Origin of the sequence: Streptomyces sp. B3I8 (assembly GCF_030816915.1) — a bacterium.
GTDB lineage: Bacteria > Actinomycetota > Actinomycetes > Streptomycetales > Streptomycetaceae > Streptomyces.
In genome coordinates this window covers 852,605-962,500 of record NZ_JAUSYN010000002.1, presented here as the reverse complement: position 1 = coordinate 962,500, position 109,896 = coordinate 852,605, and the positions used below count along the sequence as shown (strand labels likewise).

The 109,896-nt window shown below is 72.8% G+C and carries 104 protein-coding genes, 2 rRNA genes, 3 pseudogenes and 2 riboswitches (2 of these 111 only partly in view); of the genes and pseudogenes, 58 read left to right on the top strand and 51 right to left on the bottom strand.

Features of this window, described 5'->3' with window-relative positions; translation table 11 throughout:
• The 12 genes from QFZ64_RS06545 to QFZ64_RS06490 all read left to right on the top strand — a co-directional run.
• Window positions 1-1,044: ribosomal RNA gene (locus QFZ64_RS06545) — 23S ribosomal RNA — on the top strand; it begins 2,083 nt to the left of the window's first position.
• Between the two features lie 89 nt (window positions 1,045-1,133).
• A 5S ribosomal RNA gene (gene rrf / locus QFZ64_RS06540) occupies window positions 1,134-1,250 on the top strand.
• A gap of 206 nt (window positions 1,251-1,456) precedes the next feature.
• Window positions 1,457-2,065, top strand: a complete 609-nt coding sequence (locus tag QFZ64_RS06535; RefSeq protein ID WP_307063279.1) for a CDP-alcohol phosphatidyltransferase family protein — start codon at window positions 1,457-1,459, stop codon at window positions 2,063-2,065.
• 113 nt (window positions 2,066-2,178) lie between these two features.
• Entirely contained in the window at window positions 2,179-4,674 is a 2,496-nt protein-coding gene (locus QFZ64_RS06530; protein ID WP_307063277.1) for a mannose-1-phosphate guanyltransferase, read from the top strand.
• Between the two features lie 134 nt (window positions 4,675-4,808).
• Complete coding sequence (locus QFZ64_RS06525) at window positions 4,809-5,714, top strand: DUF881 domain-containing protein (protein WP_373430561.1); 906 nt, start codon at window positions 4,809-4,811, stop codon at window positions 5,712-5,714.
• Complete coding sequence (locus tag QFZ64_RS06520) at window positions 5,711-6,043, top strand: small basic family protein (RefSeq protein ID WP_006144114.1); 333 nt, start codon at window positions 5,711-5,713, stop codon at window positions 6,041-6,043. The genes QFZ64_RS06525 and QFZ64_RS06520 overlap by 4 nt, the downstream gene beginning before the upstream one ends.
• Window positions 6,044-6,048: 5 nt before the next feature.
• Entirely contained in the window at window positions 6,049-7,044 is a 996-nt protein-coding gene (locus QFZ64_RS06515) for a DUF881 domain-containing protein (RefSeq protein ID WP_307063267.1), read from the top strand.
• A 61-nt stretch (window positions 7,045-7,105) separates the two neighbouring features.
• Complete coding sequence (locus QFZ64_RS06510) at window positions 7,106-8,062, top strand: FHA domain-containing protein (RefSeq protein WP_307063265.1); 957 nt, start codon at window positions 7,106-7,108, stop codon at window positions 8,060-8,062.
• A 43-nt stretch (window positions 8,063-8,105) separates the two neighbouring features.
• Window positions 8,106-8,861, top strand: coding sequence for a MerR family transcriptional regulator (locus QFZ64_RS06505; RefSeq protein WP_307063263.1), 756 nt, complete (start codon window positions 8,106-8,108; stop codon window positions 8,859-8,861).
• 126 nt (window positions 8,862-8,987) lie between these two features.
• Entirely contained in the window at window positions 8,988-9,461 is a 474-nt protein-coding gene (locus QFZ64_RS06500) for a bifunctional nuclease family protein (protein ID WP_307063262.1), read from the top strand.
• Between the two features lie 250 nt (window positions 9,462-9,711).
• Window positions 9,712-10,383, top strand: coding sequence for a MerR family transcriptional regulator (locus QFZ64_RS06495; protein WP_307063260.1), 672 nt, complete (start codon window positions 9,712-9,714; stop codon window positions 10,381-10,383).
• A 156-nt stretch (window positions 10,384-10,539) separates the two neighbouring features.
• Window positions 10,540-12,030 carry a DNA polymerase IV gene (locus QFZ64_RS06490; protein ID WP_307063258.1) on the top strand — a complete coding sequence of 497 codons (1,491 nt, stop codon included), beginning with the start codon at window positions 10,540-10,542 and terminating at the stop codon, window positions 12,028-12,030.
• 75 nt (window positions 12,031-12,105) lie between these two features.
• Here the strand turns inward: QFZ64_RS06490 and QFZ64_RS06485 are convergent, their stop codons facing one another.
• Entirely contained in the window at window positions 12,106-12,543 is a 438-nt protein-coding gene (locus QFZ64_RS06485) for a PRC-barrel domain-containing protein (RefSeq protein ID WP_307063256.1), read from the bottom strand.
• Window positions 12,544-12,656: 113 nt separating this feature from the next.
• A riboswitch (glycine riboswitch) is annotated at window positions 12,657-12,753 on the top strand.
• 180 nt (window positions 12,754-12,933) lie between these two features.
• Here QFZ64_RS06485 and gcvP point away from each other — a divergent pair.
• The gene (gene gcvP / locus QFZ64_RS06480) at window positions 12,934-15,819 is read left to right on the top strand and encodes an aminomethyl-transferring glycine dehydrogenase (protein ID WP_307063253.1); all 2,886 of its coding nucleotides are present in this window, start codon (window positions 12,934-12,936) and stop codon (window positions 15,817-15,819) included.
• A gap of 82 nt (window positions 15,820-15,901) precedes the next feature.
• On the opposite strand, the gene QFZ64_RS06475 is transcribed toward gcvP, so the two are convergent.
• Complete coding sequence (locus QFZ64_RS06475) at window positions 15,902-16,099, bottom strand: DUF5999 family protein (protein ID WP_307063250.1); 198 nt, start codon at window positions 16,097-16,099, stop codon at window positions 15,902-15,904.
• A 429-nt stretch (window positions 16,100-16,528) separates the two neighbouring features.
• Complete coding sequence (locus QFZ64_RS06470) at window positions 16,529-17,146, bottom strand: hypothetical protein (RefSeq protein ID WP_307063248.1); 618 nt, start codon at window positions 17,144-17,146, stop codon at window positions 16,529-16,531.
• A 649-nt stretch (window positions 17,147-17,795) separates the two neighbouring features.
• Between QFZ64_RS06470 and QFZ64_RS06465 the strand changes: the two genes are divergently transcribed.
• Window positions 17,796-19,316, top strand: coding sequence for a glutamate--cysteine ligase (locus QFZ64_RS06465; protein ID WP_307063246.1), 1,521 nt, complete (start codon window positions 17,796-17,798; stop codon window positions 19,314-19,316).
• 166 nt (window positions 19,317-19,482) lie between these two features.
• Entirely contained in the window at window positions 19,483-20,283 is an 801-nt protein-coding gene (locus QFZ64_RS06460; RefSeq protein ID WP_307063244.1) for a CPBP family intramembrane glutamic endopeptidase, read from the top strand.
• A gap of 67 nt (window positions 20,284-20,350) precedes the next feature.
• Here the strand turns inward: QFZ64_RS06460 and QFZ64_RS06455 are convergent, their stop codons facing one another.
• Entirely contained in the window at window positions 20,351-21,172 is an 822-nt protein-coding gene (locus tag QFZ64_RS06455) for a PhzF family phenazine biosynthesis protein (protein WP_307063242.1), read from the bottom strand.
• 182 nt (window positions 21,173-21,354) lie between these two features.
• On the opposite strand from QFZ64_RS06455, the gene QFZ64_RS06450 reads away from it, so the two are divergent.
• A complete protein-coding gene (locus tag QFZ64_RS06450) occupies window positions 21,355-21,999 on the top strand; it encodes a PadR family transcriptional regulator (RefSeq protein ID WP_307063240.1) in 645 nt (214 codons plus the stop codon).
• A 141-nt stretch (window positions 22,000-22,140) separates the two neighbouring features.
• On the opposite strand, the gene QFZ64_RS06445 is transcribed toward QFZ64_RS06450, so the two are convergent.
• Window positions 22,141-23,070, bottom strand: coding sequence for an NADP-dependent oxidoreductase (locus tag QFZ64_RS06445; RefSeq protein ID WP_307063238.1), 930 nt, complete (start codon window positions 23,068-23,070; stop codon window positions 22,141-22,143).
• A 145-nt stretch (window positions 23,071-23,215) separates the two neighbouring features.
• Here QFZ64_RS06445 and QFZ64_RS06440 point away from each other — a divergent pair, with 145 nt between their 5' ends.
• From QFZ64_RS06440 to QFZ64_RS06430, 3 genes are all read left to right on the top strand, one after another.
• The gene (locus QFZ64_RS06440) at window positions 23,216-23,596 is read left to right on the top strand and encodes a helix-turn-helix domain-containing protein (protein WP_307063236.1); all 381 of its coding nucleotides are present in this window, start codon (window positions 23,216-23,218) and stop codon (window positions 23,594-23,596) included.
• Between the two features lie 151 nt (window positions 23,597-23,747).
• Entirely contained in the window at window positions 23,748-24,281 is a 534-nt protein-coding gene (locus tag QFZ64_RS06435; protein ID WP_373430560.1) for a Clp protease N-terminal domain-containing protein, read from the top strand.
• A gap of 68 nt (window positions 24,282-24,349) precedes the next feature.
• Window positions 24,350-25,447: a DMT family transporter gene (locus QFZ64_RS06430; RefSeq protein WP_373430559.1), complete on the top strand. Its 1,098-nt coding sequence runs from the start codon at window positions 24,350-24,352 to the stop codon at window positions 25,445-25,447.
• Window positions 25,448-25,571: 124 nt separating this feature from the next.
• Here QFZ64_RS06430 and QFZ64_RS06425 read toward each other — a convergent pair whose 3' ends face one another.
• Window positions 25,572-26,321, bottom strand: a complete 750-nt coding sequence (locus QFZ64_RS06425) for a pyridoxamine 5'-phosphate oxidase family protein (protein WP_307063233.1) — start codon at window positions 26,319-26,321, stop codon at window positions 25,572-25,574.
• Between the two features lie 115 nt (window positions 26,322-26,436).
• Here QFZ64_RS06425 and QFZ64_RS06420 point away from each other — a divergent pair, with 115 nt between their 5' ends.
• Entirely contained in the window at window positions 26,437-27,768 is a 1,332-nt protein-coding gene (locus tag QFZ64_RS06420; protein ID WP_307063230.1) for an aminotransferase class I/II-fold pyridoxal phosphate-dependent enzyme, read from the top strand.
• A 79-nt stretch (window positions 27,769-27,847) separates the two neighbouring features.
• Here the strand turns inward: QFZ64_RS06420 and QFZ64_RS06415 are convergent, their stop codons facing one another.
• Entirely contained in the window at window positions 27,848-28,834 is a 987-nt protein-coding gene (locus QFZ64_RS06415) for a DMT family transporter (protein ID WP_373430558.1), read from the bottom strand.
• Between the two features lie 74 nt (window positions 28,835-28,908).
• Here QFZ64_RS06415 and QFZ64_RS06410 point away from each other — a divergent pair, with 74 nt between their 5' ends.
• The gene (locus tag QFZ64_RS06410) at window positions 28,909-29,838 is read left to right on the top strand and encodes a LysR family transcriptional regulator (RefSeq protein WP_307063225.1); all 930 of its coding nucleotides are present in this window, start codon (window positions 28,909-28,911) and stop codon (window positions 29,836-29,838) included.
• A gap of 4 nt (window positions 29,839-29,842) precedes the next feature.
• Here the strand turns inward: QFZ64_RS06410 and QFZ64_RS06405 are convergent, their stop codons facing one another.
• The gene (locus QFZ64_RS06405; RefSeq protein ID WP_307063223.1) at window positions 29,843-30,310 is read right to left on the bottom strand and encodes a pyridoxamine 5'-phosphate oxidase family protein; all 468 of its coding nucleotides are present in this window, start codon (window positions 30,308-30,310) and stop codon (window positions 29,843-29,845) included.
• Between the two features lie 63 nt (window positions 30,311-30,373).
• Window positions 30,374-30,853: a Rieske (2Fe-2S) protein gene (locus tag QFZ64_RS06400; RefSeq protein WP_307063221.1), complete on the bottom strand. Its 480-nt coding sequence runs from the start codon at window positions 30,851-30,853 to the stop codon at window positions 30,374-30,376.
• 236 nt (window positions 30,854-31,089) lie between these two features.
• On the opposite strand from QFZ64_RS06400, the gene QFZ64_RS06395 reads away from it, so the two are divergent.
• The 8 genes and pseudogenes from QFZ64_RS06395 (at window position 31,090) to QFZ64_RS06360 (ending at window position 38,300) form a co-directional block, all read left to right on the top strand.
• Window positions 31,090-31,881, top strand: coding sequence for a HipA family kinase (locus tag QFZ64_RS06395; RefSeq protein ID WP_307063220.1), 792 nt, complete (start codon window positions 31,090-31,092; stop codon window positions 31,879-31,881).
• Window positions 31,878-32,261 carry a DUF3037 domain-containing protein gene (locus QFZ64_RS06390; protein WP_307063218.1) on the top strand — a complete coding sequence of 128 codons (384 nt, stop codon included), beginning with the start codon at window positions 31,878-31,880 and terminating at the stop codon, window positions 32,259-32,261. Before QFZ64_RS06395 ends, QFZ64_RS06390 begins: the two co-directional genes overlap by 4 nt.
• Window positions 32,262-32,437: 176 nt before the next feature.
• The gene (gene fabG / locus QFZ64_RS06385) at window positions 32,438-33,199 is read left to right on the top strand and encodes a 3-oxoacyl-ACP reductase FabG (protein ID WP_307063216.1); all 762 of its coding nucleotides are present in this window, start codon (window positions 32,438-32,440) and stop codon (window positions 33,197-33,199) included.
• 59 nt (window positions 33,200-33,258) lie between these two features.
• Window positions 33,259-34,017 (top strand): SDR family oxidoreductase, encoded by a 759-nt coding sequence (locus QFZ64_RS06380; RefSeq protein WP_307063214.1) that lies wholly within the window; start codon window positions 33,259-33,261, stop codon window positions 34,015-34,017.
• Window positions 34,018-34,343: 326 nt separating this feature from the next.
• Window positions 34,344-35,914 (top strand): annotated as a pseudogene (locus QFZ64_RS06375) (ABC transporter substrate-binding protein).
• 80 nt (window positions 35,915-35,994) lie between these two features.
• Window positions 35,995-36,678 carry a uracil-DNA glycosylase gene (locus QFZ64_RS06370; RefSeq protein WP_307063212.1) on the top strand — a complete coding sequence of 228 codons (684 nt, stop codon included), beginning with the start codon at window positions 35,995-35,997 and terminating at the stop codon, window positions 36,676-36,678.
• 156 nt (window positions 36,679-36,834) lie between these two features.
• Entirely contained in the window at window positions 36,835-37,371 is a 537-nt protein-coding gene (locus QFZ64_RS06365) for a hypothetical protein (RefSeq protein ID WP_373430557.1), read from the top strand.
• Window positions 37,372-37,565: 194 nt separating this feature from the next.
• Window positions 37,566-38,300 (top strand): dienelactone hydrolase family protein, encoded by a 735-nt coding sequence (locus QFZ64_RS06360; RefSeq protein WP_307063210.1) that lies wholly within the window; start codon window positions 37,566-37,568, stop codon window positions 38,298-38,300.
• A 127-nt stretch (window positions 38,301-38,427) separates the two neighbouring features.
• Here the strand turns inward: QFZ64_RS06360 and QFZ64_RS06355 are convergent, their stop codons facing one another.
• The gene (locus QFZ64_RS06355) at window positions 38,428-38,901 is read right to left on the bottom strand and encodes a hypothetical protein (protein ID WP_307063208.1); all 474 of its coding nucleotides are present in this window, start codon (window positions 38,899-38,901) and stop codon (window positions 38,428-38,430) included.
• Between the two features lie 119 nt (window positions 38,902-39,020).
• On the opposite strand from QFZ64_RS06355, the gene QFZ64_RS06350 reads away from it, so the two are divergent.
• A complete protein-coding gene (locus QFZ64_RS06350; RefSeq protein ID WP_307063206.1) occupies window positions 39,021-39,932 on the top strand; it encodes a Gfo/Idh/MocA family protein in 912 nt (303 codons plus the stop codon).
• On the opposite strand, the gene lnt is transcribed toward QFZ64_RS06350, so the two are convergent.
• The 3 genes from lnt to QFZ64_RS06335 form a co-directional block, all read right to left on the bottom strand.
• Window positions 39,875-41,614, bottom strand: coding sequence for an apolipoprotein N-acyltransferase (gene lnt, locus QFZ64_RS06345; RefSeq protein ID WP_307071598.1), 1,740 nt, complete (start codon window positions 41,612-41,614; stop codon window positions 39,875-39,877). The genes QFZ64_RS06350 and lnt overlap by 58 nt on opposite strands.
• Window positions 41,615-41,728: 114 nt before the next feature.
• Window positions 41,729-41,908 carry a hypothetical protein gene (locus QFZ64_RS06340; protein ID WP_307063204.1) on the bottom strand — a complete coding sequence of 60 codons (180 nt, stop codon included), beginning with the start codon at window positions 41,906-41,908 and terminating at the stop codon, window positions 41,729-41,731.
• A 181-nt stretch (window positions 41,909-42,089) separates the two neighbouring features.
• Complete coding sequence (locus QFZ64_RS06335; protein ID WP_307063202.1) at window positions 42,090-42,911, bottom strand: TVP38/TMEM64 family protein; 822 nt, start codon at window positions 42,909-42,911, stop codon at window positions 42,090-42,092.
• A gap of 762 nt (window positions 42,912-43,673) precedes the next feature.
• Between QFZ64_RS06335 and tuf the strand changes: the two genes are divergently transcribed.
• Window positions 43,674-44,876 carry an elongation factor Tu gene (gene tuf, locus QFZ64_RS06330; protein ID WP_307063200.1) on the top strand — a complete coding sequence of 401 codons (1,203 nt, stop codon included), beginning with the start codon at window positions 43,674-43,676 and terminating at the stop codon, window positions 44,874-44,876.
• A gap of 117 nt (window positions 44,877-44,993) precedes the next feature.
• Complete coding sequence (locus QFZ64_RS06325; protein ID WP_307063198.1) at window positions 44,994-45,839, top strand: spermidine synthase; 846 nt, start codon at window positions 44,994-44,996, stop codon at window positions 45,837-45,839.
• Window positions 45,840-45,935: 96 nt separating this feature from the next.
• On the opposite strand, the gene QFZ64_RS06320 is transcribed toward QFZ64_RS06325, so the two are convergent.
• Together QFZ64_RS06320 and QFZ64_RS06315 are read right to left on the bottom strand one after the other, a co-directional pair.
• Entirely contained in the window at window positions 45,936-47,279 is a 1,344-nt protein-coding gene (locus tag QFZ64_RS06320; protein WP_307063196.1) for an MFS transporter, read from the bottom strand.
• A 120-nt stretch (window positions 47,280-47,399) separates the two neighbouring features.
• Window positions 47,400-48,494 carry a hypothetical protein gene (locus QFZ64_RS06315; protein ID WP_307063194.1) on the bottom strand — a complete coding sequence of 365 codons (1,095 nt, stop codon included), beginning with the start codon at window positions 48,492-48,494 and terminating at the stop codon, window positions 47,400-47,402.
• A 135-nt stretch (window positions 48,495-48,629) separates the two neighbouring features.
• On the opposite strand from QFZ64_RS06315, the gene QFZ64_RS06310 reads away from it, so the two are divergent.
• On the top strand, window positions 48,630-49,067 hold the full coding sequence (locus QFZ64_RS06310) for a DUF4442 domain-containing protein (protein WP_307071597.1): 438 nt from the start codon (window positions 48,630-48,632) through the stop codon (window positions 49,065-49,067).
• Between the two features lie 19 nt (window positions 49,068-49,086).
• On the opposite strand, the gene QFZ64_RS06305 is transcribed toward QFZ64_RS06310, so the two are convergent.
• Window positions 49,087-49,662, bottom strand: a complete 576-nt coding sequence (locus QFZ64_RS06305; protein ID WP_307063192.1) for a CHAP domain-containing protein — start codon at window positions 49,660-49,662, stop codon at window positions 49,087-49,089.
• A 425-nt stretch (window positions 49,663-50,087) separates the two neighbouring features.
• On the opposite strand from QFZ64_RS06305, the gene QFZ64_RS06300 reads away from it, so the two are divergent.
• Complete coding sequence (locus QFZ64_RS06300) at window positions 50,088-50,741, top strand: DedA family protein (protein ID WP_307063190.1); 654 nt, start codon at window positions 50,088-50,090, stop codon at window positions 50,739-50,741.
• 64 nt (window positions 50,742-50,805) lie between these two features.
• Here the strand turns inward: QFZ64_RS06300 and QFZ64_RS06295 are convergent, their stop codons facing one another.
• Window positions 50,806-51,330: a gamma carbonic anhydrase family protein gene (locus QFZ64_RS06295; protein ID WP_307063188.1), complete on the bottom strand. Its 525-nt coding sequence runs from the start codon at window positions 51,328-51,330 to the stop codon at window positions 50,806-50,808.
• A gap of 125 nt (window positions 51,331-51,455) precedes the next feature.
• Between QFZ64_RS06295 and QFZ64_RS06290 the strand changes: the two genes are divergently transcribed.
• From QFZ64_RS06290 to QFZ64_RS06280, 3 genes are all read left to right on the top strand, one after another.
• Entirely contained in the window at window positions 51,456-52,193 is a 738-nt protein-coding gene (locus QFZ64_RS06290) for an acyltransferase (protein ID WP_307063186.1), read from the top strand.
• A gap of 239 nt (window positions 52,194-52,432) precedes the next feature.
• Window positions 52,433-53,005 carry a helix-turn-helix domain-containing protein gene (locus tag QFZ64_RS06285; protein ID WP_307063184.1) on the top strand — a complete coding sequence of 191 codons (573 nt, stop codon included), beginning with the start codon at window positions 52,433-52,435 and terminating at the stop codon, window positions 53,003-53,005.
• A gap of 35 nt (window positions 53,006-53,040) precedes the next feature.
• Window positions 53,041-53,604, top strand: a complete 564-nt coding sequence (locus tag QFZ64_RS06280; RefSeq protein WP_307063182.1) for a YbaK/EbsC family protein — start codon at window positions 53,041-53,043, stop codon at window positions 53,602-53,604.
• A 135-nt stretch (window positions 53,605-53,739) separates the two neighbouring features.
• Here QFZ64_RS06280 and QFZ64_RS06275 read toward each other — a convergent pair whose 3' ends face one another.
• Entirely contained in the window at window positions 53,740-54,300 is a 561-nt protein-coding gene (locus QFZ64_RS06275; RefSeq protein WP_307063180.1) for an NAD(P)H-dependent oxidoreductase, read from the bottom strand.
• Between the two features lie 164 nt (window positions 54,301-54,464).
• On the opposite strand from QFZ64_RS06275, the pseudogene QFZ64_RS06270 reads away from it, so the two are divergent.
• A pseudogene (locus QFZ64_RS06270) lies at window positions 54,465-55,134 on the top strand (TetR/AcrR family transcriptional regulator).
• Between the two features lie 449 nt (window positions 55,135-55,583).
• Window positions 55,584-56,678: a cation diffusion facilitator family transporter gene (locus QFZ64_RS06265; RefSeq protein WP_373430726.1), complete on the top strand. Its 1,095-nt coding sequence runs from the start codon at window positions 55,584-55,586 to the stop codon at window positions 56,676-56,678.
• Window positions 56,679-56,698: 20 nt separating this feature from the next.
• On the opposite strand, the gene QFZ64_RS06260 is transcribed toward QFZ64_RS06265, so the two are convergent.
• Window positions 56,699-57,106: a CoA-binding protein gene (locus QFZ64_RS06260; RefSeq protein WP_307063176.1), complete on the bottom strand. Its 408-nt coding sequence runs from the start codon at window positions 57,104-57,106 to the stop codon at window positions 56,699-56,701.
• A gap of 102 nt (window positions 57,107-57,208) precedes the next feature.
• Here QFZ64_RS06260 and QFZ64_RS06255 point away from each other — a divergent pair, with 102 nt between their 5' ends.
• The 4 genes from QFZ64_RS06255 (at window position 57,209) to QFZ64_RS06240 (ending at window position 63,030) form a co-directional block, all read left to right on the top strand.
• A complete protein-coding gene (locus QFZ64_RS06255) occupies window positions 57,209-57,958 on the top strand; it encodes a hypothetical protein (RefSeq protein WP_307063174.1) in 750 nt (249 codons plus the stop codon).
• An 80-nt stretch (window positions 57,959-58,038) separates the two neighbouring features.
• Complete coding sequence (locus QFZ64_RS06250; protein WP_307063171.1) at window positions 58,039-58,665, top strand: YigZ family protein; 627 nt, start codon at window positions 58,039-58,041, stop codon at window positions 58,663-58,665.
• 140 nt (window positions 58,666-58,805) lie between these two features.
• Window positions 58,806-59,969 carry an exonuclease SbcCD subunit D gene (locus tag QFZ64_RS06245; protein ID WP_307063170.1) on the top strand — a complete coding sequence of 388 codons (1,164 nt, stop codon included), beginning with the start codon at window positions 58,806-58,808 and terminating at the stop codon, window positions 59,967-59,969.
• A 70-nt stretch (window positions 59,970-60,039) separates the two neighbouring features.
• Window positions 60,040-63,030, top strand: coding sequence for an SMC family ATPase (locus QFZ64_RS06240; RefSeq protein ID WP_307063168.1), 2,991 nt, complete (start codon window positions 60,040-60,042; stop codon window positions 63,028-63,030).
• 98 nt (window positions 63,031-63,128) lie between these two features.
• On the opposite strand, the gene QFZ64_RS06235 is transcribed toward QFZ64_RS06240, so the two are convergent.
• Window positions 63,129-64,829: a DUF885 domain-containing protein gene (locus tag QFZ64_RS06235; protein ID WP_307063166.1), complete on the bottom strand. Its 1,701-nt coding sequence runs from the start codon at window positions 64,827-64,829 to the stop codon at window positions 63,129-63,131.
• 74 nt (window positions 64,830-64,903) lie between these two features.
• Window positions 64,904-65,410 (bottom strand): Lrp/AsnC family transcriptional regulator, encoded by a 507-nt coding sequence (locus QFZ64_RS06230; RefSeq protein WP_307063164.1) that lies wholly within the window; start codon window positions 65,408-65,410, stop codon window positions 64,904-64,906.
• 60 nt (window positions 65,411-65,470) lie between these two features.
• Between QFZ64_RS06230 and QFZ64_RS06225 the strand changes: the two genes are divergently transcribed.
• Window positions 65,471-66,685: a PLP-dependent aspartate aminotransferase family protein gene (locus QFZ64_RS06225; RefSeq protein WP_307063162.1), complete on the top strand. Its 1,215-nt coding sequence runs from the start codon at window positions 65,471-65,473 to the stop codon at window positions 66,683-66,685.
• A 32-nt stretch (window positions 66,686-66,717) separates the two neighbouring features.
• On the opposite strand, the gene QFZ64_RS06220 is transcribed toward QFZ64_RS06225, so the two are convergent.
• The 3 genes and pseudogenes from QFZ64_RS06220 to QFZ64_RS06210 all read right to left on the bottom strand — a co-directional run.
• Window positions 66,718-68,187, bottom strand: a complete 1,470-nt coding sequence (locus tag QFZ64_RS06220; protein ID WP_307063160.1) for a GNAT family N-acetyltransferase — start codon at window positions 68,185-68,187, stop codon at window positions 66,718-66,720.
• A gap of 214 nt (window positions 68,188-68,401) precedes the next feature.
• Window positions 68,402-69,988: an alkaline phosphatase gene (locus QFZ64_RS06215; protein WP_307063158.1), complete on the bottom strand. Its 1,587-nt coding sequence runs from the start codon at window positions 69,986-69,988 to the stop codon at window positions 68,402-68,404.
• Window positions 69,989-70,160: 172 nt separating this feature from the next.
• Window positions 70,161-70,749, bottom strand: a pseudogene (locus QFZ64_RS06210) (alpha/beta fold hydrolase); the annotation flags it as partial.
• Between QFZ64_RS06210 and QFZ64_RS06205 the strand changes: the two are divergent.
• A complete protein-coding gene (locus tag QFZ64_RS06205) occupies window positions 70,703-70,831 on the top strand; it encodes a hypothetical protein (protein ID WP_307071979.1) in 129 nt (42 codons plus the stop codon). The pseudogene QFZ64_RS06210 and the gene QFZ64_RS06205 sit on opposite strands and share 47 nt — an antisense overlap.
• A gap of 435 nt (window positions 70,832-71,266) precedes the next feature.
• Window positions 71,267-72,028: a GntR family transcriptional regulator gene (locus QFZ64_RS06200; RefSeq protein ID WP_307063156.1), complete on the top strand. Its 762-nt coding sequence runs from the start codon at window positions 71,267-71,269 to the stop codon at window positions 72,026-72,028.
• A gap of 268 nt (window positions 72,029-72,296) precedes the next feature.
• Here QFZ64_RS06200 and QFZ64_RS06195 read toward each other — a convergent pair whose 3' ends face one another.
• Entirely contained in the window at window positions 72,297-73,454 is a 1,158-nt protein-coding gene (locus tag QFZ64_RS06195) for an ROK family protein (protein ID WP_307063154.1), read from the bottom strand.
• A gap of 197 nt (window positions 73,455-73,651) precedes the next feature.
• Between QFZ64_RS06195 and QFZ64_RS06190 the strand changes: the two genes are divergently transcribed.
• On the top strand, window positions 73,652-74,089 hold the full coding sequence (locus QFZ64_RS06190) for a hypothetical protein (protein ID WP_307063152.1): 438 nt from the start codon (window positions 73,652-73,654) through the stop codon (window positions 74,087-74,089).
• 9 nt (window positions 74,090-74,098) lie between these two features.
• Here QFZ64_RS06190 and mug read toward each other — a convergent pair whose 3' ends face one another.
• The 9 genes from mug to bioB form a co-directional block, all read right to left on the bottom strand.
• The gene (gene mug / locus QFZ64_RS06185; RefSeq protein ID WP_307071596.1) at window positions 74,099-74,647 is read right to left on the bottom strand and encodes a G/U mismatch-specific DNA glycosylase; all 549 of its coding nucleotides are present in this window, start codon (window positions 74,645-74,647) and stop codon (window positions 74,099-74,101) included.
• Complete coding sequence (gene purB / locus QFZ64_RS06180; RefSeq protein ID WP_307063150.1) at window positions 74,644-76,086, bottom strand: adenylosuccinate lyase; 1,443 nt, start codon at window positions 76,084-76,086, stop codon at window positions 74,644-74,646. The genes mug and purB overlap by 4 nt, the downstream gene beginning before the upstream one ends.
• Window positions 76,087-76,284: 198 nt before the next feature.
• A complete protein-coding gene (locus QFZ64_RS06175) occupies window positions 76,285-77,082 on the bottom strand; it encodes an SGNH/GDSL hydrolase family protein (RefSeq protein ID WP_307063148.1) in 798 nt (265 codons plus the stop codon).
• 104 nt (window positions 77,083-77,186) lie between these two features.
• A complete protein-coding gene (locus tag QFZ64_RS06170) occupies window positions 77,187-78,200 on the bottom strand; it encodes a hemolysin family protein (RefSeq protein ID WP_307063145.1) in 1,014 nt (337 codons plus the stop codon).
• Window positions 78,197-79,633: a hemolysin family protein gene (locus QFZ64_RS06165; protein WP_307063144.1), complete on the bottom strand. Its 1,437-nt coding sequence runs from the start codon at window positions 79,631-79,633 to the stop codon at window positions 78,197-78,199. Before QFZ64_RS06165 ends, QFZ64_RS06170 begins: the two co-directional genes overlap by 4 nt.
• A 212-nt stretch (window positions 79,634-79,845) precedes the next feature.
• Entirely contained in the window at window positions 79,846-80,271 is a 426-nt protein-coding gene (locus tag QFZ64_RS06160) for a GNAT family N-acetyltransferase (protein ID WP_307063143.1), read from the bottom strand.
• A 150-nt stretch (window positions 80,272-80,421) separates the two neighbouring features.
• Window positions 80,422-81,135 (bottom strand): dethiobiotin synthase, encoded by a 714-nt coding sequence (gene bioD, locus QFZ64_RS06155; RefSeq protein ID WP_307063140.1) that lies wholly within the window; start codon window positions 81,133-81,135, stop codon window positions 80,422-80,424.
• 1 nt (window position 81,136) lies between these two features.
• Entirely contained in the window at window positions 81,137-82,441 is a 1,305-nt protein-coding gene (locus QFZ64_RS06150) for an adenosylmethionine--8-amino-7-oxononanoate transaminase (RefSeq protein WP_307063139.1), read from the bottom strand.
• Window positions 82,434-83,666: a biotin synthase BioB gene (gene bioB, locus QFZ64_RS06145; RefSeq protein WP_307063137.1), complete on the bottom strand. Its 1,233-nt coding sequence runs from the start codon at window positions 83,664-83,666 to the stop codon at window positions 82,434-82,436. The genes QFZ64_RS06150 and bioB overlap by 8 nt, the downstream gene beginning before the upstream one ends.
• Before the next feature lie 190 nt (window positions 83,667-83,856).
• Here bioB and QFZ64_RS06140 point away from each other — a divergent pair, with 190 nt between their 5' ends.
• Complete coding sequence (locus tag QFZ64_RS06140) at window positions 83,857-84,984, top strand: 8-amino-7-oxononanoate synthase (RefSeq protein WP_307063135.1); 1,128 nt, start codon at window positions 83,857-83,859, stop codon at window positions 84,982-84,984.
• A 50-nt stretch (window positions 84,985-85,034) separates the two neighbouring features.
• On the opposite strand, the gene QFZ64_RS06135 is transcribed toward QFZ64_RS06140, so the two are convergent.
• Window positions 85,035-85,313, bottom strand: coding sequence for a DUF397 domain-containing protein (locus tag QFZ64_RS06135; protein ID WP_307063133.1), 279 nt, complete (start codon window positions 85,311-85,313; stop codon window positions 85,035-85,037).
• A gap of 10 nt (window positions 85,314-85,323) precedes the next feature.
• Window positions 85,324-86,184, bottom strand: a complete 861-nt coding sequence (locus tag QFZ64_RS06130) for a helix-turn-helix transcriptional regulator (protein WP_307063131.1) — start codon at window positions 86,182-86,184, stop codon at window positions 85,324-85,326.
• 283 nt (window positions 86,185-86,467) lie between these two features.
• Here QFZ64_RS06130 and QFZ64_RS06125 point away from each other — a divergent pair, with 283 nt between their 5' ends.
• The gene (locus QFZ64_RS06125) at window positions 86,468-86,902 is read left to right on the top strand and encodes an ATP-binding protein (RefSeq protein ID WP_307063129.1); all 435 of its coding nucleotides are present in this window, start codon (window positions 86,468-86,470) and stop codon (window positions 86,900-86,902) included.
• Window positions 86,903-87,027: 125 nt separating this feature from the next.
• Here the strand turns inward: QFZ64_RS06125 and QFZ64_RS06120 are convergent, their stop codons facing one another.
• Window positions 87,028-87,582 carry a DUF6328 family protein gene (locus tag QFZ64_RS06120; protein WP_307063127.1) on the bottom strand — a complete coding sequence of 185 codons (555 nt, stop codon included), beginning with the start codon at window positions 87,580-87,582 and terminating at the stop codon, window positions 87,028-87,030.
• Between the two features lie 135 nt (window positions 87,583-87,717).
• Complete coding sequence (locus tag QFZ64_RS06115; RefSeq protein ID WP_307063125.1) at window positions 87,718-88,191, bottom strand: C40 family peptidase; 474 nt, start codon at window positions 88,189-88,191, stop codon at window positions 87,718-87,720.
• Between the two features lie 3 nt (window positions 88,192-88,194).
• A riboswitch (cyclic di-AMP (ydaO/yuaA leader) is annotated at window positions 88,195-88,404 on the bottom strand.
• A 635-nt stretch (window positions 88,405-89,039) separates the two neighbouring features.
• Between QFZ64_RS06115 and ddaH the strand changes: the two genes are divergently transcribed.
• The 3 genes from ddaH to QFZ64_RS06100 all read left to right on the top strand — a co-directional run bounded on the left by ddaH (window position 89,040) and on the right by QFZ64_RS06100 (window position 92,130).
• Window positions 89,040-89,888, top strand: coding sequence for a dimethylargininase (ddaH, locus tag QFZ64_RS06110; protein ID WP_307063123.1), 849 nt, complete (start codon window positions 89,040-89,042; stop codon window positions 89,886-89,888).
• Window positions 89,885-91,114 carry an ornithine--oxo-acid transaminase gene (gene rocD, locus QFZ64_RS06105; RefSeq protein ID WP_307063121.1) on the top strand — a complete coding sequence of 410 codons (1,230 nt, stop codon included), beginning with the start codon at window positions 89,885-89,887 and terminating at the stop codon, window positions 91,112-91,114. The genes ddaH and rocD overlap by 4 nt, the downstream gene beginning before the upstream one ends.
• Window positions 91,115-91,407: 293 nt before the next feature.
• The gene (locus QFZ64_RS06100; protein WP_307063120.1) at window positions 91,408-92,130 is read left to right on the top strand and encodes a 1-acyl-sn-glycerol-3-phosphate acyltransferase; all 723 of its coding nucleotides are present in this window, start codon (window positions 91,408-91,410) and stop codon (window positions 92,128-92,130) included.
• A 125-nt stretch (window positions 92,131-92,255) separates the two neighbouring features.
• Here the strand turns inward: QFZ64_RS06100 and QFZ64_RS06095 are convergent, their stop codons facing one another.
• Together QFZ64_RS06095 and QFZ64_RS06090 are read right to left on the bottom strand one after the other, a co-directional pair.
• Window positions 92,256-93,854, bottom strand: a complete 1,599-nt coding sequence (locus tag QFZ64_RS06095; protein WP_307063118.1) for an alpha/beta hydrolase — start codon at window positions 93,852-93,854, stop codon at window positions 92,256-92,258.
• 180 nt (window positions 93,855-94,034) lie between these two features.
• On the bottom strand, window positions 94,035-94,556 hold the full coding sequence (locus tag QFZ64_RS06090) for an Lrp/AsnC family transcriptional regulator (protein ID WP_307063116.1): 522 nt from the start codon (window positions 94,554-94,556) through the stop codon (window positions 94,035-94,037).
• Window positions 94,557-94,633: 77 nt separating this feature from the next.
• Between QFZ64_RS06090 and QFZ64_RS06085 the strand changes: the two genes are divergently transcribed.
• The 4 genes from QFZ64_RS06085 to QFZ64_RS06070 are packed head-to-tail and all read left to right on the top strand — an operon-like array spanning window position 94,634 to window position 98,836.
• Window positions 94,634-95,449: a LytTR family DNA-binding domain-containing protein gene (locus QFZ64_RS06085; RefSeq protein WP_307063113.1), complete on the top strand. Its 816-nt coding sequence runs from the start codon at window positions 94,634-94,636 to the stop codon at window positions 95,447-95,449.
• Between the two features lie 46 nt (window positions 95,450-95,495).
• Window positions 95,496-95,894 (top strand): hypothetical protein, encoded by a 399-nt coding sequence (locus tag QFZ64_RS06080; RefSeq protein WP_307071595.1) that lies wholly within the window; start codon window positions 95,496-95,498, stop codon window positions 95,892-95,894.
• A gap of 3 nt (window positions 95,895-95,897) precedes the next feature.
• The gene (locus tag QFZ64_RS06075; RefSeq protein WP_307063111.1) at window positions 95,898-97,631 is read left to right on the top strand and encodes a cation acetate symporter; all 1,734 of its coding nucleotides are present in this window, start codon (window positions 95,898-95,900) and stop codon (window positions 97,629-97,631) included.
• On the top strand, window positions 97,628-98,836 hold the full coding sequence (locus tag QFZ64_RS06070; protein WP_307063109.1) for a sensor histidine kinase: 1,209 nt from the start codon (window positions 97,628-97,630) through the stop codon (window positions 98,834-98,836). Before QFZ64_RS06075 ends, QFZ64_RS06070 begins: the two co-directional genes overlap by 4 nt.
• Window positions 98,837-98,850: 14 nt before the next feature.
• Here QFZ64_RS06070 and QFZ64_RS06065 read toward each other — a convergent pair whose 3' ends face one another.
• The 6 genes from QFZ64_RS06065 to QFZ64_RS06040 all read right to left on the bottom strand — a co-directional run bounded on the left by QFZ64_RS06065 (window position 98,851) and on the right by QFZ64_RS06040 (window position 104,285).
• The gene (locus QFZ64_RS06065; protein WP_307063108.1) at window positions 98,851-99,009 is read right to left on the bottom strand and encodes a hypothetical protein; all 159 of its coding nucleotides are present in this window, start codon (window positions 99,007-99,009) and stop codon (window positions 98,851-98,853) included.
• Window positions 99,010-99,115: 106 nt separating this feature from the next.
• Window positions 99,116-99,673: a DUF3455 domain-containing protein gene (locus QFZ64_RS06060; RefSeq protein WP_307063105.1), complete on the bottom strand. Its 558-nt coding sequence runs from the start codon at window positions 99,671-99,673 to the stop codon at window positions 99,116-99,118.
• A gap of 349 nt (window positions 99,674-100,022) precedes the next feature.
• Window positions 100,023-100,973, bottom strand: coding sequence for a cytochrome c oxidase assembly protein (locus tag QFZ64_RS06055; RefSeq protein WP_307063103.1), 951 nt, complete (start codon window positions 100,971-100,973; stop codon window positions 100,023-100,025).
• 107 nt (window positions 100,974-101,080) lie between these two features.
• A complete protein-coding gene (locus tag QFZ64_RS06050) occupies window positions 101,081-102,106 on the bottom strand; it encodes a 6-phosphofructokinase (RefSeq protein ID WP_307063101.1) in 1,026 nt (341 codons plus the stop codon).
• Window positions 102,107-102,291: 185 nt separating this feature from the next.
• Window positions 102,292-103,020 (bottom strand): type 1 glutamine amidotransferase, encoded by a 729-nt coding sequence (locus QFZ64_RS06045; protein ID WP_307063099.1) that lies wholly within the window; start codon window positions 103,018-103,020, stop codon window positions 102,292-102,294.
• Window positions 103,021-103,046: 26 nt separating this feature from the next.
• On the bottom strand, window positions 103,047-104,285 hold the full coding sequence (locus QFZ64_RS06040; protein ID WP_307063097.1) for a MurT ligase domain-containing protein: 1,239 nt from the start codon (window positions 104,283-104,285) through the stop codon (window positions 103,047-103,049).
• 159 nt (window positions 104,286-104,444) lie between these two features.
• Between QFZ64_RS06040 and def the strand changes: the two genes are divergently transcribed.
• Window positions 104,445-104,984, top strand: a complete 540-nt coding sequence (def, locus tag QFZ64_RS06035; protein WP_307063093.1) for a peptide deformylase — start codon at window positions 104,445-104,447, stop codon at window positions 104,982-104,984.
• 116 nt (window positions 104,985-105,100) lie between these two features.
• Here def and QFZ64_RS06030 read toward each other — a convergent pair whose 3' ends face one another.
• Complete coding sequence (locus QFZ64_RS06030; protein ID WP_307063091.1) at window positions 105,101-105,751, bottom strand: TetR family transcriptional regulator; 651 nt, start codon at window positions 105,749-105,751, stop codon at window positions 105,101-105,103.
• Window positions 105,752-105,956: 205 nt separating this feature from the next.
• Between QFZ64_RS06030 and QFZ64_RS06025 the strand changes: the two genes are divergently transcribed.
• Window positions 105,957-107,183 carry an acyl-CoA dehydrogenase family protein gene (locus QFZ64_RS06025; RefSeq protein ID WP_307063089.1) on the top strand — a complete coding sequence of 409 codons (1,227 nt, stop codon included), beginning with the start codon at window positions 105,957-105,959 and terminating at the stop codon, window positions 107,181-107,183.
• A 115-nt stretch (window positions 107,184-107,298) separates the two neighbouring features.
• On the opposite strand, the gene QFZ64_RS06020 is transcribed toward QFZ64_RS06025, so the two are convergent.
• From QFZ64_RS06020 to QFZ64_RS06005, 4 genes are all read right to left on the bottom strand, one after another.
• Complete coding sequence (locus QFZ64_RS06020; protein ID WP_307063087.1) at window positions 107,299-107,535, bottom strand: DUF6213 family protein; 237 nt, start codon at window positions 107,533-107,535, stop codon at window positions 107,299-107,301.
• Between the two features lie 25 nt (window positions 107,536-107,560).
• Window positions 107,561-108,946 (bottom strand): NADP-dependent succinic semialdehyde dehydrogenase, encoded by a 1,386-nt coding sequence (locus QFZ64_RS06015; protein ID WP_307063085.1) that lies wholly within the window; start codon window positions 108,944-108,946, stop codon window positions 107,561-107,563.
• A 110-nt stretch (window positions 108,947-109,056) separates the two neighbouring features.
• A complete protein-coding gene (locus tag QFZ64_RS06010; protein WP_307063083.1) occupies window positions 109,057-109,566 on the bottom strand; it encodes an NUDIX domain-containing protein in 510 nt (169 codons plus the stop codon).
• Window positions 109,563-109,896, bottom strand: the end of a protein-coding gene (locus tag QFZ64_RS06005) for an ATP-dependent DNA ligase (protein ID WP_307063081.1). It continues 1,205 nt past the right edge of the window; the window shows 334 of its 1,539 coding nt (coding positions 1,206-1,539); its start codon lies off the right edge, out of view; its stop codon occupies window positions 109,563-109,565. Before QFZ64_RS06005 ends, QFZ64_RS06010 begins: the two co-directional genes overlap by 4 nt.

The window sequence follows — 109,896 nt, the reverse complement described above, 5'->3', positions numbered from 1 at the left end:
AGTCATCTTTCGGGGTGGCGAAGCTGAGAACTTAAGCGCCAGTAAACGGCGGTGGTAACTATAACCATCCTAAGGTAGCGAAATTCCTTGTCGGGTAAGTTCCGACCTGCACGAATGGCGTAACGACTTCTCGACTGTCTCAACCATAGGCCCGGTGAAATTGCACTACGAGTAAAGATGCTCGTTTCGCGCAGCAGGACGGAAAGACCCCGGGACCTTTACTACAGTTTGATATTGGTGTTCGGTTCGGCTTGTGTAGGATAGCTGGGAGACTGTGAAGCTCGGACGCCAGTTCGGGTGGAGTCGTCGTTGAAATACCAGTCTGGTCGTGCTGGATGTCTAACCTGGGTCCGTGATCCGGATCAGGGACAGTGTCTGATGGGTAGTTTAACTGGGGCGGTTGCCTCCTAAAGGGTAACGGAGGCGCCCAAAGGTTCCCTCAGCCTGGTTGGTAATCAGGTGGTGAGTGTAAGTGCACAAGGGAGCTTGACTGTGAGACCGACGGGTCGAGCAGGGACGAAAGTCGGGACTAGTGATCCGGCGGTGGCTTGTGGAAGCGCCGTCGCTCAACGGATAAAAGGTACCCCGGGGATAACAGGCTGATCTTCCCCAAGAGTCCATATCGACGGGATGGTTTGGCACCTCGATGTCGGCTCGTCGCATCCTGGGGCTGGAGTCGGTCCCAAGGGTTGGGCTGTTCGCCCATTAAAGCGGTACGCGAGCTGGGTTTAGAACGTCGTGAGACAGTTCGGTCCCTATCCGCTGCGCGCGTAGGAGTCTTGAGAAGGGCTGTCCCTAGTACGAGAGGACCGGGACGGACGAACCTCTGGTGTGCCAGTTGTTCTGCCAAGGGCATGGCTGGTTGGCTACGTTCGGGAGGGATAACCGCTGAAAGCATCTAAGCGGGAAGCCTGCTTCGAGATGAGGACTCCCACCCACTTGATGGGGTAAGGCTCCCAGTAGACGACTGGGTTGATAGGCCGGATCTGGAAGCACCGTGAGGTGTGGAGGTGACCGGTACTAATAGGCCGAGGGCTTGTCCTCAGTTGCTCGCGTCCACTGTGTTGGTTCTGAAACCACGAACGATCAGGCCGTGTTTGGTCACCGGTTGCTGGTTGTGTGTTTCATAGTGTTTCGGTGGTCATAGCGTAGGGGAAACGCCCGGTTACATTTCGAACCCGGAAGCTAAGCCTTACAGCGCCGATGGTACTGCAGGGGGGACCCTGTGGGAGAGTAGGACACCGCCGAACAATTATTGTGGGAAACCCCGCACCTCATGGTGCGGGGTTTTCTGCGTTTGAGGCATTCGAGGATGCCCACATTTCCCGGTTTTCGGGTCGGGGGGACGGGGCCGGCCGCATCGGCCGTTCGGCACGGCACCCCTCCGCTCCGCCGTTCGATCCGGGCGGGTATGGTCAGGTGGCATCGTCGGCACATTTCCTCAGGAGGCCCCCGGGTGGAGGTTCAGGAGACCCGCGTTCAGACCGACCGGGTCCTCACCATCCCGAACATCCTCAGCGCGGCGCGACTGCTCGGGGTACCGCTCTTCCTGTGGCTGATCCTCCGGCCCGAGTTCGGCGGCCCCGAGAGTGACGGCTGGGCGCTGCTCGTGCTGGCCTTCAGCGGTATCAGCGACTACCTGGACGGCAAGCTGGCCAGGCGCTGGAACCAGATCAGCAGCCTGGGCCGGCTCCTCGACCCGGCGGCCGACCGTCTGTACATCCTGTCGACGCTCGTCGGGCTCACCTGGCGCGAGATCCTGCCACTCTGGCTCACCCTGGTCCTGTTGGCGCGGGAACTCGTTCTGCTGGTCATGGTCGGCATCCTCAGGCGACACGGTTACCCGCCGCCGCAGGTGAACTTCCTGGGCAAGGCGGCCACCTTCAACCTCATGTACGCGTTCCCGCTGCTTCTGCTCAGTGACGGAAGCGGATGGCTCCCGTCACTGGCAGCCATTTTCGGATGGGCGTTCGCAGGGTGGGGTACAACCCTGTATTGGTGGGCAGGAGTCCTCTACGTGGTTCAAGTCCGCCGCCTTGTCCGTGCGGACGCCATGGCCGATTGAGCTCTCCGGTTGTACGGCCCGAGGTGGCTCGTTGGCCCGCGTCGTGAATGTGCGGGACAATCAGGACGGGTGAAGTCGGCCAACCGTCGTCTCTTGAGGAGGACGCTTCCGACATGAAGGCCGTCGTGATGGCCGGAGGCGAAGGCACGCGCCTTCGCCCCATGACCTCGAGCATGCCCAAGCCGCTCCTGCCCGTGGCGAATCGCCCGATCATGGAGCATGTGCTGCGGCTGCTCAAAAGGCATGGGCTGAATGAGACCGTAGTCACCGTGCAGTTCCTGGCCTCCTTGGTCAAGAACTATTTCGGTGACGGCGAAGAGCTCGGCATGGAGCTCACCTATGCCAACGAGGAGAAGCCCCTCGGAACCGCGGGCAGCGTGAAGAACGCCGAAGAGGCTCTGAAGGACGACGCGTTCCTCGTCATCTCCGGTGACGCCCTGACGGATTTCGACCTCACGGATCTGATCAACTTCCACAAGGAGAAGGGCGCGCTCGTCACCGTCTGTCTGACGCGTGTGCCCAACCCGCTGGAATTCGGCATCACGATCGTCGACGAGGAAGGCAAGGTCGAGCGTTTCCTGGAGAAGCCGACCTGGGGGCAGGTGTTCTCCGACACCGTCAACACCGGTATCTACGTCATGGAGCCGGAGGTCTTCGACTACGTCGAGGCCGACGTGTCCGTCGACTGGTCCGGTGACGTCTTCCCGCAGCTGATGAAGGAAGGCAAGCCCATCTACGGCTATGTCGCCGAGGGCTACTGGGAGGATGTCGGCACCCACGAAAGCTACGTCAAGGCCCAGGCCGACGTACTCGAGGGCAAGGTCGACGTCGAACTCGACGGGTTCGAGATCTCGCCCGGCGTCTGGGTGGCGGAGGGCGCCGAGGTGCATCCCGACGCCGAGCTGCGGGGCCCGCTGTACATCGGTGACTACGCCAAGGTCGAGGCCGGCGCCGAGATCAGGGAACACACGGTCGTCGGGTCCAACGTGGTCGTCAAGAGCGGCGCCTTCCTGCACAAGGCGGTCGTCCACGACAACGTCTACATCGGGCAGCACAGCAATCTGCGCGGCTGCGTGGTCGGGAAGAACACCGACATCATGCGGGCGGCGCGGATCGAGGACGGCGCGGTCATCGGTGACGAGTGCCTGATCGGTGAGGAATCGATCGTTCAGGGCAATGTGCGGGTCTACCCGTTCAAGACGATCGAGGCGGGCGCCTTCGTCAACACGTCGGTGATCTGGGAGTCCCGGGGGCAGGCCCATCTCTTCGGGGCGCGCGGCGTCTCCGGCGTCCTGAACGTGGAGATCACCCCCGAACTCGCCGTGCGACTGGCCGGCGCCTATGCGACGACTCTCAAGAAGGGCTCGACCGTCACCACGGCCCGCGACCACTCCCGTGGTGCCCGCGCGCTCAAGCGGGCCGTCATCTCCGCGCTCCAGACGAGTGCCATCGACGTACGCGACCTGGAGAACGTGCCGCTGCCCGTGGCCCGGCAGCAGACCGCGCGAGGCAGCGCCGGCGGCATCATGATCCGGACCACGCCCGGGGTGCCCGACTCGGTCGACATCATGTTCTTCGACAGTCAGGGCGCCGACCTCTCCCAGGGGAGCCAGCGCAAGCTCGACCGGGTGTTCGCGCGCCAGGAGTACCGTCGGGCGTTCCCCGGCGAGATCGGCGATCTGCACTTCCCGTCCAGCGTCTTCGACTCGTACACCGGGTCCCTGCTGCGGAACGTGGACACCACCGGGATCGCCGAGTCCGGGCTGAAGGTCGTCGTGGACGCCTCCAACGGCAGCTCCGGTCTGGTGCTGCCCAGCCTGCTCGGCAAGCTCGGCGTCGACTCGCTGACCATCAACCCCGGCCTCGACGAGTCCCGGCCCACCGAGACCGCCGACATGCGGCGTTCCGGGCTGGTGCGCCTCGGGGAGATCGTGGCCTCCTCGCGGGCCGCGTTCGGTGTGCGGTTCGACCCGGTGGGCGAGCGGCTCTCCCTCGTCGACGAGAAGGGCCGCATCATCGAGGACGACCGTGCCCTGCTGGTGATGCTCGACCTCGTCGCCGCCGAGCGGCGCAGCGGGCGGGTGGCGCTGCCGGTGACCACCACGCGGATCGCCGAGCAGGTGGCCGCGTACCACGGCACGCAGGTGGAGTGGACGACGACCTCGCCGGACGACCTCACCAGGGTCGGGCGTGAGGACCAGACCATCTTCGGCGGCGACGGCCGGGGCGCGTTCATCGTGCCGGAGTTCAGCAGCGTGTTCGACGGCGCGGCCGCCTTCGTTCGGCTCATCGGACTCGTGGCCCGTACCCAGCTCACGCTCAGCCAGATCGACGCGCGCATCCCGCGGGCGCACGTCCTCAAGCGTGACCTGGCCACACCGTGGGCCGTCAAGGGCCTGGTCATGCGCCGGGTGGTCGAGGCGGCCGGCGACCGCTCCGTGGACACCACGGACGGTGTGCGGGTGGTGGAGAGCGACGGCCGCTGGGTGATGGTGCTGCCAGACCCGGCCGAGGCGGTCACGCACCTGTGGGCGGAGGGCCCCGACGACGCCTCCGCGCAGGCGCTGCTCGACGAGTGGTCGGCGATCGTCGACAGCGCGGGCCGCTGACCCGCCGGAGGGTGTGAGCCAGGACCACCGCACACGTACACCCGCGTGCCGGACAAGTGCCCCCAAGAGGGCCTGTCCGGCACGCGGGTGGGGCCATTCGGAGGTATGGCGGACGGCGTGCGACGATGTGCGGCATGCCGCAGTCACCCCCCGTTCGGCGGACCGTAACGCGTCCAACGCGTCCGGACGCCTCCATGTCGTTGCTCACCAACGTCATGGATCACAGCCTCGACGACGGCTATGCGGAGGCGGCCGCCAGGAGGCGGACCGAGGGCACGGGCGGCATGCCGAAAACGGTACGGGCCCGGTTCGGCCTCGCGGCCGGACTCGTCCTCGCCGCGCTGGTGGTGACCGTCGGCGCGGCCCAGGCCCGGGTCACGGCCCCCACGGTGGCCAAGGAACGCCAGGAGCTCATCGACCGCATCGACCGTGAGACCGCGGCCGCGGACAAGCTGGAGACCAAGGTCGACGCCCTGCGGGACGACGTGGGCGACCGGCAGCGGCAGGCCCTCAAGTCCGACGGGGGCGACGGAGCCGACCTGGTGGGCATCCTGTCCGGTGCCGTCGAGGTCCACGGCCCCGGCGTCAAGCTCGTCGTCAACGACGCCAAGGAGGCGTCCGGTGGCGGCGGCAACGGCGACCCGCGCCAGACGGCCGGCTTCTCCGACACCGGCCGTCTGCGCGACCGCGACCTGCAGCGCGTGGTCAACGGGCTGTGGCAGTCGGGCGCGGAGGCCGTCGCCATCAACGGGCAGCGCCTGACCGCCCTTTCGGCGATCAGGGCGGCCGGGGACGCCATACTTGTCGACAACAGGCCGCTGGTGCCGCCGTACACGGTGCTCGCGGTGGGGGACGGCGCGCGGCTGAGCCGCAGGTTCCAGGACAGCGCCGACGGACTGTATCTGCATGCCCTGCAGGAGAACTACGACATCCGCACGGCCATCTCCACGCAGACCGACCTGCGGCTGCCGGCCGCGCCGAGCGTGATCGTACGAACAGCTGAACCGAGCACCGAGAACACCGGGAAGGGCACATCGTGATCGCCGTACTGGGCCTCGTCGTGGGAGTCGTGGCCGGCCTGTTGGTCCGGCCCGAGGTGCCCGTGGCCGTCGAGCCGTATCTTCCGATCGCGGTCGTCGCCGCGCTGGACGCCGTGTTCGGCGGGCTACGGGCCATGCTCGACGGCATCTTCGACGACAAGGTCTTCGTGGTTTCGTTCCTGTCGAACGTGGTCGTCGCCGCGTTGATCGTCTTCCTGGGCGACAAGCTGGGCGTCGGGGCGCAGCTCTCCACGGGCGTCGTGGTCGTCCTGGGCATCCGCATCTTCTCCAACGCCGCCGCGATCCGCCGGCACGTCTTCCGGGCGTGAGGCCGATGCGCGACGACAGCGACAACGACGACAACAGGAACACCGGCGACGCGAGCCGCGACAGCGACCGCGGCGCCAAGGGCGACAACGGGCCCGACGCCGGGAACGGCGCGCCGCGCGACGCCCCCGGTGTCGCCCCGCACCGCCTGCGCGCGGAGCTGCCCCAGGAGATCCGCGCCGCACCGGCCGGGACCGGGCAGCCGCGGTACGCCCCGCCCCGGACCGCACCGCGGCCGCCGGTACCCGACAAGCGCGGGGGCGACGGAACCGCACCGTCGTTGACGGGCCGTCAGCGGCTGCTCAAGGGCATCTGGCCGCCGCGCCTGACCCGCGCGCAACTCATCGTGGCGCTGCTCCTGTTCGGCCTCGGCTTCGGTCTCGCCGTCCAGGTCGCCTCCAACAGCGACAGCGACAGCGCGTTGCGCGGCGCCCGCCAGGAGGACCTGGTCCGTATCCTCGATGAACTCGACGACCGCACGCAGCGTCTTGAGGACGAGAAGCAGGGGCTCGAGGACCAGCGGACCGAGCTGGAGAACAGCTCGGACCAGGCGGAGGAGGCGCGCAAGCAGACGGCCGAGAAGGAGAAGCAGCTCGGCATCCTGGCGGGCACCGTGGCCGCACAGGGACCCGGCATCACGATGACCGTCCAGGACACGAAGGGGAGGGTCGAGGCGGACATGCTGCTCGACGCGATCCAGGAGCTGCGCGCGGCGGGCGCGGAGGCCATCCAGGTCGACGACGTCCGGGTGGTCGCCGGCACCTACCTCACGAACTCGGGCAAGGGGATCGCCGTCGACGGGAACAAGATCAACGCTCCCTATCGTTTCAAGGTCATCGGCAAGCCGCAGGACCTCGAGCCGGCGCTCAACATCCCCGGAGGCGTGGTGCAGACCCTGGAGAAGGAGCAGGCCACGGTCACCGTGGAGCGTTCGACGAAGATCGTCGTGGACGCCTTGCGAGCCGCGAAGCGTCCTGACTACGCTCGGTCGTCCTCCCAGTGAGGCGGGGGCGCATGGGGAGCGTGTGGCGAGGGCATGAGCTTGCGGGGGGTCGGCGCACCGAATGGCGGGTGCGTGGTGGAAACTGTCTGGTGGATACGGACGTTGTGAGGATGTCCGGGTCGACCGGTGTGTTCAATCAGGGTTCGTCCTGCCCCACGGGCGGGTCTGTTTCGGTCAAGGGGAATCGCCCGTGAAGTTGTTTGCGAAGTTGTTCGGCAAGAGCGCGCGAGAGGGCAGCGGAAACGCCACCGCCCGTCATCGCGCACAGCCGCAGGAAGCCGAGCGTCCGCTCTTCCGCGACCAGGTCGCGGGCCAGGGCGGCGGTGTTTCGGGAGGTCAGGGCGCGTCGTCTGTTGACCCTGCCGGTTCCGGACGCATAGGTTTCGGGGATCCGTCGACCTCGGGTGCGGGTGGAGGGTTCGGCTCCGACCCGTACGCGTCCCAAGCCCCTGGTGGGCAGCCGCGTCAGGAGGATCCGTCCATGTCGGCCCTGGTGTGTTCGAGGTGCGGCAACCGCAACGCGGAGAACAGTCGCTTCTGCTCCAACTGCGGCGCGCCGCTGCGCGCCGGCGCGGTGCCGGAGCGTCCGTCGGAGACGACGTCCACGATCTCCATCTCCGGTCTGGAGGCGTACGACTCCGAGACCACCGGCCAGACGCAGATGCCGATGCTGTCGCCCGAGGCGCAGGCAGCGGTCGACGCGCTGCCGCTCGGCTCGGCGCTGCTGGTGGTGCGCCGGGGGCCCAACTCGGGCAGCCGCTTCCTGCTCGACAGTGAGCTGACCACGGCGGGTCGCCATCCGCAGAGCGACATCTTTCTGGACGACGTGACGGTCTCACGCCGCCACGTGGAGTTCCGCCGCACGCCGGAGGGCACGTTCACGGTCGCCGACGTCGGCAGCCTCAACGGCACCTACGTCAACCGTGAGCGGATCGACCAGGTCGCGCTCGCCAACGGCGACGAGGTGCAGATCGGCAAGTACCGGCTGGTCTTCTACGCGAGCCAGCGGGGCATCTGAGCCTCCCCGGGCCCCGGGCCCGGGGAGAGACCGGGGAAGGCCCATGCCTCACACACCGAGTGGCGGTGCCGGCGGCGGCACCGCCGCCGCGGACCGCGGGCTGATGAGCATCGGCACGGTGCTGAACGTGCTGCGCGAGGAGTTCCCCGAGGTCACCGTCTCCAAGATCCGCTTCCTGGAGGCGGAAGGGCTCGTCGAGCCGCAGCGGACCCCGTCCGGGTACCGCAAGTTCACCGCCGGTGACGTCGAACGCCTCGGGCACGTCCTGCGGATGCAGCGGGACCACTACCTGCCGCTCAAGGTCATCCGTGAGCACCTCGACGCCAGGGAACGCGGCGAGGAGGTCCGCATCCCCTTCCCGGGCCGGCCGCACGAGACGGCCGGCGGGGAGCGCCTGGAGGACCTGCTCGCCGAGCCGGAACCGACCGCCGCCGCCCGGCTCGGCCGCGAGGAGCTGCTCACCGCCGCCGGGATACCGGAGGAGCAGCTCGCGGAGTGGGAGTCGTACGGCCTGCTCGCGCCGCTGCCGGACGGCACGTACGACGCCGAGGCCGCCACCGTGGCCACTCTGGTGGTGGAGTTGGGCCGGTTCGGCATCGAGCCGCGGCATCTGAGGGTGATGAAGGCGGCCGCCGACCGGGAGGCCGGGCTGGTCGATCAGGTGGTGGCCCCGCTGCGCCGCCACCGCAACCCGCAGACGCGGGCGCACGCGGAGGCCCGTACGAAGGAGCTCGCCCATCTCGCGGTGAGACTCCATGCCGCGCTGGTGCAGACGGCACTGGGCGTACGACTGCCGTGAGTCCGCCGTGAGCCCCCGTGAGCCCGCCGTGAGCGGTGTCACCGCGCGCTGTTCGCCGAGGGCGGATACCCGCCCCGATCCCGCCTCGACTACCCAAACGTCCCGCCCTCGGCCTAGGGTTGCTGTGTGAACGAGCTCGATGTCGTAGGTGTCCGGGTCGAGATGCCCTCCAACCAGCCGATCGTGCTCCTGCGTGAAGTGGGGGGCGACCGCTACCTCCCCATCTGGATCGGCCCCGGGGAGGCGACGGCCATCGCCTTCGCCCAGCAGGGCATGGCCCCCGCGCGGCCGCTGACCCATGACCTGTTCAAGGACGTGCTGGAAGCCCTCGACCAGGAGCTCACGGAGGTGCGCATCACGGATCTGCGGGACGGCGTCTTCTACGCGGAATTGGTGTTCGCCAGCGGGGTCGAGGTGAGCGCGCGGCCGTCCGACGCCATAGCGCTGGCGCTGCGCACCGGGACCCCGATCTACGGGAGCGACGGTGTGCTGGACGACGCGGGCATCGCGATCCCGGACGAGCAGGAGGACGAGGTCGAGAAGTTCCGCGAGTTCCTCGACCAGATCTCGCCCGAGGACTTCGGCACCAGCAGCCAGTGAGAGCGTCGGCCTCGCCGGCTCGTTCCGTGGAACCTTCCGCCTGGGCGACGGCCCGGCCGGCGCCCGCGCACAGGGGGCGCATGACGGCGCACGAGAGGCGCAAAAGGGCATTCGGCTAGCCTTTCCCCTCGGAAGGGCACGGCAAACCACTCCCAGGGTGATTATCACTCGGCGTGCCGAGTGTGGCGATCGTTGACGCACCCCTGGTGACTGCCTACCGTCGGGAGGCAGGTCAAGGACGGAGGTCGGCGTGAGAAGCAGCGGCGACGGTACGGCTGGGGGTGCCCCCGGACGCATCCCGGGGGACAGCAGCCGGTATGTGCTTCGCGCCGACGCGCCCGGCCCCGTGTCGTCGCGCCCGGTGCCGATGCCGCACGGCCGGCCCCTCCCCGGCGCCCCGGCCGGCACCACCGGTCAGGCCGACCCGGCCGAGCAGATCGGCTACCGGGGGCCCACGGCCTGCGCGGCCGCCGGGATCACCTACCGCCAGCTCGACTACTGGGCCCGGACCGGCCTCGTCGAGCCCAGCGTGCGGCCCGCGCACGGTTCGGGCACCCAGCGGCTGTACAGCTTCCGCGACGTCGTCGTCCTGAAGATCGTCAAACGTTTCCTCGACACCGGGGTCTCCCTGCAGAACATCCGCACGGCCGTCCAGCACCTGCGGGAGCAGGGTCTGCGGGACCTCGAACGCGTGACGCTGATGAGCGACGGCGCGACGGTCTACGAGTGCACCTCTCCCGACGAGGTGCACGCGCTGCTCCAGGGCGGGCAGGGCATCTTCGGCATCGCCGTGGGCGTGGTCTGGCGGGACGTCGAGGGCGCGTTGTCCCAGCTGCACGGCGAGCGCGTCGACACGGGCGAGACGCTCGTCGGGGCGCACCCGTCGGACGAGCTGGCGCGGCGCCGGAACCGGGCGGTCTGAGGTACCGGGGGCGGGCGGTCCGCGGTGCCGGAACCGAGCGGTTCGCGGCACGGGGACGCCGCACCGGCGCGCACGTCCCGTGGTTTCCCGGCGGATCGGCGCCCCTGGACGGGGCGCCTCGTCGCATTGTCAGTGGTGTGGTGCAGCATCGGTGGTGTGCGAAGCGCGCCCACGATCCTGCATCTCGACATGGATGCCTTCTACGCCTCGGCGGAGCAGGCATCCAAACCCAGCCTGCGTGGAAAGGCCGTCGTCGTGGGTGGTCTGGGGCCGCGCGGGGTGGTGGCCACGGCGTCCTACGAGGCACGGGTCTTCGGGGTGCACTCGGCGATGCCCATGGGGCAGGCTCGGCGGCTCGCCCCGCACGCCGCCTACCTGGTGCCCCGCTTCGGCTTCTACCGTGCCATCAGTGACCAGGTCATGGCGCTGCTGCGGGCTCTGTCACCCCTGGTCGAGCCGCTCAGCCTGGACGAGGCCTTCGTCGACCTGGAGGCCGGAGGGGTCGCCCGGGACGAGGAGTCGGCGCGGCTGACCGGAGCGAAACTGCGTGCGGACATCAAGGCGGTCACCGGGCTGACCGGTTCGGTGGGCCTGGCCGCGTCCAAGATGCTCGCCAAGATCGGCTCCGAGCAGGCCAAGCCGGACGGCCTGGTGGTGATCCGGCCGGGCACCGAGCGGGAACTGCTCGGCCCGATGTCCGTGCGCACACTGCCCGGCGTAGGACCGGCCACCGGGGACCATCTGAGGCGGGCCGGGATCACCACGGTCGGGGAGATCGCCGAGGCGGGCGAGGCGGAGCTGGTCCGGCTGCTGGGCAAGGCGCACGGGCAGGGGCTGTACGCCATGGCGCTCGCGCGTGACGAACGGCCGGTGGTGGCCGAGCGGGACACCAAGTCGGTCTCCGTGGAGGACACCTACGACGTGGACATCCACGACCGGGTACGGGTCCGCACCGAGGTGACGCGGCTCGCCGAACGCTGCGTACGACGGCTGCGCGAGGCGGGGCTGTCGGGGCGCACCATCGTGCTGAAGGTACGCAGATACGACTTCTCGACGCTGACCCGCTCCGAGACCCTGCTCGGTCCCACGGACGACCCGGTGGTGGTGCGTGAGGCGGCCGGGCGGCTGCTGGAGTCGGTGGACACCACCGGCGGGGTCCGGCTGCTCGGCGTCGGGGTCAGCGGGCTCGCCGACTACACGCAGGAGGACCTGTTCGCGCAGGCCCGCCTCGAGACCGGGCGGGCCGCCGTGGAGCCGCCGGAGGAGGCGGGACAGGGGAGACGGCCCGACGGGCCCGGTCCGAAGGAGCCGCCGGGAGCGTACGGAGTGGCCGCCGGGCAGGACGCCGGTGGGGCGGGCCCCGGGGAGCCGGCCGCGGCGGCCGAGCGGCACTGGCGGGCCGGACAGGACGTCACGCATGCCGAGTTCGGGCCCGGGTGGGTGCAGGGGAGCGGGCTGGGGCGGGTGACCGTGCGTTTCGAGACACCGCAGTCGTCGCCCGGCAGGGTGCGCACCTACCGGGCGGACGACCCCGACCTCCGGCCGGCCGACCCGCTGCCCCTGACGTCCCCGCCCGCTCCGGGAGACGCCCACCCGGCCGCGGGCAGTGGCGGCGCGCACGGGCCCGGTGCCGCCCCTCGCGGATGAGGCGCGGACGCACCGTCCCGGGGACGGCGCGCACCGTCCCGAGGCCGAGGCACGCCGTACCGGTGGTGAGCCGGGTCAGGACATCTCGTCCGTGCCCGCGAGTTCGTCCGTCGTCGAGGAGGCCGGTGCGTCGGCGACCCCGGCGGTGTCGCCGCGCCCCGCCACTCGGCCGAACGAGTGATCCGGGGCCGGGGGAGAAGCGGCCACGTCGAGCCCGTAGTGGCGGTAGAGCTGCAGCTCCTGTTCGGGGGAGAGGTGGCGGCCGACGCCGAAGTCCGGGGCGTCCCTGATCAGCGAGCGCTCGAAGGGAACCCGCAGGCCGCCGCCCTCCAGTTCGCTGGGGGCCAGCGGCACGAAGGCGTCCCGGGAGAACAGGCCGGTGCGTATGGCCGCCCACTCCGGGAGCCCCGTGGCGTCGTTCAGGTAGACCTCGTCGATCGTGCCGATCTTGACGCCCTTGCGGTCGAACGCCTTGCGGCCGATCAGATTGCGCGGATCGATGTCGGTCTGCACGGTCCGTCCCTCCTCGCTGTACGTGTCGGAAACACCACGATTCGGCATGTTCCGGGCGGCGGCTACTCGAAAGCCACGCCGAAAGACCCGCTGGTAGGCTGGTGTACGGCCGTCGACCCCGCGCGGGAGAGTCTCCCGGACACAGTCCGGGGGCGCCGAAGGAGCAAATCCTCCCCGGAATCTCTCAGGCACCCGTACCGCGCGGACGAGGTCACTCTGGAAAGCAGAGCGGGTATCGACGGTGTCCGCTCTCACCGACGGTGAAAGTCGCCGCGCCCGTGCAGGGCCGGCCGGCGAAGCTCTCAGGTCCGGATGACAGAGGGGGAGGCCGCCGGGGTACCCGCGATGGGGTGCCCCACGAAGGTCGCGCCAGACCAGGAGGCCTCCGCAATGACCGCCCACCGCACTCCGCTCGTCCAGCTCGAACAGGGCATCCCGTTCGAACAGCGTCACATCGGCCCCGACGCCGGGGCCCGCGCGAAGATGCTCGCCCAGGTCGGCTACGGCTCGCTCGACGAGCTGACCGCCGCCGCCGTGCCCGACGTGATCAAGAACGCCGAGGCGCTGGAACTGCCCGATGCCCGCACCGAGGCGGAGGTACTGGCCGAGCTGCGCGGCCTCGCCGACCGCAACCAGGTGCTCACCTCCATGATCGGCCTGGGCTACTACGGCACGTTCACGCCTCCGGTGATCCTGCGCAACGTCATGGAGAACCCCGCCTGGTACACCGCGTACACCCCGTACCAGCCGGAGATCTCGCAGGGCCGGCTGGAGGCGCTGCTCAACTTCCAGACCGTGGTCGCCGACCTCACCGGCCTGCCGACCTCCGGCGCCTCACTCCTCGACGAGGGCACCGCGGCGGCCGAGGCGATGGCGCTGTCCCGGCGCATGGGCCGCAACAAGGACGGCCTGTTCCTGGTCGACGCGGACACGCTCCCGCAGACCGTCGCCGTCCTGCGCACCCGGGCGGAGCCGACCGGTGTCGAGGTCGTCGTCGCCGATCTGAGCGACGGCATCCCGGCCGGGATCGCCGAGTGGGACATCAACGGTGTCCTCCTTCAGTACCCGGGCGCCTCCGGCGCTGTACGTGACCTGCGCTCCGTCATCACGCAGGCGCACGAGCTCGGCGCGCTCGTCACCGTCGCCGCCGACCTGCTCGCGCTCACGCTGCTCACCTCGCCCGGTGAGCTCGGCGCCGACATCGCGGTGGGCACCACCCAGCGCTTCGGCGTCCCCATGGGCTTCGGCGGGCCGCACGCCGGTTACATGGCGGTCGGCGAGAAGTTCGCGCGCAGCCTGCCCGGCCGCCTCGTGGGCGTCTCCGTGGACGCCGACGGCGACAAGGCGTACCGGCTCGCCCTGCAGACGCGGGAGCAGCACATCCGCCGCGAGAAGGCGACCAGCAACATCTGCACCGCCCAGGTGCTGCTCGCGGTGATGGCCGGCATGTACGCCGTCTACCACGGTGCCGAGGGGCTGCGCACCATCGCCCGGCGCACCCACCGCTACGCCGCGATCCTCGCCGCCGGGCTCACCGCGGGCGGTGTCGAGGTCGTCCACGGCGCCTACTTCGACACGCTGACCGTCCGCGTTCCCGGCCGGGCCGCCGAGGTGGTCGCCGCCGCCCGGGACAACGGGGTCAACCTGCACCGGATCGACGCCGACCACGTCTCGCTGTCCTGCGCCGAGACCACCACGCGGGCCGCGCTCGGCGCGGTGTGGGGCGCGTTCGGCGTCGAGGCCGACATCGAGGCGCTGGACGCGGCCACCGACGACACGCTGCCGCAGACGCTGCTGCGCACCGACGAGGTCCTCACCCACCCCGTCTTCCACCAGCACCGTTCCGAGACCGCGATGCTGCGCTATCTGCGCCGGCTCGCCGACCGCGACTACGCGCTGGACCGCGGCATGATCCCGCTGGGCTCCTGCACCATGAAGCTCAACGCGACCACCGAGATGGAACCGGTCACCTGGCCCGAGTTCGGGCAGCTCCACCCCTTCGCCCCGGCCGAGCAGGTGCAGGGCTACCTCACCCTCATCCGTGAGCTGGAGGAGCGGCTCGCCGAGGTCACCGGCTACGACAAGGTCTCCCTGCAGCCCAACGCGGGCTCCCAGGGCGAGCTGGCCGGGCTGCTCGCGGTGCGCGGCTACCACCGGGCCAACGGCGACGAGCGGCGTACGGTCTGCCTGATCCCGTCCTCCGCGCACGGCACCAACGCCGCCAGCGCGGTCATGGCCGGGATGAAGGTCGTCGTGGTGAAGACGGCGGAGGACGGCGAGGTCGACGCCGAGGACCTGCGCGCGAAGATCGAGAAGCACCGGGACGAACTGGCCGTCCTGATGATCACCTACCCGTCGACGCACGGCGTGTTCGAGGAGCACGTCGCCGACATCTGCGCCGCCGTGCACGACGCGGGCGGCCAGGTCTATGTCGACGGCGCCAACCTCAACGCCCTGGTCGGGCTGGCCAAGCCCGGGTACTTCGGCGGCGACGTCTCCCACCTCAACCTGCACAAGACGTTCTGCATCCCGCACGGCGGCGGCGGTCCCGGCGTCGGGCCGGTGGCCGTCCGTGACCACCTGGCGCCGTACCTGCCCAACCACCCGCTGCAGCCCGCTGCCGGACCGGAGACGGGTGTCGGCCCGGTCTCGGCGGCTCCCTGGGGCTCCGCCGGCATCCTGCCGATCTCCTGGGCGTACGTCCGGCTCATGGGCGGCGAGGGCCTCAAGCGCGCCACGCAGGTGGCCGTGCTGTCCGCCAACTACATCGCCAAGCGTCTGGAGCCGCACTTCCCGGTGCTGTACACCGGCCCCGGCGGGCTGGTCGCGCACGAGTGCATCATCGACCTGCGGCCGCTGACCAAGGCCACCGGCGTGAGTGTGGACGACGTCGCCAAGCGCCTGATCGACTACGGGTTCCACGCACCGACGATGTCGTTCCCGGTGGCCGGGACGCTGATGATCGAGCCGACCGAGTCCGAGGACGTGAACGAACTCGACCGGTTCTGCGAGGCGATGATCGCGATCCGCGCGGAGATCGAGAAGGTCGGCGCGGGCGAGTGGCCCGCCGACGACAACCCGCTGCGGAACGCCCCGCACACCGCCGCCGCGCTCGGCGGCGAGTGGGACCACGCCTACAGCCGCGAGGAGGCGGTGTTCCCGGCCGGGGTGACGGCCGCGGACAAGTACTGGCCGCCGGTGCGCCGGATCGACCAGGCGTACGGCGACCGGAACCTGGTCTGCTCCTGCCCGCCGCTGGACGCCTACGCGCAGTAGCCGTCCGCGGACACGCGTCGGGGCCGGTCCGGGAGCGTTCTCCCGGCCGGCCCCTTCGTACTCCGTCGTACGCCGTGTCGGCTCAGACGGCCGTCATCAGCCTGCCGCCGCGGTGCGGGGCGATGACCCTGCCGTCCGGCAGGAGCTCACCGGTGTCCTCGAAGAGCAGAACGCCGTTGCACAGCAGGCTCCAGCCCTGTTCGGGGTGGTGCGCCACGAGACGGGCGGACTCCCGGTCGGCGGATTCGGCGGTCGGACACGGTGGTTGGTGCTGGCACATGGTCAAGGGGATCTTTCGCTCTGTCGTGACGTGTGTGGTGCGTGTCGGTTCTGCCCCGCGGCTCGATGCGTCGTTCATGGCCGCCCCCCGTTGGCGAAGTGTGTTGCTCGGACCCAGTGTTGCCCTGCGGGCTTCGTTCCGCAGGGATTTCGCGGCACCGCTTCTCACAGGTTGTAGACGCATCACTCGCGCGGGCGGTTCAGCCTGACAGTACCGTCAGTTCGGATGGTTGGCGATGGTCGGAACAGGCTAGTCACAGCCGGACTGACCAGCAGTTTTCCCTCTAACGAGCGAGGGTGGGCCCGATTGAGCGCAGGTCTGTACCTAGTGTGTCGCGACGTGTGCGACACGTGTTCGCGGACGCCTCGTCCGTGACAGAGAACAACCCGTCCCTCCCGTGGGGGCACGGGAGGGACGGGGTCGCGTCGTTCAGGCGGCGGGTGAGTCGGCGTGGGCCGGGCCCACGGGGTCGGGGGGACCGAGCAGCGGCGCCGGGGTCGCGCGGAGGCTGAGCACCGCAAGCAGATCGGCCGCCCGGTACGGGCGGTACGCGGCGATGCCGGGGGGCGCGGGGGCGAGCGGCACCAGCAGATCGGTGGCGAGCGGGGCGCCGCCCGCCCCGTCGGCCGTGCAGTCGCCGTGCAGCCACAGCGTGAGCATGTACAGCTCCGGCACGGACAGCAGCCGGGGCTGGAACGGCTGCGCCACCGCGTCGGCCTGCCGCAGCGCGAGTTCGGTGGAGGCGATGTAGGGGCCCTCGAAGAAGTGCGAGAAGGCCCAGCCGTCGGGCGTCAGCATGGTTTCCGCGGCGGCCACCGCCCGGTCGCCGCTGCGGATGAGGAACCGCCATCCGGCGAGCCTGGTGGCGGCACCCGCGGCGGTGTCGCGCTCCAGGACGTGTACCGGAAGCGGCAGGTGGGGCGTGACGGGGCCCGGGGCGGCACGCAGTGAGGGAGTGCGCGCCTCACGGACCGCGGTCGGGGAACCGAGTGCCGTCAGGACGGAGCGCAGGGCGGGGGCGGGAGCCGGGGGGACGTGCAGCGGCATGGTGGGTCGCCTCTCATTCGACAGGCACGGTGGCGCGCAGGCGTGGGTGGGCGTGCGGACGACGCTGTCAGCTCTCGGGGTCAGAGGTGACGGTGCCGGCGCCCGGACGGCTGACGGCGCCGGACCACGAAAAGTGAACGGCGCTGTGACGACAGGGCGGGGACCACGAACGTCAACTCTCTGCCTCGTCCGCGAATTTTATACGACGCGTGTTTGGTCAATGTTTCGGCTAGACGTTGCCGCCATCAACAACAAGAGACCATTCGGTCGCGAATAAGCGCTGGTTTGTCCCGGTCCTGAGTGGGTACCCGGGTGCTGACCTTGTAATACGCGGCGGAAGGGGTCGGCCGAATCTCGTCGGCGTTTTTCACGAGAAGCGAGAGACGGTTGAGAACCGGAACCGCTTACCGCGTCATGCCCCCTGAATGTGCCACCGGACCACCGCTCCAGCGTAGCGGGACGGACCTTCGTGTGAAGGGGTATTCGAAGGAGTGGGCCATGAGCGGGACGGGACGCACGATGCGCGGTGCGCCGTCCCGGACTTCCCGGACCGGGACGTTATCGATCGCCTGGCGGGGGCATCATCCCCCGTGACCCATGACAACAGCGGCCGTACTCTCGGCCTGCCCATCAGAGGAGGGACACTTCGATGGGGGAGAAGGTCGTGGCAGGGCCGTTCGACCTGTCGGATCGTCACCGGTATCGCGACAAGCTCCGGGACTGTTTGACGGGGCTGGCGCGACTGCTGGAGGAGAAGCGTTTCGACCGCCCCAGGAACCTGATGGGCCTGGAGATCGAGCTCAATCTCGTCGACGGCGGCGGACAGCCGCGCATGATGAATGCACAAGTCTTGGAAAGGATTGCCAGCCGCGATTTCCAGACAGAACTCGCCATGTTCAATCTGGAAGTCAACATCGCGCCACACCGGCTGGGGGAGCGCGTATTCGACCGGCTCGCCGAGGAGTTGCGTACGTCACTCGCCTACGCGGACCGGAAAGCCGGCGAACTCGACGCGGGAATCGTGATGATCGGCATTCTGCCGACGCTCGACCGGGACGACCTGGTGTCGTCGAACCTCTCCGACGTCGACCGCTACACCCTGCTCAACGATCAGATCGTCGCCGCGCGCGGTGAGGACTTCAAGCTCGACATCGACGGCGTGGAGCGGTTGGTCTGCACCTCCCGCTCCATCGCCCCGGAGGCCGCCTGCACCTCCGTGCAGCTGCATCTGCAGGTGACGCCCGACCGGTTCGCCGACGTGTGGAACGCGGCCCAGGCGGTCAGCGCGGTGCAGATCGCCGTCGGCGCCAACGCGCCCTTCCTGTTCGGGCACGAGCTGTGGCGCGAGTCGCGGCCGCCGCTGTTCGAGCAGTCCACCGACACCCGCCCGCCGGAACTGCAGGCCCAGGGCGTGCGGCCGCGGACCTGGTTCGGGGAGCGGTGGATCGACTCCGCGTACGACCTGTTCGAGGAGAATCTGCGCTACTACCCCGCGCTGCTGCCGATCTGCGACGACGAGGACCCGCTGCGCGTCCTGGACGAGGGCGGCACTCCCAAGCTCTCCGAGCTCGTCCTGCACAACGGCACCATCTACCGCTGGAACCGCCCGGTGTACGAGGTGGTGGACGGCGTCCCGCACCTGAGGGTGGAGAACCGGGTGCTGCCCGCCGGGCCGACCGTGATCGACGTCGTCGCCAACGCGGCCTTCTACTACGGCCTCGTCCGCGCGCTCGCCGAGGAGACGCGGCCGGTGTGGACGAAGCTGCCCTTCGAGGCCGCGGCCGGCAACTTCGAGGCGGCCTGCCGGTACGGCATCGACGCCCGGCTGCGATGGCCCCGGCGCGGCCGCCTGGGCGGGGTCGCGGAGGTCGACGCGGTCACCCTCGTCCGCGACGAACTCCTGCCGCTCGCGGCGGCAGGCCTGGACGCGTGGGGCGTGGAGCCCGCCGACCGGGACCTGTACCTCGGCGTCGTCGAGGAACGGTGCCGGCGACGGACCAACGGGGCGCGCTGGCAGGCCGAGACGTTCCACCGGGGCCTGGAGAAGGGCCTGAGCCGGGACGCGGCGCTGGCGGCGATGACACGGCGGTACCGGGAACTGATGCTGACGGGGGAGCCGGTGCACGGCTGGCCCGTGGGGCTGCCGGAACCGGTCCCGCTGGGAAGCTGAGCGCCGCCCCGGGCTCGTCGCCCACCGGGACCCGCCCTTCCGGATGCGGGGGCGCTCCCGGGACGCCCCCGCACGACCACGGCTACGGGCCCCCCTTCGCGGCACCGCCGGCGGCGTCGGGCAAGCTGTGGGAAAGGCGGGACGGGACGGCGCTACGGAGGCGGGTGTGCGGGTGGATGCGGAGCCGGCGGGGGGTCCCCTGATCGAGGAGCGGCCGACGCGACGGACCCTGCGGGACGAGACGCTGCTCGTGCTTGCGCTCTCCCTCGGGGCGAGCGGGGTCTCCGCGCTGATCAGCTTCGTCGGATCGGTCACCAAGCCCGGCGGGCTGAAGGACCAGGCCGCCACGCTCAACGCCTCGGCCGCGCCGGGCCGCCCCTGGCTCGACCTCGCCTGGCAGCTCTTCGGGATCGCCACCGCGCTGGTGCCCGTCGCCCTCGTGGCGCACCTGCTGCTGCGCGAGCGGCAGTCGCTGCGCACCCTCGGCTTCGACCGCACCCGCCCCTGGCCCGACCTGGGGCGCGGCGCCCTGATCGCCGCGGTGATCGGCAGCACGGGCATCGCCTTCTACCTGGCGGCCCGGGGGCTCGGCTTCAACCTCACGGTGGTGCCGGAGGCGCTGCCCGGCGTGTGGTGGAAGTATCCCGTGCTCGTCCTCTCCGCCGTGCAGAACGCGGTGCTGGAAGAGGTGATCGTGGTCGGGTACCTGTTGCGCCGGCTCGGCCAGCTCGGCTGGTCCCCGGCGGCCGCGCTGTTCGGCAGCGCGGTACTGCGCGGCTCGTACCACCTCTACCAGGGCGTCGGCGGCTTCCTCGGCAACATGGCGATGGGCCTCGTCTTCGTCCTGCTCTACCGGCGGTGGAAGCGGGTGGGGCCACTGGTGGTGGCTCACTCGCTGCTCGACATCGGGGCGTTCGTCGGGTACGCGCTGCTGGCGGGGAAGGTGGACTGGCTGCCCACGGCGTGAGCGTGCGCCACGCGACGGTGCCGTCCGCGGAAGTGGCCGACGGCGCGCACGTGTCAGTGGCGCGCCCTCAGGCACGCAGTTCGCCGTCGATGACGGTGACCGCGTGCCCGGTCAACAGGGTGCGCGCGCCGCGCAGATCCGTACGGACCGGTCCGGAGCGGGCGGAGGCCTGCAGTCCGGTGAGCGTGGTGCGGCCCAGGCGCGCGGACCAGTAGGGGGCAAGGGCCGTGTGGGCGGCACCGGTGACCGGGTCCTCGTCGATCCCGATGCCCGGGAAGAAGCAGCGCGATACGAAGTCGTGTCCCCGGGCGGGGTCGTCGGCGCGGGCGGTGGCGATGATCCCGCGCGTGAAGCGGCCCGCGAGGGTGCGGAGGTCGGGGGCCAGGTTCAGCACCGCCCGCTCGTCGGGGAGCTCGACCAGCAGGTCGCCCACCTGCGGACCGGTGTCGAAGGCGGTGAGCGGGGTGGCACCCAGCGCCTCGGCGAGACCGTCGGGAACCGGCTCCTCGGTGAGGGGCGCCGTGGGGAGGTCCAGCGTGATCGCCCCGTCGTCCCCCGGCGCCGCCCGCAGCACGCCGCTGCGCGTGGCGAACCGTACGGGGCCCCGGTGGGCGCCCGTGGTGTGCAGGACGTGGGCGGTGGCGAGGGTGGCGTGGCCGCACAGTGCGACCTCGGTCGTCGGGGTGAACCAGCGCAGGGCCCAGTCGGCGTTCCCGTTCCCGTCCGCGGGCAGGCGGTGGGCGAACGCGGTCTCGGCGTGGTTGATCTCGCGGGCCACGTCACGCAGCCAGGTGTCGTCCGGGAACGCGTCCCCGTCCAGAAGCAGCACTCCGGCCGGGTTGCCGGCGAAGGGGCGGTCGGTGAAGGCGTCGACGATTCGAATGCGCATGGGGCGACGGTAGGCGGGCCGACGGGCAACCGGCCAAGGCCAATTCGCAGGGGGTGGCTCCGGCCGGGCGAGAGGTCCGTCCGTCGTCGGCCGCGCAGGTCGGAAGGGGGTTGCCATGCACAGATTGCCGATATATCGTTGAAGCATCGCGAGTGATCAACGATGGAATGGATGTGATGGTCATGCACGCGCATGGACAGGACTTCGGGTTCGAGCACGGACACGGTCGGCACGGCGGTGCCGGCCGCCGCGGGCGGCCCGGCTTCGAGGAGCTGCGGGAGGCGTTCGGCCCCTTCGGGCCCGGGGGCGGTGGCCCGCACGGTCCCTTCGGTGGGCCGGGCTTCGGCGGGCCCTGGGGTGGCCGCGGGCGGGGCGGACCGCGTGGCAGGGCGCGGCGCGGTGATGTGCGTGCCTCGATCCTGGCGCTGCTCAAGGACCGGCCGATGCACGGCTACGAGATGATCCAGGAGATCGCCGAGCGCAGCGGCGGGGCGTGGAAACCCAGCCCCGGATCGGTCTACCCGACCCTCCAACTGCTGGAGGACGAGGGGCTGATCGTCAGTGAGACCGAGGGCGGCAAGAAGCTGTTCTCGCTCACCGAGGCGGGCCGTACGGCCGCCGACGAGGGTGCCGAGGCGCCCTGGGAGGAGGCCTCGCGCGGAGTCGACTGGGAAGCCCTGAACGAGATCCGGCAGGCCGGGTTCGGGCTCATGGAAGCCTTCGGCCAGGTCTGGAAGACCGGGAACGAGGAGCAGCGGGAGAAGGCGCTGTCGGTCATCAACGAGGCGCGCAAGAAGCTGTACCTGATCCTCGCCGACGAGGACTGACGGCGACGAGGACCGGCGTCGACGGATGACCGACGGCGACGACAGCAGCGGGCTCGCCGCGCTGCGCTCGGGCGGGGGCCCCGCACACGCGGGGCCCCCATGGCGCGTCGGCGCACAAACACAGGCGCGTCGGCGCACTGGTCAGAGCGTGAGGACAAGCTTGCCCTGGAGGTGACCGCCGTCGAGCAGCCGGTGTGCGTCGGCCACCTGTTCGAACGGGAAAGTCCGCTGCACATGGACCCGGAGCCTGCCCTGCTCGACGAGGTCGACAAGGCCCCGCAGGGCGACCGGGTCGGGGTCGACCGCGATGCCGCTGAAGCGCATCCCGGCCGCCTCGTAGGCGGCGATGAGTGCCGTGTCCTCCTCCGAGGTCGCCGTCACCAGATGACCGCCCGGGCGGAGCACGTGGAGCGACCGCTCGACGGTGTCCCCGCCGATCGTGTCCAGCACGACGTCGATGTCGCGGACCGCCTCGGCGAAGTCGACCGCCGTGTAGTCGATCACCTCGTCCGCGCCGAGGTCCTCGACGAACTTCCGCTTGCTCCCGCTCGCGGTCGTGACGACGTGCGCCCCCAGCGCCTTCGCGATCTGGATCGCGACGTGACCGACCCCGCCGCCACCGCCGTGCACCAGGACCCGGGTCCCCTCGCCCACGCCGCCGAGGTCGACGAGGCCCTGCCACGCCGTCAGCCCGACGACGGGCAGCGCGGACGCCTCCACGTGCGAGAGCGACGCCGGCTTGCGCACCAGGTGCAGCGCCGGGACCGCCACGAATTCCGCGTACGCGCGCGCCGCCCTGGGGAACAGCGGCATGCCGAACACCTCGTCACCGGGCCGGAACCGCCAGGTCTGCGAGGCATCCTCGATCACACCGCTGAGGTCCCAGCCGAGGACGAACGGCGGCCGGCCGAGCAGCGGGAACTCGCCGGCGCGCAGCCGCGCCTCCAACGGGTTCAGCCCGATCGCCCTGACCCGTACGAGGACCTCGGTCGGCAACGGCCGGGGCTCGGGGGCGTCCTCGACGCTGAGCACTTCCGGACCGCCGAGTGTGTGCTGGGTGATGACTCGCATGATGACCGACCTGCCTCGGGATGACGTAGGAACAACTGAGAAGGACAGAAAGAAATCAGGACCGGACCGGAAAGGGGCCGGGACGAAGGGGAGGAGTACGACCACGCTAGGGATCCGACAGGAACCGGCAGGTACCTTTGGCGTCATGGGCCGATACCGCACCGGTGATGTCTTCCTGGCCGACTGCCCCGGGCGACTGGCGGTCGAATTGATCGCGGACAAGTGGTCGGTGGTCGTGCTCTACGGACTCGCCGAGGGCCCGGTGCGCCACGGCGAACTGGTCGAGCTGATCGGGGGCATCTCCCGCAAGGTGCTCACCCAGACGCTCCGGCGGCTCCAGGCGCACGGGCTGGTCGTCCGCCACGCCCACGCCGAGGTGCCGCCCCGCGTCGAGTACGCCCTCACCCCGCTCGGCGAGACGCTGATCGAACCGATCCACATGCTCACCGAGTGGGCGAGGGCGCACGGCGATGCTGTGCTCGACGCGCTCGACGCCACCCCCGAAGCGACGTTCCAGGGCGACTGAGGCCGACGTCGGCACGGGAACGGCCGTGCCCGTGGGGCCGGTGTCATCCGTAAGGAGGAGACATCGGGGCGGATACCCACCCTGCGTGGGACCCGCGAATGCTGCCGGGTGCGGATGACGCGGGACCGCCGTTGCTGATGGGGTGGGTGACGTGCCACCCACCCAGTGTCGGCAGCCGGCCACCGTGCCCGGCCCGCACCGCAGCGACCTCGACGCAGAGCTCACCGACGACCTGGCGTCCATGGTCGCCGCGGCACGCCGCCGGGCGGTGCGCGACGGCGACCGGCAGATCGACACCGCCCACCTCCTGCACGCGCTGCTGGAGTCGGACCCCGAGGTGCGGGCCGCGATCGGGGACCGCCGGAAGGTGGCCCGACTCCTCGGCTACCTGGTGCAGCGCAGCATCGGCTACGGACTGCGCTGGCAGGACAGCGTCGAGGATTCCGGCGCCGTACCCGTGCCGCTCGGACCCGGCGTGTGGTCCCCGGCGGCGGCCGAGGTGATGGCGGCGGCCCGGCGGCGTGCGCGGCGGGGCCGGCACGGTGCGGCGCGCGGGATGGACGTACTGGTCGCGGTGGCCGCGGCTCCCGGTTCGCGGGCGGTGGAGGTACTGCGCCGGGTCGGGGTCGACCCGGCGGTGCTGCTGGGGCGAATCGCGCTCACGGAGTACGTCACCAGGAACTGACGCCTGCGGCGGGGGACGGGGCGACAGGGGTCATCGGGAGTGACGGTGCTGTCGGTGCCTGTCATCATGTGCCGGTGCGTACCTCTGGAGACGGCCCGGGCAGCCGGAAGGGCTCGAACGGCCGGACCGGCCGTGGACATGGCGCCGCGCTGGGGCTCGCCCTCGGCTCGGCGGTCGCCTTCGGCGGCTCGGGGGTCGCGGCGAAACCCCTGATCGTGGCGGGCCTCGAACCCCTGCACGTGGTGTGGCTGCGGGTCGTGGGCGCCGCCGTGGTGGTGCTCCCGGTCGCCGTGCGGCACCGCGCGCTGGTGCGGCGGCGTCCCGTGCTGCTCGCGGGGTTCGCGCTGCTCGCCGTCGCCGGGGTCCAGGCCTGCTACTTCGCCGCCATCTCCCGCATCCCGGTCGGGGTGGCGCTGCTCGTGGAGTACCTCGCGCCCGCGCTCGTCCTCGGCTGGGTGCGGTTCGTGCAGCGGCGGCCGGTGACGCGGTCGGCGGCCGTGGGGATCGTCCTCGCGGCCGGCGGGCTCGCGTGCGTGGTCGAGGTGTGGTCGGGGCTCGCCTTCGACGCGCTCGGGCTGGTGCTCGCGCTCGGCGCGGCCTGCTGCCAGGTCGGCTACTTCGTCCTCTCCGACCACGGCGGCGACGCGGACGGCGAGGAGGCCCCGGACCCGCTGGGGGTGATCGCGTACGGGCTCCTGGGCGGGGCGCTCGTCCTGACGGTCCTGGCCCGGCCGTGGGAGCTGGACTGGTCCGTGCTCGGCGGCGACGCGGCGATGAACGGCGCCCGGGTGCCGGCGCTGCTGCTGCTCGGCTGGATCGTGCTGATCGCGACCGTTCTCGCCTACGCCACCGGCGTACTGGCGGTACGGCGGCTGTCGCCGCAGGTGGCGGGGGTCGTGGCGTGCCTGGAGGCGGTGGTGGCGACGGTGCTGGCCCGGGTGCTGCTCGGCGAACACCTGTCGGCGCCGCAGGTGGCCGGCGGTGCGGTGGTGCTGACCGGGGCGTACGTCGCCCAGCGGGCCGCGCGGGCGGTCCCGGCGTCGATCCCGGCACCGGCGCCGGTGGCGGCCGGGGGACCGCAGGGGCCCGTGGTCGTGCGGGACGTCGCGGGCACGCCGCCCCACGCCCCCGCGGGCACCCACCCGGGCGAGCCCCCGCGCGAATGACCCACGCCGAAGCCCGCCGGTGTCCGGGCCCGCGCCGCCGAAGCCGCTCGGGGTCGGGACCCGCGCCGAGGCTCCCGCGTGACTGACCCGCGCCGGCCCCCGCGGTACCTGCCGGGCCCGCAGGTCACCGCCCCGGCACGTACTCCGGCACCGCCGTTCCCGGCGCCAGCTCCGGGTCGGCGAGCGGGGCCCCGTACGCCGGGCGGACCGGCACCACGCCCGCCCAGTACGGGAGGCCGAGGTCCTCGGGCTCGTCGTTCACCCCGCCCGTGCGCAGCTTCGCCGAGACCTCGGTGAGGTCCACGCGCAGTACGGCGGTGGCGGCCAGCTCCTTGACGTTGGCCGGGCGGGAGTCCGCGGCGCGGCCCGGCACCACGTGGTCGACCAGCGCGTCCAGCGCCGCCCGCTTCTCCTCGGGATCGGTCACCTGTACAGCGACGCCGTGTACCACCACCGAGCGGTAGTTGATCGAGTGGTGGAACGCCGACCGCGCCAGCACCAGACCGTCGACGTGCGTCACCGTCAGACACACCGGCAGCCCGGGAGCCGCCTGCACCTGCTCCTGCTCCCGTTCCTGCGTGCGCCCCGCTCCGCGTCCCGCCATCCGCAGTGGCCGCGACCCCGTCGAGCCGTGCACGTACAGCCGTTCGCCGACCCTGGCGAACAGCGTCGGCAGCACCACCGGGGCCCCGTCGCGCACGAAGCCGAGATGGCAGACGTAGGCCTCGTCGAGTATCGAGTGCACCAATTCCCTGTCGTACGAGGCGCGGTCCGGAGAGCGCGTGGGAACCGTGCGGTCGGTCGGGGCGTAGGCGGCGGACCGCTCCGACGACGGTGGCTGCGGCGTGGTCCCCGGCGCGGTGGCGTGCGACATGGCGTCTGGTCTCCCCTTGGGCTGCTGGGACTGCTTGGACTGCACTTGCCCGGCTCGGCCCGCCGGCTTCACGCGCCGTGTCTGCCCGGCATTGCACTAGTGCATAATGGTGTTTGTGCTAGGAGAATATACGGTCACCGGGCGGCGTGCGGCCGAGATTTCCGCGAGCATCGAGCGCGCGGTCGGCGGCGGTGAGCTGGCCCCCGGCCGACTGCTGCCGCCCATGCGTGAGTTGGCGCGCACCCTCGGGGTGAATCCGAACACCGTCGCGGCCGCGTACCGCACCCTGCGGGAACGCGGCGTCATCGAGACCGACGGGCGGCGCGGCAGCCGGGTCCGGGCGAGGCCGGCGACCACCGCGCGGGAGTACGCCCGGATCCGGGTCCCGGAAGGCGTGCGCAACCTCGCGGACGGCAACCCCGACCCCGCGCTCCTGCCCGGGCTGACGGAGGCGTTCGCGGCGGCCGCCGGCCTCGCCGACCGTGACCCCGTGCTGTACGGGGAGGACGAGGTGGAACCGGAACTGGCCCGCATCGCCCGCGCCGAACTGGACTCGGACGGGGTGCCGGACGGGCCGGTGATCGTGGCTTCCGGATCGCTGGACGCGATCGAACGGGTGCTCACGGCCCGTCTGAGACCCGGGGACGCGGTGGCGGTCGAGGACCCCGGCTGGGGCGCGCTGCTCGACCTGGTCCCCGCGCTCGGACTGCGTACGGTTCCGGTGCGTGTCGACGACGAGGGGCCGCTCCCCGACGACGTCCGTACCGCCCTCGCGGCCGGCGCCCTGGCCTTCGTCGTCACCGCCCGGGCGCAGAACCCCACCGGGGCCGCGGTGGGCGCCGCCCGCGCCGGTGCCCTGCGTGCCGTGCTCGGTGAGCACCCGGAGACCCTGCTGATCGAGGACGACCACGGGCACGCCATCGTCGACCTGCCCCTGCACCCGCTGGCCGGAACCACCCGCCACTGGGCGCTGGTCCGGTCCGTGGCCAAGGCGTACGGCCCCGACCTGCGGCTCGCCGTCCTCACCGGGGACGCCGTCACCGTCGACCGTGTGCACGGCCGGCAGCGGCTCGGGCCCGGCTGGGTGAGCCGGCTGCTGCAACGGGCCGTCGTGCGGCTGTGGACCGACGGGGCGGTGGACGTGCCGGCCGTGGCGGCGGCGTACCGGCACCGGCGCGAGGCGCTCATCGGCGCGCTCGCGGAGCGAGGGGTGAGCGCCCACGGGCGCAGCGGCATGAACGTCTGGGTGCCGGTCCCGGACGAGACCGGTGCGGTGGCCCGGCTGCTGCACGCCGGCTGGGCGGTCGCCCCCGGCGCCCGTTTCCGCGCGGCGGCCCCGCCCGGCATCCGCGTCACCGTCTCCACGCTCACGCCGGAGGAGACCGGGGCGGTCGCGGACGTCATCGCCGCCGCCGCCGCACCGGCGACCGGCCCGCGCTACGTATGACCGGCCCGCGTCACGTGGGGCCGGCCCGCGCCACGCATGACCGGCCCGGATGCCTTGGGGAGGGGCGCCCGCGACCTGCCTACGACCGCGCCCGGCTCTGCGTCAGGGCGGCTCCCGCCACCACGACGACCGCGCCGACGGGCGTCGACCACGCCAGCGGCTCGTCCAGGATCGCCACGCCCGCCGCCGTGGCGATCACCGGGATGAAGTAGGTGACCATCTGTGCCGTCGTGGGCCCGACCTCGGCCACCAGGCTGTACTGCACCAGCATGGCGAGGCCCGTGCCGAGCGCGCCCAGGGCGACGACGGCGAGCAGCGGAAGCACCGGGAAGCCGCTCGGCACGTCGGTGAACAGCGGGGTGACCACCGCGAGCTGCACCGTGGCGAGGAGAAGCTGGGCGCCGGTGAGCGAGAGGTGGGATGCGTCGGTGCCGGCCAGCGTGCGGCGGACGTAGATCCAGCCGACGGGATAGCTCAGCGAGGCGAGCAGGGCCATCGCGGTGCCCATGGCGTCCAGGCCGTGGAAGCCCTGCCAGACGCCCAGGACGGTGAGCACCCCCAGGAACCCGAGGCCGAGTCCGGCGGACCGGCGCCGGGTCGGACGGTCCTCGGAGAGCGCCACCAGGGACAACGCCATGCCCCACAGCGGCGAGGTCGCGTTGCAGATGCCCGCGAGCGTCGACGGGATGGTCAGCTCGGAGTACGCGAACAGCGAGAACGGCAGGGCGTTGAGCAACAGCGCCGCCACCGCGAGGTGGCCCCAGGTGCGGACCCCGCGCGGCAGCCGCTCCCGCTTCACCGCCATCGCGGCCACCAGCACCGCCGTGCCGAACAGCAGCCTGCCGAACGTCACCTGGAACGGGGCGTACGCGTGGGTGCCCACCTTGATGAGCAGGAAGCTGAATCCCCAGATCAGCGACAGGGCGCCGAAGCGCAGCCGCCAGTCGAGCGCGGGGCGGGCCGCCGGGGAGCGGGCGCCGGCCGGGGAGGCAGCGGCAGCCGAAGAGGGCACGAGGGGCGGGGAGACCGAATCCGGGGTGCGGGACGAGGCGACGGAGGAGCTCATGGAGACCAGCATCGTCCAGCCGATCTCGTAGCACAATCGAGATTTTCCCAGCGATATCTCGTAGCATCACTTACATGTTGAACCTGGAACGCCTGCGCACGCTCGACGCCCTCGCCCGGCACGGCTCGGTCAGCGCGGCCGCCGAAGGACTGCACGTGACGACCTCGGCCGTCTCCCAGCAACTGGCGAAGCTGGAGCGCGAGGTCGGTCAGCGGCTGCTGGCCAAGAACGGACGGGGCGTACGGCTGACCGACGCGGGGCGGCTGCTCGCCGAGCACGCCGCGCGCATCCTGTCCCAGGTCGAGCTGGCCCGCTCCGATCTGGAGGCGCAACGCGGGCGCGTCGTGGGCGAGTTGCGGCTGGCCGCGTTCCCCACGGCCGCGCGTGGACTGTTCCCGGCCGCGCTCTCCGACCTGCGCGTCCGGCACCCCTCGCTCCGACTGCGCTCCTGCGAACTGGAGCCGGAGGCCGGCGTCGCCGGGGTCGTCCGCGGGGACCTCGACCTGGCGGTGGTCCTGGACTGGTACAACAAGCCGATGCCGCTGCCGGACGGGCTGGTCAAGGCCTCGCTCCTGGACGATCCCGCCGACGTGGCCATGCCGGCCGGGCACCGGCTCGCGGACCGCACGGAGGTCGACCTCGGGGAGTTCGCCCACGACGAGTGGATCACCTGGAACGAGGGCGAGTTCTGTCACGAGTGGCTGATGTTCACCCTGCGGTCACAGGGCGTCGAACCGATCATCGGACACCGTGCCGCCGAGACGCACACGCAACTGCGGATGGTCGCCGCCGGGCTGGGCGTGTGCGTCGCGCCCGTGCTCGGCCGGGACCCGATGCCGGACGGCGTGGTCACCGTGCCGGTGCGCCAGCGGGTGCGCCGGCACGTCTACGTGGTGTGGCGGGCGGACGCGGACCGCCGCCCGTCGATCCGGGCGGCGGTCGCGGCGCTGCGGGCGGCGGCGGAGGAGGCGGTGGGGGCGCCCCGCGGAGACGAGGACGCTTAAAGTCCTACGTCCGTCCCAGTTTGCGGAAGTCCCAGGAGACCGTCCTGTCCGGGGTGAGCCGGATCCAGGCATGCCGGCCGTCGTGCGGCATCTCCTCCAGACCGAAGTTCTTGCGGGCGAACAGCGTCTCCGCCACGTCCAGTTCGGCGCGCAGCTCGCCGGTGCGCGGCACCTCGCCCACGAACTCCGCGACCCCCGACAGCTCCACGCCCCGCAGCTCGTCGTACTCCTCGCCGGTGTCGACGACGACGGCGATCCGCGGGTCGCTGCGCAGATCCGCCCAGCGCTTGCTGCGCACCACGGAGTACAGCCACATCGAGGTGCCGTCCCACACGAACCACAGGGGGCTGACGTGCGGGGCGCCGTCCGCGGAGAGGGTCGCGACCCGGCAGCTGCGCTGGGTGGTGAGGAACTCGTCCAGCTCCGCCGGCGTCATCATGATCCTGCGCCCCCGGCGCTGGGTGGCGGACATGCGTATCCCTTTCCAGGTCCTGCGGCTCCTGCTCCGCCCGGGGTGCGCCCGCGGGCCGGCCGGTCAGCCGAGCTTGATCGACTCACCGTCCACGGTGATCTTCGCGGCGGCCAGCGGCTGGGTCGCCGGGCCCTTCTTCACGCTGCCGTCGCTGGCGGAGAACTGGCTGTTGTGGCAGGGGCAGGTGATCACGCCGTTGCTGATGCTGCTCACCGCGCAGCCCTGGTGCGTGCACTTGGACGAGAAGGCCTTGAACTGGCCGGCGGCGGGTTGCGTCACCACCACGCCCTTGTCACCGAAGACCTTGCCGCCGCCCTCGGGGATGTCGGAGGTCTTCGCCAGTTCGGTGCCACCGGAACCCGCGCCCGCCCCGGAGTCCTTCGAGGCGCTGTCGCCGCCGCCGGTGCTCGCGCTGGAGGAGGACGAGTCGTCGTCCCCGCCCCCGCACGCGGTCAGCGCGACGGCGAGTCCCGCCGCGCCGGCCGCCGCCATGACCGTACGGCGGGCCGGAGCCGGAGCGGGGTGGAGCGATTCGCTGGTCATGCTGACGTTCCCTTCGAAGATGCTGCCACTGTCGTCGGCACGCGTGCCCCGGCGGATCGCCGCCGGTGGCTGCCGGTGCCTCGTCGACCATGGTTACGGCGGACGGGCACCGCCTGTTCACGCGACGCGCGATCGACAGGAGATCGACAGCAGCCCACCCGGATCCGGCCACCGGGCCGGGAGCGGGCCCGCACCGGGCCGGGAGCGGCCCCGCCCCGCCCGGATAGCCTGGGGCGATGCTCAAGGAAGTCACCGCGACCCGCTACATCACGCCCCTGCGGGAGGGCGGCTCGCTGCCGGGACTGATCGAGGCGGACGATCTCGCCGCGTACGTCCTGAAGTTCAGCGGTGCGGGGCAGGGCCGCAAGACGCTCGTCGCCGAGGTGGTGTGCGGCACGCTCGCCCGGCGGCTCGGACTGCGCGTGCCCGGTCTCGTCACCGTCGCCCTCGATCCCGTACTGGGCCTCGGCGAACCCGACGAGGAGGTGCAGGCGCTGCTGCGGGGGAGCGGCGGGCTCAACCTCGGCATGGACTTCCTCAGCGGCGCCCTCGGCTTCGACGCCCTCGCCTTCCCCGTCGACCCCGCGGAGGCCGGGCGGATCGTCTGGTTCGACGCGCTGGTCAACAACGTCGACCGCTCATGGCGCAACCCCAACCTGCTGCGGTGGCGGGGCGAGCTGTGGCTCATCGACCACGGGGCCACCATGATCTGGCAGCACAACTGGCCCACCGCCGAGGCCTCCGCCGCCCGCCCCTACGACGCCTCGGACCACGCACTGGCCCCCTTCGCGCCGGACGTCGCCGCGGCCGCCGCCGAGCTGGCCCCGCTGGTGACCGCGGAGCTGCTGGCCGAGGTGACCGCCGAGATCCCCGACGCCTGGCTGGCGGACGAACCCGGCTTCGCCACCCCGGACGAGGTGCGCCGTGCCTACGCGGCCCCGCTGCTGACCCGGGCCCCCGCGATCCACGCACGCGTCACCGGCCTCGACCGCGCCGCCCGCGCGACCGTCACGCAGGAGAACAAGTGAACGACCGAGACGTCTTCGAGTACGCGCTGCTGCGGGTCGTGCCGCGCGTCGAACGTGGTGAGTGCATCAACGCGGGAGTGCTCGTCTACTGCCGGGCCCGGTCCTTCGTCGCCGCGCGCACCCATCTGGACGAGGGAAAACTGCGCGCCCTTGACCCGGCGGCGGACGTGGACGGTGTGCGCGCCGCGCTGCGCGCCGTCGAGGGCGTGTGCGCGGGCGGCGCCGCCGCCGGCCCTGCCGCCGGGGACGACGCCGGGCGGCGCTTCCGCTGGCTGGTCGCCCCCCGGTCGACGATCGTGAGCCCCGGCCCGGTGCACACGGGACTGACCGCCGATCCGGCGGCCGAGGCGGAGCGATTGCTCGCGCTGCTGGTGAGGTAATGGATCACACGCACCCCGTGTGCCGTTGACACCGGGTGCCAGGGCTTCTAGCGTCACGTCTGTCGAAGGTACTAAGCGGTCGCTCACCGGGCGTGCCGCAGGAGCCGCCACCTTCCGGAAGCCTCCGGGACCCCCGGAGGGCCCCGGTGACTTCCCCAGGACGAGGAGAAGCAGCAATGTCCACCACTGAAGCGCGGGTAGCCGTCGTCACCGGCGCGGCGCGCGGCATCGGCGCCGCCACCGCCGTACGTCTGGCCGCCGAGGGCCGGGCCGTCGCGGTGCTCGACCTCGACGAGGCAGCCTGCAAGGACACCGTCGAGAAGATCACCGCCGCCGGCGGCCGGGCGCTCGCGGTCGGCTGCGACGTCTCCGACGAGGCCCAGGTCGCGGCGGCCGTCGAACGCGTCGCCCAGGAGCTGGGCGCGCCCACGATCCTCGTCAACAACGCGGGTGTGCTCCGCGACAACCTGCTGTTCAAGATGAGCGTCTCCGACTGGGACACCGTCATGAACGTGCACCTGCGCGGCGCCTTCCTGATGTCCCGCGCCTGCCAGAAGCACATGGTCGACGCGCACTTCGGGCGGATCGTCAACCTCTCCTCGTCCTCCGCGCTCGGCAACCGCGGCCAGGTCAACTACTCCGCCGCCAAGGCCGGTCTGCAGGGCTTCACCAAGACCCTCGCCAAGGAGCTCGGCAAGTTCGGCGTCACCGCCAACGCCGTGGCCCCCGGCTTCATCGCCACCGAGATGACCAAGGCCACCGCCGACCGCGTCGGCATGGGCTTCGACGACTTCAAGGCCGCCGCCGCCACCCAGATCCCGGTCGCACGCGTCGGTGAGCCCGAGGACATCGCCAACGCCATCGCCTTCTTCACGGGCGAGGCCGCGGGCTTCGTCTCCGGCCAGGTGCTGTACGTGGCCGGCGGACCGCTCGACTAGGGCGAAGAGGGACGAGGGACGAGGGACGAGCGCAGGAAGAACCAAGGAAGACGGGAAACATGACTTCGGTGGAACTCTCGGGCAAGGTCGCCCTCATCACCGGCGCCAGCCGCGGCATCGGCTACGGCGTGGCCGAGGCGCTCGTCGCCCGCGGCGACCGGGTCTGCATCACCGGCCGCAACGAGGACGCCCTCAAGGCGGCCGTCGAGTCGCTCGGCCCCGACCGCGTCATCGGCGTGGCCGGCAAGGCGCACGACGAGGAGCACCAGGCCGTCGCCGTCGCGCGCACCATGGAGGCGTTCGGCCGCATCGACCACCTCGTCAACAACGCGGGCACCAACCCGGTGTTCGGGGCGATCGCGGACCTCGACCTGAACGTGGCGCGCAAGGTCTTCGAGACCAACGTGCTCTCCGCGCTCGGGTTCGCCCAGCGGACCTGGCACGCCTGGCAGAAGGAGAACGGCGGGGCGATCGTCAACATCGCCTCCGTGGCCGGTATCTCGGCCTCGCCGTTCATCGGGGCGTACGGCGTCAGCAAGGCCGCGATGATCAACCTGACCCAGCAGCTCGCCCACGAGTTCGCGCCGGCGGTACGGGTCAACGCGATCGCGCCCGCCGTGGTCAAGACGAGGTTCGCGCAGGCCCTGTACGAGGGCCGGGAGGCGGAGGCCGCCGCCTCCTACCCGCTCGGCCGGCTCGGCGTGCCCTCCGACATCGGTGGGGCCGCCGCGTTCCTCACCTCCGACCAGTCGGACTGGATCACCGGGCAGACGCTCGTCGTGGACGGCGGCATCTTCCTCAACGCGGGCGTCGGCTGACGGCGGCGGCCCACACGCCACTCACGCCCACACGCCACTCACGCCCGCGCGCCACACGGGCCACACCACGAACCGGAGCCGGGGGCACGCCCCCGGCTCCGGTGTTCCGTGCGTGCCCGAAAGGCGGGCGGCGGATACGGAAGAGCTGCCTTGGGTGTACGTACGGCGGGCCCGTGTCCAGCGCCGGGAGCCTCGCGGCGGCATGACAACGTCGTCATGTCCTCCCTGATCAGATGCCCTGTGCGAAGCACGCTCCCGAGGCGTTCCGCTGCGGTATGTTCCCCCGGTCCCTGGCACCGCGGATCGGCGGATCGAGGAGCGCGCACGTGTCCAACCGGAACCGAGACCTGCGCCGGCTCGCGGCGCTCGGCGCCCTGTCACTGGTGGCCGGCTGCGGGCTGGTGTCCCCGGCCCCCTCCGAGGACGATCCGATCGTCGTGGGCACGACCAGCGCACCCAGCACCCGGCCGCCTCCTGGGACGGCTCGTGGGAGCTGTTCCGCAACATCTACCAGACGCTGCTGAGCTACCCCTACGGGTCCACCACCCCCCAGCCCGACGCCGCCCGGACGTGCGGATTCACCGACACCGGCAACCGTACCTACCGCTGTGTCCTGCGCGCCGGCACGACGTTCTCCGACGGCGACCCGCTCGACGCCGCCGCCGTGAAGTACTCCATCGACCGAATACGGCGGATCAACGTCTCCGGGGGCCCAGCGGGCCTGCTCGCGAACCTGCGGTCCGTCACCACCGAGGGCGACCACCAGGTCGTCTTCCACCTCACCCGGCCCGACGCCACCTTCCCTTTCGTGCTCGCCACCCCCGCGATGTCGCTCGTCGACCCGGACGACTACCCGGCGCACTCCCTGCGCCAGGACGGCGGGACCACCGGCTCCGGTCCCTACCGGCTCACGTCCTACGACGACGGCGAGAAGGCCGAACTGGTGGCCAACGACCGCTACAAGGGCCTCGCCGAACGCAAGAACGACGCCGTCACCATCGAGTACTTCCGGGACTCCACCGGCATGGTCGGCGCCCTCCAGCGAGGCGACATCGACGCCACCTACCGCGGGATCGCCGCCTCCGACGTCGTCGCGCTCCAGGCCGACCAGGCCAAGGACGACCTGGAGATCGTCGAGAACCCCGGCATCGAGATCAGCTATCTGGTGTTCAACCCCGACGACCCCTGGGCCGGGAAGAAGGCCGTGCGCAGGGCCGTCGCCCAGGTCGTGGACCGGGCGGCCATCGCGCACAAGGTCTACAAGGACACCGTCCAGCCCCTCTACTCCATGGTCCCGGCGGGACTCGTCGGCCACACCACGGGCTACTTCGACCGGTTCGGGGACCCCAGCACCTCCAAGGCCCGCCGGATCCTCGCCGACGCCGGCATCACCCGGCGCGTGCCGCTCACCCTCTGGTACACCATCGACCGCTACGGCTCCGAGACGGCGCCCGAGTTCTCCGAGCTCAAGCAGCAGCTCGAGGACTCCGGCCTGTTCACCGTCGCCCTGCGGGGCCGCCCCTGGAAGACCTTCGAGGCGGGCTACCGCAAGGGTGAGTACCCCGTGTTCGGCCGGGGCTGGTTCCCCGACTTCCCCGACGCCGACAACTTCGTCGCCCCCTTCGTGGGGGAGGGCAACGCCCTGGGCACGCCGTACCCCGCCAAGGAGATCACCGACGTCCTGCTGCCCCGCTCGCGCGGCCGCAGCGACCGGGGGACCGTCGCCGAAGATTTCGAGGAGGCCCAGCGGATCCTCGTCGACGACGCCCGGCTGCTGCCGCTGTGGCAGGGCAAGCAGTACGTGGCCACCGACGACGACCTCGCGGGCGCGGAACGCGCGCTGGACCCGTCGACGATCATGATGATGTGGGAACTGCACCGCCAGACCAGCTGGTAGTCCGGGGGCGGGGGCGCGTTGTCAGTGGTCGCCGGTAGGTTCTGAGGCCTGGAAGTGACCGTACGACGAAGGACGTTGACGTGACCGACATCGCCATGCTGCCCGAGTCCTGGCAGGGCGTTCTGGGCGACGAACTGCAGCAGCCCTACTTCAAGGAGCTGACCGAGTTCGTCGAGGGGGAGCGGGCCAAGGGCCCCGTCCATCCGCCCCGCGAGGAGGTCTTCGCGGCGCTCGACGCCACGCCGTACGACAAGGTGAAGGTGCTGATCCTCGGCCAGGACCCCTACCACGGCGAGGGCCAGGGCCACGGACTGTGCTTCTCGGTCCGGCCGGGGGTGCGGACGCCGCCGTCGCTGCGGAACATCTACAAGGAGATGCAGGCGGAACTGGGCACGCCGATCCCCGACAACGGCTATCTGATGCCCTGGGCCGAGCAGGGCGTGCTGCTGCTCAACGCGGTGCTCACGGTCCGCGGCGGCGAGGCCAACTCGCACAAGGGACGCGGCTGGGAGAAGTTCACCGACGCGGTGATCAAGGCGGTGGCCGGCCGGCCCGACCCGGCGGTCTTCGTGCTGTGGGGGAACTACGCGCAGAAGAAGCTGCCGCTGATCGACGAGACGCGGCACGCGGTGGTCAAGGGCGCCCACCCCTCGCCGCTGTCGGCGAAGAAGTTCTTCGGCTCCCGCCCGTTCACACAGATCAACGAGGCGGTGGCGGCGCAGGGCCACGAGCCGATCGACTGGACGATCCCGAACCTGGGCTGACGGCCGAGGGGGCGGGGGGCCTGCGGGCGGAGAGGCTCGGGCGGGACGGGCCGGGCGCGTGACCCGGAGTGTCCACGGGGGCGCCTGAGCCGGATCGCCTGTGGTGGCGGTTAGCGTCGGAAAGGTCGGGTGCGGCGGGACCGGAAGGATACGACGGTGGAGCCACGAGAACGCGCGGCGGCGGGGGACCCCCAGGGGGCGGCGGACGCCGTGCTCAGCAGGATCGGCCAGGCCGTGATGCTGCACCACGGCGGCGACCGGGAGGAGGCGCGCGGCCGGTTCCTCCAGCTGTGGGCGGAGATCGGGGAGGACGGGGATCCCCTGCACCGCTGCACGCTGGCGCACTATCTGGCGGACACGCAGGACGAGCCCGCCGACGAACTCGCCTGGGACCTGCGGGCGTTGTCGGCGGCGGAGGAGCTGACCGGCGTCCGGCCCGCCGCACCGGACGGCTCGCCCGCGGTGCGGGGCTTCTTCCCCTCCCTGCATCTCAACCTCGCCGCGGACTACGTGAAACTGGGCCGCCGGGAGGCCGCCCGCGGGCATCTCCACCGTGCCCGTGGCACGGCGGAGGCGCTCGGGGACGACCCGTACGGGCAGGGGGTCCGCGCGGCGATGGACCGGCTCGAACGGGAACTGTCGACGGGCGGCGAACCACCCGTCGGGCCACCGAGACGACCCCACGCGTCCTGAGGGATCGCGGGTGAGAGGCGCCGGGCCCGCCCACCGTACGGACGTGGGCGGGCCCCATGGTACGTTCCGCTCCGCTGTACACCGGTGCGCGACCGAGGAGGTGAGACCGATCAACGCAGTGACAGGTCGGGGCTCCCTCTCCCACGTGGCCCGGGGAGTGCCCGTCGAAGGCATTCCGAAAGGCTGGGCACTCCATGCGCTTGCACCACTCCGAGACGGCGTCCGACGGCGTCCGCGAACAGCTCTTCACCCTCGATGAGATCCCCGGCGTCCTGTGGACGCCCGTGGGCGCCGTCGGCACCCGCCCCCTCGTCCTGCTGGGACACGGCGGTGGCCGGCACAAGAAGGACCCCGACCTCGTCACCCGTGCCCGCCGTCTCGTGACCGAACGCGGTTACGCGGTGGTCGCGGTGGACGTGCCCGGCCACGGGGACCGGCCGGTGGACGAGGAGTACGACAGGATCGCGACCGGGAACCAGGCCCGCATCGCCGCCGGTGAGGAGCCGGCTCCGCTGATCGCCGGCTTCCAGGCACTCGTGGCCCGCCGGACCGTCCCCGAATGGCGGGCGGTCCTGGACGCGGTCCAGGCGCTCGGTCACGTCGGGGCCGGCCCGGTGGGCTACTGGGGGGTGTCCCTCGGATGCGGACTCGGCGTACCGTTCGTCGTCGACGAACCCCGCGTGCGTGCCGCGGTGTTGGGCCTCGGCGGAGCGTCGGCCTCGGCATCGGCCGCCGCGCGGATCACGGTCCCGGTGCAGTTCTGGGTGCAGTGGGACGACGAACGGGTGCCGCGGGCCCACGGCCTGGCGCTGTTCGACGCCCTGGCCTCGGCCGAGAAGGCCCTGCACGCCCACCCCGGCGGACACGGGGAGATCCCGGTCCATGAACCGGACGACACACTGCGGTTCTTCGCCCGGCACCTCGGCTGACGGGCACGCCGGCGGTCCACGGACCCCGGCCCGTGTCGCACGTCGTACGTCGCACGTCGTACGTCGCACGTCGCACGTCGCGCCGAGCGGGACGCGTTCCCGCTCGGCGCGCGGCGTGTCGTGGCTTTCAGTGGCCGTACGTGTCGTCGCAGATCCGGGACTGGGGGCTGCCCGCGGGCCACTGGCCGTAGGTGCGCCCCAGGGCGCAGACGTCGGAGCGGTCGGCCGGGAGCTTCGGGACGGCGGCCGGGGGCGGCGCGGCCCGGTGCCCGGCCGGTGGCGCGTCGCGGTGACGGTGGGGAGCGGCCGGGGGAGCGGGGGCACGGTGGGGCGCCGGCGGGACCGGGCCGTGCGACGGAGTTACGGGATGGCCCGGCGTGCCGGCCGACGGCGCACGGGGGCCGGTGCGTTCCAGGGCCTCGTCCGCCGGGGCCTGGACGAGCCGGGGCCCGTCGCTGCCGTCCGGGCGGGCCGCGGTCGTACGGGACGGGGGCGGGGAGGGCGGCGGCCCGGGGGCGACGGGGCGCTGGACCGTCGTGCAGCCGGCGAGGGCGGACGCGGTCACCGTGACCAGGAGCGCTGCGGTGGTGGTTCGATGCACGCGGGCAACTCTGGCGGTCCGCACCCGGCCGGGGGGAGCGGACGGACGGGTAATGCCCCGCATGGGTGAGCGCCGTATGCTTCCCCGGGACCAGCGTCGACCATTTGAGGAGACAATCGGTGAAGGTCGGCTGTATCGGACTCGGCGACATCGCGCAGAAGGCCTACCTCCCGGTGCTCGGCACGCTTCCCGGCGTCGAACTGCATCTGCACACCCGCACACCCGCCACGCTCACCCGTGTCGCGGACACCCTGCACCTCCCCGCCGGGCAGCGTCACACCGAGCTGCGGACGCTGCTGGACCAGGGGCTCGACGCGGCCTTCGTGCACGCCTCCACCGCCGCCCACCCCGAACTCGTCGCACGGCTGCTGGAAGCGGGCGTGCCGACCTACGTCGACAAGCCCCTCGCCTACGAACTGGCCGACTCCGAGCGGCTGGTGGCGCTCGCGGAGGAGCGGAACACCACCCTGACGGTCGGCTTCAACCGGAGGTACGCGCCCGGCTACGTCCAGTGCGCCGACCATCCCCGCGAGCTGATCCTGATGCAGAAGAATCGCGTCGGGCTGCCCGAGAACCCCCGCACGATGATCCTCGACGATTTCATCCATGTCGTGGACACGCTGCGGTTCCTGGTGTCCGGCCCGGTCGACGACGTCACCGTGCGGGCGCGCACCGAGGGCGGGCTGCTGCACCACGTCGTGCTCCAGCTCGCCGGGGACGGGTTCACCGCGCTCGGCGTGATGAACAGGCTGAGCGGTTCGGCCGAGGAGATCCTCGAGGTCTCCGGGCAGGACAGCAAGCGGCAGGTGGTCAACCTCGCCGAGACGATCGACCACAAGGGCCAGCCCACCGTGCGCCGCCGCGGTGACTGGGTGCCGGTGGCCCGTCAGCGCGGCATCGAGCAGGTGGTGCTGGCCTTCCTGGGCGCCGTGCGCGCGGGGAAGGTGCTCAGCGCCCGGGACGCGTTGGCCACTCACGAACTGTGCGAACGGGTCGTGACCGCGGTCCTGGAGCGGTCCGCCGCGACCTGAACGCCCGCGTGCGCACGGTAGGCGCGTACGCCCTCGGTGACGCAGAACGCGGCCAGGACCAGCAGCGCCACGTGCACCGGCCAGTCGCCGTGCCGCACGTACGGGGTCGTGCCGTGGGCGAGCGGCACCTCGTACACCGCCGAGGCGCCGGCGTCGTCCGTGCCGAGCCAGGAACCGAGACGTTCGCCGTCGGGGCCGTAGACCGCGGAGACCCCGGTCAGCGTGGCGTGCACCATCGGGCGGCCGGTCTCGGCGGCGCGCAGCGCGGCCAGCGAGGCGTGCTGCTCGGGCGCCCAACTGTGCTGGAAACTCGACGTGGAGGACTGGGCGAGCAGCAGTTCGGCGCCGTCGGCCGCGAGATGCCGGCTCATGTCGGGGAACGCCGTCTCGAAGCAGACCAGCGGGCCGACGCGCAGCCCGTGCCCGACGTCCATCACCACCTGCTCGTCGCCGCGCCTGCGGTTCTCGCCGGCGGCCTTGCCGACGGAGGTGGCCCAGCCCAGCAGAGAACGTGCCGGTATGTACTCACCGAACGGCACCAGGCGCATCTTGTCGTACCGGTCGCCGGTGGGGCCGTCGGGTCCGACGAGGATCGCGCTCTTGTATATGCCGGGGCGGTCGGCGCGGCGGGCGTCGACGTCGACGAGTACATCGGCGTCGAGCCGACGGGACAGGGCGGCGAGCCGACGGGCGAGGTCGGGCCGTTCGTCGAGGTCGAAGCCGACGCTGCTCTCGCCCCAGACGACCAGGTCCAGGTCCTGGCCGGCCAGCCGTCGGGTGAGCGACTCCTGGCGGTCGAAGCGGCGTTCGGGGCTGTCGTCGCCGGAGACGATGCCCGACTGGACGACGGCGACCCGGGCCCGGCCGTCGACCGCCGGGCGGGGCGCCCACACCCAGGCGGCCGAGACCGCGAGTGTCACGACGGCCAGACCGGCGACCGCCACGGAGACGGCCGCGGCGATATCGGTCGCGGTGATGCGGGTTGTGGCGTCGCCGGTTGTGGCGTTGCTTGTTGCGGTGCTCCCGGCCCGTCCGTGGGCCGTCCGTCGCCAGGTGCGCGCGGGCGCCACCGCGAGGAGCAGTGCCGTCACCGCCACGTTGACGGCGGCCACCAGGAGGCTGAGCAGCCAGACCCCACCGACGGAGGCGAGCCGAAGCGCCGGCCCGACCTGCCACTGGGTGGCGCCGAGCAGCCCCCAGGGCCCGCCCAACCCCTGCCAGGAGCGCACGAGTTCGGGCAGCAGCCAGCCGCAGGGGACAACCAGCAGAGCGGCGGCCACGCGGGGGCCGGACGGCGGGACACCCCGCCCTGCGCTGCCCGCGGGCCCGGCCCCGGTACCCGAACCGGGGCCGGGGCCGAGGAAGCGGTGGACGAGCAGACCCCAGGGAGCCCACAGCGCGCCGAGCAGGGCGGCCAGCACGAACAGGAAGACGTTCAGGCTCGGCAGCAGCCAGTGGTGCACGGCGACCATGAAGCCGAAGCCGCCGGCCCAGCCGTCGTAGGCCGCCTGACGTGCGGTCGGCGCCGAGCGGACCAGCAGCATCCAGGGGACCAGGGCGACATACGCGAACCACCACAGCGAGGGGGCGGGGAAGGCGAGCATCGGCAGGGCGCCGGCGACCGCGACCCCGGCGGCGCGCCGCCACCGCCCCCAAAGCCCCCGGTCGAGCCCCTCGGACAACCTCACGTGATCCCCTCCCCGCGGCCGACGTGCGTGCTGTCAGTGTGCGCGGTGGGGAAGATCTCAAACGGGGCGGGGGGGGGCAAGGAGGGGGCGGACGGCTGGTGACGGGAACTACGCCGCCTCGATGACGTCCTTGCGGATCGCCGAGGCCCACTGGACCACCAAGGCCTCGTACTCGGCCCGTTCCTGGGCCGTCAGGGATCCGTTCGCGCGCATCCACAGCGCGCGGATCCGCTCGTTCAAGTCGGCGGCGGACCGCGCGGAACCAGAGGACACGGATTCGGGGGACATGCGGACAAGCGTAGGGGCAAGGTCTGACAGTCCGCTACCGGTCGGCTACGCACCCGCTATGCAATGGGTCACGGCGGCCCGTGACCGGGCCTCGACCGGGCCGCCGGGTCCGCCGCGTGGGGGTCCGCACCTGTCGCCGCCGGCCCGGTGACGGCCCGCGGACCGGCGGCGCGGGGCGCGTTCAGCCGGCGCGCAGGTGGTGGCGTTTGCGCCAGGCGAGGGCCGTGGCGGCCAGCGCGGGGACGGCGATGACGGCCAGGGCTGTCAGGAAGGCGGGGGAGGTGGGGCTGGAGGCACGGTCGCCGGCGACGACGTACGCGGCGGTGTTGGGGATCGAGCCGAGGGCCGTCGCGGTCAGGAACGAGGTCGAGCGCATCCGGGAGACGGCGGCGCAGTAGTTGGCCGCCCAGAACGGCACTCCGGGAAAGAGCCGGGCCGCCATCATCGAACGGAAGCCGTGCCGGCTGAGCTGTCCGTCGGCCGCCTTCAGCCACCGGCCGCGCACCAGCGGGCGCAGCGCGTCCTGACCGAGCAGCCGCCCCAGACCGAACGCGAGCCCGGCGCCCAGCACGGTGCCCGTCAGGGCGCTGCCGGTGCCGAACTGGGAACCGAACAGCGCGCCCGCGGCGAGGTTGAGCAGCGGGCGCGGCACGAAGGCGACCGTGCACAGCCCGTACGCCACCGCGAAGACCGAGGCGGCCGCGGCACCGCCGAGCTGTGGTGGCCAGCCGTGCGTCAGCAACTTCTGCGGTTCGAACAACAGCACGCAGGTGGCGGCCGTGGCGAGCAGTATCACGAGCAGGGCCAGCCGCGCCCAGGGCGAGAGCAGCGCTCTGCCGCAGCGCGCGACGAGGGAGAGCACAGGTGAGGGGGAGACGGCGGCGACCGGGGGACTCACCTGCGGCGCGGGAACGGCCGGGGCCGTGGCGGCGGTGAGTTCGGTGGTGGTGGCCCGGGGAGAGGCCGTGGCGGTGCCCCCAGAGCGGGTGGTGGCATCGAGCATCCGGTGACACTAACCGACGAACGTGTGTGATCGCCGTATGGGTCATCTCACGGGTGACGCGCTGAACGCCCGTCAGTCCCCGGGCCGGGCCCGTGAAGAGCTGTCCCCGGCGAGCCGGTTCCCGCTCCCCGACGGCGGACACACCGGTCGTACCCGCCCGCGCCCGGCCTCGGGGCCCCTCACCGAAGCGTTCTCCCGCTGCCGCGGGGTCGGTCGGGCCTCAGCCCGTCCGACGGCGACCGCTCCGCATCCCGCACCGGCACCTGCAACCCGCCGCCGGGCGGCGTACGCCGCCGGGGGAGCAGGCTGGTCACGCCCGCGACGGCCGCCGGTGGCGTGCACGTCCACGACCACCTCTCGCCCCCGGCCCCGCCTGTGGCCCTCCCCCGTCCACCGCCGTCGATCGCCACGCGGCCGTGCGCGGTGCTGCCATGCGGGGCGTGACCCGTGAGGGGCGTGGCCATGCGTGCCGCGGCGCGTAAACCATTCGACCCGGTGCGGGCGGCCGGGCATGATCGGGGCATGTTCCGGTACGCCTTCCACCTCGCCGCATCCGCCGCTGCGGATGCTCCGAAGGCTGCCGTGCCCACTCTCGTCGCCGCAGTCGACGGCGCCCGAAGCTGACCCTCCCCGGATCGTCCGGCGGACCCCTGCGGGGGAGGGTCGGTCAGGTTCTCGGGGTCCCCGTCCCGGACGCGCGCCCGCTGCGCCGCGCCCGGGGCCGTTCACGCGTCACCACCGAAGAGACTTCGAGGTACCGCCATGTCCAAGACGGCGTACATCCGCACCAAACCGCATCTGAACATCGGCACGATGGGCCACGTCGACCACGGCAAGACCACCCTCACCGCCGCCCTCACCAAGGTCCTCGCCGACCGAGAGGCCGACCGCGGCGCCGGCGGCACCACCGCCTACGTCCCGTTCGACCGGATCGACCGGGCCCCGGAGGAGACCGCGCGCGGCATCACCATCAACCTCGCGCACGTCGAGTACGAGACCGACACCCGGCACTACGCGCACGTCGACATGCCGGGCCACGCCGACTACGTCAAGAACATGGTTACCGGGGCCGCGCAGCTCGACGGGGCGATCCTCGTCGTCTCCGCGCTCGACGGGATCATGCCGCAGACCGCCGAACACGTGCTGCTCGCCCGGCAGGTGGGCGTCGACCACCTCGTCGTCGCGCTCAACAAGGCCGACGCCGTCGACGACGGCGAGGACACGATGCTGACCGACCTCGTGGAGCTGGAGGTGCGCGAACTGCTCACCGCGCACGGTTATCCGGGCGAGTCCGTACCGGTCGTACGGGTCTCCGGGCTGCGCGCGCTGGAGGGCGACCCTCGCTGGACGGCGGCCGTGGAGGCGCTGCTCGACGCGGTCGACACGTACGTGCCGGTCCCCGAGCGGTACCTGGACGCGCCGTTCCTGCTGCCGGTGGAGAACGTGCTCACCATCACCGGCCGCGGCACGGTCGTCACCGGTGCCGTCGAGCGCGGCACGGTGCGTGTCGGCGACCGGGTCGAGGTGCTGGGGGCCGGCGTCGAGACCGTCGTCACCGGTGTCGAGACCTTCGGCCGGCCGATGGCGGAGGCGCAGGCCGGGGACAACGTGGCACTGCTGCTGCGCGGGGTGGCGCGGGACGCGGTCGGGCGCGGGCACGTGGTCGCGGCGCCGGGCAGTGTGCGGCCGCGCCGCCGGTTCACCGCGCGGGTGTACGTGCTGTCCGCCCGGGAGGGCGGGCGCACGACGGCGGTGTCAAGCGGCTACCGGCCGCAGTTCTACTTCCGCACCGCGGACGTGGCCGGTGACATCGGCCTCGGCGCGGCCGGCGTCGCCCGGCCCGGGGAGACGGTCACCATGACCGTCGAGCTGGACCGGGACATCCCCCTGGAGGCCGGTCTCGGCTTCGCGATCCGGGAGGGCGGCCGGACCGTCGGGGCGGGGACGGTCACCGCGGTCGAGTGAGCCGGGCGGGGGCGTCCGCCGGGGCGCCCCCGTGCCGCGCGGGTCCTGCCCGCGGGGGCACCCCCGTACCCGTGCGGGGGTGCCCGCCGGGGCGCCTTCGTGCCGCACAATGGTCCCGTGAGCGATGCGATACCCGTGGTACGGGACGTGGATCACGGGACCGCCCGGCTGATGCCCGACGTCGACCGGGAGCGCGCCTGGCTGCTGACCGTCGACGGGGCGCCGCAGTCGTACGTCGACCTGGACGCCCCCGAGCACCTGGAGTTCGAGTACGCCAGACGGCTCGGGCACATGGTGGACACGGCCGCCGCGCCGGGACGGCCGCTGGACGTGCTGCACCTCGGCGGGGGCGCGCTCACCCTGCCCAGGTACGTGGCGGCCACCCGGCCGGGCTCCCGGCAGCACGTCGTCGAGGCCGACGGGGGACTGCTCGACCTCGTTCTGGAGCACCTCGCGCTGCCCGCCGGCGCGGACATCACGCCGCACCACGCGGACGCCCGCGCCTGGCTGGAGGCCGCGCCGCCCGGATCGGCGGACGTGCTGGTCGCCGACGTCTTCGGCGGCTCCCGCGTCCCCGCGCATCTCACCTCTGTCGAGTACGCCCGGGCCGCCGCGCGGGTGCTGCGGGCCGACGGGGTGTACCTGGCCAACCTCGCCGACGCCACGCCGTTCGCCTTCCTGCGCTCCCAACTCGCCACTCTCGGCACGGTGTTCGAGGAACTGGCGCTGATCGCGGAGCCCGGTGTGCTGCGCGGCCGCCGCTTCGGCAACGCGGTCCTGTACGCCGCGCACCGCCCACCGGACACGGCCGCCCTGATCCGCCGTACGGCCGCCGACGCGTTCCCCGCCCGCGTCGAACACGGCGACCCGCTGCGGGTGTTCATCGGCTCCGCCCGCCCGGTCCACGACACGGAGGCGGTCCCGTCCCCCGAACCACCGGACGGCGCGTTCCACATCGGCTGACCGCCGGTGCCCGCCGGTGCCCGCCGGTGCCCGCCGCGCCACCGGCGGCCGGGGCGGGCGTACGTTCCTACGAAGTGAGGGGTTTGCCCAGGCGGTTCACGCGCCGTCGGCCGTACCGGGGGCGGTCACCGCCCCCGGTACCGGGCCCGACGTCGTCGCCGGTACCGGGCCCGACGGCGACTGCGATGGCGCGCGGCGCCGCAGTTCGCGGACCTCGGGGACGCAGAGCACCGCCCCCGTGACGAGGACGATCAGCGCGGCGCACCCCCACAGGGCGTTCGAACGGCCGAGGACGGACTCCGCCGGGCCCGCCAGCGCCGTCGCCAGGGGCAGCATCGCGATCGAGCCGAACCAGTCGTACGCCGACACCCGCGACAGCTTGTCCTCGGGTATCTCCTGGTGCAGCGCGGTCATCCAGGACACCCCGAACACCTCGACGGACAGCCCGGTGAGGAACATCACCGCGTACAGCGCGCCGACCGGCACCGGCACCGCCAGGGCGGCGGAGGGCAGGGCGAGCGGGAAGACGCACAGGGTGCCGACGAGCAGCAGCCGGCGCGGCCGGTACCGGGTCATCACGAGCGCCCCGGCGACCGTGCCCGCGCCGAAAGCGCCGAGGGCGAGCCCCCAGGGCCCCGCCCCGCCGAGGTGCTCCTCGGCCACCAGCGGACCGTAGACCGCGTCGGCCGCGCCCACCAGCGCGTTGGCGACCGAGAACTGCGCGACGATCCCCCACAGCCACGGCCGCCCCGCGAACTCCCGCCAGCCCTCCCGCAGATCGGCCAGCAGGCCGCCGCCCGGCTCGCGCGGCGCGATGTGCCCGACGTCGAGGAAGGAGCGCAGCGCCCCCGCCACCGCGAAGGCCGCCGCGTCGACGGCGAGCACCCAGCCGGGCCCGATCGCGGCGACCAGCGCCCCGCCGAGGGCCGCGCCGCCGACCGACGCCGACTGCATCGCCATCCGGAACACCGCGAAGGCACGGCCCGCCTGCTCCCCGCGCACCGAGGACATCAGCATGCCCTCGGCGGCCGGGTTGAAGAACGCCTGACCGGTGCCGCCCAACGCGGTGAGCAGCATCATCTGCCACAGCCGGGGCTCGCCGGCCAGGACCAGCACGGCGAACGCGGCCTGCGAGAGGCAGTTGAGCGTGTTGGCCGCGACCATCACCCGGTGCCGGGGCAGCCGGTCGGCGACCGCGCCGCCGATCAGCAGGAACAGTACGAGTGGCAGTGTGCGCGCCGCCGCCACGAGCCCGACGTCCCCGGCGTCGCCGCCCGCGCCCAGCACCGCGAAGGCGGCGGCGATCAGCGCGCCGTTGCCGCCCAGATTGGTGACCACCGCGGCGGCGGCCAGCAGGCTGTAGTTGCGCCCCGCCCACGCGGGACGGCGGGGGCGGCCAGGAGGGCCGGGGCGGTGGCCGGGGGCGGCGGCTGAGGTCACCGGCCGACTATCGCCGCCGCGGGGGCCGGATGCCAAACCGTCGCCCCGCCGCCGTCGGTGGGGAAGGGACGGGGACAGGGGCGGGCCGTGGGCCCCCGGCGCGGGCCGGGGACCGCGCGGTCAGGAATTCGTCGGCCGGCCGTGCAGGCGCACCGTGCTGAGGATCTTCATGATCGTGTCCTCGGACACCTCCTCATCCACGCCGGTGGCGCCGTAGAAGGTCCAGGAGACGAAGTCGTCGTTGGAGTTCTTGAAGCCGAAGCTGATGGCCTTGCCGTCGGTCGCGCACTTGCCCTTGGCGGGCGTGTCCTTGGAACGGGCCCAGGTGTAGCTGCCCTTGATCCCGGAAGCGGTCGTGTACGGCTTCGGCTCGTCGTGGGAGATGCTCTTCTCGTCGGGCTGGGTGTAACCGGCGTAGACCCAGTTCGTCGACGTGTTCACCGCGACCTCGTCGGTGTTCTTGGCACCGTTGGCGCCCTTGACGCCCGTTGCGGCGAGTGAGGTGCTCTCGGTGCGGCCGTCCTTGTCCTCGTCGGTGGTGCACCACTCCTCCTTGAGGACCGAGGGAGCCGACATCACCATGTACGGCTGCCCCTTCTCGTCCTCGAAGCCGCTGACGTAGCTGGGGGACTTGACTTCCCAGTCCGCCGGCACGTCGAAGGCGACGCCCCACTTGGGGTTGACGTCGACCTTCCAGCCCTTGACGGTGGCCTTCTCCTCGCCGCCGGAGCGGGGGTTGTCCACCGCCCCGCCCGACCTGTCCGGCGCGGGCGACGTACGGGAGGGCGCCTTCTTCCCGTCCTTGCCGTCCGCGGAGTCGTCCTTGTCGCCGCCGCTCAGCACGACGATCCCGGTCACGGCGGCCGCCACGACCACGGCACAGGCCGCGACGATCGCCACGATCTTCGTACGGTTCCCGCCGCCGCCCGCGCCGCCTCCCGTACCGCCGCCTCCCGGCGCCGGGAACTCGCCGGGAGGGGTGGGAGCCCCCCACTGCGGCTGGCCCGGCTGCCCCGACTGCCCCGGGTGCGTCGGCTGCGCGTAGGGGTTGGGGGCCTGCGGCGGGTACCCGGGCTGGGCGTACGGGTTCGGCTGCTGGTACCCCGGCTGCTGATATCCCGGCTGTTGGTATCCCGGCTGGGTGTACGGGTTCGGGTTCTGGTTCTGGTCCTGCGGGTTCTGCTCGCCCCCGGGCGGCTGCTGTCCTGGCCACATGGCCAGCCACCCTAGTGCTGCCCATGACACGTTTCGGTCACTTCCCTTCGTCAGCCCCGTACCGGATCCGCGCCCGGCGGGGGCTGGCCCCCCGTGTCTACTCACGGGTAACATGACGGCATGAGCGCAGACCAGATGTCTGTCGGCGAGATGCTCGCCGCGACCGTGCCGATGGCCAGGACCCTCCAACTGGAGTTCCTGGAAACCTCCCCGGAGAAGGCCGTGGTGGCCCTCCCGGACCAGAGCGACTTCCACAACCACGTCGGCGGGCCGCACGCCGGAGCCATGTTCACGCTGGGCGAGTCGGCGAGCGGGGCCGTCGTGCTGGCCGCCTTCGGGGACCAGCTCTCGCGAGCCGTGCCGCTCGCCGTCGGCGCCGAGATCGCCTACCGCAAGCTCGCGATGGGCCGGGTCACCGCCACCGCCACGCTCGGCAGGCCCGCGGCCGAGGTCGTCGCCGAGCTGGACGCCGGCCGCCGCCCCGAGTTCCCGGTCTCCGTCGCGCTGCGGCGGGCGGACGGTGCCGTCACCGGCGAGATGACAGTGGTCTGGACCCTCCGCCCCAACGGCTGACCCCGCCGCGCCCGGTGCCTCAGAACCGCAGATAGCGGCTGGGGTTCCGGGCCGGGACGGTGCGGACGTTCAGGGCCTGCGGGCGGTGGCCGTTCGTGGCGCTGCGGAAGTTGTACTCGTACAGCGTGACCCGCGCTCCGTCGGTGGCGGCGACGTACGCCACGTGCCCCTGGCGGCCCGCGCCGCCCGCGCCGGGGTCCCACTGGGCGATGTCCCCGGCGCGGGGCGCCCGGACCGTGGTGGCGCCACGCCAGGAGCGGGCGTCGCCGAGGAAGTCGGGGGAGTGGCGCCGGGGACGTCCGTCGGCCCGGACCGCCCAGGCCGCGAAGGAGGCGCACGAGCGCACGTAATACCCGTGCCCGTCGGCCTCCCACGTCCGCCCGTCGCCCCGCCACGGATAGGCGCTCGGGTCGAGCCCGCGGGCGGCGGTCGCGGCGCCCCGCACCGGCCGCACGCCGGGCGGGCCGGCCGCCCCGGCCCCGGTCACGGAGGCGGACGCGGCACCCTCGGCGGGGCCCGGCGCGCCGAGCGTCAGCGCGGCGGCCACCCCGGCCACCAGAAGACACGACCACTTCCTCGACGTGCGCCACTGCATGGAGACGGTTCCTTCCGACGTAGTGAGTCCGACGTGGCGGGTCCGACGTGGCGGGTCCGACGTGGTGAGTCCGACGTGGTGAGTCCGACGTGGTACGGCCGCGTACGACACCGGGCCGGCCCGGCCGGTTGATCCCTTCCCCATCCGTCGGGTCCCAACGGGCCCGCGTACGAGGGGACTTGGCGACGTCCGTTTGACGGGCGGGAGGGCGCCCGGGTGCCATCGGCGCATCCGAGGGCGCGCGAGCGCGGCCGGGCGCCGGACCCTGCCCGCGTGACCGCCGCGACCTACGGTTCGAACGCCGAACCGGTAGGCTTCCCGTGTGCGCCCGCACGGCGGCAGGGGGATTGTGCCCGGACCGGGCGGATGCGGTGGGCGCGACTTCAGGGGACGGCTTCAGGCAACAGAGGAACGGGAGGTCCGGCGTGCACGTCCAGGAGTGGCTGGAGACGGTGCCGGCGGCCAGTATCTACGCGCTGGTGGCCCTGGTCATCGGCCTGGAGAGCCTCGGCATTCCGCTGCCCGGCGAGATCGTCCTCGTCTCGGCGGCGCTGCTCTCCTCCCAGAACGGCGAGATCAACCCCGTGATCCTGGGCGCCTGCGCGACCGCCGGCGCCGTCGTGGGCGACTCCATCGGCTACGCGATCGGCCGCAAGGGCGGCCGGCCACTGCTCGCCTGGCTCGGGAAGAAGTTCCCCCGGCACTTCGGCGAGGGACATGTCGCCACGGCGGAGCGGTCGTTCCAGAAGTGGGGCATGTGGGCGGTCTTCGTCGGCCGGTTCATCGCCCTGCTGCGCATCTTCGCGGGCCCGCTGGCCGGGGTGCTGCACATGCCCTACTGGAAGTTCCTGATCGCCAACCTGCTGGGCGGCATCGTCTGGGCGGGCGGCACGACCGCGGTGATCTACTACGTCGGCGTGGTCGCCGAGGACTGGCTCAAGCGGTTCTCCTACCTGGGCCTGGCCGCCGCCGCGCTGGTGGGCGTCGCGTCCATGCTGATCGTCAAGCGGCGCGCGGCGAAAGCGACGGCGGACCGGGCCGGGGCGGAGGAGCCGGAGCCGGTCCCGGCCACCGACTGACCGTTCCCCCGACCGCTCCCCCCCCCCGCGGGGTGGTTCGAGGCGGGGGCGGCGGGGGCTCCCGTCAGCCCGCCTCGCCGTGGGTCTTCGCCAGGTCCCCGTACATCGTGGCGTTCAGTGTCACGACCTCCCGCTCCTCCTCCGTCAACGGCCGCTTCACCTTGGCCGGCACCCCCGCCACCAGCGAACCCGGCGGCACCCGCATCCCCTGCGGGACCAGCGCCTGCGCGGCGACCAGCGAACCCGTCCCGATCACCGCGCCGTTGAGCACGGTGGCGCCCATGCCGATCAGACAGTCGTCCTCCACGGTCGCCCCGTGTACCACCGCGTTGTGCCCGAGGGAGACCCGCTCGCCGATGGACACCGGGAAACCCGGATCGGCGTGGAGGGTGCAGTTGTCCTGCACGTTGCTCAGCGCGCCGACCGCTATGCCCTCCACGTCGGCCCGCAGCACCGCCCCGTACCAGACGCTCGCGCCCGCCCCCAGCGTCACGTCACCGAGCACCACGGCCGTCGGCGCGACGAACACCCCCTCGCCCAGCCTCGGCTCCTTGCCCCCGATTCCCCTGATCAGCGCGCCGTCCGTCATCACCGTCTCCTCGCTCCCGGCCGTCGGTCATCCGGCACCGTACGCCATTCCCGGCCCGTCCCCTGGGGTGAAGATCACAGTTGCACGGTGCCGTGCGCCCGGCCCGTGCTGAGTACCGTGAGCGGATGCCCAGCAAGAGGAACACGATGGCGTCCTGGACCGGCCGCCTCGCGCAGCGCGCCGTCCACGCGGGCTGGGCCTGGGCACAGCGCACCGGCTCCGTCACCGCGGAGCGCCCCGGCCGGTTCCGCTTCGGTGCGCTGGGCACGGGCACCAGACTCGCCTTCCCGCTGGGCACGGTCTTCGGCGAGCCCTGGATCCGCCTCGGCGCCTACTGCATCGTCGGCGAACAGGTCACCCTGACCGCCGGGCTGATGCCCGACCTCGACCTCGGCCCCGACCCCATCCTGCGTATCGGCGACGGCGTCGTCCTCGGCCGCGGCAGCCATGTCATCGCCGACACCACGGTGACCATCGGCAGCGACTGCTACTTCGGCCCCTACGTCTACGTGACGTCCACCAACCACTCCTACGACGACCCGCACCAGCCCATCGGCAAGCAATGGCCGCGCATGGAGCCCGTGTCGATCGGGCCCGGCTGCTGGATCGGCACCGGCGCGGTGATCCTGCCGGGTGCCCGGATCGGCCGGAACGTGGTGGTGGCGGCCGGCGCGATCGTACGGGGTGTCGTGCCCGACCACGCGGTGGTGGCGGGCGCCCCCGCCCGGGTGGTGCGGCGCTGGACGCCCGAGGAGGGCTGGCAGCCGCCGCTGCGCACGCCCCCGCCGGTGCCGATCCCCGATGGGATCACCCCGGAGCAGTTGCTGGCACTGTCCGCACTGGAGGCCGAGGCCGAGGCCTGACCGGGCCCGACCGGGCCGGGCCGACGGACATGGTGGGCTCCGCGGACATCGCGGGCGCCCCGGACGCGGCGGGCTTGCTTCGCGGACGCGGCGGGCCCCCCGGGCGCGGTGGGGCGGACGATAGGGTGCGGTCGACGGTGATCCGCCGTCGCGAGCCGCGTCCTGTGCGCCGGTGGCGCCGACGCGGACGGAACGGCGGAACGACGGAACGGTCGAGCGAACGGAGTGCGGGGCGGAACGTGTCGGACCTCGATCTGCTGACCCAGTCCCTCGCGCGCAACGTCAGACGCTGGCGCGCCGAGCGGGGGTTCACGCTCGAGACGCTCGCCGCCCGTGCGGGAGTCAGCCGGGGCATGCTCATCCAGATCGAGCAGGCCCGCACCAACCCCAGCCTCGGCACGGTCGTCAAGATCGGCGACGCGCTCGGCGTCAGCCTCCCCACCCTCCTCGACTACGAGCAGGGCCCCCGTGTCCGTGTCGTCCCCGCCGACCAGGCCGTGCGGATGTGGCACAGCGAGGCGGGCGGCCACGGCAGGCTGCTGGCCGGCACGGAGGCGCCCGGGCCGCTGGAGATGTGGGACTGGCGACTGATGCCGGGGGAGCACCGCCCCTCCGACCCGCACCCCGTGGGCACGGTCGAGATCCTGCACGTCACCGGTGGACGGCTGACGCTCACCGTGGACGGTGAGGAACACCGCGTGCCGACGGGCGCGAGCGCGTCCTTCGAGGCGCACCTCCCGCACAGCTACGGCAACGACGGCGAGGAGCCCATGGAGATGGTGATGACGGTCTCGGTGCCCCCGGTCCGCTGAACACGGCCCCCACTCACGGCTGTTACCGTGCCGCCATGCGCGCTCCTCTCGGACACTTCGACTCCGCCCTCCCCGCCCCCGAGTGTCTCGACACGCTGGTCGGCCCGGTCGCCGACGCCGTACGCCACTGGGCGGGCGCCGTACCCGCCGACCAGCTCGTGTACGTGGACACCGACCCCGAGTGGGCCGACACCGTGACCTTCGTCCAGCACTACGGCCAGGAGCTGCTGGAGCGGTCCGCGAACTGCGTCGTCGTCGCGGGCCGGCGCGGCGGTGGGACCACGCTCGCCGCGTGCGTCGTCCTCTCCACCACCCGTGTCGACGTCAACGGTGTGGTGCGCAGGCAGCTCGGCGTCCGCAAGGCGTCGTTCGCGCCGATGGAGACGGCGACGGGGGAGACCGGCATGGAGTACGGCGGCATCACGCCCGTCGGCCTGCCGGGCGACTGGCCGCTCCTCGTGGACGCGGCCGTCGTCGACCTGCCGTACGTCCTGGTCGGCAGTGGCCGACGGCGCGGCAAGCTGCTGCTGCCCGGCAAGGCGTTCGCGGAGCTGCCGAACGCCGTGGTGCTGGAGGGGCTGGGCGTCGCGGCCGGCTGAGCCTTCGCCGGCCACGCGTACGCACACGGCGGTGGGCCGGGACCTCGAAGGGTCCCGGCCCACCGCCGTGTCACGGTTCCTGCCGTGTGTCCGCGGTGCCGCGCCCGTGGGCCCCGCAGAGACGGAGGCGGGGGCTCAGGCGGCCGCGGCGCCGGACTGCGCGACGAGCTGGTCGACGACCTTGCCCAGGCCCTCGACGACCTCGGCGTCGTCGGCCGGGTGCAGCTCGGCGAAGCGGATCACGGAGGAAGGGATGGAGAGCTTGGCCTCCTCCACGACCTTGCCGCCGGCGATGCCGACCGCCTTGCGGGTCTCGTCCTGCGCCCACACCCCGCCGTACTGGCCGTACGCGGTGCCGACCACGGCGACCGGCTTGCCCGCGACGGCACCGGTGCCCATCGGGCGGGAGGCCCAGTCGATCGCGTTCTTCAGCACGGCCGGGATGGTGCCGTTGTACTCGGGCGAGAACAGAAGCAGGCCGTCCGCCTGGGCGATCGCCGTGCGCAGGGCGACGGCGGCCTCGGGCGCCGAACCTTCCACGTCGATGTCCTCGTTGTAGAAGGGGATGTCGGCCAGGCCCTCGAAGATGCTCACCTCGACGCCCTCGGGGGCGTGCTTCGCGGCGGCCTCGGCGAGCTGACGGTTGTGGGAACCGGCGCGGAGGCTGCCGACCAGGGCGAGGATGCGAACGGACATGGTGAGAAACTCCCAGGTAGAGCGAGCGGAGGGGGGAAACGGACCAGAGTCCGTTGAATGTTGTACAACTTAGGTGGCCGGTGTCCGAGTGTCAAACGGACCGCGGTCCATCCGTACTAACGGACTCCGGTCCGTATGTCTTCCCGGAGCGCTACTCTCTTTTCATGACCGAGCCGCTCCCCTCCCCGCGCCCGTCGTGGGACGACCCCGCCGGACGGGCGGACCTGGTGCTCGAATCCGTGGGCGAGGGACCCCGGTTGCGGGCGGACGCCGTGCGCAACAGCGCCCGGCTGCTGGAGGTCGCCGCCGACCTGGTCACCCTGCGCGGCGCCGAGAACCTCACCATGGAGGCCGTCGCCAACGGGGCGGGAGTCGGCAAGGGCACCGTGTTCCGGCGGTTCGGCGACCGGGCGGGGCTGATGATGGCCCTGCTCGACTCGCACGAACAGGCCCTGCAGGAGCGGTTCCTCACGGGACCGCCGCCGCTCGGTCCCGGCGCCCCCGCCGTGGAGCGGCTGCGGGCCTTCGGCTCGGCGGTTCTGCGCCACGAGCAGGCGCACCGCGACATCTATCTCGCCGCCCAGACCGACAGCCGCCGCCGGCGCACCGTAGGGGCTTACCGCCTCCGGCTGAGCCACCTCCGCCTGCTGCTGGGTGAGGCGAGGGCGGGCGGCGACCTCGACCTGCTCGCCCACTCTCCTGCTCGCCTCCCTGGACACCGCCCTCGTCGACCACCTGGTCGTCCGGGAGGGCATGTCGCTGGAGCGCGTCGAGTCCGGCTGGTACGCCCTCGTGGCGCGCTGCACGGGGGCCGTGGCGCCGGACGGCCGCTGACGGACCCCCGTGCGGGCCGCCCGCCGACGGCCCACCGTGTGGTCCTCCGCTGACGGCCGTCCCCGGGCGGCCCGCACGGTGGGCGGCATCGTCGCAGGTGGGAGCCGTGGGGATCGGAGATGACAACGGTCACCGGTGCAGCCTTTGCCGTTCCGTGCGCCGATGCGTTTGACTTTCGTCCGGGGCACCCACTGCGGTGTCCGGGTGAGGCGGTCGCCGCCGGACCCGGGCGTGGCAGTCGGAGCACCGCACCCTGGCCGGGTGCGACGCGTCCGCGGCAATGGGGGAAGGCATCCGACATGAGCGACCACGACCACCGGCACGACGACGACCAGAGGCGCGACCACGGCGACGACCGCACGCGCGCCCGCGGCACGGGGCGGCGCCCCGCGCCCGGTACGGACGACACGTTCGCCGGTCACACGAGTCACATCACTCACACGAGTCATATGAGTCACACGGGTAACTCAAGTCACCTCAGTCGTTCCGCCCACGCCGAGGCCTCCGGTCCCGACAGTCACGCCGGTCATGGCGGTCACGGCGGTCACGGCGGTCACTCGCACGGTGTGTCCGCCGACGCCGACCGCCGCTGGCTGGGGGCCGCGCTCGTCCTGATCACCGTCTTCATGGCCGCGGAGGTCGTCGTCGGCCTCCTCGCCGGCTCGCTGGCCCTGCTCTCCGACGCGGCCCACATGCTCACCGACGCCGCGTCCATCGTGCTCGCCCTGGTCGCCATGCGGCTGGCCGCGCGGCCGGCACAGGGCGGCTACACCTACGGGCTCAAACGTGCGGAGATCCTGTCCGCCCAGGTCAACGGCCTGACCCTGCTGATCCTGGGGGCCTGGCTGGCCTACGAGGCGGTGCGCCGGCTCATCTCCCCGCCGGCGGTCGAGGGCGGACTGATGCTGGTCACCGCGCTGGTCGGCATCGCCGTCAACGTGGCCGCCACCTGGTGCCTGTCCCGGGCCAACCGCACCTCGCTCAATGTCGAGGGCGCCTACCAGCACGTCCTCAACGACCTGTTCGCCTTCATCGGCACCGCCGTCGCCGCGCTCGTCGTCGTGCTGACCGGCTTCGCCCGGGCCGACGCGCTGGCCACGCTCGTCGTCGTCGCCCTCATGGTCAGGGCGGCCTATGGGCTGTTGCGCGACTCCGGGCGCATCTTCCTGGAGGCCGCGCCCACCGACGTCGACCCGGACGTGCTGGGCGACCGCCTGGCCGGCCGGTCGGGCGTCGTGGAGGTGCACGACCTGCACGTCTGGCAGATCACCTCGGGCCAGGCCGCACTGTCGGCGCACGTCCTGGTGGAGCCGGGCGGCGAGTGCCACGAGGTGCGGCGCGATCTGGAGAAGGTGCTGCAGGGGGAGTACGCCATCACGCACACCACGCTCCAGGTCGACCACGCCCCCGAACGGCTGCTCCAGGTGGCGCTGCCCGGCGACACCGCCGCCACCGCCGATTCCGCCGGCACCGCCCCGCCGCGCGGCCCGCACTGCGAGCGGGCGCACGGGCCGGTCCACCGGGACGGACCCCACCCCCACTGAGCGACGACGGCGGCGGGAGTTCAGACGAGCCGCGGGATCTCGATGGCCGGGCAGCGGTCCATCACCATCTCCAGGCCCGCCGAGCGGGTGCGCGCGTACGCCTCCTCGTCGATCACGCCGAGCTGGAACCAGACCGCCTTGGCCCCGATCGTGACCGCCTGATCGGCCACCGGACCCGCCAGCTCGCTGTTGACGAACACGTCCACCACGTCCACCGGGAACGGGATCGCCTCCAGCGAGGGATAGCCCGGCTCGCCGTGGACCGCCTCGGCCTTGGGATGCACCGGCACGATCCGCTTGCCGAACCGTTGCAGGACCCCGGCGACGCCGTACGCCGCCCGGTTCGGATTGGTCGACAGGCCGACGACCGCCCAGGTGTCGCCCAGCTCCGTGAGGATCGTGCGGATGGTCGCGCTGTCGCCGTACACGTGGGACTCCTTCGCCGTCGGACCGGTGCGTGACACGAGGACACGCCCGTCACGCGCAACGACGGGGAGCGTGACGGGATTCCCGGGCCTACGCTTCGCAGCGTGCTGCGTATCACCGACGCCCGGAGCGGCGAACCCATCGACCTCCCCCGCGGGCTGACCCGCGTCCACGTCCACCCGGTGGGCGAGGACACCACCGCCCTGCGGCTGCTGCTCGTGGCGGACGTGCTGGCGCGTGCCCTGGACCTCGACGGCAGCCCCTGCCTCACCGTCGCCCGCGTCGGTCCGGACCTGCGGGCCCGGGCCGACGCGCTCGGCATCCGCCGCGCCGAGCCGGAGGCCCCGCCCGGCGGACGCGTCCTGCATGTGCGCGGCCCCGGCCGGCCGGCCCCCGAGGACGGGCCGCACCTGGAGGTGGCCCCGTCCGACGACCCGTCCGACGACCCGTCCGGCACCGCGGACCCCACCGCCCTGCGCCTCGTGCTGCTGGCCCGCCCCCGCCGGCTGCCCGCCGCCCCGGACGCCGGGGCCCTGGCCGAGGCGGCACGGACGCTGGCCCGGTGGCGCCGGTCGGTCGCGGGCTGGGCGGAACATCCCTCCCGCCCCGTCCCCGACGAGGTACGCGGACGACTGCGGGCCGCCTGGGAGGACGATCTCGACCTGCCCGCCGCCCTCGACGTGCTGCGAAGCCTGGAGGCGGGCGAGGCGGGCGTGACGAGTGAGGCGGGCCGGAAGGGCGGGGCGGGTGAGAGGGACGGGGCCGTGCCGCCGGGCGCCCGCTTCGAGTCCTACGCCTACGCCGACCGGCTGTTCGGCCTGGAGCTGACCCGGGAGATCGGCACCCGGTACTGACACCGCCGCCCGGCCCCGCCGCGGCGGGGTGCCCGAGGTGCCCCGGACGGTGCCGCACGGCCGGCGCATAGGCTGCCCGTATGCAGGACGAGTACCGCACGATCGCCCACGCCGGCGTGCACGAGACCGAGATCAACCGCTCGCGTTTCCTGTGCGCCCTCGCCCCCGCGGCCACCGAGCGGCAGGCGCAGGACTTCGTCGCCGCCGTCCGCGGGGAGCACGCCGCCGCCACGCACAACTGCTTCGCGTACGTCATCGGCGCCGACGCCTCCGTGCAGCGGGCGAGCGACGACGGCGAACCGGGCGGCACCGCGGGCGTCCCCATGCTGCAGATGCTGCTGCGCCGCGACATGCGGTACACCGTCGCCGTCGTCACCCGGTACTTCGGCGGTGTCAAGCTCGGCGCGGGCGGACTGATCCGCGCCTACGGCGGCGCCGTCGGCGAGGCCCTGGACGCACTCGGCACGGTCACCCGCCGGCGCTTCCGGCTCGCCACCGTCACCGTCGACCACCAGCGCGCCGGCAAGGTGCAGAACGAGCTGCGGACCATGGGGCGCGAGGTGCGCGACGTCCGTTACGGGGAGGCGGTCGCCCTGGAGATCGGGCTGCCGGACGCCGAGGTGGACGCGTTCCGCGCCCGGCTCGCCGACCTCACCGCGGGAACCGCCCGCCTGGAGCTGGGCGGAGAGGTCTACGGCACCATGTGAGCCGCGGAACGGGACAAAGTGGGCGCGGGCGCGGTGCATTGGGGGTGCCTGGGGAGGAAGTGGCTCGAGAGTCGGGCATATCGGGCCGATACGGGAGTAGCCGCCCGCGTTGTCGTACCCTGCCGTTAGTCTCGGGGATCATGAGGCTTCTGCACACGTCCGACTGGCATCTCGGCCGGTCGTTCCACCGGGTGAACATGCTCGATGCCCAGGCCGGGTTCATCGCGCACCTGGTCGAGACCGTGCGCGTGCGCGAGGTCGACGCGGTGGTCGTCTCGGGGGACGTGTACGACCGGGCGGTGCCCCCACTGGCCGCCGTGGAGTTGTTCGACGACGCCCTGCACCGCCTCGCCGAGGCCGGCGTGCCCACGGTGATGATCTCCGGGAACCACGACTCGGCCCGCCGTCTCGGCGTCGGCGCCGGGCTGATCGACCGCGCCGGCATACATCTGCGCACCGACCCCGCCGCCTGCGGCACCCCGGTCGTCCTCGCCGATGCCCACGGGGACGTCGCCTTCTACGGCCTGCCCTACCTCGAACCCGCCCTGGTCCGCGAGCGGTTCGGGGTGGAGAGGGCCGGCCACGAACAGGTGCTCGCCGCCGCGATGGACCGGGTCCGCGCCGATCTCGCCGACCGCCCCGCCGGCACCCGCTCCGTCGTCCTCGCCCACGCGTTCGTCACCGGCGGCGAGGCCAGCGACAGCGAGCGGGACATCACCGTCGGCGGCGTCGCCTCGGTACCCGCCGGCGTCTTCGACGGCGTCGACTACGTGGCCCTCGGCCATCTGCACGGCAGCCAGACGCTCACCGAACGGGTCCGCTACTCCGGCTCCCCGCTGCCGTACTCCTTCTCCGAGGCGAGCCACCGCAAGAGCATGTGGCTGGTCGACCTCGGCGCGGACGGAACGGTCACCGCCGAGCGCGTCGACTGTCCCGTCCCGCGCCCGCTCGCCCGGATCCGGGGCCGCCTGGAGGACCTGCTCACCGGCGCGGAGCAGGCCCAGCACCAGGAGGCGTGGGTGGAGGCCACCCTCACCGACCCGGTTCGGCCCGCCGAGCCCATGGCCCGGCTCATCGAGCGCTTCCCGCACACCCTCAGCCTGGTCTTCGACCCGGACCGCGCCCCCGAGGAGCCCGGCCTCAGCTACGCCCGCCGGCTGGCCGGCCGCTCCGACCATCAGGTCGCGGAGGACTTCGTGGCCCATGTGCGCGGGGCCGCCCCCGACGACCGTGAGCGCCTCGTCCTCCAGGACGCCTTCGACGCCGTACGCGCGGACGCCGGGACCCGGGAGACCGCCCCGTGACCGGCAGGGCGGACACGGGCACCGACACGGCAGCGACACCGGCACCGGCGTCACGGGGGAGGGGGAGCCGATGAGGCTGCACCGGCTGGACATCACGGCCTTCGGGCCCTTCGGCGACACCCAGAGCATCGACTTCGACGCCCTGTCGGCCGCCGGGCTCTTCCTGCTGCACGGACCGACCGGTGCCGGCAAGACCTCCGTCCTGGACGCCGTCTGCTACGCGCTCTACGGGGCCGTGCCCGGCGCCCGGCAGAGCGGACAGGGCCTCACCCTGCGCAGCGACCACGCCCCGCCCGGCACCCGCACCGAGGTACGGCTCGACCTCACCGTCGCCGGCCGCCGCCTGGAGATCACCCGGCAGCCGCCCTGGGCCCGCCCCAAGAAACGCGGCACGGGCACGACCACCGACAAGGCGCAGTCCTGGCTGCGCGAGTACGACACCCCGGCCGCCGCGTGGAAGGATCTCAGCCGCTCCCACCAGGAGATAGGTGAGGAGATCACCCAGCTGCTCGGCATGAGCCGGGAGCAGTTCTGCCAGGTGGTGCTGCTCCCCCAGGGCGACTTCGCCCGGTTCCTGCGCGCCGACGCCGAGGCCCGCGGCAAGCTGCTCGGCCGGCTGTTCGACACCCGTCGTTTCGCCGACGTCGAGAAGCGGCTCGCCGAACTCCGGCGCGCCGCCGAGGCCGACGTGCGCGACGGGGACGCCGCGCTGCTCGCCGACGCCCACCGCATGCAGCAGGCGGCGGGCGACGGCATGCCGCCGCCGGAGCTGTCCCCCGGCGACGCGGGGCTCGCCGAAGCCGTGCTGACCTGGGCCGCCCTCGCCCGCACCACGGCCCGGGAACGGCTCACGATCGCGACGTGCGCGCACACCGCCGCCGAGGCCGCCTCGTCCACCGTCCGTCGTGCGCTGGACGAGGCCCGCGAACTGGCCGCACTGCAGCGCCGGTTCGCGGACGCCCGGGAGCGTGCCGCCCGTCTCCACGAGCATGCCGGCGCCCACGAGCAGGACCGGGCCCGGATGGAGCGTGCCCGCAAGGCCGAGCTGGTCGCCCCGGCCCTCGGCCTGAGGGAGTCGGCGGAACGCGAGCACGCGCACGCGGCACGGGCGGAGGCCGACGCCCGGGCAGCGCTGCCCGCACCCCTCGCCGGACTGGACGCCTCCGGACTCGCCGCCGCCTCCCGGCGGACCGCCGAGGAACGCGGCGGCCTGGAGTCGGCCCGGCGCGCGGAGGACCGGCTCACCGCGCTCCTCGCCGAGCAGCGCGAGCTGGACCGCGAGGACCTCGCCGACGACGCGGAACTCCGGGACGCCGAGAGCTGGCTCGCCGACTGGGAGACGGTCCGCGAGGAACTCCAGAACCGGATCGACGCCGCGCAGGAGGCCGCCACCCGGGCCGAACAGCTCGCCGTGCAGCGCGAACCGGCCCGCGCCCGGCTCGGCGCAGCCCGGCTCCGCGACCGGCTCGCCCGCGACACCGAGGAGGCCGCCGTCCGCGCCCTCGCCTCCCGGGAACGCGCCGCGCACGCCCACGAGGACTGGCTCGCCCTGAAGGAACAGCGACTGCGGGGCATCGCCGCCGAACTCGCCGCCGGCCTCGCCCCCGGCGAACCCTGCGCGGTCTGCGGCGCCACCGACCACCCCGCCCCCGCCCGCAAGGACGCCGGCCACGTCGACCGCGAGACCGAGGAACGGGCGCTCGCGGAGTACCGCCGCGCCGACGGGGAACGCGCCGAGGACGAACGGCGGCACGCCGCCGCACGGGAGGCGCTCGCCGCCGCCGGCGCCGAGGCGGGGGACGCCCCCGTCACCGAACTGGCCGCACTCGCCGAGGAGGTGGAGCGCCGCTACGCGCAGGCCCGCGACGCCGCCTCCGCGCTGCACCCCGCGCAGGAGGAGCTGCGCCGGGCCGGGCAGGAGCACGAACGGCGCGACGCCGCCCGGCAGCGGGCCGCCCTGCGCGCCGCCGCCCGCGTCTCGCGCCGGGACGGGTTGGAGCGCGAACGGGCCGCGCTGCGACAGGAAGTGGACCGCGCCGCCGGGACCGCCGGAAGCGTCGCCGCGCGCGCCGCCCAACTGGACCGCGAGGTGGAGCGGCTCACCCGGGCCGCCGAGGCGGCCCGCGTCGCGGACGACACCGCCCAGCGGCTGAAGACCGCCGACGCACGCCTCGCCGACGCCGCGTTCCGGGCCGGGTTCGACACCCCGTCCGAAGCGGCCGCCGCACTCCTCGGCGACGACGCCCACCGCGCCCTGCAGCGGCGCCTCGACGCCCGGCAGCAGGAGGAGGCCGCCGTCCGCGCGGTGCTCGCCGAACCGGAGACCGCGGCCGCCGCCCGCCGACCGGCCGCCGACGTCGGGTCCGCGGAGCGGGCCGCCGAGCAGGCCGGCCGACGCCTCCAGCAGGCCGCCTCCGCACGGGACGCCGCGGCCCGGCGGTGCGCCGAACTCGACCGGCTCTCCGCGCACGCGACCACCGCGGTGCGCCGGCTCGCCCCGCTGCGCGACACCTACGACCGGGTGGCCCGCCTCGCCGCGCTCACCGCCGGCACCTCCGCCGACAACGAACGCAAGATGCGGCTGGAGTCCTACGTGCTCGCCGCCCGCCTCGAACAGGTGGCGGCCGCCGCGACCGTACGGCTGGGGCGGATGTCGTCCGGGCGCTACACCCTGGTCCACTCCGACGATCGCTCCGGGCGGGGCCGCAGCGGCCTCGGACTGCACGTGGTCGACGCGTGGACCGGACGCGAGCGCGACACCGCCACTCTCTCGGGCGGCGAGACGTTCTTCGCCTCCCTCGCCCTGGCCCTCGGCCTCGCCGACGTCGTCACCGACGAGGCCGGGGGAGTGCGCCTGGACACCCTCTTCATCGACGAGGGCTTCGGCAGCCTCGACGACCAGACCCTGGACGAGGTCCTCGACGTCCTCGACTCCCTGCGTGAACGCGACCGCAGCGTAGGCATCGTCAGCCACGTCCCCGACCTCCGCCGCCGGGTGCACGCCCAACTGGAGGTGCTGAAGGACCGCACGGGGTCGAGGGTGCGGCACCGCGGCCTGTAGGGGCGCGGGGGACTGCGCATCGTTTCGGGGGTCCGGGAGGCGGAGCCCCGGGGACGGGGCGGCGGGGGCGAAACAACTCCCGGCGCCGCCCCCACCCCTCACAACCGCGACAACTCGTCCACCAGATCGTCGAGCCCCAGCGCCCCCTGGGACAACGCGGCCATGTGCCACGCCTTCGCATCGAAGGCGTCCCCGCGCCGCTTCCGCGCCGCCTCCCGCCCCAGCAGCCACGCCCGCTCGCCCAGCTTGTACCCGATCGCCTGCCCCGGCATCGACAGGTACCGCGTCAGCTCGCTCTCCACGAAATCCGCCGGCCGGCTGCTGTGCGCGCCGAAGAACTCCTGTGCCAGCTCCGGCGTCCACCGCTCACCCGGGTGGAACGGCGAGTCCGCCGGGATGTCCAGCTCCAGGTGCATGCCGATGTCGACGATGACCCGCGCCGCCCGCATCATCTGCGCGTCCAGGTACCCCAGCCGCCGCTCGGCGTCGGTGAGGAACCCCAGCTCGTCCATCAGCCGCTCCGCGTACAGCGCCCACCCCTCCATGTTGGCGCTCACCCCGCCGATGGTCGCCTGGTAGCGCGAGAGGTCCTCGGCGACGTGCGCCCACTGGGCGAGCTGGAGGTGATGGCCCGGCACCCCCTCGTGGTACCAGGTGGAGACCAGGTCGTAGACGGGGAACCGGGTCTGCCCCATCGTCGGCAGCCACGTCCGCCCGGGCCGGGAGAAGTCGGCGGACGGCGCGGTGTAGTAAGGGGCCGCCGCGCTCCCGGCCGGGGCGATGCGGGACTCCACCCGGCGCACCCGCTCGGCCAGTTCGAAGTGGGTGCCGTCCAGCGCCTCGATCGCCTCGTCCATCAGACCCTGCAGCCAGACCCGCACCTCCTCCACGCCCTCGATGTGCGTGCCGTGCGCGTCCAGGTGGGCCAGCGCCACCCAGGGGGTCTCGGCACCGGGCAGGACCTTCTCGGCCTCCTGCCGCATCTCGCCGAGCAGCCGGTGGAACTCCGACCAGCCGTACGCGTACGCCTCGTCCAGATCCAGGTCGGTGCCGTTGAAGTAGCGCACCCAGCGCGCGTACCGCTCCCGGCCCACCGTGTCGGGAGCGCCCTCGACGGTGGGCGCGTACACGTCCCGCATCCAGTCGCGCAGCGTGCCGACGGCCGCGGTCGCCCCGCGCGCCGCCGTGTCCAGCTCCTCGCGCAGCGACGCGGGCAGAGACTCGGGCCGCGCGGCCGCGAAGTCCTCGAACCAGCCGCGCCCCGCACCGGTGTCCGCCCACTCGGTGAGCTGTCCGACGAAGGTCGCGGTCGGGCGCGGGCCGCCGTACAGCTTGCGCTCCAGGCCGAGCGCGAGGGACTCGCGGTAGCCGGCGAACGCGGCCGGGACCGTGCGCAGCCGCTCGGCGACCGCCGCCCAGTCCTCCTCGGTCGCGGTCGGCGTCAACGGGAAGACGTCGCGCAGTGCGTGGACGGGGGAGTGGATGTTGCTGACCGCGCGCAGGCCCTCGTCGGCCTCGTGCACGGCGAGTTCGGCCGTGAGCCGCTCGCGCAGCAGACGCGCGCACCGACGCTCGATGTCACTGTCCGCGCCCGGCAGGCGCTCCGCCTCGTCGAGCTTCGCGAGGGTCTCCCGCGCCAGCCGTGCGACGGCCTCCTGCCCCGCGGGGGAGAAGTCGGGGAGTCTGCCCGAACTCTCCTTCACGCCGAGGTAGGTGCCGGTGAGGGGATCGAGTGCGACGAGGGCGTCGACGTAGGCGTCGGCGACCTGACGGGGCAGCTGGCTGTTGGTGTCAGACATGCGGCCCATCCTCGTACGGAAGGGCCGCCCGCGTCAGCAGCGCCCCCGGCCGGTACCTGCCGCACCGCCGGATCTCACTCCCGTGCGGAGGTACCCCGGTGTTCTTCCGGCCCCGGCGGCAGGAGCGGCCCGCACTCCCACTGCTGGAAGATCAGCCGGGTCTCCACCCGGGCCACCTCACGGCGCGCCGTGAACTCGTCCAGGACCAGCCGCTGCAGATCGGCCATGTCCGCGACGGCGACATGCACGAGGTAGTCGTCGGGCCCGGTGAGGTGAAAGACCGTCAGCGCCTCCGGCAGGGCCCGGATCCGCTCCACGAACGGCCCCACCAGCTCCCGTCGGTGCGGCCTGACCTGGACGGACAGCAGTGCCTGCAGCCCGCGCCCCAGCTTGGCGGCGTCCAGCCGCAGCCGATGACCGACGATCACCCCCGAGCGGCGGAGCCGGTTCACCCGGTCCAGACAGGTCGACGGCGCCACCCCGACCTGGGCGGCGAGGTCCCGGTAGGTGGCCCGGGCGTCGTTCTGCAGCAGGCGCAGCAGATGGAGGTCCACCGGATCCAGTACGACGGATGCGGACATGCGGCGAACGTAGCACGGGCCCGGCCGCCGGAACCCCGGTCGGTGTTCAGTCTGCCGTGCATGGACTCCGACACCCGTGACACGTACGACGGCCCCTCCCCCGTCCGGTCCCCGGACACCGAGGCGGTGCACGCCGGGCGGGAGGATCTCGCCGCCCTGGGGCTGCACGCCCCGCCGATCGACCTGTCCACCACCTACCCCAGCGCCGACAGCAGGGGCGAGGCGGACCGCATCGACGCCTTCGCCGCCGAGGGCGCGGAGCCGGAGGGGCCACCGGTGTACGGGCGGCTCGGCAACCCCACCGTCGCCCGGTTCGAGCAGGCGCTCGCCCGGCTGGAGGGGACCGACAGCGCCGTCGCGTTCGCCACCGGGATGGCCGCGCTCAGCGCCGTCCTGCTGGCCCGCGGCGCGGCCGGGCTGCGGCACGTCGTCGCCGTACGGCCGCTGTACGGCTGCAGCGACCACCTGCTCACCGCCGGGCTGCTCGGCTCCGAGGTGACCTGGACCGACCCGGCCGGCATCGCGGACGCGCTGCGCCCCGGCACCGGGCTGGTGATGATCGAGACCCCGGCCAACCCGACGCTCGCCGAGGCCGACCTGCGGGCCGTCGCCCACGCGTGCGGTTCGGTGCCGCTGCTCGTCGACAACACCTTCGCCACGCCCGTGCTCCAGCGGCCCGCCGGGCAGGGGGCGCGGCTGGTGCTGCACAGCGCGACCAAGTACCTCGGCGGGCACGGCGACGTGATGGGCGGGGTGGTCGCCTGCGACGAGGAGTCCGCCCGGCGGCTGCGGCAGATCCGGTTCGCCACCGGAGGCGTCCTGCATCCCCTGGCCGGTTATCTGCTGCTGCGGGGTCTCGCCACGCTCCCGGTACGGGTGCGGGCGGCCTCCGCCACCGCCGCGGAACTGGCCCGCCGGCTCGCCGCCGACCCGCGCGTGGCCCGGGTCCGCTACCCGCGGATCGGCGGTGCCATGATCGCCTTCGAGACGCACGGCGACCCGCACGAGGTGATCGCCGGGGTCCGGCTGATCACCCCCGCGGTGAGCCTGGGCAGCGTGGACACCCTGATCCAGCACCCGGCGTCGATCAGCCACCGCATCGTCGACGCGGGGGACCGCCGGGACGCCGGCGTCACCGACCGGCTGCTGCGGCTGTCGGTCGGTCTGGAGGACGTCGAGGACCTGTGGGCCGACCTTGACGGGGCGCTGGGCCGCGCGGCGACGGCGGGGGAGCGGGAGGGGCGGATCGCGGTCGGCCGCGACACCTCGCGGTGACAGTGGTGCGGCCCCGGGTCGCACCGGCCGGGTCAGTTCCGTGCGGCCCCGTCGCCGTGCGCCCCGGTGGTGTCATGGGCCCCGGAGGCGTCGTGGGCGAGGGCCGGTGCCGTCCCCAGACGGGCGGTGACCACGAGGGTGCCCTCCTCGATCTGGTAGTCGAGGGGCAGGCCGAGTCCCCGCATCGCGGCGACCATCCCGGTGTTGGACGCCTGGGTGACCGCGTACACGTTCTCGCAGCCCGCCTCCACCGCCATCGCCACCAGCCGGCCGAGGAGTTGAGCACCGACGCCCCGCCGCTGCCAGGCATCCTCGACGAGCAGCGCGACCTCCGTCTCGTCGCCGTCCCACAGCAGATGGCCGAGCCCCACGATCCGCCCCGACGCCGTCCGCGCCGCCAGTGTGCGCCCGAACCGGGGGCTGAGCAGGTGGTCGAGGTAGCGGTCGGCGTCGCCCACCGGACCGTGGTACCGCATGCGCAGGGTGTGCGCCGAGCAGCGCTCGTGCATCGCCCGGGCCGCCGCGAGATCGGCCCCGTCGGCCCGGCGCACGGTGATCGCGTTACCCCCGGGCAGGGTGAGCACGTCCTGTCCGTCCGGTACCCGCGGGCCGAGCCGTGCGTCGAGTTCGACCAGGGCACGGGCCCGTGCGAACTCGGTCGGCGTGAACGGGAGGAACGGCCGCTCCACCGTGATCACACCGCCCTCGGGCGCCCGCAGCCGCATGACGGTCTCCTCCAGGGCGCCCTCGACCGGAGTGGTCCGTCCGGTGTGTCCGGTCCGCCCGGGGGCCTCGGCGGGCAGTGAGCGGATGGTGCAGCGGCCCAGCAACTGCCGCAGCGCCAGCGGGAGTTCCGCCGCGTCCAGGGCCGTACGGGTGGCCAGGGAGAGCACCCTGGTGGGGGCGTCCACCAGATCGTGGGCGTCGGCCCGCTCGATCCAGGTGCCGGTGCCGCCGGCCCCCGCCACGGACCGGGTGATCTCGGTGGTGGTCAGCCCGGCGGGGCCCCGCAGCAGGAACTCGTCGACGACGCTCTCGGCCAGCGGGTGCGTCTGCAGGCTCAGTACGTCGACGCGGTGGGCGGCCAGCGCGGCGCACAGCGCCGCGAGGGTGCCCGGCTCGTCCCGTACCGTCGTCCGCATCCGCCACAGCGTGGCCGCCCCGACGGCCTCGGCGACCGCGTCGGACCCCGACGGTCCGGCCCGTTCCACACTGCCGGCGATGTCGGCGGGCCGGGCGCCGCTGTCGGTACGGGGCGGGGCGTGACCGTGCCGGCGTGCCCACCACACGTGGAAGACGGCCGTGGCGACCAGGCCCGCGGCGGAGCAGACGAGCAGCATCGGCCCGTCCGGCCCGTGCCCGACGGTGTTCGCGACGGCGTCGGCCACGGCGACCGCCGTGAACAGTGCCGCCAGTTCGACGAGATCCCGCCGCCAGTGGTGGACGGGGCGCCCGTCCCGTGTGCGGGTGGTCTTCGGCAGATGCGACGAGTTCGGTGTCATGGAACCACTGTGGAGGAAACGTGTTGCCCGGCCACGAACGCTCTGTGACTGTGCGGTAAAGCGGTCGATCCGCCCGCATCACCGCGCACTCGGCGACCGGAAACGAACGTCGCGCACCGGGGGATGACTCCGGCGCGCGACGTGAGGAACCGAGATTACGCGAGCCGTCGCACCCCCGGGAGCGGGTGCGGGAACTGGTGCGGGCGCGGAGGCGTCACTGTCCCACCCGTCCGGGTTGCAGCACCTGGGTGAACAGCACCGCGCCGTCCTGCTCGCGCAGCCGGACCGTCAACTCCCCGCTGCCACCGTCGATGTCGACCTCGCCGAAGAACTGGTAGCCCTCCGCCGGCGACACGTTCGACGCGGTGGGCGCCTTCACGAACACCCGCTCGGGGCCGAACGTGCCGTCCAGTGCGCTCGCCGGGAAGGCCCCCGCGTTGAGCGGCCCCGAGACGAACTCCCAGAACGGCTCGAAGTCGGTGAACGCCGCCCGGGAAGGCTGGTAGTGCTGCGCCGAGGTGTGGTGCACGTCCGCCGTCAGCCACACCGTGCCGGTGATCCGGCGGTGCTTGACGTACCGCAGCAGCTCCGCGATCTGCAGCTCCCGTCCGAGCGGCCGGCCGGGGTCGCCCTGCGCCACCGCCTCGAAGTTCGGCCGCCCCTCGGTGGTGTCCGGGACGACCAGGCCGAGCGGCATGTCCGCGGCGATCACCTTCCACACCGCCCGCGACCGGGCCAGCTCCCGCTTGAGCCAGGCCAGTTGTTCGGCCCCCAGGATGCCCACCGGGTCGGTGGCCTGGGTGCCGGGGGAGTTGGCGTCGCGGTACGTGCGCATGTCGAGGACGAACACGTCGAGCAGCGGGCCGTGCCGCATCACCCGGTACACCCGGCCGTTCGGGTCGCCCGGCGGGAGCGTGGAGATCGGGAAGTACTCGCTGAACGCGCGGCGGGCGCGGGCGGCGAGCACGTCGAGGTGCTTCTCCCGGTACGCGGTCACCGAGTCGGCGATCACCTCGCCCGGGTACCAGTTGTTGCGCACCTCGTGATCGTCCCACTGGACGATCGACGGCACCTGGGCGTTGAACCGGCGCAGGTTGTCGTCGAGCAGGTTGTAGCGGAAGTTGCCCCGGTACTCGGCCAGCGTCTCCGCGACCTTCGACTTCTCCTCCGTGGTGACGTTCCGCCAGACGGAGCCGTCGGGGAGGGCGGCGGTGGCGGAGATCGGGCCGTCGGCGTAGATGCTGTCGCCGCTGCACAGGAAGAAGTCCGGGTCCAGTCTGGCCATCGCGTCGTAGATGCGGTAACCCCCCAGGTCCGGGTTGATGCCCCAGCCCTGTCCGGCGAGGTCGCCCGACCAGAGGAACCGCACTCCGCGGCGGCGGCCCGCCGGGGTGGTGCGGAAGGTCCCGGTCACCGGCTCACCGGTACGGCGGGGATCGTCCGGGTCGGCGAGCAGCACCCGGTAGTGGATCTGCTCGCCGGCGGGCAGTCCGTGCAGCCGGGTGGTGCCGGTGAGGTCGGTGCCGGGTCCGATCAGCGGACCGTGCCATCTGCGCGGATCGCGGAAGGACTCGGTGGCGGCGGTCTCGACGATCATCCGCGCCGGGCGGTCCGAACGGGCCCAGATCAGCCCGGAGTGCGCGGTGACGTCCCCGGCCTGCACGCCCCAGGAGGACGCCGGGCGCCCCGACCTGGCGAAGGCCGGTGCCACGCCGAGCGCGGTGGGCACGGTGACGGCGGCGGACGCGGCGAGCGCGCCGCGCAGCACGCTGCGACGGGCCGGTGACGGCGGTTGTGACATGGCGGGTCCTCCCGGGGTGGCTCCGGCTCTCGGCCGATGGGCACAGCCACACCTACCGGCGCCCCGCAGCGTCCGCGCGAACGCCGGATGAACAACGGGGCGACGCCACCCTTTCGGAGGCGCGGGACCACGGCCCCACGCACCTCCGCCCGGGGCACAGCTCGTGCACCTCGGCGCGGGCCAGGGCGAGCGTCTCGGCGACGACCGCCTCGGGTGAACGGCGGCCGGGGCGGGCGTAGATGCTGCTGGTGAGCACCGCGCGACCGGCCGCCGAACGCGACAACCGCTCCACCACCGGCAGCGGCAGTCCCCGCGCCGCCCGGCGCATCGCGGTCAGGATCCCGAAGGCGTACCGCCGTTCGACCGGCGTCCAGAAGCCGGCGGGGGACAGCGCGGTGACGGACCGTACGCGCTTCTCGCGCCCCGGCTCCAGGGCGAGCAGACCGCCCAGGGGGTTCCCGGCGACGTGGGGCCGGTCGGTACCGAGGGTGTCGCAGAGTGTGCCGAGCGCGGTGCTCATGGCCGGCAGGTCGTGGCGCACCCCGTCGGGGAGCGCCTCGGACGCGCCGAAGCCGGGCAGGTCGACGGCGATCACGTCCCGTTCGGTGGCCAGGATGTCGATGACCGGGTCGCAGGCCTGCCGGTGGTGCCCGATGCCGTGCAGCAGCAGGAGCGGCTCGCCGGTGCCCACGCGCGTGCAGGAGAGGGATGAGAGTGCGCGGACCGCGCGGGGAGGGGACGTCGAAGGACACCGCAGCCATGCTGCTGCTCCTTGTCTGCGGCGGTCTGCGGCGGTCTGCGGCGGTCTGCTGCGGTCTGCTGCGGTCTGCGGCGCTGTGGTGAGGGTGGCGGACCTCTGACGGACAGCTTGTCAGAACGGCTACCGGCGGGTAGCCCCCGGATGGCGCGAACCGTGCGCAGCCACCGGCGATGTCCGGTCACTCGTCCGAGGTCGCCTGGACACGCTGGGTGGCGGCGCGGTGGGATGGGCGCGTGCCGCCCGGGGTCGTGACCCGAACCCGCGGGGCGGGTCGGGGGGTCGGGGGGACCGGGAGGGCGTCGAACACGTCTTCCTGGACGGCGCGGACGGCGCACATGTCTTGGACGGCGTGGACGTTCGGCGTGCCGGGCTGGGCGTATGCCTCCGGGAATTTCCCGGGTTGCCCGATTGGTCTTGACCAAGGGTGGGGACCGTTTTATGGTCCAGAGAAGTGCAACAACCTTTAATAAACAAGGGCGCCAAAACGCCGCCGGCCCACGGCGAATGCGGAGGACAGGGTGGGGACCACGCAGCTGGAGACGGTGCCGGAACCGAAGTACTGGCATCTCAAGAACGTGCTCACGGAAGCACTCGACTCGGAGTTCTCGGTGGGCGAGATCCTGCCGAACGAGCGTGATCTGGCGGCGCGTTACGGCGTCGCCCGGGCGACCCTGCGCCAGGCGCTGGAACAGCTCGAACTGGAGGGGAGGCTGCAGCGCCGCCGCGGTGTGGGCACGACGGTCGCGCCGCCGCGCATGGGGGTGGCCGTCGGCTCCGAGGAACAGACCTGGCCGGGCGAGGGTGACGACGCCTGGCAGGCCACGGACTGCCAGGCGGCTCCCGCGCCGCCCGCCGTGACGGAACTGCTGGAGACCGGCCGTGACGAGGACGTGCACACGGTGCGGCGCACCCGGGTCTCCCACGGCCGGCCCGTCGCCGCCGAACTGCTCTACGTGCCGGCCGCCTCCGTCCCCGACGTGTCGGGCATCGACGCCCCCTCGGGCGCGGCCCGGGCGCGTGCGGTCCTGCGCGAGCTGCACCGGCTGGAACTGGAGGGCGAGTACCGCGCGGTGGAGCTCGGCTCGGCGAGCGCGGAGGACGCGAAGGAACTCGACCGCCTGCCGGGCGCCCCGGTCCTGGTCGTCACCACGCGCTTCTACGCCGGAGGCCGGACCGCGGCGGTGTCCGTGGCGACGTACCGGGCGGACACCTGCCGGCTGACGTTCGGTGACGCGGGGGGCGTCGAGATCGACCCCGCGCCGGAACGCCGCGCGTCCTGACGGTTCCCGGACACCTCGCGGGCCCCGGCCCCGGCGCGCGGCACCGCGCAGGTCCTGCGAGGCCCTCCGGGGTCCTACGACGTCCTACAGGGCCCTGCGAGGTCCTACGGGGCGGTGCCCGCGGCAGCGGTGTCCACCCGCGGCCGGCCGCGGGTCCCGGCAGCCGGGGGCGCACTCACCGGTAGCCGGGTCCGGGTAGCCGGTAGCCGGCCCCGGGTCCGGTCCGCGGTGCCCGGGCCCGGACAGGCGCCCGGTACCCGCGACGCGGTCAGTGACGGGACGTCACCGTGCCCTCGACCGCGAACAGTTGTTCCTCGACGTGGTCGAGAGCCAGCCGCAACGCCCCCGTCGCCACCACCGCCTCCCCCACCTCCGACAACGCCACCTTCGGCGGCCGCAGGCAGTACCGCGCCAACTCCCGCCGCAACGGCTCCAGTACGCCGTCCAGTCCGGCCGCCCACCCCCCGATCACGACCAGCTCGGGGTCGAGCGCCAGCGCCAGGGCGGCGACGTCGTGCACCAGCCGCCGCAGGAACCGCTCCACCGCCTCCCGTGCACTCGCGTCCCCCTCCCGCGCCAGCGCGAACACCTCGGCCACCGCCTGCTCGTCCAGCGGATGCAACGGCCGGCCCGTCGTCGACAGCAGCGTCTCCGGCGTCGCCTCGCGCCCCAGCAGGTGCAGCGCCCCGATCTCCCCGGCCGCACCCCCGAACCCCCGGTGCAGCCGCCCTCCGATCAGCGCACCGGCCCCGGGGCTCAGCCCCGCCAGCACGAACACCACGTCGTCGGACTCGGCGGCCGCCCCCTTCCAGTGCTCGCCCACCGCGGCCGCGTTCGCGTCGTTCTCCACCAGCACCGGGCACTTGAAGGAGCGGCTGAGCCGGTCACCCAGTTTCAGCCCCGTCCACCCGGGCAGCGCCGTGCCCAGCCGTACCGTTCCGTCCGCCTCCACGATCCCGGGGCTGGCCACACCGACCGCGCGCAGCGAGTCGCGGGCCACGCCCGCCCGGCGCAGCAGTTCGGCCACGGTGATGCGCAGCCGTTCCAGCCGCTCGTCGGCAGGCGCTGTCTCGGAGATGTCCTTGGACAGCGTGCCCAGTTCCCGGCCGTCGAGATCGGCGAGGACCGCCGTCACCCGGTGTGCCCCGACGTCCAGCCCCAGCAGATGCCCGGCCTCCGCACGGAACCGGTAACGCCGGGCCGGCCGCCCCTGCCGGCGCGCGGCACCCTCCTCGGCCGCCGCCTCCACCACCAGCCCGGCCCCGATGAGCCCTTCGACGACACCCTCGACGGTCGGCCGGGACAGCCCCGTCACCCGGGTGATCTCGGTGAGGGTCGCGCAGTCGGTGGCACGCAACGCGTGCAGCACCACCGCGGAATTGATCCTTCGCAGCAGCGAGGGGTCCCCGCCGGTGAGCCGCCCCAACGTCCGTCCTCCCAGCTCGTGCGCGTGTGGGGCGGATCGTACTCGGCGCGGCCCGCCCCGGCGAGTGCCGGACACCGGTCCACGGCCGAAGACCGGCACACCCGTGACCGGCGGACGCGGCCCGCACCGCCGGGACGCCTGACCCGGGGCGGGCTGACGGGACGCCAACTGTCAGTGGCGGCGGGTTTACTGGGGGCATGAACATCGCCCGGCATGTCGCCCTCGTCGACGAGCTGTGCTACCGCCCGTTTCCGGCGGAGTACGGGCCGTCGGACGTCGGCTTCGAGGGGCCGGGGCACCATGTCGCCGTGCTGGAGGGCGAGGGTGGCCCGGTCGATGGCCCCGCGGGGTGGGCGGTGGCGGTGGAACGGCTGGAGAAGGACCGGGACGCCCTGTACGCGGCACTGGCCGCCCGGTGGGGGGAGGTCGACCCGTGGAACCTGCGGACGGTTCTGCTGCGCACGGCGCGCGAGGAGATACCCGAGCCGTGGGCCTGGCTCAGCGCCCGTGCCGGTGTGGCCTGGCTGTGGGAGGTGCGGGGCACCGGCCGCTGGGCCGCGGTCGCGGTCACCGGCCGGGACCCGGGCGACGTGCCCCAACTGGTCGCGGTGGTCACGGAGACCGTCCCTCCGTGACCCCGGCCGTCACTCCCGCGTCGCGGCCTCGCGCAGCCGGCCGAACTCCTCCGCGAGCGTCGTCGGTGTCCAGTGCGCGTTCAGCCCGCTCGGATTGGGCAGCACCCACACCCGGGTGTCACCGAGGGGCCGGGGCTGGGGGCCCACCTGTGCCGTGCGGTCGTCGAACGCGGTCCGGTAGGCGGTCACGCCGAGGACGGCCAGCCAACGCGGTCGCAGCCGGGCGACCTTCAGGGTCAGCAGCCGTCCGCCCTCGCGGTACTCCTCGGCGGTCAGCTCGTCGGCCCGGGCGGAGGCCCGCGCCACCACATTGGTGATGCCCAGCCCGTAGGAGAGCAGTTCTTCCTGTTCGGAGGGGTGGAGCCGGCGGGGGGTGAATCCGGACAGGTGCAGTGCCGGCCAGAAGCGGTTGCCGGGGCGGGCGAAGTGGTGGCCGGTCGCGGCCGTCATCAGTCCCGGATTGATGCCGCAGAAGAGAACGGCGAGGCCGTCCGCGACCACGTCCGGGACGAGACGGTCGCGGGCGGCCTCCAGCTCCGCGGGGGTGAAGCGGGTCAGAGGATCGCCCCCGGGGTGTAGCCCGCGGCCTCCGGGTGCTGCTTGACGATTCCGCCGATCCGGGCGACGACGGTGGCGACCTGGTCGGCGGCGGCGCCGGTGAAGGACAGCTTGTCGGCCATCAGCGCGGCCAGTGCCTCCCGGTCGAGCGGGAGGCGCTCGTCGGCGGCGAGCCGGTCGAGGAGTTCGTTGCGCTCGGCGCCCTGCTCGCGCATGGCGAGCGCGGTCGCCACCGCGTTCTCCTTGATCGCCTCGTGTGCCACCTCGCGGCCCACACCCGCCCGCACCGCGCCCATCAGCACCTTCGTGGTGGCCAGGAACGGGAGATAGCGGTCCAGCTCACGGGCGACGACCGCCGGGAACGCGCCGAACTCGTCGAGCACGGTCAGGAACGTCTCCAGCAGGCCGTCCAGCGCGAAGAAGGCGTCCGGGAGCGCCACCCGGCGCACCACGGAGCAGGACACGTCGCCCTCGTTCCACTGGTCGCCCGCCAGCTCGCCGGTCATCGAGGCGTAGCCGCGCAGGATCACCATGAGGCCGTTGACGCGCTCGCAGGAGCGGGTGTTCATCTTGTGCGGCATCGCGGAGGAGCCGACCTGGCCGGGCTTGAAGCCCTCGGTGACCAGCTCGTGGCCCGCCATCAGCCGGATCGTCTTCGCCAGCGAGGACGGGGCGGCGGCGAGCTGCACCAGGGAGGTGACGACCTCGTAGTCCAGGGAGCGGGGGTAGACCTGGCCCACGGAGGTGAACGCCTGCGAGAACCCGAGGTGCTCGGCGATGCGGCGCTCCAGCTCCGCGAGGCGGGAGGCGTCGCCGCCGAGGAGGTCCAGCATGTCCTGGGCGGTGCCGACCGGGCCCTTGATGCCGCGCAGCGGGTAGCGGCCGAGCAGCTCCTCGACGCGGCCGTACGCCACGAGGAGCTCGTCGGCGGCGGTCGCGAAGCGCTTGCCGAGGGTGGTGGCCTGGGCGGCCACGTTGTGCGAGCGGCCGGCCATGACCAGCTCGCCGTACTCGCCGGACAGCTTGCCGAGCCGGGCCAGTACGGCGACCGTGCGGTCGCGCATCAGCTCCAGCGAGCGGCGGATCTGGAGCTGTTCGACGTTCTCGGTGAGGTCCCGGGAGGTCATGCCCTTGTGGACCTGCTCGTGGCCGGCGAGGGCGTTGAACTCCTCGATGCGGGCCTTCACGTCGTGCCGGGTGACCTTCTCGCGCGCGGCGATGGAGGCGAGGTCGACATCGTCCAGGACGCGTTCGTAGTCGGCGAGCGCGGTGTCGGGGACCTCGATGCCGAGGTCCTTCTGGGCGTGCAGTACGGCGAGCCAGAGCCTGCGCTCGAGCCTCACCTTCTCCTCGGGCGACCAGAGCGTGGCGAGCTCGGGGGAGGCGTAGCGTCCGGCGAGGACGTTGGGGATGCGGGGCTTGGCGGGCGCAGATGTCACGTGTACGGAGTGTACTGGCGGTTCGTGCAGGTCGGCGGGGCGGGTGGGTTCGGAGGAACGTACGAGGGGGTGGGGGCGGGGAGCGTTGCCGCCCCCACCGCCCCCGCCGCGCCCGCCCTTCCTGTCCTCCAGAGGCTCCGCCCCTTGGACCCCGACACGGGGCTCCGCCTCATCTCGGGCAGTTCCCCGCGCCTCTATTCAGGCGCCCGGGGGTTCGTACGGGAGGAGGTCGGGGCGCTTCGGGGGACGGCCGTCGCCCGAGGAGCGGCCGGTCAGACGGCGGGCTATCCAGGGGAGCAGGTGCTGCCGGGCGAACCTGACGTCGGCGGTCCGGCGCGACAGCCACGCGGCCGGGGCGCTCGCCGCCAACGGCGTGCGCCAGTCCACGTCCTCCGCCTCGTAGCCCAGCGCCTGCCACACACCCTCGGCCACCCGGCGGTGCCCCTCGGGCGTCAGGTGCAGCCGGTCCACGTCCCACATCCGGGGATCGGAGAGCGACGGCGCCCCGTACAGGTCGACCACCACCGCCCCGTGCCGCTCCGCGAGCACCTCGACCGTCTCGAACAGGGACTCCATACGGGGCCGGAACCGCTCCAGGACCGGCCCCTGCCGGCCCGGGCTGCGCATCAGCACGAGCTGCTTGCAGGACGGGGCCAGCCGCTCCACCGCCTCCGTCAGCAGGTCCCGTACCCGGACCATGTCGCACTTGGGCCGCAGCGTGTCGTTGAGACCGCCGACCAGTGTGATCACTTCGGCGCCCATCGCGGCGGCCACGTCGACCTGCTCGTCGACGATCTGGCCGATCAGCTTGCCCCGCACCGCGAGGTTGGCGTACCGGAAACCGGGTGACACCGCGGCCATCCGTCCGGCGAGGAGATCGGCCCAGCCGCGGTAGGTGCCGTCGGGCAACAGGTCCGACATGCCCTCCGTGAAGGAGTCGCCGACCGCGACCAGGCTGGAGTACGGGGGGCTGAGGTGAGGAGCGTTCGTCTGCATGGCGTCCCGATGCTAACGCGCTCCGCATACCCGTCGGTCGGTGGCCACCGACCGGTGGGAGCCGGTGCCCCGCCCCTGCCGGGCCCGCGTCCGGCCCGGTCCCCTCACGCGGGCCGGCCGAACAGCTCCCGCAGGACGTCCTCCATCGTCACCAGCCCCGACAGCCGCCCGTCCGTACCGAGTACCGCTGCCAGGTGGGCACGGCCGCGCCGCATCGCGGTGAGCACGTCGTCCAGGGGTGTGGTCTCCCGGACCCGGGCGATCGCCCGCATCTCCTGGACCGGGAACGGCACCCCGCGAGGCCCGGCGTCCAGCGCGTCCTTCGCGTGCAGGTACCCCACGATCCGCCGGCCCGCGTCCACCACCGGGAAGCGCGAGAAACCGGACCGCGCGGACAACTGCTCCAGCTGCTCCGGAGTGATGCCCACGCGCGCGTAGACGATCTTCTCCAGGGGCAGTACCACGTCCCGCACCGGCCGGCGCCCCAGCTCCAACGCGTCGCGCAGCCGCTCCTGCGCCCGTTCGTCGATCAGCCCGGCCTCGCTGGAGTCCCGCACGAGACGGGCCAGCTCGTCGTCCGAGAACGTGGCCGCGACCTCGTTCCTCACCTCCACCCGCAACAGCCTCAGCAGCGCGTTGGCGAAGGCGTTGATGAGGAAGATCGCCGGCCGCAGCGCGCGGGCCAGCCCGACCAGCGGCGGACCGAGCAGCAGCGCCGTCCGTATCGGCTCGGCCAGCGCCACGTTCTTCGGCACCATCTCGCCGAGCAGCATGTGCAGATACGTGGCCAGCGCCAGCGCGATCACGAACGACACCGCGTGCCCCGCGCCCGTCGATACGCCCACCGCGTGGAACACCGGCTCCAGCAGATGCGCGATCGCCGGTTCGGCGACCACGCCGAGGACCAGCGTGCACAGGGTGATGCCGAGTTGTGCCGCCGCCAGCAGCGCCGACACGTGCTGGAGCCCCCACAGCACCGCACGCGCCCGCCGGTCGCCCTCCTCCGCGCGCGGCTCGATCTGGCTGCGGCGCACCGAGATCAGCGCGAACTCGGCCCCCACGAAGAAGGCGTTCGCGACCAGCGTGAGCAGGCCGATCAGTAGCTGGACGGCGGTCATCGACGCTCCTCCCCGTGTGCCTCGTTCTCACCTTGCGTCCCGTGTGGTGCGTGCGTCCCGTGTGCCCCGTTTCTCCCGTTCCCGCCTGGCTCTCCGCGCCTTCCGCCCCCGGCGCCCCCGGCGTCCTCCGGCAGTGGCGCGTGCAGCAGCACCCGGGCCGCCCGGCGACCCCCGGCGTCCACCACGTCCAGCCGCCAACCCGCGACCTCGACCCGGTCGCCCTCGGCCGGTATCCGGCCGAGTTCGGCCGCCACCAGTCCGGCGAGCGTCTCGTACGGTCCGTCCGGCGCCCGCAGCCCCACCCGCGCGAGCTGGTCCAGGCGGGCGGAGCCGTCGGCGTCGTACCGCGCGCGGCCGTCGTCGTCCACGCCGGCCGGGGCCAGGTCGGACGTCTCGTGCGGGTCGTGCTCGTCCCGCACCTCGCCGACCACCTCCTCGACGATGTCCTCCAGCGTGGCCACCCCGGCCGTACCGCCGTACTCGTCGATGACGACGGCCATGGTCTGCCGCCCCGACAGCCGGTCGAGAAGCCGGTCCACGGTGAGCGACTCGGGGACGAACAGGGGTTCCCGCATCACCTGGCCGAGCGTGCGCAGGGGACGCTCGGCGGCCGGGACCGCGAGGACGTCCCGGATGTGCGCGACGCCCACCACGGAGTCCAGGCTCTCGCGGTAGACCGGGAAGCGGGACAACCCCGTCGCCCGGGTCGCGTTCGCCACGTCCTCGCAGGTCGCCTGGAGGTCGAGGGCGACGACCTGCACGCGCGGGGTCATCACGTTCTCCGCGGTGAGATCGGCGAGGTTGAGGGTGCGCACGAACAGCTCGGCGGTGTCCGCCTCCAGCGCCCCCTCCTTCGCCGAGTGCCGGGCGAGCGCGATCAGTTCCTGGGGCCCGCGCGCGTGCGCCAGCTCCTCGGCCGGCTCGAAGCCGAAGCGTCGTACGACGTGGTTGGCCGTGTTGTTGAGATGGGTGATGAAGGGGCGGAACGCCGCGCTGAACCAGCTCTGCGGCGTCCCCACCCGCTTGGCCATCGCCAGCGGCGTGGAGATCGCCCAGTTCTTCGGCACGAGCTCGCCGACGACCATCAGGAACACCGTGGAGACCGCCGTGCCGAGCACGAGGGCCACCGAGGTGGACGCCGAGGACGGGATGCCGATGTCCTCCAGCGGCCCCGAGAGCAGCTTGGAGATCGACGGCTCCGCGAGCATGCCGACCACCAGGTTGGTGACGGTGATGCCGAGCTGGGCGCCGGAGAGCTGGAACGTGAGGTGCCGCACGGCCTTCAGGGCGCCCGCCGCTCCGCGCTCACCGCGCTCCACGGCCCGTTCGAGGTCGCCGCGCTCGACGGTGGTCAGCGAGAACTCCGCGGCGACGAACGCCCCGCACGCCAACGACAGTGCCACCGCCACCAGCAGCAGGAACACCTCGGTCATCGGGTCATCTCCGTCCGGTGCCCGGCCCGGGACGCGAGGTCCGGACGGCGCCGGTCACCCCGGGGTGCGTGGTGGGTACTACTGGGAGGCTCGCCCATGCGGGGACGTTCACACCTTTCATGGAGGGACGGGTGATCCCCAGAGGGGACCATGCGATGCCACCAGGGTAAAGGATGGGCAAAAGTGTCCGGCGGGCTTGTGGACAACGGCGGTCACAGCGGCTTGACCCAGCGACGCCAGTGGTCCTCGCGGTGGTAGTCGGCCGCCCCCCACGCGCGGTGCGCACGCTCGTTGGCCTCCAGGACCATGGCGTCGGACCGCCGCCCGCCGAGGGCGACGAACCGCCGCTCCGCCGCCTCCAGCAGGGCGCGCGCGATGCCCTGCCGGCGGTGGTCCGGGCGCACGGCCAGTCGGTAGGCGTGGCACCGCCAGCCGTCGAAGCCGGCTATCACCGTCCCGACGAGGGTTCCCTCGCGTTCCGCGAGGAGCAGCGCCTCGGGGTCCCGGGCGAGCAGCCGTGCCACACCGTCACGGTCGTCACTGATGCTCGTCCCCTCCGCCGCCGTACGCCAGAACAGCAGCACGGTGTCGATGTCGGAGGGGGCGGCGTGGCGGATGTGAAGGTGAAGATCGTTCATGGGAGGAGCGAAACAGAGGGCGGGCGCGGGCGTCGAACCGGTTTCCCCGCCCTCGGCCGGTTTCCCGCCGTCGACCGGTGCGTCCGTGGTCGACCGGTGCGTCCGTGGTCGAACCGGTTCCCTCACCGGCAGCGCCCCACGCCCGCCCGTCTACTCGTCCGCCCACGGCAGCGCTTCCACCCGCCACGTCCCGCCCAGCTCCGGCGCCAGCCACTTCCTGGCCCCGGCGCGGAAGACCGCCGGTGGCCACCCGCCCGCTCCCTCCGGGACCGCGCCCACCAGGGGGACCCCGGTCACCGTCGGCAGGTCGGTCACGTTGCAGCGCGCCGCCAGGCCGGGCCGGGCCGGCCATGTGCCGACCAGGACGCCTGCCGGAGTCAGGCCCCGCCGCCCCAGTTCCCGCGTCGTCAGCTCCGTCGCGTTGAGGGTGCCGAGGCCTGCCGGGGCGACGACGAGCACGCGCGCCGACAGCATGCCCGCCACGTCCGCCAGGGTGCCGCCGTCGTCGTCGAGGCGGACCAGCAGCCCGCCCGCTCCCTCGACGAGCACCAGGTCGTACTCGGTTGCCAGTTTCTCCGCCGTCTCGGCCACGTCGGCCGGCCGCACCGGCGGCAGCCCGGCCCGTCGTGCCGCCGTCGCGGGTGCCAACGGCTCGGGATACCGCGCCAGCTCGTGCCACGCGGCGGCCCCCGACAGCCGTACCGCCTCCTCCGCGTCCCCGCGCTCGCCGGGCGCCAGCCCGGTCTGCGCCGGCTTCAGGACGGCGACCGACCGGCCGTCCGCGACCGCCACCGCGGCGACGGCGGCGGTCGCCACCGTCTTGCCGACCTCCGTCCCGGTCCCCGAGACCACCAGAACCGTCATCTCACGCCTCCCGCGCCGCCGCGCACACCGCGCACACCGCGCGGCCGATCCGTGCCAGATCCTCGTCCCCGGTGACGTAGGGCGGCATCGTGTAGACGAGGTCGCGGAACGGCCGCAGCCACACGCCCTCGCGCACCGCCGCCCTCGTCGCCGCCGCCATGTCGACCTCGTGGTCGAGCTGCACCACCCCGATCGCGCCGAGCACCCGCACGTCCCGTACACCCGGCAGCTCGCGGGCCGGGGCGAGCCCGTCGCGCAGCCCCGCCTCGATCCGTCCGACCTCCGCCCGCCAGTCCTGGCCCAGCAGCAGTCCGATCGAGGCGCAGGCCACGGCGGCGGCCAGCGGATTGCCCATGAACGTGGGTCCGTGCGCGAGCACCGGCACCTCGCCGCGCGAGATGCCCTCGGCGACCCGGGCCGTGCACAACGTGGCCGCCAGTGTCAGATAACCGCCGGTCAGCGCCTTGCCCACGCACATCACATCGGGCGTCACCGCCGCGTGGTCGGCGGCGAACAGCGCTCCCGTGCGCCCGAAGCCGGTCGCGATCTCGTCGAACACCAGCAGCACGTCGTGCGCGTCGCACGCCTCCCGCAGCACCCGCAGATACGCGGGGGAGTGGAACCGCATGCCCCCCGCGCCCTGCACCACCGGTTCGACGATCACCGCGGCCAGCTCGTGCGCGTGGCGTTCCACGAGCGCGCGCAGGTGCGCGGCGTACGTCTCCTCGTACTCCTCCGGGGGCGCGTCGGCGAACACCTGGCGCGGCAGCACCCCCTGCCACAGTTCGTGCATCCCGCCCTCGGGATCGCACACGGACATCGGGTGCCAGGTGTCGCCGTGGTAGCCGCCGCGCCAGGTCAGCAGCCGCTGCTTCGCGGGGCGCCCCAGCGAACGCCAGTACTGCAGGCACATCTTGACCGCCACCTCGACCGAGACCGACCCGGAGTCGGCGAGGAAGACGTGTTCGAGGCCGTCCGGAGACACGTCGACAAGGAGCTTCGCCAACCGGACGGCGGGCTCGTGGGTGAGTCCGCCGAACATGACATGGCTCATCCGGCCGAGCTGCTCGCGCGCGGCCTCGTCGAGCACCGGGTGGCGGTAGCCGTGGATCGCCGACCACCAGGACGACATTCCGTCGACCAGTTCCCCGGCACCGTCCGCCAGCCGCAGCCGGACCCCGCCCGCCGACTCCACGACGAGCGGTTCGGCGCGGCCGGGCATCGGGCCGTAGGGGTGCCACACGTGCCGCCGGTCGAGCGCGAGCAGTTCGGCCGCGCTCCACGGGCCGCCGGCCGGTTCAGGCATTGGGCGCGAGATCCGTTCCCGCGCCCCGCCGGCGCACGGCGACGAGATCGGTACGGGCGGCGTCGGTACGGGCCGAGTCGGTCGGGACGTCATCGGCCAGGACGGCATCGGTACGGGCGGCGTCGCGTCCGCCGCCCGCATCCGCCCCGCAGGCACCACCGCCCGCGTCCGCCCCGCAGGCGGCCCCGCCCGCGTCCGCCCCGCACCCGCCGCCCGCCGCCGACCGGTGCGCGGGCAGCGTCACCTCGTCCGCGCCCTCCACCTCGAACCCGGCGTCCGCGATCATCTCCAGATCGGCGCGGCCGGACTGGCCCTCCGTGGTGAGGTAGTCGCCGAGGAAGATCGAGTTGGCCAGGTGCAGCGCGAGCGGCTGCAGCGTGCGCAGGTGCACCTCGCGGCCGCCCGCGATGCGCACCTCGACGTCCGGGCAGACGAACCGCACCATCGCCAGGATGCGCAGGCAGCGCCGCGGGCTGAGGTTCCACTCCGCGGCCAGCGGGGTGCCCTCCACCGGGATCAGGAAGTTGACCGGCACCGAGTCCGGGTCCAGCGCGCGCAGCGCGAACACGACGTCGACCAGGTCCTCGTCGCTCTCGCCCATCCCCGCGATCAGCCCCGAGCAGGCGGACAGCCCCGCGGCGTGCGCCCTGCGCACGGTGTCGACCCGGTCGGCGTAGGTGTGCGTGGTGGTGATGTCCCCGTACGTCGCCTCGGAGGTGTTGAGATTGTGGTTGTACGCGTCCGCGCCGGCCTCGCGCAGCCGCTCCGCCTGGCCGTCGGAGAGCAGCCCGAGGCAGGCGCACACCTCGACGTCCTGGTGCTGCTCCTTGATGGCCGCGATGGTGCCGGCGACCCGCTCCACGTCACGGTCGGTCGGCCCGCGCCCGGACGCCACCAGACAGACCCGCTTGGCGCCGCCCGCCAGCCCGGCCGCAGCCGCCCGCGAGGCCTGTTCGGGCTTCAGCCACGTGTACTTGAGGATGCCGGTGTCGGAGCCCAGCCGCTGGGAGCAGTACGAGCAGTCCTCCGGGCACAGGCCCGACTTGAGGTTGACGAGGTAGTTGAGTTTCACCCGCCGACCGAACCAGTGCCGGCGCACCCGGCCGGCCGCGGCCACCACGTCGAGCACGTCGTCGTCGGAAGTGGCGAGGACGGCCAGCGCTTCCTCGCGGGTCGGCGTCTCGCGCCGAAGCCCCTTGTCCACCAGCGTGTTCAGCAGGTCCATGGGGACCGATCCTGACGTACGACGGGGGCGCGGGCCAAGGAGGAATCGCACAACTCCGGGCGTGCGACGTGTGGGTATTGCCACACCTCGGGCGGCTGCCGCCCGCACTAGTGTCTGTGCACTGCCTACAAACGTGCGTGCGCACCGCCCGCGACGGCGAGGGCGTGAGCGCGAAAGCACCGGAGGGACCATGGCGTTCGGGTGGATCGGGGAGCAGGCGCGGGCGCGCCGCCGGGCGGGTCTCGTACGGACCCTGCGTCCGCGCCCCGCCGACTCCCCGCTGCTGGACCTGGCGAGCAACGACTACCTGGGCCTGGCCCGGCACCCGGAGATCACCCGGTCGGCCGCCGAGGCGGCCCGCGTCTGGGGGGCGGGCGCCACCGGCTCCCGGCTGGTCACCGGCACCACCGAGCTGCACACGGCGCTCGAACGCGAACTCGCCGAGTTCTGCGGCTTCGAGGCGGCCCTGGTTCTCGCCACCGGGTACGCCGCCAACCTCGCCGCCGTCACGGCACTCGCGCCGCACGGTTCGCTGATCGTCTCCGACGCGGGCAATCACGCCTCGCTGATCGACGGCTGCCGGCTCGCGCGCGGCACCACCCAGGTCGTGGCGCACGCCGACCCGGACGCCGTGCGCAAGGCGCTGGGCGCGCACCGGGGTCCGGCCGTCGTCGTCTCCGACACGGTGTTCTCGGTGGACGGCGACGCGGCACCGCTCACCCGACTGGCCGCAATGGCACGGGAATCCGAGGCCGGTCTGGTCCTCGACGACGCCCACGGGCTCGGCGTGCTCGGCGCGGGTGGCCGGGGTGCCCCGTACGGGGCGGGGCTCGCGGGCGCGCCGGAGGTGGTGGTCACGGCGACGCTGTCGAAGTCGCTCGGCAGTCAGGGCGGGGTCGTCCTGGGGTCGGCGGCGGTGATCGAACACCTGGTCAACACGGCCCGGACGTTCATCTTCGACACCGGGCTGGCCCCGGCCGCCGCGGGCGCGGCACTCGCCGCGCTGCGGCTGCTGCGCCGTGAACCGGGGCGTGCCGACCGGGTGCGGGAGGTGGCCGTCACCCTGTACGAGCGGCTGACGGCGGAGGGGTTCGAGGCGGTACGGCCGGACGCGGCCGTGGTCTCCGTGCGGGCACCGTCCCCCGAGCGGGCGGTGCGGTGGGCGGAGGACTGCCGGACGGCGGGACTCGCCGTCGGCTGCTTCCGCCCACCCTCCGTGCCCGACGGTGTCTCCCGGCTGCGGCTGACCGCACGCGCGGACCTGACGGACGGCCAGATCGACCAGGCCGTCGAGACGGTCCGCGCGACGCGGCCGTGACCGAGCAGGTGCTCGTCGATGCGCTCCGTTCGGTTCGTTCGCGGTTCGGTTCAGTCCAGCGAGTCGAGAAAGTCCCGCCAGGCCCCGGGGGCGAAGCACACGGCGGGCCCCGGGACCCGCTTGGAGTCGCGCACGGCGACCAGCCCGGCCCAGGGTCCGGAGCCCGGGCAGGCCGTCTCCACACAGTTGTTCATGCCGGTGCTGTGGCTGCTGCGCAGCCAGCGCACCCCGGGCAGGGACGTGCCGGCGGGCAGGGCCCGGGGGATGTCGGAGCGGGCGGCGCACACGGCGGCGGAGACAGAAGCGGAAGTGGAAGCGGAAGCGGGCATGGGTTCCTCCTTACGCGCGTTCGGCGAGCGCGGTGAGGTGATCCAACGAGTCCTCGGGCGAGAGAGCGTTGCTCTGCAAGGTGCTGAAGGCCTCGGCGTAGGCCTGGAGTTCTTCTTTCCGTTCGAGATAGAGGCTACTCGTCAAGTGGTCGAGAACAACTACGTCCAGATCAGAAGTGCTCGGAAATGAGAAGATAACGAAAGGGCCGGTGATGCCGATGTGCGCCCCGGCGGCGAACGGCAGTACCTGGAGCCGGACATGGGGCAGACGGGCGGCCGTCACCAGCCGTCTGAGCTGCGCCTCCATCACCTCGGGGCCGCCCACCTCGCGGCGCAGCACCGCCTCGTCGAGCACCGCGCTCATCCGCAGCGGCGGGTCCGCGCGCAGCACGTCCTGCCGGGCGAGGCGCACCTCCACCAGCGTGTCGAGGTTGGCGTCGTCCGGCGGACCGATCGCGGCGCGGGTCACCGCACGGGCGTACTCCGGTGTCTGCAACAGCCCCGGCACGACCAGCGTCTCCAGCGTGCGCATCGCGGAGGCCTGCGACTCCAGGCTGATGAAGTCCCGGTAGGCGGGCGGCAGCACCCCCCGGTACGCGTGCCACCAGTTCTGCCGGCCACCGCCGTCCTCCGACCCCGCGAGCACCAGCAACAACTCGCGCAACTGCGGGTCGACGACCCCGTAGGCGTCCAGCAGCAGCCGCACATCGGCCGGTTTCACTCCACTGGAACCTGTCTCGATCCGGCTCACCTTCGACTGGTGCCAGCCCACCCGGGACGCCGCCTGTCCGCTGGTGAGACCCGCCTGCGCGCGCTGGGCGCGTAATTCCGCGCCGAGTTTGCGGCGGCGCACCGCTGGTCCGTACTGCATGGCCGACTCCTTCCGCCCGGCGTGCGCGCACGCGCCGCGGTGACGGTGAGCGACAGCGGGCCCGGTGGGCGACGGTAGAGGATGGACCGAGCAATCGCCCATATACGGTCGGTCATCGGATAGTTCACCGCTTCGGGCGACAGATATATGCATATCTTGGGGGATCGGCAGCAGGGAGCCCGTGGGTGGTGGCAGTCTGACGCGCAGCACCAAGTCCGGGACCGTACGCGAACCGTCCGCTCCGTGCCGGGCTCCGGTCCCGTGGGAAAGGGGCGACGTCGCCATGGCAGATCACCAGGAAGCATCCGTCACTCTGCCGAGCGATCCCGCCTCGGTCTGCGCGGCCCGAAGATACGTGGCGGGCGTGCTCACCGACTGGGGACTGCCACCCGACGCCGCCGACACCGTGCGCCTGATCGTCTCCGAGCTCGCCACCAACGCCGTGCAGCACACCTTGGGGATGTCGCCGACCTTCACGGTCGACCTCGCCCTGGACCGGGACGAGCAGCTCCGCGTCGGGGTCACCGATGGCCATCCGCGCTTCCCCGAGCGGCTGCCGGCGGCCGTGCAGCGGGACAACGGGCGCGGTCTGGTCATCGTGCGCTGTCTGACCGCGGAGTACGGCGGGCGGCTCAGCGTGCGGCCCACCCGGGAGGGCGGGAAGAGGATCGAGATCGAGCTGCCGTGGAAGGTGCCCGCGATCCAGCCGGACCCGTGACGGGACGGGATCCAGCCGGGCCCGTGACGGGACGGGATCCAGCCGGGCCCGTGACGGGACGGGATCCAGCCGGGCCCGTGACGGGACCCGGTCCGACCGGACCCGGGAGCGGCATGGCCGGCCGCTCAGCCGCCGGAGTCCCTCCGGTCCGGGTCGTCGGGCGTCTGTGTGGAGCCCTTGGTGACCTGCTGTCGGTCCGTGCGGACACCGGTGCGGCGGACCAGCCGCGGCAGGACGCCCCACAGCAGGACGCATGCCGCCATGGTTCCCGCGCCCGCGGCGATGCCCGCCCCCCGGCCCAGCGTCACGTCCACCACGAGCAGCACCGAGCCGGTGAACGCCAGCATCAGTACCGCCAGGCCCGCCGAGGCCAGTCGTGAGGAGACCTGCACGATCAGCGGCTTGGCGTTCTGCTGGAACAGCGAGCGGTGCAGCGCCGCCGGCGCGGTGAACAGGACGGCCGCCAGCATCGCCAGCAGCAGCGTGACGACGTACGTCGCGCGCTGGAACGTGTCGATGTGCGGGAAGCGCTGCGTGAAGGCCAGCGTCAGCAGGAAGGCGAACAGGATCTGCACGCCCGCCTGGGTGACGCGCACCTCCTGCAGCAGCTCGGCGAAGTTGCGGTCGGCACGCTCCAGCGGGGTCTCGTTGCGTTGGTCGTGGTGAGGACGGTCGGCCATGACTGACAGATAACCGTTCCACGGCCCGTCATGCCCCTGACCGGCACGGACCACCGGGGTGCCGGGGCCCGCCGTGCGGGTACGAACGCCGGGGGCCCGGCACCGGAGTACGGGTACCGGGGCCCCGGCGGGCGGTCAGCGCACCCTGCCGTACCAGACGCTCCTGGTCCACAGCTTCTGCAGCCGTACGACGTCACCCGTCTTCGGCGCGTGCCAGATCTTCCCCTTACCGGCGTAGATGCCCACGTGGTACACGTAACTGCCCGTGTGGAAGAACACCAGGTCGCCCGCCTTGCGGTGGGACGACGAGATGTGACGCGTCTTGTTGTACTGGGCCGCGGCCGTCCGGGGCAGCTTCTTGCCCGCCTTCTTGAACGAGTACAGCGTCAGCCCGGAGCAGTCGAACCGGTGCGGTCCGGTGGCGCCCCACTGGTAGGGGGCGCCCTTCTTCGACGCCGCGACGTGCAGCGCCTTCGTCGCCGTGGTCGCGGCGGACGCCTGGGAGGCGACGCCGGGGACCGCGATGCTGCCGCCCACGGCGGCGAGGGTGAGGGCCGAGGCGGTGCCGGCCCGGGTCAACAGCGACGGGACACGATCGAGCGCAGTCATGCGCAACCCTTCGTCAGCCGCCTGTGAAGGATGACCTGTCGGATTCGGGCTGGCGAAGTTGCCCGGCCGCTGACGCGGCTTCACCCCAAGGGCTGCTCGGCACGGACCGTGTGTCCGTCCCGGCGACCCGTCGTGCTCGGGTCCTCCACTCCTGCCGATCCACTCCTGTCGACCGGTCATCCGGGCGGCGGCAGGATTCGGCGTCCGCCCGGACCGCCCCGCCTCTTGTGGCGGGGGCTGTCGGAAGGGATCTTCACCCATCGAAGTCCGAAAATCCCAACGGAACCGGAGGTTTGTGTTGTTACTCACCACTCTGCTGTTCGAGTGAACACCCTTTGTTTCGGCCCGCGTCCAGAACCGGGAGGAGCCCCGGACCAGCACCGGAACACCTCGTTCCGCTTGGTGTCCACCCGGGTCGCGCAACCGGGCGGGTCCCGAAAGACGAGGTGTGTCTACGCCGAAAGGGGGTACCCCGTCCGGCCCCTCGCGCCGGGAGTGTCGCCGGGTGCGAGGGAACGTGGGGGGCGGCCGCCGGCCGACCGTCGGCCGGCCGCGAGCTCCCGCGGGCCGGCCGTGGGGCGCCGGGGTCGGTCGCCGCCGCGCCAGAAGGATGCGGGCTCCGCGCCACGCGTGAGCCATGACGAGCCCCCGCCGCCCAAGAACCCATGCGGGCCCCCGCCGGGCAGGAGCCGTTGCGGGCCCTCACCACGCAAGAACGTTGCGGACCCCCGCACTCTCACGCAGTGAAGCTGCGCGTACGCGCAGTTTTCATCACTTGTCCGGCGCTCTTCGCCGTCTCTACCGTGGTCTCACCCCCTTCGGCACCGCATCAGCGGAGGTACCCCTTCGTGCCCGAATCCCGTGTGCCGCGCCCTCGGCGCTACCTCGTCTGCGAACCCACGTACTTCACCGTCCGGTACGCGATCAATCCCTGGATGCACCCCGACGTCCCCGTCGACACCGGCCTCGCCCTGATCCAGTGGCGGAACCTGGTCCGCGCCTACCGCGACCACGGCCACACCGTCGAGACCGTGCCCCCCGTCCCCGGCCTCCCGGACATGGTCTTCGCCGCCAACTCCGCCCTCGTCCTGGACGGCCGCGTCTTCGGCTCCCTCTTCCACGCCCCCGAACGCCGCCCCGAGTCGAGCGCCTACGCGGCCTGGTTCAAGGCCGCCGGCCACGACGTGTACCGGCCCGAGTCGGTGTGCGAGGGCGAGGGCGACCTCGTTCCGGCCGGCCGGTACATCCTCGCCGGCACCGGCTTCCGCACCACCCCCGAAGCCCACCGCGAGGCCCAGGAGTTCTTCGGCGCCCCGGTCATCGGGCTGCGTCTGGTGGACCCGTACTTCTACCACCTCGACACCGCCCTGTGCGTCCTCGACCCGGTGGACCCCAGCGCCCCCTCCGCCCCCGGCCGGGAGGCGAACATCGCCTACTACCCGGACGCGTTCTCGCCGGGCAGCCGCGAGGTACTGGCCCGGCTGTTCCCGGACGCGGTGCTCGCCACCCGCCGGGACGCGCTCGCCCTCGGCCTCAACTCGGTCTCGGACGGCCGCCACGTCTTCCTCCCTCCGCGCGCCACGGACCTCGCCGACCGGCTCGCCCGCCGCGGATACGTCCCCGTCCCCGTCGACCTGTCGGAGTTCCTCAAGGCCGGCGGCGGCATCAAGTGCTGCACCCAGGAGATCCGTTCATGACCGCTCCCGCCCGTGACCACCTCACCACCGCCGGTCTGATCAGCGCCGAGGAACCGGTCCTCGCGCACAACTACCACCCCCTGCCCGTGGTCGTCGCCCGTGGCGAGGGCACCTGGGTGGAGGACGTCGAGGGCCGCCGCTACCTCGACATGCTCGCCGGCTACTCCGCCCTCAACTTCGGCCACCGCCACCCCGTGCTGATCGAGGCGGCCCACCGTCAGCTCGACCGCCTCACGCTCACCTCGCGCGCCTTCCACCACGACCGGCTCGCCGCGTTCGCCGCGTCCCTGGCAGAACTGACCGGCCTGGACACGGTGTTGCCGATGAACACCGGCGCGGAGGCCGTGGAGAGCGCGGTGAAGGTGGCCCGCAAGTGGGCGTACGACGTGAAGGGCGTGCCGGACGACCGGGCGACGATCGTCGTCGCCGCGGACAACTTCCACGGCCGTACGACGACGATCGTCGGCTTCTCCACCGACCCCGTGGCCCGGACCGGCTTCGGCCCCTTCGCGCCCGGCTTCCGCGTGGTGCCGTACAACGACCTCGCGGCGCTGGAGGCGGCGGTCGACGGGACGACGGCGGCGGTGCTGATCGAGCCGATCCAGGGCGAGGCCGGGGTGATCATCCCGGACGACGGCTATCTGAGGGGAGTCCGGGAGCTGACCCGGCGCACGGGGACGCTGTTCGTCGCGGACGAGATCCAGTCGGGACTGGGCCGGACGGGGCGCACCCTCGCGGTGGAGCACGAGGGGGTGCTGCCGGACGTGCTGCTGCTCGGCAAGGCGCTCGGCGGCGGCATCGTGCCGGTGTCCGCGGTGGTCGCCCGCCGGGAGGTGCTCGGCGTGCTGCACCCGGGTGAGCACGGCTCGACCTTCGGCGGCAACCCGCTGGCGGCGGCGGTCGGCTCCGCGGTGGTGGACCTGTTGGCGACCGGGGAGTTCCAGCGCCGGGCGGCGGAGCTGGGCGTGGTGCTGCGGGACGGGCTGACCGAGCTCGTCGGCCGGGGCGTGGTCGGCTTCCGCGCCCGCGGGCTGTGGGCGGGCGTGGACATCGATCCGGCGCTCGGCACGGGCCGCGAGATCGGCGAACGGCTGCTGGAGGAGGGGGTCCTGGTCAAGGACACCCACGGCTCCACGATCCGGCTGGCGCCGCCGCTGACGATCACGGCGGACGAGCTGCGGTGGGCACTCGGGGCGCTGGAACGGGTCCTGACCCGCGCGGGCTGAGGCCACGGGCGGGGAAGCCGACACCCGGGCGGGGGAGCCGGTGCCCGTAGGGGCCCAGTGCCCGGGCGAGGCAAGCCGGTGTCCGGGCGGGCCGGCCCGTGCCCGTACGGGAACGCGTCCGGGCACGGGCTCCCGGCGGCTGCCGCCCGCCCTCCGCGGGGGCAGTTGTCGGCCCGACGGCCGACAACTGTCGGTACTCGCCGGTAGCGACAGAGCGTGACCGCACGGCGGTTACGTCCGCCGCCCTCGCCACCTACACTGATCGCTCCCCGGGGAACGCGAGGAGTGCCGCGGTGTTCTACTACCTGCTGAAATACGTGGTTCTTGGACCGCTGTTGCGGCTGACGTTCCGGCCCCGGATAGAGGGGCTCGAGCATGTGCCGGACCACGGCGCCGCGATCGTCGCGGGCAATCATCTGTCGTTCTCGGACCACTTCCTGATGCCCGCGGTCCTCAAACGGCGCATCACCTTCCTCGCCAAGGCCGAGTACTTCACCGGTCCGGGCGTCAAGGGACGGCTGACCGCCGCCTTCTTCCGCAGCGCGGGGCAGATCCCCGTCGACCGCTCCGGCAAGGACGCCGGGCAGGCCGCGATCCGGGAGGGGGTCGGCGTGCTCGACAAGGGCGAGCTGCTCGGCATCTACCCGGAGGGCACCCGCTCCCACGACGGACGGCTCTACAAGGGCAAGGTCGGGGTCGCCGTGATGGCGCTCAGGACCGGGGCCCCGGTGATCCCCTGCGCGATGATCGGCACCTTCGAGGCGCAGCCGCCGGGCCGGAAGATCCCCCGCATCCACCCCGTGGTGATCCGCTTCGGCAAGCCCCTGGACTTCTCCCGGTACGCCGGCATGGAGGGCGAGAAGGCGATCCTGCGCGCGATCACCGACGAGATCATGTACGCGATCCTGTCGCTCTCCGAGCAGGAGTACGTCGACAAGTACGCGGCCGTGGTGAAGGCGGAAGCGGCAGAAAAGGCGGTCAAGGAGCGCAGGTTCCCGCGCATGCCGCTGAGCTGACATCGTTTCCCGGCCACGCACGCACAATGGGGAGCCGAGACACGAGGGGAGGAGGGGGCGGCCGGTGGTCCGGCCGCCCCCTCCTCCTTCGTCGCGCCCCTCGGGGCGCGGTTACCGCACCACCGTCACGGAGTCGGTGTGGCGTGCGGGGCGCACGTCACGTCGGAGCGGTCCGTCCTGCCCGTCAGCAGGTACGTGTCCACCCGGTCGTTGATGCAGGGGTTCACCAGTCCGGTGACACCGTGCGAGCCGGCGCCCTTCTCGGTGATCAGACGCGAGCCCTTGAACCGCTTGTGCAGATCGACCGCGCCGGGGTACGGCGTGGCGGCGTCCTCGGTGGACTGCACGATGAGCACGGGCGGCAGCCCCTTGCCGGTGTGCACGTCCACCGGTGACTGCTGCTTGACCGGCCAGGTCGCGCACGGCAGGTTCAGCCATGCGTTGGCCCAGGTCATGAACGGGTAGTCCCTGTTCAGCCGGGTGTTGTCCCGGTCCCAGGTCCGCCAGCTCGTGGGCCACTTGGCGTCGGTGCACTCGACGGCCGTGTAGACCGCGTTGCCGTTCTCCGAGGAGATGTTGCCCGCGGTGTCCGTGAGGTCGGGCGCGGCGGCGTCCACCAGCGCCTGGGTGTCACCGGCGACGTACTTGCTGAACACCCTCGCGACCGGTGCCCAGGAGGAGTCGTAGTACGGGGCGCTCTGGAAGAAGGAGATCAGCTCGGCCGGGCCGACGACCCCGCCGAGCGGGCTCTTCTTCGCCGCGGCGCGCAGCTTCAGCCACTGCTGCTGCACCTCGGCACGGGTGTCGCCGAGGTGGAAGGCGGCGTCGTTCTCGGCGACCCAGTCCTCCCAGTCCTTCCAGCGGCCCTCGAAGGCGATGTCCTGGTTGAGGTTGGCCTCGTACCAGATGTTCTCCCGCGCGGGGCCGACCACGCTGTCGACGACCATGCGACGCAGGTGCCCCGGGAAGAGCGTGCCGTAGACGGCGCCGAGGTAGGTGCCGTAGGAGACGCCCAGGTAGTTGAGCTTGCGCTCGCCCAGCGCGGCCCGGATGACGTCCAGGTCGCGGGCGGTGTTCGGGGTGGTCATCTGCTGCAGCATGGCGCGGCCGGTGCGCTCGGCGCAGCCCTCGGCGTACTCGCGGGCCAGCTTGCGCTGCGCCTGCTTGTCGGCCTCGGAGTCCGGCACCGGGTCCATCTTGGGCGCCTTGACGAACTCCTGCGGGTCCATGCAGGAGATGGGCGCGGAGTGGCCGACACCGCGCGGGTCGAAGCCCACGAAGTCGTAGGCCTTGGCGACATCGGCCCAGACCGGGTTCTTCGCGGTGACGCGGGCCGGGAAGCGCAGCCCGGAGGCGCCGGGGCCGCCCGGGTTGTAGACGAGGGCACCCTGGCGCTCGCGCGCGGTGCCGGTGTTGCCGATGCGGTCGACGGCGAGCTCGATCTGCTTGCCGTTCGGCTTGGCGTAGTCGACGGGGACGCTGACCCAGCCGCACTGGATCGGCGCGGCGAGCCCCCAGTCGGCCGGACAGTCCCGCCAGTCGATCCCGGCCTTCGCGGCCCGCGCGGCGGCGACCGAGGCGCCGTACGCCTCGCTGCCGTGACCCTGGCCGTGGCGCGTGTCGGCGGTGGCCGACGGTGCCGCCACGGCCCCGGCTATCAGTGCCGCCGCTGTGACGAGCGCTCCGGCGGAGCCGAGCGCGGTGGCTCGCTTCGTCGGTCTCATACCCCTCAAGAGGGACCTCCCCGTACATCGTGACGAATCTTCCGATGGCTACGGGGATCCTTGTCGCTGTGAGGTCCCTGAGAACAGGGGCGGTCGGCCTCCTTTGCCAATCCGATATCCGGTACGGAAGCGTCCGCCCAGCGGTACTCGCGGTCCGACTGCCCGCCCTCCGCTCTCCGTTCAGCCCTCGTCGGGCCCGCTCGCCGACGCCCCCTCCCCCTGCGGGGCGGCCTGGCTCGCGCCCGCCTCCACACTCTCCGGCAGCAGGTGGGAGAGGACCATCCAACTGACCGTCTTGCGGATGAACGGCTCCGCCCGGATCCGCTCCAGCACCTCCTCGAAGTGCTCCACGTCCCGCGCCCGCACGTGCAGCAGCGCGTCCGCGCCCCCTGTCACCGTCATCGCCGCCGCGATCTCCGGGTGGTTGCGCACCACTTCCGCGAGCCGGCGCGGCGGCGCCGCACCCTCGCAGTACACCTCCACGTACGCCTCCGTGCGCCAGCCCAGCGCCGACGGCTTCACCGTGGCCGTGAACCCGGTGATCACCCCCGTCTCCCGCAACCGGTCCACCCGGCGCTTGACCGCCGTCGCCGACAGTCCGACCGCGGAGCCGATCTCGGCGAAGCTGGACCGCGCGTTCGCCGTGAGCGCGGTGACGATCTGGCGGTCGAGGGCGTCGAAACCGCCCGGCCTGCTGTTCATGGCCGCACTGTATCCAGCGACAACCTCCGCGTTCGGCACATGTCCCGACGAACCAATCGCCCCTACACTCCACCTTCATGCTGCGCGCTCTCGCCGTCGACGACGAACGTCCCTCGCTCGAAGAGCTCCTCTACCTGCTCAACGCCGACCCCAGGATCGCCGGCGCCGAGGGGGCGAGCGACGCCACCGAGGCGCTGCGCCGCATCAACCGCGCACTGGAGTCCGGTCCGGACGGACCCGACGCGATCGACGTCGTCTTCCTCGACATCCACATGCCCGGCCTGGACGGCCTCGACCTGGCCCGGCTGCTCACCGGGTTCGCCCGCCCCCCGCTCGTCGTGTTCGTCACCGCCCACGAGGGCTTCGCCGTCCAGGCGTTCGACCTCAAGGCCGTCGACTATGTGCTCAAGCCGGTGCGCCGGGAACGGCTCGCGGAGGCCGTCCGCCGGGCCGCACAACTCAAGGACGTCCCCGCCGAGGGCGCGCCCGCCCAGGACTCCAACGCCCAGGACGCGGCCGCCAAGGGCGCTCCGCCGCGCATACCCGTGCACGAACCCGACCCCGACCACATACCGGTCGAACTCGGCGGCGTCACCCGCTTCGTGCCCATCGAGGACATCACCCACGTCGAGGCGCAGGGCGACTACGCCCGGCTGCACACCCCGCAGGGCAGCCACCTGGTCCGCATCCCGCTCTCCACGCTGGAGGAGCGCTGGCGGGCCCGCGGCTTCGTCCGCATCCACCGCCGCCACCTCGTCGCATTGCGCCACGTCGTCGAACTCCGGCTGGACGCCGGGACCGTGAGCGTCCTGGTAGGCAGCGAGGAACTCCAGGTCAGCCGTCGGCACACCCGCGAACTGCGGGACCTGCTGATGCGCCGGACCACGACCTGAGGAGGACGGTGTGCCCCAGGACCCCGTCGAGCGCCGTGCCATTGAGCTGCGTCCCGTCGAGCCCCGTCCCGTCGAGCCCCGTCCCGGCGAGCGGCGTCCCGCCGAGCGCCGTGTCGTCGTCACCGGACCGCCTCGCCGCACCCGCGGCCCCTCCGCCCCCTACCGGCCGCGCACCGAGATCGACGAGCAGACCACCCTCGGTCACACCTACGTCCGCTCCCTGATGCGCTCCCAACTCCGCGCCGCCCTCGTGGTGCTCGCCGTCCTGGTGCTGCTCGTGGGACCACTGCCGCTGCTGTTCGCCACCCTGCGGCACGGCGGCGGAGTGCAGTGGGCCGTGCTCGGCTTCGGCCTCTACGCCCCCCTCGTGCTGCTCGCCCGCTGGTACGTGCGGCGGGCCGAGCGCAACGAGCGGGACTTCGTGCGGCTGGTGGAGGACCGCTGAGCCGTGGACCGCACCTACTCCGTCACCGCCGTCGCCCTGGTGGTGCTCGCCACCGTCCTCGTCGGCGCGTTCGGCCTGCGCGTCTCCCGCACCACCTCCGACTTCTACGTCGCCTCCCGCACCGTCGGCCCCCGCCTCAACGCCGCCGCGATCAGCGGCGAGTACCTCTCCGCCGCCTCCTTCCTCGGCATCGCCGGGCTCGTCCTCACCCAGGGCCCCGACATGCTCTGGTACCCGGTCGGCTACACCGCCGGATACCTCGTCCTGCTGCTCTTCGTCGCCGCCCCGCTGCGTCGCTCCGGCGCCTACACGCTGCCCGACTTCGCCGAGGCCCGCCTCGCCTCGCAGCCGGTGCGGCGGCTGGCGGGGGCGTTCGTCGTCGGCGTCGGCTGGCTCTACCTGCTGCCCCAACTCCAGGGCGCGGGGCTGACGTTGGCCGTGCTCACCGGGGCGCCCGCACCGCTCGGCGGAATCATCGTGGCGGTCGTGGTCGTCGTCATCGTCGCCGCGGGCGGCATGCGCAGCATCACCTTCGTCCAGGCCTTCCAGTACTGGCTCAAGCTCACCGCCCTCCTCGTCCCCGCCCTCTTCCTGATGCTCGCCTGGCAGGGCGACGGCGCACCCCGCGGCGCCTTCGACGAACCCCCCGCCCTGCGCGCGCAGCACACCGTGCGCGTCGACGCCGGGCTCGACCTGCGCCTCGCCGAACCGCTCACGGTCACCGCCACCGGCACGGTCGACGGCCGCCGTCGCGCGGGGGAGCGGATCACGCTTCCGGCCGGCGTCCACCACGTCACCGGCGGCACCCGGCTCACCCTCCCCGAGGGCGCCGGCGTCCCCGTCGCTGACCGGCGCGGCGACGGCGGCATGTCCGGCTCCCTCGCCTCCGCCCGAGAGGAACGCCCGCTGTACGCCACCTACGGGCTGATCCTCGCCACCTTCCTCGGCACCATGGGCCTGCCGCACGTCGTCGTCCGCTTCTACACCAGCCCGCACGGCGTCGCCGCCCGCCGCACCACCGTCGCCGTCCTCGGCCTGATCGGCGCCTTCTACCTGCTGCCACCGCTGTACGGTGCGCTCGGCCGCCTCTACGTCCCCGAACTCGCCCTGACCGGCAACGCCGACGCCGCCGTCCTGCTGCTGCCCGAACGGCTGATCGGCGGCCTCGGCGCGGATCTGCTCGGCGCGCTGTTGGCGGGCGGCGCCTTCGCCGCGTTCCTGTCCACCGCCTCCGGGCTGACCATGGCCGTGGCCGGCGTGCTCACCCAGGACGTGCTGCCCAGCCGGGGCGTACGCCACTTCCGGCTCGGCACGCTGCTCGCCATGGCCGTGCCGCTGGCGGCCAGTGTGCTGGTGGGCGGGCTGCCGGTGGCGGACGCGGTCGGGCTCGCCTTCGCCGTGTCCGCCTCCTCGTTCTGCCCCCTGCTGGTGCTCGGCATCTGGTGGCGCCGGCTCACCCCGCCCGGCGCGGCGGCCGGAATGCTCGGCGGCGGCGGCTCGGCCTTCGTCGCCGTCACCGCCACCATGGCCGGCTACCCGGGCGCGGGCACCGGCACCCTGCACGCGCTGCTCGCCTGGCCCGCGCTGTGGTCGGTGCCGCTCGGCTTCCTCACCATGATCTCGGTCTCGCTGGCCACCCCGGGCCGCGTCCCGCCCGGCACGGCCGCCATCCTCGCCCGCTTCCACCTGCCCGAGCAGCTCACCGGGGGCCGGGCGCGGACGGAGGCGCGGGCATGAGCGGATTCCTCGCCGGACTGTGCGTCGCCGTCCTGCCGCTGCTCGCCGCCGGGTTCTGGCTCGGTCGGCGCACCGCCCGCCCGCAGAACCTCGGCGACCTCGGCACCCCGGTCGAGCACGCCACCTTCGAGACCCTGCACAACGCCACCCTCGCCGCGCCCCCGCTGCGCGCCGGCCTCACCGAGGAGACCGCCCGCAAGTCCGCGCGGCGGCTGCGCACCCTGCTCGGCACCGACGCGCTCTGCCTCACCGACCGGGAGACGGTGCTCGCCTGGGAGGGGGTGGGGGAGCACCACCGCGAGGAGATCCTCCAGCGGCTCGGCGGTCCCCTGGAGACCGGCCGCGGCGAGGCCTTCCGGCTGCGCTGCGACGTCCCCGACTGCCCGCTGCGCTGGGCGGTGGTCGCCCCGCTCACCGTCGACGACCGGGTGCACGGCGCCCTGGTGGCCTGCGCGCCCCGCGAGTCCGCCGTCCTGGTCCGGGCCGCCGGCGAGGTCGCCCGCTGGGTCTCCGTCCAGCTCGAACTGGCCGACCTCGACCGCTCCCGCACCCGGCTCATCGAGGCCGAGATCAAGGCCCTGCGCGCCCAGATCTCCCCGCACTTCATCTTCAACTCGCTCGCGGTGATCGCGTCCTTCGTCCGCACCGACCCCGAACGCGCCCGCGAACTGCTGCTGGAATTCGCCGACTTCACCCGCTACTCGTTCCGCCGGCACGGCGAGTTCACCACCCTCGCCGACGAACTCCACGCCATCGACCACTACCTCGCCCTGGTCCGCGCCCGCTTCGGCGACCGGTTCTCCGTCACCCTGCAGATCGCGCCCGAGGTGCTGCCCGTCGCACTGCCGTTCCTGTGCCTGCAGCCACTGGTGGAGAACGCCGTCAAGCACGGCCTGGAGGGCGCCGCCGACAAACGGCACCTCAGCATCACCGCGCAGGACGCGGGGGCCGAGGCCCTCGTCGTCATAGAGGACGACGGCCCCGGCATGGACCCCGCGCTGCTGCGCCGCATCCTCGCCGGCGAGACGAGCCCGTCCGGCGGCATCGGCCTGTCCAACGTCGACGACCGGCTGCGCCAGGTCTACGGCGACGACCACGGCCTTGTCATCGAGACCGCGGCCGGCGCCGGCATGAAGATCACCGCACGGCTCCCGAAGTACCAGCCGGGCGTCCACTCGGGGACCCGGCTGCCCCGGGAACCGTAGGGCGTGGTGCGGCCTCAGGTGCCGTGGGACGCCACCATGCCGAGGGTGATCAGGACGAGGACGACCCAGCCGAACCACAGCCAGCCGTTGCTGCCGAGCGTCACTGTGTAGGCGGTGACGACCACCAGCCCGCCGACCGTGATCACCCCCATGGCCTTCGTGGAACCGGGCATCACACCCTCCTCACGGGTTCGTTCCCCTCATCATGCGCGCCTTCGGCGGGCGGGGGAACCGGGCGACCGGACCGGCCGCCCCGTCCCGTTCTGTCCCGTCACTGCCTCACGCGGACGGCTTGTAGAAGACGTAGGTGGCGGAGTAGGGGATGCTCACCTGGTCGCTGCCGGTACAGGCGGTGGTGGGGGCGAGTCCGCCCTCGGTGTCCAGGCGCTGCACGTAGGAGACGCCGGCGAACAACCCGGAGCCGCGGGTGGAGGTGGCCTGGAGCAGGAGTTCGGCGACAGCGCCGTCCTTCGGCGAGGAGGCGACCGAGGTGGCGTTGACGGCGCTGCCGTCCACCGTGGAGACCCAGGCCGGGCCGCGCGTGTGCAGGGCGACGGGGCGGTGGGACCCGTTGTGTGCGGCCCGCAGGGTGGCGGCGGGCTCCAGCGACTTCCAGGCGCCGTCGATGCATGTGTAGGTCTGCACGCCCTCGGCGGCGAAGACACCGGTGAGCCGGTTGCCGTCCGGGACCTTCAACGCGGCGGGCACGCGCGGGGCCGTGCCGTCGGAACCGGAACCGGTGGCCGCGGCCGTGCCGGTCGTCACCCCTAAGAAGGTGCCGACGGCCACGGCGGTGACGGCCGTGGTGGTGAGAGCGAGACGGGTGGCGAGTTTCATCGGTGTCTCTCCAGGGGGCAGAGGGAAGACGGAAGGGATCGCGTCCAGGGAAGGGGCGGACGCGGACATGAAATCCGCGCCCGCCCCCCGTCGAACGTATGACCGCAGAGCGTAGAGCGTGCCGCCGGGGCGCACCGGGACAATGGAGCTCTTGGCAGGAACCCGGCGCTCCGCCCCGGAAATGCCATGACTGATGCCACGAACCAATGCCACGACTGATGCCGCGATACTCAGCGATCCGCCGATCCGCCGATCCGCCGATCCGCCGATCCGCCGATCCGCCGATCCGCCGATCCGCCGATCCGCCGATCCGCCGATCCGCCGATCCGCCGATCCGCCGAGAAGCCCTTCAGTTGCCGCGCGCGTTGAGCGAGGCCAGGTACGCGTTGTACGCCGCCAGCTCCATGTCGCCGTCCCGGTCCGCCGCCCGGTCCTTGCGCCGGGCCTGCCGCTGCTCGGAGCGGTACCACTGGAACAGCAGCGCCAGCAGCACCAGCACCGACGGCACCTCGCTGAACGCCCAGGCGATGCCGCCCGCCGACGTCTGGTCCGCCAGCGCGTCGATGCCCAGTGAGGCCGGCGGGTTCTCGTACGTCCCGACCATCGGCGTCGAGCCCATCATCAGTGCGATGCCGAAGAACGCGTGGAACGGCATGCCCGCGAACAGTTCCAGCATCCGCATCAGATAGCCGGGCCGGTGCGGGCCCGGGTCCACGCCCATGATGGGCCAGAAGAACACCAGGCCGACGGCGAGGAAGTGCACCATCATCGCCGCGTGTCCGGTCCTGGACTCCATCAGGAAGTCGAAGAGCGGCGTGAAGTACAGCCCGTACAGGCTCGCGATGAAGAGCGGGATCGTGAACGCCGGATGCGTGACGATCCGCATGTAGTGGCTGTGCAGCAGCATCAGGAGCAGCTCGCGCGGGCCCTTGCGGCCGTGCCCCGCCGTCGGCAGCGCGCGCAGCGCCAGCGTGATGGGCGCGCCCATGAGGACCAGGATGGGGGAGAGCATGCTGATCACCATGTGCTGCACCATGTGCACGCTGAACATGACCATGCCGTAGTCGTTCAGCCGGGTGCACATCATCAGCATGACGGTCAGCACACCCACGGCGAAGGCGATGGTGCGGCCCACCGGCCATGCGTCGCCGCGCCGCAGCAGCCGGGCGACACCCCAGCCGTACAGGGCGAGTCCCAGCAGGCAGGCGACGAGGAAGAACGGGTCCGCCGACCAGTGAAGGCCCCGGCCCAGCGTGAACGGCGGCAGATCCATGACCATGCCGTGGCCGCTGTGCTCCATCCGCCGGCTCCTGATTCGTGGGGGTTGGGCGCTGTCTGTCCGAACCAAGAGTAGAACCGCCCCCGGCCGCGTCCGCGACCGGGGGCGAGGTCATGCCGGGCCGCCCGCTACAGCACGCACTCCGCTTCCGCGTACCGCTCGTCGGGCACCGTCTTGAGCGTCTCGACGGCCTCCGCGAGCGACACCATGTGGATGTCCGTGCCGCGCAGCGCGGTCATCATCCCGAACTCGCCCCGGTGCACCGCCTCCACCGCGTGCCAGCCGAAGCGGGTGGCCAGCACCCTGTCGTACGCCGTCGGCGTCCCGCCGCGCTGCACGTGGCCGAGGATGACGGGACGCGCCTCCTTGCCGAGGCGCTCCTCCAGTTCGAGGGCGAGCTGGCGGGCGATGCCGGCGAACCGCTCGTGCCCGTAGACGTCCTTGCCGCCCTCGTCGAAGTCCATGCCGCCTGCCTTGGGCTTGGCGCCCTCGGCGGCGACGACGATCGCGAACCGCTTGCCCGCGGAGAACCGCTCGCCGACCTTCGCGGTCAGCTCGTCGATGTCGAAGGGCCGCTCGGGGACGACGATGGCATGCGCGCCGGCCGCCATGCCGGAGTGCAGCGCGATCCAGCCGGTGTGCCGGCCCATGACCTCCACGATGAGCACCCGCTGGTGGGACTCGGCGGTGGTCTTCAGCCGGTCCAGCGCCTCCGTGGCGACGCCCACCGCGGTGTCGAAGCCGAAGGTGACGTCGGTGACCGCGATGTCGTTGTCGATGGTCTTCGGCACGCCGACGATCGGCAGGCCGGCGTCGGACAGCAGCCGGGCCGCCTTCAGGGTGCCCTCGCCGCCGATCGGGATGACCGCGTCGAGACCGAGCTCCTCGAGGTGGCCGCGGGCCCGCTCCACCCCGTCCCGCAGATGTTCGGGCCGGACCCGGGAGGAGCCGAGGATGGTGCCGCCGCGGGCGAGGATGCCGCCCACCGCGTCGAGGTCGAGCTTGAGGTAGTCGCACTCCAGGAGGCCCCGCCAACCGTCGCGGAAACCGATGACCTCGTCGCCGTGGTCGACGACGGCTCGGTGCACGACGGACCGGATGACGGCGTTCAGGCCGGGGCAGTCGCCGCCGGACGTGAGGACACCAATGCGCATCGCCCGAATTACCTTCTCCACTGGGCCCGGGGGCCGGGGACCGGACCACGTCGTCCGGTTCGATCCCCGCCACCCTAGCGGCACAGGGGGGCGGTGCCGCACCGTGCGTCCGCTTGCTGGACGCCCCCGCTCACCTGTGCGCGAGGCCCGTCAGACGGGCCTCGCCAAGGCCTTGTGCCGGGCGTCTACGCGGGCTGTTGCGCCGCCGTGATCCGCTCGCCGCGCAGCGCCTCGTACCAGCGGTCGTCCACCGGCGGCAGCGCGTTCACGTCGAGCGCCAGCTTCAGCAGCAGGTCCGCGATGAGCGGGTTGCGGGCGAGCACCGGCCCGTGCATGTACGTCCCGAACACGGTGTCGTTGTACGCGCCCTCCGTGCCGTCCCCGGAGCCGTTGCCCTTGCCCAGCTTGACCTGGGCGAAGGGGCGCGCACTGGGCCCGAGATGGGTGACGCCCTGATGGTTCTCGAAGCCGGTCAGCGGGGGCAGGCCGAGCCGGGGGTCGATGTCGCCCAGCACGTCGCCCACGCACCGCTCGCCCTCGCCGCGCACCGAGACCACGTCGAGCAGCCCGAGGCCCGCCTCGCGCTGTCCGAGGTCGTTGATGAACTCGTGGCCGAGGATCTGGTAGCCGGCGCACACGGAGAAGAGGATCGCGCCGTTGCCCGCCGCCCGGTGCAGCCCGCCGTCACGGCGCAGCCGCTCGGCGGCCAGCCGCTGCGGCCGGTCCTCGCCGCCGCCGATCAGGTAGATGTCGCCGGAGGTCGGGATCGGCTGGTCGCTGCGCACGTCGAGCCGGGCCACGTCGAGCCCGCGCTGGCGCGCCCGGCGCTCCACGACCAGCGCGTTGCCCTGGTCGCCGTAGGTGCTCAGCAGGTCGGGGTAGATCCACACCAGCCGCAGTTGGTTGTCGCTCATGCTCATCCTTGGAAGATCGCTCGAGGTCAGTTGCCGACGCGGCGGCGCAGGTCCTGGAAGGCGGTGTAGTTCGCGATGACCTCGATCCGGCCGGGCGGGGCGGCCCCCACCGCCTGGTCGAGGGTGTCGCACACCTGGAAGGACTGGTTCGCGACCTCCAGCCGGACGGCGAGGTCCAGCTTGCGGTCGCCCAGGACGAAGATCGGGTGGCCGGTGAGCCGGGTGTAGTCCACGTCCCACAGCCAGGAGGTGTCGGTGCCGTCGGCGCCGCGCGCGTTCACCGAGAGGATCACCGGGGTGGGCGGCGGGTCGATCAGCGAGAACGTCTCCAGCCAGCCGGCCGGGTTCTTCGCGAGGAGCAGCCGGAGGTCGCGGCCCTGGAACTGGACCACGTCGTAGCGGCCGGCCACCGCCTGCACCTGGTACATCCGCTCCAGCGCGACCTGCGGCGGCACCCCGAAGACGGCGGCGACGGCCGCGGAGGAGGCCGCGTTGGCCTTGTTGGCGCGGCCCGGGAGCTGGAGGTGGATGGGCCAGGCGGAGCCGTGCGGGTCCAGGACGTGGTCGCCGGAGAGCGCCCAGCTCGGCACGGGGCGGCGGAAGCCGCACTCGCCGCAGAACCAGTCGTCGCCCGGACGCTGCATCACACCGCCGCAGGACGGGCAGGACCAGGCGTCGTCCTTCCACATCTGGCCGGCCGCGACCCAGATCACGTTGGGGGAGGAGGATGCGGCCCACACCACCAGCGGGTCGTCGGCGTTGGCGACGACCACCGCCTTCGAACCGGCCAGCCCCTCACGCCAGTTCTCCGCCAGCATGCGGGTCTCGGCGGCGCGGTCGAGCTGGTCGCGGGAGAGGTTGAGCAGCGCGATGCACTTGGGGTCGGTGTCCCGGGCGACGCCGGCGAGGTACTTCTCGTCGACCTCGATGACGCCGTACTTCGACTCCGACCCGCCCGCCAGCGCCGAGGTGATGCCGGCCGGCATGTTGGCGCCCAGCGCGTTGGACACCACCGGGCCCGCGGCGCGCAGCGCCTCCGCGATCAGCCGGGTGGTGGTGGTCTTGCCGTTGGTCGCCGACACGAGGACGACGTCCAGGTTCTGGGCGAGCCGCGCCAGCAGGTCGGGGTCGAGCCTGAGCGCCACCTTGCCGCCGATCACCGAACCGCTGCCGCGCCCCGCGGCGCGCGAGGCCGCTGCGACCGCCTTGCCGGCGGTCACGGCCAGCTTGGCCCGCGGCGAGAGCGGGTCCGAGTTGCCTGCCATCAGTTCTCGATCCTCTCTGGTACGCGCCGCCCGGGAAGCCTGTCGGCAACGTGATGGACGTCAGCCTATCGAGATCCATTCGCACACCCGAATCCCGGACCGGTACGGCGGCCGCCCGCTCCCGCGGAACGGTGTCGGGGAAACCGTACGCTGACCGCCATGCGACACCGTTCCCTCCCGGGCGCCCGCGGGCGCGTGCGGCCCCTGACCCTGCTCGGCGACCCGGTGCTGCGTGCGCCCGGCGCGGAGGTGACCGCGTTCGGTCCCGAACTGGCCTCGCTGGTCGAGGACATGTTCGCCACCATGTACGCGGCCCGGGGGGTGGGCCTGGCCGCCCACCAGGTCGGCGAGCCGCTGCGGGTGTTCGTCTTCGACTGCGAGGACGACGAGGACGTGCGCCACGTGGGACACCTCGTCAACCCCCGGTCGGTGGCGGCGGACGGGGTGAGCGTGCGCGGCCCCGAGGGGTGCCTGTCCCTGCCCGGCCTGGAGGCGGCCACACCGCGGTACGACCGTACGGTGCTGGAGGGCCGCACGGTCACCGGCGAGCCGCTGCGGGTGGAGGGCACGGGCTGGTTCGCGCGGTGCCTGCAGCACGAGTACGACCATCTGGACGGCGGGCTGTACGTGGACCGTGTGACGGGATGGCGCCACCGCCGGGTGATGCGGCAGGCGGCACGGGCGGACTGGGCCCGGTAGCGGGGGCGGGGTGGGTCGCCGGGGCCGGAACCCGGGCCGAGCCCGGACTCCGGACCGGTCCGGAGCCCGCCGCTCCCGTACCGGGCCGGTGGCCGGGCGGTTGCGGTGACCCGGGTTCAGAATCCCGGTCCGCCCACCCGGTCGCCCGCCGCGGCCAGCCTGCCCCACAGCAGGTCGGCCAGGGCGTGCACCAACTCGGCGCGGGAGCAAGGGCGTTCGCCCAGCCACCAGTCGCCGGCCGCGTGCATCATGCCGACGATGCCGTGGCCCCACACCCGGGCGAGCTGCTGGGTGCCGGGGCCGAGGTCGAGCCGTTCCTCGATGACCTGGCCCAGCTCCTCGCCCATCCGCCGCAGCACCGGGATCGAGTTCCGGCCGGTGTCGAAGCCGGCCTCGCCCGTCTGCTGCGGGCCGCCCTCCGAGGGGTGCATCAGGAACCGGTACACCTGCGGACGGGCCTCGATCGCGGCGAGGTAGGTGTCGAGGGTGGCCTCCACCCGCTCCCGGCGCTCGGCGGGGGCGTCCAGCGCGGCCCGCAACGAGGCGAGCAGCGCGTCGGTGTGCCGCTTGGCCAGGGCGGCGTACAGCCCGCCCTTGTCGCCGAAGTGGCGGTAGAGGATCGGTTTGGTGATGCCGGCCTCGGCGGCGATGGCGTTCATCGAGGCGCCGGGGCCGTCGCGGAGCACCACTCGGTCGGCGGCCTCCAGCAACTCGCGCCGGCGGCGGTCGGCGGACGTCTGGTGAACGGTCCGCTGCGTGGTCTCCATGATCTCTCCCCACCCGTCGTGATTCGGTGACGCCTGCGCAAAGTAGCACTGCCCGGCAGGCCGACCTCGAACGGACTGCCGACGCGAGTGCAGGTCGCGGCCCGTTCGGGCACGGGAGTTGACTTTTGCTACTCATCGGTAACACACTCCGGAGTTACCGCTAGTAACATCGCTAGTGAGAGGTTACCGCAGCAGTGGAGGGGACATGGCCGAGTTCACCATGGAGCTGAGCGAGGAACAGCGGGAGGTCCGGGACTGGCTGCACGGCTTCGCCGCCGACGTGATCCGCCCCGCGGCCGCGGAGTGGGACGAGCGCGAGGAGACGCCCTGGCCTGTCATCCAGGAGGCCGCCAAGGTCGGCATCTACTCTCTCGACTTCTACGCCCAGCAGTACTTCGACCCCACCGGCCTCGGCATCCCCATGGCCATGGAGGAGCTGTTCTGGGGGGACGCGGGCATCGCCCTGTCCATCGTCGGCACCGGCCTCGCCGCCGTCGGCGTCCTCGCCAACGGCACCGAGGAGCAGATCGGCACCTGGATCCCCCAGATGTACGGCGACGCGGGCGACGTCAAGGTCGCCGCGTTCTGCTCCTCCGAGCCCGACGCCGGCTCCGACGTCGCCTCCCTGCGCACCCGCGCCGTCTACGACGAGGCCAAGGACGAGTGGGTGATCAACGGCACCAAGACGTGGGCCACCAACGGCGGCATCGCCAACGTCCACGTCGTCGTCGCGTCGGTCGACCCCGAGCTCGGTTCCAAGGGCCACGCCTCCTTCATCGTCCCGCCGGGCACACCGGGCTGCTCCCAGGGGCAGAAGTTCAAGAAGCACGGTATCCGCGCCTCGCACACCGCCGAGGTCGTCCTCGACAACGTGCGCGTCCCCGGCTCCTGCTTGCTCGGCGGCAAGGAGAAACTCGACGAGCGTCTCGCCCGGGCCCGCGAGAAGGCCAGGCAGGGCGGCGAGCGCCTGAAGAACGCGGCGATGGCCACGTTCGAGGCGTCCCGCCCGGCGGTCGGCGCGATGGCGGTCGGCACCGCCCGCGCCGCGTACGAGGTCGCCCTGGACTACGCCAAGACCCGCGAGCAGTTCGGCCGGCCCATCATCGACAACCAGGGCGTCGCCTTCCAGCTCGCCGACATGCGCACGTCCATCGACGCGGCCCGGCTGCTGGTGTGGCGGGCCTCCTGGATGGCCGTCAACGGCAGGCCGTTCACGGCGGCCGAGGGCTCGATGTCCAAGCTGTTCGCAAGTGAGACGGCGAAGAAAGTCACCGCGCAGGCCGTCCAGATCCTCGGCGGCAACGGCTACACCCGGGAGTACCCGGTGGAACGCATGCACCGTGACGCCGCGATCTACACCATTTTCGAAGGCACGAGCGAGATCCAGCGCTTGGTGATCGCGCGCACTCTGTCGGGCATGACGATCCGATAAGGGGCGCGGGGAACCGCGCGATCTTCTGGGGGGTCCGGGGGCGAAGCCCCCGGGGTCGGGACGGGAAGGGGCGGCGGGGGCGAGGAAAAAGGGGCCCCCACCCCCCACGCCCGCCTCAGGGAGCCGTACCGCTGCTGTGCGCGATGCACGCCACATCGATCCGGTCCGCCAACTTCGCCAGCTCGATGGTCAGCGCCGCCACCGTGTCCTCGTCGAGCCCGTCCTCACCGGCCTCCACCAGACGCAGCCACCGCCCGCCGACCGCACGCAGCAGCTTGCTGACATCGGCCGCCGCCACCTGCAACGTGCCGCGGTCGTCGACGATGAGAGGCAGGGTCACTTCGCGGTTCACAGCAGCGATCGTAGCCGCGGAACGCTCACGCCCCCTGCCACACCGTGGTGATGTTGCAGAACTCCCGGATTCCGTGCCCGGCCAGCTCGCGCCCGTACCCGGACCGCTTGATCCCGCCGAAGGGGAACGCCGGGTGCGAGGCCGTCATGCCGTTGACGTACACGGCACCGGCCTCCAGATCCCGCACGAAGCGGTCCACGTCCGCCTCGTCGCGCGTCCACACGTTCGAACTGAGCCCGAACGGGGAGTCGTTGGCGATCGCCACGGCCTCGTCGAGGTCCGCCGCCCGGTACAGCGTGGCGACGGGCCCGAACGTCTCCTCGTGGTGCACACGCATCTCGGGGGTGATACCGGCCAGCACGGTCGGCGGGTAGTACCAGCCCGGCCCGTCCGGACGTTCGCCACCGCACAGCACGGTGGCGCCGTGCTCGACGGCGTCCGCGACCAGCTCCTCCAGGTCCGCCCGGCCCCGCTCGGAGGCGACCGGCCCGACCTGGGTCTCCTCGTCCATCGGATCGCCCACCCTCAAAGCCTTCATCCCGGCCGTGAACCGCTCGGCGAACGCGTCGTGGACATCCGTGTGCACGATGAACCGCTTGGCCGCGATGCACGACTGCCCGTTGTTCTGCACCCGCGCGGTCACCGCCACCTTCGCCGCCCGGTCGAGGTCGGCGGACGGCATCACGACGAACGGGTCGCTGCCGCCCAGCTCCAGCACCGTCTTCTTGATCTCGTCCCCGGCCACCGCGGCCACGGACCGGCCCGCAGGCTCGCTCCCGGTCAGCGTCGCGGCGACGACGCGCGGGTCGCGCAGGACGCTCTCGACCTCCCCGGAGCCGATCAGCAACGTCTGGAAGCAGCCCTCCGGATACCCCGCCCGCCGGAACAGCTCCTCCAGATACAACGCGGTCTGCGGCACGTTCGAGGCGTGCTTGAGCAGGCCGACGTTGCCCGCCATCAACGCGGGCGCGGCGAACCGGATCACCTGCCACAGCGGGAAGTTCCACGGCATCACCGCCAGCACCGGGCCGAGCGGCCGGTAGCGCACGAACCCCCGCGAGGCGCCCGAGTCCTTGATGTCCGACTCGGCCGGCTCCTCGTCGGCGAGGAGTTCCTCGGCGTGGTCGGCGTACCAGCGCATCGCCTTCGCGCACTTGGCGGCCTCGGCGCGCGCCTGGGTGACCGGCTTGCCCATCTCGGTGGTCATCACCTCCGCGATCTCCCGCTCGTCCGCCTCCAGCAGATCGGCGGCGGCGTGCAGCAGCCGGGCCCGTTCGGCGAAGGACGTGGTGCGGTGGGTGCGGAACGCGGCCTCGGCGGCGGCGAGCCTGCGCTCGACCGCCCGCGCGTCCAGGGCGTCGAACGTCCTGAGCGTCTGGCCGGTCGCCGGATTCACGGTCGCGAGGGGCATGGCTGTGACCTCCTGGGCAGGCTGTGTCTCGACCTTCCCGCGCCCCGGTGGGCGCCGCAACGCGGGTACGGCTCTGCGTCGGGCGGACGCCGCAACACGGTCCCGGCGACTCACCCTCCGTCCGAGTGCTCCGCCAGCCGGTCGAGAAACGCGGCCTGCGCCTTCACGACCACCGCCCGCGCCTCGGCGAGCGGGAACCAGCGCACCCGGTCCAGCTCGGGGAACTCCTGCCGGCGGCCCGAACGCGGCGGCCACTCCATCGTGAACGTCCCCGGTACGACCGTCGCCGGGTCCAGGTCCGCCGCCACCGCCCACGCCGTGACGACCTTGCCGCCCGCCTGCCGCACCTCGCCCAGCGGCACCGCCTCGCCGTCCGGCGGCGCCAGCCCCAGCTCTTCCCGGAACTCCCGGCGGGCCGCCTCCCAGGCCGGCTCCTCGGGCGGGTGCTCGCCCTTCGGCACGGTCCACGCTCCGGCCTCCTTGCGGGCGTAGAAGGGGCCGCCCATGTGGCCGAGCAGCACCTCCAGGCCGCCGTCGCCGGCACGGCGGTACAGCAGCAGCCCGGCACTGCGCCGGCCGCGCGCCGCGCCGCCCCCGACCGCGCTCGTGGCTCCGCTCACGGCGCCACCCCCGGGTGCGCCGCCAGCAGTGTCGCCACGGTGTCCGCCTCCTCCGGCCGTTTGTCCTCCCGGTAGCGCAGCACGCGCGCGAACCGCAGGGTGACGCCGGCCGGGTAGCGGGTGGAGCGCTGCAGCCCGTCGTACGCGATCTCGACCACCAGGTCCGGCCGCACGGTGAAACCCCAGCGGTGCTCCTCGACGGCCAGCTCGCGCAGCCGCTCGGTCTGCCAGGCCAGCATCGCGTCCGTCAGACCCTTGAAGGTCTTGCCGAGCATCACCGGCGATCCGTCCTCGCCGCGGGCGCCCAGATGCAGGTTGGAGAGTCTGCCG

What these genes read in the sequence shown, in the direction of transcription:
- QFZ64_RS06425 (WP_307063233.1), bottom strand. Translation starts at nt 26,321, where the DNA reads ATGTCGCACGCCACCGCGCCGGGGACCACGCCGCAGCCACCGTCGTCG.
- QFZ64_RS06275 (WP_307063180.1), bottom strand. Translation starts at nt 54,300, where the DNA reads ATGTCCGTTCGCATCCTCGCCCTGGTCGGCAGCCTCCGCGCCGGTTCC.
- QFZ64_RS06025 (WP_307063089.1), top strand. Translation starts at nt 105,957, where the DNA reads ATGGCCGAGTTCACCATGGAGCTGAGCGAGGAACAGCGGGAGGTCCGG.
- QFZ64_RS06290 (WP_307063186.1), top strand. Translation starts at nt 51,456, where the DNA reads ATGCCCAGCAAGAGGAACACGATGGCGTCCTGGACCGGCCGCCTCGCG.
- QFZ64_RS06295 (WP_307063188.1), bottom strand. Translation starts at nt 51,330, where the DNA reads ATGACGGACGGCGCGCTGATCAGGGGAATCGGGGGCAAGGAGCCGAGG.
- QFZ64_RS06030 (WP_307063091.1), bottom strand. Translation starts at nt 105,751, where the DNA reads ATGGAGACCACGCAGCGGACCGTTCACCAGACGTCCGCCGACCGCCGC.
- QFZ64_RS06085 (WP_307063113.1), top strand. Translation starts at nt 94,634, where the DNA reads ATGCTGCGCGCTCTCGCCGTCGACGACGAACGTCCCTCGCTCGAAGAG.
- QFZ64_RS06335 (WP_307063202.1), bottom strand. Translation starts at nt 42,911, where the DNA reads ATGCTCGATGCCACCACCCGCTCTGGGGGCACCGCCACGGCCTCTCCC.
- QFZ64_RS06070 (WP_307063109.1), top strand. Translation starts at nt 97,628, where the DNA reads ATGAGCGGATTCCTCGCCGGACTGTGCGTCGCCGTCCTGCCGCTGCTC.
- QFZ64_RS06225 (WP_307063162.1), top strand. Translation starts at nt 65,471, where the DNA reads ATGGACTCCGACACCCGTGACACGTACGACGGCCCCTCCCCCGTCCGG.
- QFZ64_RS06455 (WP_307063242.1), bottom strand. Translation starts at nt 21,172, where the DNA reads ATGCGCATTCGAATCGTCGACGCCTTCACCGACCGCCCCTTCGCCGGC.
- fabG (WP_307063216.1), top strand. Translation starts at nt 32,438, where the DNA reads ATGTCCACCACTGAAGCGCGGGTAGCCGTCGTCACCGGCGCGGCGCGC.
- QFZ64_RS06135 (WP_307063133.1), bottom strand. Translation starts at nt 85,313, where the DNA reads ATGCCCGCTTCCGCTTCCACTTCCGCTTCTGTCTCCGCCGCCGTGTGC.
- QFZ64_RS06380 (WP_307063214.1), top strand. Translation starts at nt 33,259, where the DNA reads ATGACTTCGGTGGAACTCTCGGGCAAGGTCGCCCTCATCACCGGCGCC.
- QFZ64_RS06530 (WP_307063277.1), top strand. Translation starts at nt 2,179, where the DNA reads ATGAAGGCCGTCGTGATGGCCGGAGGCGAAGGCACGCGCCTTCGCCCC.
- QFZ64_RS06220 (WP_307063160.1), bottom strand. Translation starts at nt 68,187, where the DNA reads ATGACACCGAACTCGTCGCATCTGCCGAAGACCACCCGCACACGGGAC.
- QFZ64_RS06415 (WP_373430558.1), bottom strand. Translation starts at nt 28,834, where the DNA reads ATGAGCTCCTCCGTCGCCTCGTCCCGCACCCCGGATTCGGTCTCCCCG.
- QFZ64_RS06130 (WP_307063131.1), bottom strand. Translation starts at nt 86,184, where the DNA reads ATGCAGTACGGACCAGCGGTGCGCCGCCGCAAACTCGGCGCGGAATTA.
- QFZ64_RS06410 (WP_307063225.1), top strand. Translation starts at nt 28,909, where the DNA reads ATGTTGAACCTGGAACGCCTGCGCACGCTCGACGCCCTCGCCCGGCAC.
- QFZ64_RS06360 (WP_307063210.1), top strand. Translation starts at nt 37,566, where the DNA reads ATGCGCTTGCACCACTCCGAGACGGCGTCCGACGGCGTCCGCGAACAG.
- QFZ64_RS06250 (WP_307063171.1), top strand. Translation starts at nt 58,039, where the DNA reads ATGCAGGACGAGTACCGCACGATCGCCCACGCCGGCGTGCACGAGACC.
- QFZ64_RS06160 (WP_307063143.1), bottom strand. Translation starts at nt 80,271, where the DNA reads ATGAACGATCTTCACCTTCACATCCGCCACGCCGCCCCCTCCGACATC.
- QFZ64_RS06440 (WP_307063236.1), top strand. Translation starts at nt 23,216, where the DNA reads ATGGGCCGATACCGCACCGGTGATGTCTTCCTGGCCGACTGCCCCGGG.
- QFZ64_RS06465 (WP_307063246.1), top strand. Translation starts at nt 17,796, where the DNA reads ATGGGGGAGAAGGTCGTGGCAGGGCCGTTCGACCTGTCGGATCGTCAC.
- def (WP_307063093.1), top strand. Translation starts at nt 104,445, where the DNA reads ATGCGACACCGTTCCCTCCCGGGCGCCCGCGGGCGCGTGCGGCCCCTG.
- QFZ64_RS06450 (WP_307063240.1), top strand. Translation starts at nt 21,355, where the DNA reads ATGCACGCGCATGGACAGGACTTCGGGTTCGAGCACGGACACGGTCGG.
- QFZ64_RS06405 (WP_307063223.1), bottom strand. Translation starts at nt 30,310, where the DNA reads ATGTCCGCCACCCAGCGCCGGGGGCGCAGGATCATGATGACGCCGGCG.
- rocD (WP_307063121.1), top strand. Translation starts at nt 89,885, where the DNA reads ATGACCGCTCCCGCCCGTGACCACCTCACCACCGCCGGTCTGATCAGC.
- QFZ64_RS06215 (WP_307063158.1), bottom strand. Translation starts at nt 69,988, where the DNA reads ATGTCACAACCGCCGTCACCGGCCCGTCGCAGCGTGCTGCGCGGCGCG.
- QFZ64_RS06470 (WP_307063248.1), bottom strand. Translation starts at nt 17,146, where the DNA reads ATGCCGCTGCACGTCCCCCCGGCTCCCGCCCCCGCCCTGCGCTCCGTC.
- QFZ64_RS06515 (WP_307063267.1), top strand. Translation starts at nt 6,049, where the DNA reads ATGCGCGACGACAGCGACAACGACGACAACAGGAACACCGGCGACGCG.
- QFZ64_RS06400 (WP_307063221.1), bottom strand. Translation starts at nt 30,853, where the DNA reads ATGACCAGCGAATCGCTCCACCCCGCTCCGGCTCCGGCCCGCCGTACG.
- QFZ64_RS06140 (WP_307063135.1), top strand. Translation starts at nt 83,857, where the DNA reads ATGGCGTTCGGGTGGATCGGGGAGCAGGCGCGGGCGCGCCGCCGGGCG.
- QFZ64_RS06050 (WP_307063101.1), bottom strand. Translation starts at nt 102,106, where the DNA reads ATGCGCATTGGTGTCCTCACGTCCGGCGGCGACTGCCCCGGCCTGAAC.
- QFZ64_RS06525 (WP_373430561.1), top strand. Translation starts at nt 4,809, where the DNA reads ATGCCGCAGTCACCCCCCGTTCGGCGGACCGTAACGCGTCCAACGCGT.
- bioD (WP_307063140.1), bottom strand. Translation starts at nt 81,135, where the DNA reads ATGACGGTTCTGGTGGTCTCGGGGACCGGGACGGAGGTCGGCAAGACG.
- QFZ64_RS06060 (WP_307063105.1), bottom strand. Translation starts at nt 99,673, where the DNA reads ATGAAACTCGCCACCCGTCTCGCTCTCACCACCACGGCCGTCACCGCC.
- QFZ64_RS06055 (WP_307063103.1), bottom strand. Translation starts at nt 100,973, where the DNA reads ATGGAGCACAGCGGCCACGGCATGGTCATGGATCTGCCGCCGTTCACG.
- QFZ64_RS06150 (WP_307063139.1), bottom strand. Translation starts at nt 82,441, where the DNA reads ATGCCTGAACCGGCCGGCGGCCCGTGGAGCGCGGCCGAACTGCTCGCG.
- QFZ64_RS06095 (WP_307063118.1), bottom strand. Translation starts at nt 93,854, where the DNA reads ATGAGACCGACGAAGCGAGCCACCGCGCTCGGCTCCGCCGGAGCGCTC.
- gcvP (WP_307063253.1), top strand. Translation starts at nt 12,934, where the DNA reads ATGACCGCCCACCGCACTCCGCTCGTCCAGCTCGAACAGGGCATCCCG.
- QFZ64_RS06245 (WP_307063170.1), top strand. Translation starts at nt 58,806, where the DNA reads ATGAGGCTTCTGCACACGTCCGACTGGCATCTCGGCCGGTCGTTCCAC.
- tuf (WP_307063200.1), top strand. Translation starts at nt 43,674, where the DNA reads ATGTCCAAGACGGCGTACATCCGCACCAAACCGCATCTGAACATCGGC.
- QFZ64_RS06190 (WP_307063152.1), top strand. Translation starts at nt 73,652, where the DNA reads ATGAACATCGCCCGGCATGTCGCCCTCGTCGACGAGCTGTGCTACCGC.
- QFZ64_RS06475 (WP_307063250.1), bottom strand. Translation starts at nt 16,099, where the DNA reads ATGTGCCAGCACCAACCACCGTGTCCGACCGCCGAATCCGCCGACCGG.
- QFZ64_RS06395 (WP_307063220.1), top strand. Translation starts at nt 31,090, where the DNA reads ATGCTCAAGGAAGTCACCGCGACCCGCTACATCACGCCCCTGCGGGAG.
- QFZ64_RS06170 (WP_307063145.1), bottom strand. Translation starts at nt 78,200, where the DNA reads ATGACCGCCGTCCAGCTACTGATCGGCCTGCTCACGCTGGTCGCGAAC.
- QFZ64_RS06315 (WP_307063194.1), bottom strand. Translation starts at nt 48,494, where the DNA reads ATGTGGCCAGGACAGCAGCCGCCCGGGGGCGAGCAGAACCCGCAGGAC.
- bioB (WP_307063137.1), bottom strand. Translation starts at nt 83,666, where the DNA reads ATGGACCTGCTGAACACGCTGGTGGACAAGGGGCTTCGGCGCGAGACG.
- QFZ64_RS06230 (WP_307063164.1), bottom strand. Translation starts at nt 65,410, where the DNA reads ATGTCCGCATCCGTCGTACTGGATCCGGTGGACCTCCATCTGCTGCGC.
- QFZ64_RS06090 (WP_307063116.1), bottom strand. Translation starts at nt 94,556, where the DNA reads ATGAACAGCAGGCCGGGCGGTTTCGACGCCCTCGACCGCCAGATCGTC.
- QFZ64_RS06265 (WP_373430726.1), top strand. Translation starts at nt 55,584, where the DNA reads ATGAGTCACACGGGTAACTCAAGTCACCTCAGTCGTTCCGCCCACGCC.
- QFZ64_RS06175 (WP_307063148.1), bottom strand. Translation starts at nt 77,082, where the DNA reads ATGCAGACGAACGCTCCTCACCTCAGCCCCCCGTACTCCAGCCTGGTC.
- QFZ64_RS06305 (WP_307063192.1), bottom strand. Translation starts at nt 49,662, where the DNA reads ATGCAGTGGCGCACGTCGAGGAAGTGGTCGTGTCTTCTGGTGGCCGGG.
- QFZ64_RS06120 (WP_307063127.1), bottom strand. Translation starts at nt 87,582, where the DNA reads ATGGCCGACCGTCCTCACCACGACCAACGCAACGAGACCCCGCTGGAG.
- QFZ64_RS06165 (WP_307063144.1), bottom strand. Translation starts at nt 79,633, where the DNA reads ATGACCGAGGTGTTCCTGCTGCTGGTGGCGGTGGCACTGTCGTTGGCG.
- QFZ64_RS06240 (WP_307063168.1), top strand. Translation starts at nt 60,040, where the DNA reads ATGAGGCTGCACCGGCTGGACATCACGGCCTTCGGGCCCTTCGGCGAC.
- QFZ64_RS06340 (WP_307063204.1), bottom strand. Translation starts at nt 41,908, where the DNA reads ATGTCCCCCGAATCCGTGTCCTCTGGTTCCGCGCGGTCCGCCGCCGAC.
- QFZ64_RS06280 (WP_307063182.1), top strand. Translation starts at nt 53,041, where the DNA reads ATGCGCGCTCCTCTCGGACACTTCGACTCCGCCCTCCCCGCCCCCGAG.
- QFZ64_RS06065 (WP_307063108.1), bottom strand. Translation starts at nt 99,009, where the DNA reads ATGCCCGGTTCCACGAAGGCCATGGGGGTGATCACGGTCGGCGGGCTG.
- QFZ64_RS06015 (WP_307063085.1), bottom strand. Translation starts at nt 108,946, where the DNA reads ATGCCCCTCGCGACCGTGAATCCGGCGACCGGCCAGACGCTCAGGACG.
- QFZ64_RS06125 (WP_307063129.1), top strand. Translation starts at nt 86,468, where the DNA reads ATGGCAGATCACCAGGAAGCATCCGTCACTCTGCCGAGCGATCCCGCC.
- QFZ64_RS06115 (WP_307063125.1), bottom strand. Translation starts at nt 88,191, where the DNA reads ATGACTGCGCTCGATCGTGTCCCGTCGCTGTTGACCCGGGCCGGCACC.
- QFZ64_RS06045 (WP_307063099.1), bottom strand. Translation starts at nt 103,020, where the DNA reads ATGAGCGACAACCAACTGCGGCTGGTGTGGATCTACCCCGACCTGCTG.
- QFZ64_RS06445 (WP_307063238.1), bottom strand. Translation starts at nt 23,070, where the DNA reads ATGCGAGTCATCACCCAGCACACACTCGGCGGTCCGGAAGTGCTCAGC.
- QFZ64_RS06310 (WP_307071597.1), top strand. Translation starts at nt 48,630, where the DNA reads ATGTCTGTCGGCGAGATGCTCGCCGCGACCGTGCCGATGGCCAGGACC.
- QFZ64_RS06040 (WP_307063097.1), bottom strand. Translation starts at nt 104,285, where the DNA reads ATGGCAGGCAACTCGGACCCGCTCTCGCCGCGGGCCAAGCTGGCCGTG.
- QFZ64_RS06505 (WP_307063263.1), top strand. Translation starts at nt 8,106, where the DNA reads ATGCCTCACACACCGAGTGGCGGTGCCGGCGGCGGCACCGCCGCCGCG.
- QFZ64_RS06235 (WP_307063166.1), bottom strand. Translation starts at nt 64,829, where the DNA reads ATGTCTGACACCAACAGCCAGCTGCCCCGTCAGGTCGCCGACGCCTAC.
- QFZ64_RS06510 (WP_307063265.1), top strand. Translation starts at nt 7,106, where the DNA reads ATGGCGGGTGCGTGGTGGAAACTGTCTGGTGGATACGGACGTTGTGAG.